The organism is Enterobacter sp. 342 (assembly GCF_036663495.1).
Classification (GTDB): Bacteria; Pseudomonadota; Gammaproteobacteria; order Enterobacterales; family Enterobacteriaceae; genus Enterobacter.
Genome location: NZ_JAWUEI010000020.1, coordinates 1 through 92,426, shown reverse-complemented (window position 1 = coordinate 92,426; position 92,426 = coordinate 1). Strand labels below are relative to the sequence as shown.

Sequence of the window (92,426 nt, the reverse complement as noted above, 5' to 3'; positions counted from 1 at the left end):
TCGGTGGAGCTGCATGACAAAGTCATCGGGCATTATCTGAACATAAAACACTATCAATAAGTTGGAGTCATTACCGACTTTGCGATTGATAAAATCAACGGCGGCGATGATTTATCCTGCCTGTTGCTGATTGGATAAACACCCTGAGTGTGAGAGGCTCACGGAGTGAGCCTCTTTTTCCTTACACGTTAACTGCGCTAATCAACCGCGTTTTCATCGTTTGATACGCGGTAGCCGCAAAGTCCTCAGCCCAGCGCTGATCTTCAATGGCTTCCAGTTGTACCGCACAATATTTCGTCTCCGGCGTTTTGGAGATGGGATCGAGGTTATCCTGCGTCAGTTCGTTACAGGCACCAATCCACCACTGATAGGTCATATAGACCGCCCCGGCGTTGATACGCTCGCTAATGTTGGCGCGGGTAATCACTTTACCACGACGCGAACGCACCCAGACCAGTTGCCCGTCTGTAATGCCAAGTTTAGCTGCATCGGCAGGGTTCATTTGCACCCGGCCTGGCTCGTCGGCCAGGCTTTGCAGCGCGGCGCAGTTCCCGGTCATGGAGCGGCAGGAGTAGTGTCCCACCTCGCGTACCGTACAGAGCACCAGCGGGAAATCCGCATCCGGGGTTTCCGCAGGCGCGCGCCACTGTGCGGCAAAGAGCTGCCCCTTACCGCCTGGGGTGTCGAACTGATTGTCTTTGTACAGATACGGCGTTCCCGGATGATCCAGCGTCGGGCACGGCCACTGCACATGGCCCATCTCGCCCATTTTTTCGTATGTCACGCCAAAGAAGAGAGGACACAACTCACGCATCTCGTCCCAGATCTGCTGGTTAGATTCGTAATGCATCGGGTAGCCCATTTCGCTTGCGAGCAGGCTGATGATCTCCCAGTCGCGCTTCACGTTACCGCTGGCCTCGATGGCTTTGCCAAAACGCTGGAACCCCCGGTCGGCACAGGTAAAGACTCCGCCGTGCTCGCCCCAGGAGGTGGCGGGCAGAAGAACATCCGCCACTTCCGCTGTTTTGGTCATAAAGATGTCCTGCACCACTACAAAGTCGAGGGCCTCAAAACCGCTGCGAACCAGGCCAAGATCGGCCTCGGTCTGAAGCGGATCTTCTCCCATGATGTAATAGGCTTTGACCTTACCTTCCAGTGCAAGGTGTGGCACTTCAGTTATGCGTGTTCCGACACGATCGTCCATTTTATTGACGTCGATCCCCCACGCATCAGCGAACTTCTGCCTGATTGCCGGGTCCGTGACGTCCTGGTAACCCGGGAACATATTGGGCAGAACCCCCATATCGCAGGCACCCTGTACGTTGTTTTGCCCGCGTACGGGGCCAACGCCAACGGCAGGTCGTCCAAGGTTGCCGGTCAGCAGTGCCAGGCTGGAAAGACCTTTGACCACATCGACTGCCTGACCAAACTGCGTCACACCCATACCCCACATCACGGTGGCTGAAGGTGCCGCCGCAAAAGTACGCATCGCCTGGCGAACATCGCGGGCGGGAATGCCGGTGAGATGTTCGACATTCTCTGGCGCATAGTCTTTTACCGTCTGACGATAGGCCTCAAGCCCTTCTGTAAAACGCGCAACGTAGTTTTTGTCGTAGAGTTCCTCTTCCAGCAGCACATAACCAAAGGCGTTAACCAGCGCCATATTACTGCCGTTTTTCAGTTGCAGATGCTGGTCGGCAATGCGCGCGGTTTCAATGCGACGTGGATCGCAGACGATGATTTTCGCGCCGTTTTCCCTGGCCTTCAGCACACGTCTGGCGACGATAGGGTGAGAGTCTGCGCAGTTATAGCCAAAAACCAGCAGGCATTTTGAATTTTCGATGTCGTTGATGGAATTACTCATCGCACCATTGCCCAACGTTTCCTGTAAGCCAGCAACGGAAGGGCCGTGACAGACGCGTGCGCAGCAGTCGACGTTGTTGGTGTTCAGCACCGCACGGGCAAATTTCTGCATCACATAGTTGGTTTCATTCCCGGTACCACGGGAGGAGCCGGTGGTCATGATCGACCGGGGGCCGTACTGTTCTTTAATGCTACTGAGTTTGTGGGCTGTATAGCGGATTGCCTCTTCCCAGGTGACGGGAGTAAATGCCTCTCCTTTGTGGTAACGGATCATCGGTTGGGTCAGGCGTGGGGTGAGGAGACGGGTGTCGTTGAGGAAATCCCAGCCGTAAAATCCTTTCAGACACAGGGTGCCCTGGTTAGTGACGCCCTCTGCCGCTTCGGCACGGATGATACGGTTATTTTCAACGACAAGGTTTAATTTACAGCCTGCACCGCAGTAGGGGCAGACGCTGGCGATCTTTTTCATCAATAACAGACCTGTTAAGAAATGAAGCAAAGTTGACTGGGAAACCCAGCCCCGTAAACGGTGATTAGCAGGAACTATGCCAGGTTTACTTTGCTTGTTTTACAGGGAGTTATTCATAGAAGGAACGTGTCATCGTCAGACCTGTCGTCAGTTTTGACGATGACACGTTAGTCGTCGTTGAGGGGAGAGTGATTAAAGATCGTCCATCGTGTAACCCACTACGATCTCCAGAGTCTTACGTATGACATCTGCCTGAACGACGTCGCTGGTCGCTTCCAGCGTCTGAATAAGCCAGAGAATGATCGCTTTATTGGACAGATGCCCTTCGGAGGCCAGAACACAGCGTACTGCAGTAGAAAAAACAGCGGACTCTTCAGCAAAACGATCGCCTGCGTGACGGAAATATTCCGACAGCGCACTTTCCAGAAAAGCAGAATGGTATTCGGGTTGAAGCTGAATATTTTGTCTCATTTGTTCTCACCGTAGCTGTTGAATGACAGTCAATGTATTTTTTGGGGATCGGATGGTTTTCCATTTCCAAATAACTGCACAACATTGTTTCTGTTCTCGTTGAGAGATCCCTCTCTGTTCGTTCGTCCTTGCGCGGTTCTGCGACGTATAAAGGCGTTGCTGTTTGAGCTGATCTCAGCAATAAGCACCGCGAGTGTCTCCCGCCGCCAGGGATCCTGTTCATGCACTTCCATCACTCGCAGACGCTGTAGCAAACCTTCGGTCGTCACTGGCCCTCGCTCTTTCAGAAGAGAAAGAACGGCTTCACCGATAAGCTGGTCTATCAGACGATCTGCGTCACTGCTGTTCATGGCATTACCGCTCGAAGAGCAGACCAAGCAGCATGTGATAATGTTGTTCCTCTTCCGGGCCATCGGCCCTTTCGAGGCGGCTTAACAGTTTGGTACAGAGCGATTTACGATTGAGGTTTCGCCCGTCGCTAAGAATTTCAACCACGACCTGGCCCAATGTCTCCTGCTGAGTAGGAAGTGCGGCCTTTTCGAAGTACTGTGCAATCGCTGCTGCCGAATCTGCGACATAACCGTTCTGTTGCATGTTTCACTCCTGTAAAAATTCGTAATCAGTAACGTTACATTTAAGGTATACATAATTTATAAATCTGTACATTAAAAATGTACAGATTTATAAATTATTTGTGATGTTATTTATTAAATTATTTAGATTCAGTATGTTATGAGTGTATTGTGAAACGGTATCTTTACAGGATATATTGTACAAATCAGAGCGGCACGGTTAAGTTGTACAGGGCAGAAAATGGAGTCATTAGATGGCGTAAATGATTGAGATGTAAATTATTTGTCAGGCAATTAATGTGCTATAACAGATCCTTATCCACATGTTTTTGTGGTCAGAACCCTAACCCCCCCAGGAATAGCATGCTTACAACCATCATTTACCGCAGTCATATCTGCGAGGACGTTCCAGTGAAAGCGCTGGAAAAAATGGTCGCTGCTGCAAATAGTAAAAATCGGCAATCCAATGTCACGGGGATCTTGCTGTTTAACGGCACACATTTTTTTCAATTGCTCGAAGGGCCAGTGGAACACGTTTCGTCAATCTATGAGCAGATCTGTAAGGACGCTCGCCACCATAACGTGGTGGAGTTGATGCGTGATCACGGACCGACCCGACGTTTTGGTAACGTGGGCATGGAGCTGTTTGATTTGCGCCAGTTCGACAGGGAAGAGGTACTTCAGCAGGTGCTCAACAAAGGCACTACACGTTATCAGTTGACATACAATGACCGTCCCCTGCAATTTTTCCGCACCTTTGTCGAGGCCACGGAGAAAGCCAACTATTTTGAATTGCCTCCTGCGGATTCATGGGATTTTATCCCCGAAGAAACACCGTTATCCGCACAACCTGAGGTGGTGGCAAAAGGGGCGGACTGCAGCTTTGCATTTCAACCCATCGTGGATCCGTTCACGCAGCAGGTCGTCTCCTGGGAGGCGCTTCTCCGCACGCCTTCCGGGGATTCACCGGGTGTGTACTTCGCCAATCGCCCACGTGATGACGTGTACGCATCTGATTTGCACAGCAAGCAAGTTGCGCTCTCAATGGCCAGTGCGCTGGGGCTACAGGATCAGACATTATCCCTCAACCTGCTACCTATGACGTTGGTTAATGTTCCGAATGCCGTGGACTTCCTGCTCACCACGATTGATGCAAATGGCTTTGTGCCCGAGCAAATTGTGGTGGAGTTTACGGAGAGCGAAGCCATCTCCCGTTTCGAGGAATTTACCCATTCGGTCAGACAGTTAAAAAGTGCGGGTATCAGTGTAACAATCGATCACTTTGGTGCCGGTTTTGCAGGGTTACAGTTACTGGCACAGTTCCAGCCGGACAGAATTAAGATTAATCGCGATCTGGTCGCGAACGTTCACAAAAGCGGTCCCCGACAGGCCATTATTCAGGCGATTATCAAGTGCTGTACCTCCCTTGAAATTCAGTTCTGCGCGGTCGGCGTGGAGAAGGCGGAAGAGTGGATGTGGCTGGAATCTGCGGGAATTTCTCAGTTTCAGGGACACCTTTTTGCCAGCCCCCGGCATGGCGGAATTCCGGCTATTGCGTGGCCAGAGAAAAAGTCCGAGTTCTGAAAAAGTTGTACACAGTTCCACTGACGTGACTGTACGAACGATAAAATTTATACAACAATGTATTAACAGGTAAATGGCTTGTAACGCAATCACCTGCTTAAAACGAGGTCTTAGTTATACAAATGGTTTGTACAATCTGATAAGGTTGGTGTAGTTGGGTATGGAAGTACTGTGCGTGAGGGAGTTAATGGCCTATTACAGTATCGGCGAAGTGGCCGAACGATGCGGTATCAACCCCGTTACGCTGCGTGCCTGGCAGCGCCGTTATGGATTGTTGAAGCCGCAGCGCAGCGAAGGGGGTCATCGTCAGTTTGACGATGAAGATATCCTGCGTATTGAAGAGATCAAGCGCCTGATGAAAAGCGGCGTCTCGGTCGGAAAAGTAAAAGCCTTACTGGAAAATAAGGACGTGTTGACTCCGGGTAACTGGGTTTCATTCCAGGAAGAGATGATGACCGTTTTGCGTTACGCCAGTCCGGCAAAACTGCGTGCCAAAATAGGTGAATTCCGCCGCGATCACGCGCTGGATGCGCTCATTGATAATATTATCTCTCCCGTCCGCCAGCGGATGAATCAGGACCAGAATACCGTGCGTCATATGGCGAGCCTGCTTGACGGTGTTCTGATTGAATTCGCGATTGCAAGCCTGACAGAGTCGCGTAAGAAAGCGGGCAAAGACGCGTTGCTTATTGGTTGGGAATGCGACGACCGTACCCATCTGTGGCTTGAGGCCGCACGCTTAACGCAGAAAGGCTGGCATATTGATGTGCTGGCGGAACCTATTGACTCACCGCGTCCGGAGCTTTTCCCGGGGCAAAAAATCTTCGTCTGGACGGGGAAATCGCCAACACCTCGTCAGCAGGAACAACTCGATCACTGGCGGGAACAGGGTTTCTCTGTCACATTTCATCACGGATAATCAGAGGCCCTGAAGGCCTTTTTTTATCGGTGTCGCTTTCCGGGCATCGTCTATCTTAAAAATAGGCATTTCCGATGCATATTTTACATTTCCTCTCTGCCCCGTTTTTCTGCACGAATAATCCATTATTTATCAAAGCATTGAACAATTAAATCCATCCCCCACGCATCCCCTGACAGGGTCTATGCTTAATAAAAGTAGCCAAAAAGGGCGGTTTAGCCGAATGCCCCTGCTGTCAGAGGGTTGAAGTGATAATCGTTATCACTAACATGGTGTTATGCCCTGATGGCTAATCAGATGAGGTGGACCTATGGAACTGCATTCAGAAACCTTCAATCCTGCCGATTTTACCTGGCGCGGTTTAACGCTCACGCCAGCGGCGGCGGCACATATTCACGAGCTGGTCGCGAAAAAACCTGAGATCCTCGGTGTGCGTTTGGGTGTCAAACAGACTGGCTGCGCGGGCTTCGGATACGTGCTCGACACTGTCACAGAACCCGAGAAAGATGATCTGGTCTTCGAAACCGACGGCGCAAAACTGTACGTTGCCCTGCAAGCTATGCCGTTTATCGACGGCACAGAAGTGGACTACGTACGGGAAGGTTTAAATCAGTTATTCAAATTTCACAACCCGAAAGCCCAGAACGAATGCGGCTGCGGCGAAAGCTTTGGGGTATAGGCGGAACTATGTCTCGTAATACTGAAGCAACGAGTGAAGTAAATACCTGGAGCGGGGGACACCTCAACTATAAAGAGGGGTTCTTTACCCAGTTGCAGACCGATGAACTGGCGAAAGGCATCAACGAAGATGTCGTTCGGGCGATTTCGGCCAAACGTAATGAACCCGAGTGGATGCTGGAGTTTCGCCTGAGCGCATACCGCGCGTGGCTGGAGATGGAAGAGCCGCACTGGCTGAAAGCGCATTATGACAAGCTGAATTATCAGGACTACAGCTACTACTCCGCACCCTCCTGCGGCAGTTGCGATGATACCTGTGCCTCCCAGCCAGGTGCCGTACAGCAGACTGGCGCTGAAAACAGTTTCCTCAGCAAAGAGGTGGAAGAAGCCTTCAACCAACTGGGCGTGCCCGTACGTGAGGGCAAAGAGGTGGCGGTGGACGCCATTTTTGACTCCGTCTCAGTGGCAACCACTTACCGTGAAAAGCTGGCAGAGCAGGGGATCATTTTCTGCTCCTTCGGTGAAGCCATTCACGAGCACCCGGATCTGGTGAAAAAGTACATTGGGACTGTGGTGCCCTCTAACGACAACTTCTTTGCGGCACTCAACGCGGCGGTCGCCTCTGATGGCACCTTTATCTATGTGCCGAAAGGTGTGCGCTGTCCGATGGAGCTCTCGACCTATTTCCGCATCAACGCCGAAAAAACTGGCCAGTTTGAGCGGACCATTCTGGTGGCCGATGAGGGCAGCTACGTCAGCTACATTGAAGGGTGTTCCGCCCCGGTGCGAGACAGCTACCAGCTACACGCGGCGGTAGTCGAGGTCATCATCCATAAAGATGCCGAGGTGAAATACTCGACGGTGCAAAACTGGTTCCCGGGCGACGGCAATACCGGTGGCATCCTGAACTTCGTGACCAAGCGTGCGCTATGCGAAGGTGAAAACAGCAAGATGTCGTGGACCCAGTCAGAAACGGGCTCGGCTATCACCTGGAAATACCCGAGTTGCATTTTGCGTGGGGATAACTCCATCGGTGAGTTTTACTCGGTGGCGCTGACCAGTGGCCATCAGCAGGCCGATACCGGCACCAAGATGATCCACATCGGGAAAAATACCCGGTCGACCATCATCTCGAAAGGCATCTCCGCCGGACACAGCCAGAACAGCTATCGTGGCCTGGTGAAAATCATGCCGACGGCCACCAATGCGCGCAACTTTACCCAGTGTGACTCGATGTTGATTGGCGCGGACTGCGGTGCGCATACCTTCCCGTACGTTGAGTGCCGTAACAATACCGCCCAGCTTGAGCACGAGGCGACGACGTCGCGTATTGGGGAAGATCAGCTCTTCTACTGCCTGCAACGCGGGATCAGCGAAGAGGATGCTATTTCGATGATTGTGAACGGCTTCTGTAAGGACGTGTTCTCTGAACTGCCTCTGGAATTTGCCGTTGAAGCTCAGAAACTCCTCGCCATTAGTCTTGAACACAGCGTCGGTTAAGGAAAGCACATGTTACGTATTAAAGATTTACAGGTTAGCGTGGAAGATAAAGCGATCCTGCGTGGCCTCAATTTTGACGTCAAACCGGGTGAAGTTCACGCCATCATGGGGCCAAATGGTTCCGGGAAAAGTACGCTTTCAGCGACGCTGGCCGGACGCGAAGATTACGAGGTGACCAATGGATCGGTCGAATTTAACGGCAAAGATCTGCTGGAAATGTCCCCGGAAGATCGTGCGGGAGAGGGCATCTTTATGGCCTTCCAGTACCCGGTAGAAATCCCTGGCGTCAGTAATCAGTTCTTCCTGCAGACGGCGCTGAATGCGGTGCGCAAGTATCGCGGTCTGGAGGCGCTGGATCGCTTTGATTTCCAGGACCTGATGGAAGAGAAGATCAAGCTGCTGAAAATGCCGGAAGATCTGCTCACCCGCTCGGTTAACGTTGGTTTCTCTGGGGGGGAGAAAAAGCGCAATGACATCCTGCAGATGGCGGTTCTGGAGCCTGAGCTGTGCATTCTGGATGAGACTGACTCCGGTCTGGATATTGACGCCCTGAAGATTGTCGCTGATGGCGTTAACTCCCTGCGCGATGGTAAGCGTTCGTTCATTATCGTCACCCACTATCAGCGTATTCTCGACTACATCAAGCCGGACTACGTCCACGTGCTTTACCAGGGGCGCATTGTGAAATCGGGTGATTTTACGCTGGTTAAACAACTGGAGGAGCAGGGTTATGGCTGGCTTACCGAACAGCAGTAATGCACTCCAGCAGTGGCACAGACTGTTTGAAGCCCAGGGAGAGAGACGCTCTGAGCAGGCACAGCAGCATTTACAGCAGATGCTGCGTCTCGGCCTGCCTTCGCGAAAGCATGAGAACTGGAAATACACCCCGCTTGATGGCCTGATGAACGGTGAGTTTGTCACACGTCTGGCGGATATCAATCCGGTGCAGCGCGATGCGCTGGCACTAAGCGTGGATGCCGTGCGTCTGGTGTTTGTCGATGGTCAGTTCCGTCCGGAACTGAGTGATGACACGCAGGAGAGCGGGTTCTGCATCGAGATTAACGACGATCGCCAGAGCCTGGCGACAGCAGTTCAGCCGGAAGTGTTTCTGCATCTCACCGAAAGTCTGGCGCAGTCTGTAACGCATATTCATGTGAAGCGTAACCAGCGTCCGACCAAACCGCTGTTGCTGATGCATATCACCCAGGGGCTGGACGGTGATGAGATCAACACGGCTCACTACCGCCATCATCTTGAACTGGCTGAGGGGGCGGAAGCTACGGTGATTGAGCACTACGTCAGCCTCAACGATACCCGACACTTTACCGGATCACGTCTGACGATGAACGTTGCCGCCAATGCCCAGCTTCACCATATCAAGCTGGCGTTTGAGAATGCGCAGAGTCACCACTTCGCCCATAACGATATTTTACTCGGTCAGGATGCCGCAGCCTACAGCCACAGTTTTCTGCTCGGGGGCGCCGTGCTGCGCCATAACACCAGCACACAGCTTAACGGTGAAAACACCACGCTGCGCATCAACAGCCTGGCGATGCCGGTCAAATCGGAAGTGTGCGACACGCGCACCTGGCTTGAACACAACAAAGGCTACTGCAACAGTCGCCAGTTGCACAAAACCATTGTCAGCGACAAAGGGCGTGCGGTGTTTAATGGCCTGATTAATGTGGCACAACACGCGATTAAAACTGACGGGCAGATGACTAACAACAATCTGCTGCTGGGACGACTGGCGGAAGTGGATACCAAGCCGCAACTGGAGATCTATGCCGACGATGTGAAATGCAGCCATGGTGCGACAGTCGGGCGGATTGATGATGAGCAGATGTTCTACCTGCGTTCCCGCGGCATCGACCGGCAGGCGGCGCAGAAAATGATTATCTATGCGTTTGCCGCCGAACTGACGGAAGCGTTGCACGATGGCCTGTTAAAACAGCAGGTGCTGGCTCGTATTGGTCAGCGTCTGCCTGGAGGCGAAGTATGAGTTTTCCCGTAGAGAAAGTGCGGGCAGATTTTCCGGTTCTGACCCGTGAAGTGAACGGTCTTCCTCTGGCCTACCTGGACAGTGCGGCCAGTGCGCAGAAGCCGAATCAGGTGGTGGATGCGGAAGCCGAGTTCTACCGTCACGGCTACGCCGCTGTGCATCGGGGGATCCATACGCTGAGTGCGGAAGCGACTCAACGCATGGAGAATGTGCGTACGCAAATTGCCGCCTTTCTCAATGCACGGTCACCGGAAGAGCTTGTGTTTGTGCGGGGTACCACGGAGGGGATCAACCTTGTCGCCAACAGCTGGGGCAACGCGCAGGTCCACGCAGGTGACAACATCATCATCACCCAGATGGAGCATCACGCTAATATTGTACCGTGGCAGATGCTCTGTGAGCGTGTGGGTGCGCAATTGCGGGTCATTCCGTTGAATGAAGACGGGACGCTGCAGCTTGAGCAGTTTGACGCACTGCTCGACGATAAAACCCGGCTGGTGGCGGTAACTCAGGTCTCCAACGTGCTGGGTACGGAAAACCCGGTCGCAGAGATTGTCGAGAAAGCCCATCAGGCCGGCGCGAAGGTGCTGATTGACGGTGCTCAGGCGGTAATGCACCACGCGGTTGATGTTCAGGCGCTGGACTGTGATTTCTACGTCTTCTCCGGGCATAAGCTGTACGGCCCGACGGGGATTGGCGTGTTGTATGTGAAAGAGGACATCCTGCAGGCGATGCCGCCGTGGGAAGGGGGCGGGTCGATGATCGCCACCGTCAGTCTGTCGGAAGGGACTACTTACGCCCGCGCGCCGTGGCGTTTTGAGGCGGGGACACCTAACACTGGCGGGATTATCGGGCTGGGGGCAGCGGTTTCTTATGTCTCGGCGATGGGTCTTGATGCCATTCAGGAGTATGAGCAGTTGCTGATGCATTACGCGCTTGCGGAACTTGCCAGCGTGCCAGGTCTGACCCTGTACGGCCCTGCTGACCGGCAAGGGGTGATCGCGTTTAATCTCGGGAAACACCACGCCTATGATGTGGGCAGTTTCCTTGATAATTACGGCGTGGCGGTCCGTACAGGACACCACTGCGCCATGCCGCTGATGGCGTTTTACCAGGTGCCGGCAATGTGTCGCGCTTCGCTGGTGATGTACAACACAATGGAAGAGGTCGACAGACTGGTGGCAGGGTTAAAACGTATTCACCAGTTGCTGGGCTAACGGAGAGGCGAAATATGGCTGAGTTGCCGGACAAAGATAAATTGCTGCGTAACTTCGGGCGTTGCGCGAACTGGGAAGAAAAGTATCTCTATATTATTGAGCTGGGACAGCGTTTACCCCCGCTCAGTGAAGAGGCGCATAACCCGGAGAATACTATTCAGGGCTGCCAGAGCCAGGTATGGATTGTGATGGAGCAATCTCGCGACGGTACAATCCAGTTGCACGGCGACAGTGATGCGGCAATTGTGAAAGGGCTTATCGCCGTGGTGTTTATTCTTTATCACCAGATGTCGGCGCAGGACATTGTTGCGTTTGATGTCCGCCCGTGGTTTGAAAAAATGGCCCTGACTCAACACCTCACCCCCTCCCGTTCCCAGGGACTCGAAGCGATGATTCGCGCCATTCGCGCTAAAGCTGCAATCCTTAGCTAGACTTACAAAACAGCATTCATTCTGTTTCGCGAGGTGGTTCCCGCCTCGCTGGTTTTTCAGCTTTCTGGCGTTCTGTCAGTGAATAAGGAATCTCAGCATGAAGCGCGCGTCTCTAATAACTCTATTACTCCTTGGTTCGCTCGGTGCTCTTCATTCGGCTCGTGCGATGGATTACCCGTTGCCGCCCGCAGGCAGTCGTCTGATTGGGCAAAATCAAACTTACACGATACAGGAAGGGGATAATAAACTGCAGACCATTGCCCGCCGGTTTAACACTGCAGCCCAGGTCATCCTTGAAGCAAATAATACCATTGCGCCGGTGAACCCTGCTCCGGGAACTGTTATTACCATTCCGTCGCAAATGCTGTTGCCGGATACGCCCCGCGAGGGGATTGTGGTGAATCTCGCCGAGCTTCGTCTCTACTACTTCCCGCCGGGAGAAAACATTGTTCAGGTCTTTCCGCTCGGCATCGGGCAGCTGGGGCTGGAAACACCGGTCACGACTACGCGGGTGAGCCAGAAAATCCCTAATCCCACCTGGACACCAACACCGGGCATCAGAGCACGCTCTCTGGAGCAGGGCATTAAATTGCCTCCGGTTGTACCCGCCGGGCCAAATAACCCGCTAGGACGCTTCGCACTGCGTTTAGGCGTGGGTAATGGGGAATACTTGATCCACGGCACCAGCGCGCCGGACAGCGTCGGCCTGCGGGTCAGCTCTGGTTGTATGCGGATGAATGCCCCGGACATTAAAGCTCTGTTCGAACAGGTGCGGGTTGGCACGCGGGTACAGATTATCAATGAGCCCGTGAAGTTTTCCGTCGAGCCCGATGGTAAACGCTATATTGAAGTCCACCGTCCGCTGGCGCAGGTTGAGGGCGAAAATCCGCAGGTTTCGCCAATCACGCATTCCGCAGACTTTGCGACGTTTGTTTCTCAGGCGGGAAGTGATAAAGCGCTTATCAATAAGGCGCTGTCACGCCGTGCCGGGATCCCGGTTGTTGTATCGTCGGGTAGCGCGCCATCAGCCAGTAATAACGTGTTGTCGGTGCAGAACAGTCAGGCGTCTGCTGTAGTAGCGGAAGATGAAGGGGAGAAGGTGACGCAGTAGCTGTTTGATGCAGGCAAAAAAAATGGCGCACAATGTGCGCCATTTTATTAACAGGTACTATTACTTACGGTATTTAGTAGCCTGGTTGTCCAGACGCTGGTTAGCGCGAGCTGCGTCGTCTTTAGCAGCCTGAACGTCGGAACGCATTGCGTTCACGTCGTTGCTCAGCTGGTCAACTTTAGCGTTCAGAGTCTGAACGTCAGAAGACAGCTGATCGATTTTAGCGTTGCTGGAGCAACCAGCCAGCAGAGTAGAACCCAGGATTACCGCGCCCAGTACCAGTTTAGTACGATTCATTATTAATACCCTCTAGATTGAGTTAATCTCCATGTAGCGTTACAAGTATTACACAAAGTTTTTTGGGTTGAGAATATTTTTTTGATGGGAATACCCCTATTTTTGATCGTTCGCTCAAAGAAGCATCGAATCAGCCCTTTTCGGGCAAAAATCTATGTAAAAAAAGGCATTTATCATCGGATTCATCTTAGATAATTCGCAATTAAATAGAAAAACCCGATTTGCATTTTGAATGACTTTGGCTAATGCCAGGAATAAAAAAAGCGCCCGGCGGGCGCTTTTTATCAAAATTAATTCGTTCGGGAATTATTACAGTACGTGAACAGATGCTGTATTGGTGGTTCCGCTTGGTACCAGTGCACCAGAAACCATGACCACAACGTCACCTTTCTGCGCCAGACCACGATCAACCAGTTCCAGAGCCACTTCTTTACCCAGACGATAGAAATCATCGGTAGAGGCAATTTCTTTCACCAGGTGAGGCACAACACCTTTGCTCAGTACCAACTGACGAGCAGTGGTTTCGTTGGTGGTCAGTGCCAGGATGGTCGCATCCGGGAAATATTTACGCACAGCGCGAGCAGATTTACCGCCCTGGGTAGCAACCACGATCAGTGGGGCTTCCAGTTTCTCTGCAGTTTCAACTGCACCACGGCACACCGCTTCAGTGATGCGCAGTTTACGGCTGTCGTTGTTGTAATCCAGACGGCTTTTCATCACACGGTCGGTACGTTCGCAGATGGTGGCCATGATGGACACTGCTTCCAGCGGATATTTACCTTTCGCGGATTCGCCAGACAGCATAACTGCATCAGTACCGTCAAGGATGGCGTTTGCCACGTCGCCTGCTTCTGCGCGGGTAGGGCGTGGGTTTTTGATCATGGAGTCCAGCATCTGCGTTGCAGTGATAACCACTTTACGCGCGCGAACACATTTCTCGATCATCATCTTCTGCGCGAAGATCACTTCTTCAACCGGGATTTCAACGCCCAGGTCGCCACGTGCAACCATGATGCCGTCAGAGGCTTCGAGGATTTCGTCGAAGTTGTTCAGGCCTTCCTGGTTTTCAATTTTGGAGATGATCTGGATCTTCTCGCCGCCGTGCGCTTTCAGGTGCTCACGGATTTCAACCACGTCGGAACGTTTGCGGATGAAAGAGGCAGCAACGAAGTCAACGCCTTGTTCGCAACCGAAGATCAGGTCTTGTTTGTCTTTTTCAGCCAGTGCTGGCAGCGCGATGGAAACACCTGGCAGGTTAACGCCTTTGTTTTCACCCAGGTCGCCGTTGTTCAGCACTTTACAGATAACTTTGTTACCTTCGATAGCAGTGACTTCCATACCGATCAGACCATCGTCTACCAGTACGGTGTTACCGACGGACAGGTCGCTGGTGAAGCCTTCGTAGGTCACAGCAACGATTTCGCTGTTGCCGACAACGGATTTATCAGTAGTGAAGGTGAAAGTCTGGCCCGCTTTCAGAGAGACGTCGTTACCGCCTTCCAGTTTGATGGTGCGGATTTCAGGACCTTTGGTATCCAGCAGGATCGCGGCTTTTTTACCGGTCTTGCTCATCACGTTGCGCAAGTTCTGGATACGCTGTCCGTGTTCTGCGTAGTCACCATGGGAGAAGTTCAGACGCATCACGTTCATGCCGGCATCCAGCATTTTGCTCAGCATCTCTTCAGATTCGGTTTTCGGGCCGATAGTACAAACAATTTTCGTCTTTTTCATGACAGTCTTAGTCTTTAAGTTGGGAAGGATATGGAAATCTCGCTCCGGGGGCGCACCGCCGCGGAGTCAAACCTGTGTTGCAAAAGAGTATATGACACGCACTAAGGATAGGAGACATCAAATGAGCGTGCAGAAGAAAGTGTGCCTGAGTGACAGCCCAACGAAGGAGAGGAGAAGTTGTACGTTGTTTTTTGTATTCCAAGCGCTGAAACCATTCACCAGGGATTAGGCGCGCATTATACGCTGATTTTTAGCTAAAAGGAAAATGGAAACGGTGTTTCAGAAATAATCTGTGCAGTTTCACATAATATTGTTATCAAGGCGTTAAGCCATAATGACAACTTATGGCGGCAGGGGATTAACCTGCCGCATTTTGCTTATTTTTTCAGCGCCTGACTGAGGTCAGCAATCAGGTCTTTTGGATCTTCAATTCCCACTGACAGACGGATCAACTGCGGCACAATGCCATTTGCCAGGCGTTGCTCCAGCGGAATAGAGGCGTGCGTCATGCTGTAAGGTTGGCTCACAAGGCTCTCAACGCCGCCAAGGCTTTCCGCAAGGGTGAATAACTTCAGGTTGCGAATTACTTCTGCTGCACGTTGCGCATTGCCTTTTACCACGACAGAAATCATTCCGCCGGGCAGCGCCATCTGCGTGCGGGCAAGCGAATATTGTGGGTGCGATTCCAGACCAGGATAGAACACTTTTTCAACCTGCGGATGTTGCTCCAGCCATTGCGCAATCGCCAGCGCGTTGGTGCTGTGCTTTTCTACCCTCAAAGCAAGCGTGCGAATACCGCGCAGCGTCAGGAAACTGCTGAACGGATCCAGTACGCCACCGACCGCGTTTTGCAGGTAGCCAAGTTTGTCCGCCAGCGCCTGGTTATCTCCTACCACCGCCAGTCCGGCGACGACATCAGAGTGGCCGTTAAGGTATTTGGTGGCGGAGTGCACCACAATATCGAAACCCGATTCCAGCGGACGGTGGATCACCGGCGACGCGAAGGTGTTATCCGCCACGCTGATGACGTTATGACGACGGGCGATAGCTGCAATGGCCGCCAGGTCTGCCAGCTTAAGCAGTGGGTTGGTTGGCGTTTCGACCCAGATCATACGTGTATCCGGGCGAATGGCGGCATCAAGCCCGGCTAAGTCATCAGGTTTAACCCAACTGACCTGCAACCCGGTACTGCGTTTGCGCACGTTCTCGATCAGGCGATACGTTCCGCCATACACGTCATCAATAGCGACGATATGGCTGTCCTTATCCAGCAGTTCGAGCACGGTAGAGATAGCGGCGAGACCGGAGGCGAAGGCGTAGCCGTGCGTGCCACCTTCCAGCTCGGCGATGGCGGTTTCCAGCGCATGGCGGGTTGGGTTACCGCTCCGGGAATATTCATAGCCGGTATGTTCCCCGGGAGACGGTTGCGCAAACGTCGATGTGGCGTAAATCGGTGGCATAACTGCGCCATGTTGATCGTTAAACTCGCCGCTGTGTACGCTCAGGGTTGCCAGGTTTTTCATCTTTTATTCCTTTATTGCTGAAGGCGGTTGCGCCAGGCGGTCAGAACGTCGCTGCGCGTAATCAGACCGAGAAAACGGTCGTTATCATTGATCACAGCCACCAGGCCGCGGTCGAAAATGGCATTCAGGTCGCTCTCTGGAGCGTGTTTATCGAGGAACTCCACCTGACGGGTCATGGCTTCAGTTACGGGAAGCGCGAAGCGATCGCCATCGCCGCCGATATTCCGCAGGAGATCCCATTCGTCGATAATGCCGACGACCTTGCCGTTCTCCAGTACCGGCAACTGGGAGATGTCATACAGACGCATGCGTGCCAGTACGGTGGCAAGCGTGTCGTCCGGGGCGGCGGTGACGGTAGCACCTTCATCGTGACGCAGGGCGATGTAGTCGGAGAGATCGCCGGCCTGCGGGCGCGTGATCAGGCCTTGCTGACGCATCCAGTCATCGTTGAACATCTTCGAGAGATATTTATTGCCGCTGTCGCAGGCGAAGGTCACCACGCGTTTTGGCGTGGTCTGCGCCTGGCAATATTTCAGCGCCGCCGCCAGCAGTGTGCCGCTGGAGGAGCCCGCCAGAATGCCTTCCGTTTTTAGCAGTTCGCGCGCGGTTGTGAAGGCTTCCCGGTCGGTGATGCGCCAGGCGCGATTCACGCCTTCAATGTGGGCCAGTGGCGGAATAAAGTCTTCGCCAATCCCCTCAACCAGCCAGGAGCCGGCATCGTGATACTTCCCGGTTTCTACCTGGTCTGCCAGAACGGATCCTGCCGGGTCTGCCAGCACAAACTCCGTCTGCGGAGAGTGCTCAGCGAACCAGGCCTGCAGACCGCCCAGCGTCCCGCCTGAACCCACGCCCACGACGATAGCGTCGATCTTGCCGTCCAACTGCTCATACAGTTCCGGTGCCGTGGTGGTGCGGTGCGCCAGCGGGTTGGCGTCGTTATTGAACTGGTCGATGTAAAACGCGCCGGGGATCTCGTTAGCCAGACGCAGGGCGTAATCCTGGTAGTAGGCGGGATGGCCCTTATTAACGTCGGAGCGAGTCAGTACTACCTGGGCACCCAGCGCGCGCAGGTGGAAAATCTTCTCGCGGCTCATTTTGTCCGGTACCACCAGGATCAGCGAGTAGCCTTTCTGGGCGGCAATCAGGGCCAGGCCGAGACCGGTATTCCCTGCTGTCGCCTCAATAATCGTGCCGCCCGGCTGCAGCTGGCCGGTACGCTCCGCTTCGTTAATCATCGACAGCGCCACGCGATCCTTAATAGAACCGCCCGGATTCTGGTTTTCCAGCTTAAGGAACAGCGAGCAGGGACCAGTATCAAGCTTATGCAGCTGGATCAGCGGGGTACGACCAATCAGTTCGGTAACGGAGTGATAAATCGTCATGATGTTTTCCTTTCTGGATGTCATGACGGGATGATAGGACGGTGAAATTTTCTCAATAAAGAACCATTCACTGCTCTTTAGAACAGAAAAGAATATAAATGCCATTTTTGGAAGTCAGGACAGCAAGACGTAAAGTGCTCTGGATGTGAGGATGGCTATATCAGTGAAAGATGCTGCAAAAATGACCGATTTTTAAGGGGGACTGCCAGCAGATATGCATCTGGCAGATAATCATTGCTGAAATTGGTCTAAATGCTTCCCGCCCGGCAAACTCGCTGTTTATTCCCCTAAGTTATAACACATGCCTTTTTGTTCATTTAAAAGCTGATAACGCCTGTTTACACTCATTTGGACATCCATACTTCTAAACTGCCATGCGCGGAACGGATAACGAATAAGAATGATTGTACTGAGTAATATTTCGAAGGTTTTTGACAACGGAAAGGTGGCACTGACTGCCGTTGATGATGTCAATTTGACGGTAGAGCAGGGACAGATTTACGGAATTATTGGTTACAGTGGAGCCGGGAAAAGCACGCTGATACGTCTGCTGAACGGTCTGGAAAAACCCAGCACCGGAAGTGTCACCATCAATGGGCAGAACATTTCTGCCGCCAGTGGTGAAGCACTGCGCCAGGCACGCCTGAAAATCAGTATGGTGTTCCAGCATTTCAACCTGCTGTGGTCGCGCACGGTTTCAGAAAACATCGCGTTTTCAATGCAAATTGCTGGCGTGCCAAAAGCGAAAATCAAAGCCCGCGTGGCCGAGCTTGTCGAACTCGTTGGGCTGAAAGGGCGTGAGAATGCCTACCCGTCACAGTTAAGCGGCGGGCAGAAACAACGTGTTGGCATTGCGCGTGCGCTGGCTAACAGCCCTGACGTGCTGCTCTGTGATGAAGCCACGTCAGCGCTCGACCCGCAGACTACCGATCAGATCCTCGATTTGCTGTTAGATATCAACCGTCGTTTCAAACTGACCATCGTGTTGATCACCCACGAGATGCATGTAGTGCGCAAAATCTGCGACCGTGTGGCGGTGATGGAGAACGGTAAAGTGGTGGAAGAAGGAGATGTGCTGAGCGTCTTTACCCATCCGCAACAGCCCATTACGCAGCAGTTTGTCCGTCAGGTGAGTCAGTACGCGGAGGAGGAAACCTTTAATAGCGAGCTGGCCAATGAACTTGAAGGCACGGTCATCAAACTGACGTTTACCGGCCATAGCACGCATAAGCCGATCGTAGGCGAACTGACTCTGCGCTACGGCCTGCCGTTTAACATTCTGCACGGGAAAATGACACAAACCGCCCACGGCGTGTTTGGCCAGCTCTGGGTGCACGTGGTGGCATCTGACGAACAACTGAACAACATCCTCGCCGACCTGCAGCACAGCGATATTGAAGGTGAGGTGATTAAACATGGCTGAGAATCTCTTTCCGCATCTCAAATGGGATCAGCTCTGGGCGGCGACGCTGGAGACGCTGTACATGACGGCGCTTTCAGGCGTGGCGACGTTTGTGCTGGGCATCGTGCTGGGTCTGGCGCTGTTTTTAACCGCACGCGGTGGGTTGTTCCACAATCGCACGGTGTATAGCGTCATTTCGATTGTGGTGAACGTGTTCCGTTCTATTCCGTTCATCATTTTGATTGTGCTGCTGATCCCGTTCACCAAGACCATTGTTGGCACCATTCTCGGCGCTAACGCGGCATTGCCGGCGTTGATCGTGGGTGCCGCACCTTTCTACGCGCGCCTGGTGGAGATCGCCCTGCGTGAAGTGGACAAAGGCGTCATCGAAGCAACCCGCTCGATGGGCGCACGACTGAGCACGTTAGTGTTTCGGGTTTTACTGCCGGAATCATCACCTGCACTGGTATCAGGTATTACGGTGACGCTGATTGCACTGGTGAGTTACAGCGCGATGGCGGGGGTGATTGGCGCCGGTGGGTTGGGAAATCTGGCTTATCTGGAAGGATTCCAGCGCAACCATGGTGACGTCACGCTGGTGGCAACGGTGACCATTTTAATCATCGTTTTCATCATCCAGTTTTGCGGCGACATCATTACTTCACTGTTAGATAAACGCTAATAAATACACACAGGAACCACATCATGAAAAAGACACTGACACTGATCGCCGCAGCAACCCTGAGTGCCCTGAGCTTTGCCTCGTGGGCAGATACCCTGACCGTGGGCGCATCCAACACGCCACACGCTGAAATTCTGGAGCAGGCAAAACCGATTCTGGCTAAGCAGGGGATCGATCTGGAGATTAAACCGTTCCAGGACTACATTCTGCCCAACACCGCGCTGGCGGGTCATGATATCGACGCGAACTATTTCCAGCACATCCCTTATCTGAACAGCGTGCTCAAAGATCACGCGGGCGATAAGGATTATGATTTTGTCAGTGCAGGCGCAATCCACATTGAGCCTATTGGTATCTACTCAAAGAAATACAAATCGCTGAAAGACCTGCCAGAAGGTGGCAAGATCATCATGCGTGATGCTGTTTCTGAAGAGGGCCGAATTCTTTCCATCTTCGAGAAAGAGGGTGTGATCAAGCTGAAACCGGGCATCGACAAAGTGACCGCGCGCATCAGCGACATCGTGGAAAACCCGAAAAAGCTGCAGTTCACCCCTAACGTTGAAGCCTCTCTGCTGCCGCAGATGTACAACAACGATGAAGGTGCCGCGGTGGTGATCAACGCCAACTACGCGATTGATGCCGGTCTGGATCCGGTTCACGACCCGATTGCGGTTGAGAGCGGCGAAAACAACCCGTACGCCAACATCATTACCGTCCATCGTGGTGACGAGAAGAAGAAAGATATCGTCGCGCTGGTAAACGTGCTGCACTCGAAAGAGATTCAGGACTGGATCCGTACTAAGTACAAAGGCGCAGTCATTCCAGTAAATAACTAATTTACTGATTTTACAGATGAAGCCCGACGAGTTCCTCGCCGGGCTTCTTTTTTGTATCCGGCAGGAGAATCATTTAAGCTCAACGTTTAAAAGGCAATGGAGTGATGACGATGGGTAACGTGACTAAAGATGAAGCGCTGTATCAGGAGATGTGCCGGGTGGTCGGGAAGGTGGTACTTGAGATGCGCGATTTAGGGCAGGAGCCAAAGCATATTGTCATTGCCGGAGTACTGCGTACCGCGCTGGCGAACCAGCGCGTTAAACGCAGTGAATTGACAACTGAAGCGATGGAAACAGTGGTTAAAGCGCTGGCTGGGTAATACGCCAGCGTTTCGCAAGCTGCTCCAGCGAGCAGCAGAGCAGGTAATAAACCACACCCGTGAAGATAAAAATGGCCGCCGGGTAGATTTGCACCCGGTTGTTGACCTGTCCCGCCACCGTGGTCAGTTCCGGTACGTTCACGATAAACGCCAGCGACGTATCCTTCAGCAGACTGATAAAAATTCCCACCAGTGACGGCAGAATATTCCTCAGTGCCTGCGGCAGCAGCACACGCAACAACGTTTGCTGCGTGCTGAATCCCTGAGACAGTGCGGCCTCATATTGCCCGGAGGGTAGCGCATTAAGCCCGGCCAATACTGAGTGCATCACGGTTGCCGCCGTAAACCAGGCCAGCGCCAGCGTGACGGTAAGTGCCCCCGGCAGATCGCCCCCGGTAATGAGCGGCAGCAGATACCACATCCAGAAAATCACAAAGATGAGTGGGATACCGCGGATCAATTCTGCCCACAAAAAAAGCAGTTTGCGTACGAGCCCGGTAAAGCGCCAGGCAAGACACGCGAGAGCAACCCCGCCGGGCAGAGCGATGGCTGCGGCTCCAGCCGCCATCATTAACGAGAGCAATACGCCACCCGGTTCACCGCTTGCCGCGCGTCCCCACAGCAGATAATCGACGTTATCGGCGATGACATTAAATCCGGCAATCATGTTTTTCACTCCCTGAGGTGGCGACGTTTGGGCGTTTACGTTTTGCTTCAGGTCCGATGCGAACCAGCACCATTCCCATCACCAGACCAGTCAGCAGATACAGTGCGGTTCCGAGGGTAAAGGCTTCCAGCGCATGCGCGTTGTAGCTTTCAATCTGCCTGACCTGATAGGTGAGTTCGGCAAAGCCAATCCCGCTGGCGAGCGAGGAGAGCTTCATCAAATTAAGGTACTGCCCCACAACGGGTTGCCAGGCGTTGGCCAGTCCCTGCGGAAGAAGGATGTGACGAAACAAACGCCATGAAGAGAACCCCTGTGCCAGCGCGGCCTCCCGCTGTCCGGCAGGGACAGAACGTAACCCCGATTCCACCTCTTCGATTAAAAACGCCGAAGTAAAGACGCCCAATCCCCAGGCCGAACATAAAAACTCGGGGGTAAACCACCAGACGTCGCCGGGCAGAATAGACCAGCTGTGATCCGCATTCACCGCGTCGCGAAATACCTGAGGTAGCCCGTTCCAGGCGGCAAAATACCAGAACAGCAGTTGCACCAGCAGCGGTGTATTGCGAAACAGCGACACCCAGCTACTGACGACCACGTTTCCGAGGCGTCCGCCGGAAAGGCGCAGGAGCATTAAAAACAACGCCAGCAGGCTGGCCAGCATCACCCCGGCAAGCGTGACCCACAGGGTGGTGAGGGATCCGGAGAGTATCCACTGCAGAGGCTGTCCGGTCAGTACCCCCTGCCAGTCGAGCGCGGGCATTACAGATGCTCCTGATGCAGTGGGTTGAGCACCTTTTGCAGGAACCGCCGGGCGCGCGGATGCGAGGGTTGACTGAAAAACTGCGTCGGCGGCGCGATCTCGAGAATTTGTCCGCCGTCGATAAAGACAATCCGGTCGGCAATTTCCCGGGCAAACTGCATCTCGTGGGTCACGACAATCATGGTGATCCCACTGTGGGCGAGGGTTTTCATCACAAACAGCACTTCGCCAATCATTTCAGGATCGAGTGCCGACGTCGGTTCGTCGAAGAGAATAATTTGCGGCGAAGAGGCCAGAGCGCGCGCGATCGCCACGCGCTGCTGTTGACCACCGGAAAGCTCTGCCGGGAAATGGTGAGCTTTTTCCAGCATCCCGACTTTCTCCAGCAGGGACAGCGCGCGCTCCTGGGCTGGCTGCGGCTTCCAGCCGTGAACCTGCTCCAGCGCCAGAGTGATATTCTGGCTGGCGGTGAGATGAGCGTAAAGATTGAATTGCTGGAACACAAACCCCACGCGGCTTCGCAACTGCCGCAGCCCGGTACCAGAAAGTCTACCGGTCGGCTTGTTGTCGACCAGGATCTCTCCGCCGCTCAGGGTTTCAAGCTGGTTGATGAGACGAATCAGGGTGGATTTACCGGAACCCGAAGGCCCGAGGATGGCAACCACTTCACCGGGGGGGATGGTGAGGTTAATGTCGTTTAACACCTGATGGTCACCGTAACGTTTGTCTACATGACGAAACTCGACGCTGGCCTGTTCCAGATGTGAAAAATCCGCGGCACTGGCCGCGGAGTGTGAGAATAAACCTGAGAGCATATTACTGGGCTTCTATTTTAAAGGCACGAGGCTGTGGAGCAGGCGTATTTGGGCCAAACCAGACATCATATATTTTTGCTGCCTGACCGTTCTTCTCAAGATTAAGCAGCTCGTCGTTGACGGCTTTCAGCAGCGCTGTTTCACCTTTCTTCACCCCAACGCCAATCTCTTCTTTGCTCAGCAGATCGGGCAGGATTTTGAAGTTGGCTTTATCCGGCGCCTGCGCCAGCAGACCGGCCAGAATGGTGCTGTCCTGGGTGATTGCCTGCACGTTGCCATTGCGCAGTGCCGTCAACGCCAGTGGAATATCGTCATAAGAGAGCACGCGGGACTGCGGGAATCGCTGGTGCAGCGCCTGTTCGCCCGTGGTTCCTTTGACCGCGCCAATGCGCGCCCGGCTATAGTCATCCAGCTTATCGGCGGACTTTGCCGGTACCAGGAACTGCTGCCCGGTCACGAAATAGGGGAGGGAGAAATCAACAACCTGCGCGCGCTCTGGCGTGATGGTGATATCCGCCACAATCAGATCCGCCTTACCAGACTGAAGCAGCGGAATACGGTTGGCCGGGTTGGTGGCGACCAGCTCCAGCTTCACGCCAAGTGCTTTTGCCAGCGCTTTGGCGAAGTCCACGTCGTATCCCACAATCTCATGTGTCTTTGCATCAATAGAGCCAAACGGTGGGTTGGCATCAAATGTGGCCACTTTCACTACACCTGCGGCTTTAATATCCGCCAGCTGATCGGCCTGTGCCTGCGCTGAGAGCAGACTTCCAGCCGCCAGTAATCCCAGTGCCAGTGTCCGTTTTGTAAATCCGTTCATGTTTGCTGCCATAGTAATAAATCATCCCGTTGTTTTTGTTTTACCCCGTTACGCTCCCACAAGTGAAAGCTATTGCCAAAGAAGAAATCGTGCTTTGCTTTTAGCAAAAAAGCATTAGTGAACAGAGTGTTACTGGCAGGTAAAAATACAGGGTGCTATTTGCAAATCCTGCACATCGACAGCTGATATTGGTATTTCACCTGCGTGGACTTTGGGTGTTTAACTTAAGGAAAATACGGTGAGAGAGGGGCAGACGATGAAAAAATGGATCAGCACGTTACGGCGGTTTTTTGCGACCCGACCAGTGAATGCGGAGAACAGCGCGCAACGTGTTCTTGAGTCAATACTGCCTGTCGCCAGCCTGTATGGCGTAGACGTTGCCAACATCGACCCGGAGTGGTTCCATGATAAAACGTCACGCTGAACTGCGCCGCACGCGCGAAATATACTGGAATGAGCTGTGCTGGATTTTGTTCTGACGCCGGATAGCTGTTAATGTCGACAGATGGTTGAGTCAGCTCAGTTAACGGAATGAAGAACCCCTTTATCAAGCGCGGCATTATTATCTGGACGATAGTCTGCCTTATCAGCGGCGTGTTGCTCTATGCCGAACAAATCCGCCGTCAGTTCTGGGAGCGCGATCGTGAGTTCGCGGCGCTCTTCTCTGAATTAAGCGCGGTACTGACGCAAAATGAATCCGTACTGCCGCTTTTGAATGGCGATGAAGATATCGTCACTCTTCGTAAAAAATTCCCCCAGCTTCTTGCCCTGGAAAAAACGACGGGACGAGCGCTTGATGCCCCCCGGGTTGAGCCTGCCAATGAAGTCCAGTACTGGCTGTACAATCCCTGGCGCCAAATCCGCGTACTGGTAGACCTTGGTCCAATCCTGACTGCACATCATCCCTTTACCCATCTCGGGATCCGTTTTATGCCAAACGGGGACCAGCAAATATCTGGTGCCTTCTGGCACTGGCAACGCACCTTCCCGCAGCATACTCAACCCTTTACGCTGGAGGCCGATTCACAGCCAGACTGGTTCGGCGTCAATGGGCTTATTTACCCCTTACTCTTTATTGGATGGGGGATCGTGATTGCGCTGGCGAGCGTGGTGCTCTGGCAGCGTAAAGCGCGTAAAGATGCCGAGCAAAGAGCGCTCTATTATCAACACGCCAGGCTCAATACCCTGGGGGAAATCACTGCTGGGATTGTGCACGAGATCAACCAGCCGCTCACCGCCGCGCAGACGTGGATCCAGGGCGCGCAGCGCCAGCTACAACAGGATAACGGGCAGGCGGTGTCGCAGGCGCTGGCGGCTGCACTGACACAAATTCAGCGTATTAGCGCCTTGCTGACCCGTTTTCGTGAACATGTTGTACAGGAGAAGGTGATCCTGCGTGAAACCGATCTTGTACACTGCTGGCAGCAAGTGGTGAACCTGCTTGAGCACGAGCGCAAGGCCGAACATATTACGGTCAGCCATGCGTTTGCCCCTGGCGCAACAACGGTACTGGCAGATCGTCTCTGGCTGGAGCAGGTGCTGCATAATGTGCTCAGCAATGCGATTCAGGCCCAACAGTTGGCTGCTGCCGGTTGGGTAAAAATTGAGAGTCAAAAAACCGAGAGTGGCGTCCAGATCACCATCACAGACGGTGGCCCTGGCTTTAGCCAGGAGGCGTTACAGCATGCCTTTATGCCGTTTTACAGCGGCAGAGAAGTGGGTATCGGTCTGGGGATGACCTTAACGGAGTCATTAATGACGCGTATGAATGGATCGATTACGCTGGGTAATGCGCCGCAGGGTGGGGCGCAGATCAGATTACAACTGGCGCACGGAAAGGAGGCGACGAATGGATAAGACAATCTGGCTGATTGATGATGATGAATCCATCAGAGAGTCAATGGCTTTTCTGCTTTCAGGTATGGGGTGGCCGGTAAAGACGTTTGACAGTGTCGATGCCTTTATCGCAGCCCATGCACGGGGTACGGCGCTGGTGGGCTGTATGTTGCTGGATATGCGGATGCCCGGCAAGGGCGGGCTCACCTGGCTTGAGGAAGGCGAATGGCCCTGGCCCCTGCTGCCGGTGATTATCATGACCGGACACGGTACCGTTGATGCCTGCCGTCGGGCTTTTCGAAACGGTGTGTTTGAGTTTTTCACCAAGCCGCTGGATGCCGATAAGCTTATAGAGACGGTGGGGTTAGCCTTCGAGGAAAGCCAGCGTCGTTATTCCGGCTGGCAGGAAACCTCCCGGATCGCGGCGCGTTTCGCGCAGTTGACTGCACGTGAGCATGAGGTTCTGGGTGAGTTGATGAAAGGGCTCAGCAACAAAGAGGTGGCTGCACGGCTGAACCTCTCGCCGCGTACGGTAGAAGCGCACCGCGCATCGGCGTTTACCAGGCTTGGCGTCAGCAGCCTTGTCCAGGCAATCCGGGAATACGACAAATTGCAATCCGTAAAACTACCAGGTTGAGTGCGTATTCAACCGAATTATGTTTCATCGCGCGTCGGGGTAATCTCTGCAACGTCCCCTAACACTCGAGGAAGTGCGATGAAAAAAGTAATGATGGTTGCGGCACTGGCCGCGGGTAGTCTGAGTCTGGCGGCGCAGGCCGATACATTGAATCAAAAAAATCTCTCACTGGCGCAGGCGAATGCGCTGGCGACGTCCGCCATTCAGGCGTGTACGGCAAAAAATTACCAGGTGACGGTCACCGTTGTTGACCGCGCGGGCGTGGTAAAAGCGGTGCAGCGCACGGACAATGCCGGTCCACACACGGTTAAAGCCAGTGAAATGAAAGCCTATACGGCGCTTAGCGCAAAGAATGCGTCAGGCAAAGTGATGGAAGCGGCGCAGAGCAATGCGGGCGCGCAGAACATGAGAGATATCCCGGGGTTCCTGCTGCTGGCGGGGGGCTTGCCGGTGAAAGAGGGCGATGAGGTTATTGGGGCGATTGGTATCGGTGGCGCACCGGGTGGTCATCTTGATGAAGCCTGCGCTCAGGCTGCCATTGACGGGCTCAAAAAGTAATACAAAAAAGCACCGGGAAACCGGTGCTTTTTTATCAGATCTTGCAGGCATCGCCGCAGTCGTCATCGGCGACAATCGCCTGCGCTTTTTTGTCTGCATCGTCCAGACGTTCCGCATTACGCTCTTCGGCTTCATCCAGCCCGTTAAAGACTAAGTTATCGAGATCAATTTCCATGTGGCACCTGCTCTGTTCAGTTTTTTGATACTGGCACAGTATAGGGCAAAAAAAGCCAGCAATGTACCTCGCAGCACATAAGGATAATCCCTGCCATACTCAGTGCTTTATCGCTGAGGAGAGCACATGATTACACTCTGTAAAACCTGCGGAACTGCCTATGATGCACAGCCGGACAGATGCCCGATTTGCGAGGATGAACGCCAGTACGTGCCCGTCACGGGCCAGGTATGGACAGATTTCGACACCGTAACCGCCACGCACAGCAACAAATGGCAGCAACTGGAGCCGCAATTGTTCAGTATCAAGACGGTGCCCGCATTTGCTATCAACCAGCGGGCCCTGCTCCTGCGTACCCCGCATGGCAATATTCTCTGGGACTGTATCGCTAATCTCGACCCGGCAACTAAAACACTCATCACTGCACTCGGCGGCATCAGCGCTATTGCGATTTCACACCCGCACTATTACACCACGATGCAGGAATGGGCGGCGGCGTTTGATGCACCGCTGTATCTGCACGCCAGCGACAGTGAATGGGTCATGCGCGACAGCCCGGCAATTCGCTTCTGGCACGGTGATGCGCTGGAGATTTTCCCGTCGGTCACATTGCTGCGCCTTGGCGGCCATTTTGCAGGCGGGACAGTGCTGCACTGGCAGGAAGGTGAAGGAGTATTACTGGTGGGCGATATTCTGCAGGTCACGCCGGGTAAAGACGCTGTCTCGTTTATGTGGAGTTACCCGAATTATCTTCCGCTGCCAGCCCGGACCGTAGCGTCGGTCGTGAGTCATCTGGAAGGCAGAACGTTTGCACGTCTGTATGGCGCGTTCGAAGGGCAGAACATCCAGGCCTTCGCGGACGAGATTGTGCAGCGGTCGGGCCAGAAATATATTGCTTGTCTGAAGTAAACCACGATGGGTAAACTTTACGAGTGTGATCTCGATCATACCTAAACTAAAACAGATAAAAGAGAAATTGCTATGCAACATATCATTGAAGGTTTTCTCAGCTTTCAAAAAGAGATTTTCCCGCAACGTAAAGAACTCTTTCGCAGTTTAGCGTCCAGCCAGAATCCCAAAGCGCTGTTCATCTCCTGCTCCGACAGCCGCCTGGTCCCGGAACTGGTTACCCAGCAAGAGCCGGGACAACTCTTTGTCATTCGTAATGCTGGCAACATTGTGCCGCCATTCGGGCCAGAGCCTGGCGGTGTTTCCGCGACCATCGAATACGCTGTTGTGGCGTTGGGTGTGACAGATATCGTGATCTGCGGTCACTCCAACTGTGGGGCGATGAAGGCGATTGCTGATAACGCGAACCTGGAGCCGATGCCTGCTGTTTCTCACTGGTTGCGTTATTCCGATGCGGCAAAAGCGGTGGTTGAGAAGAAAACCTGGGATAAGCCGATCGATAAAGTCAACGCGATGGTGCAGGAAAACGTATTTGCGCAGCTGAGCAATATTAAGACCCATCCGTCCGTGGCAGTGGGCCTGCGTAACAACTCTATCCGACTGCACGGCTGGGTGTATGACATTGAAAGTGGCGAAATTCGTGCGCTGGATAAAGCGACGAAAACGTTCGTGTCGCTGTCTGAAAACCCGGAAGTGTATTTCGAGTAATCTATTACAGCAGGGCATGGACGCCCTGTCAGTCCTCACTATACGGTAATTTCCGCCGTAACCCCGACGCGGGTTTTTCTGCCGCTTTCGCCATCGCCTCTGCAATCTCTGCACACTCCGCCAGCCCCTGAACGAAGGGATGATCATGCATCAGCCACGGTATCGCGCCGAAGGCGATGCGTCCGCGAACGGTTTCAGGTGCTTTTAAGGTGTAATCCTCGTTAATCTCGGGGATCTCTTCGCCTGTTGCCTCCAGCTGTTTGCGCAGCGTCGGGAAGGGCAGATCTTTCGTTTTGAGCGGCTTTTGTCCACGTGCATCAATAAAAACGTCAAAACGGTGAACGGTCTCTTTTGTGGTGATCATTGTCTGATCGCTGCCAACATCAAGCGTGTAATCGTCACCGAGAGCTGCCACGCTGATAACGCCAGCTTCGCGAAGTGCGAGTAGCCTGCGGATCGACTGTGGAGGGATGGCCGCATAGTTGTCAATAAAGACCCGAGCCAGACCTTGTCTGAAGCGTTTACTGTCACGTTCGTCGAGATGTGGCACGATCGCCTGAACCACTTCATGCAGCCGGAGCACGGTGTAGCGCCAGGCCACGGTGCGCCTGTCGCGTTTGTTGCGTTCAACCTCATCGAGATTTTCTTCCGCCCAGGTGAATGGATCGTGCCGTTTACGATCTTCAAACCAGGCATCACGCATGCTGTCTGCCGTCTGCTTATGCAGAGCAACTTTCTCACACCACGCCGGGTCAGCAAGTTCAAGTTCTTTCACCATCAGGGTAAAAATGCGATCAAGCAGGGCATCCGGGCCTTTGGCAATTTCGCGCTCAACCGCGGGCTCAGTCAAAACTGACAATGGTTCGTATGGGATAGGGCAGTAAAAATCGGCTTCCGGCAGAATGCCTGTTCGGGACATCAGGACAATCTTTAACGCGTCGCTGCCTGTATCCAGGATGAATTTGTCGTCGCGAAACGTGCCGTGCTGCATTACCACCGCCATGGCCGCGTCCAGACCGCTTAATGATGTTCCCATGATACCGACGCGGCAGGGCGGAATTTTGGCGCCTATCAAACCGGACCACGGGCTTGGGAAGTACGTGCGAGAGGCTTCGTCGTCCTCTGGCCAGACGTGACCGGTGGCGATAACCACAAGGTCGAAGCGTTCAGAGAAAGTGTTGTCGTTGACTGAAAGTGTGACACCGTCATTCGTGGGTACAATATCGGTGACCTGGGCGGATTCATGGATATCAACCTGAAATCCGCGATCTTTAGCCTCTTTTACGATTGAAAGAAAGCTGTCACGGAGATACTCGCCCAGCAGGATCCGGGGCAGGAATTGCCGGTCATGTAAACGGGATTTATCCACCTTAAAGCGTGCCAGATAGGCTTCGCTCTGGCCCTTAAGCCAGTCGTGATAGGTCATAAATAGCGGAGGAATTTCAATGCTTGCGATGTTCGCCAGCATCAGACGAGTGTTATCGTCGTCGTTGTAGGGCATCCCAACACCCGCTTCATCAGCTTGTTCAAAGACCGAAACTGAAAGCGGGTGAGGGTTTTTAAGAAGCGCGTAAAAGGTATAAATCCCTGTTGGGCCGGAACCGATAATGGCGATTTTCTTCATCGACGGTTTTCCTCTTTTTTTCCATGAGAAAAGCGTAGCAGGAGAACAGTGATGAAAATGCGGAATTAGGAAAGTTCAGGAAAGCAGAAGAGGATTTGCACCATTTCAGGACTGAAATGGTGCGTCCGAGTGGACTCGAACCACCGACCCCCACCATGTCAAGGTGGTGCTCTAACCAACTGAGCTACGGACGCAGAATGGTGCGTTCAATTGGACTCGAACCAACGACCCCCACCATGTCAAGGTGGTGCTCTAACCAACTGAGCTATGAACGCAACGTGTTGTCGGTGACAACGGGGACGAATATTAGCGGCACAGCACCAATGAGGCAAGAGGGAAAATGCATTTTTCTCTCTGATTTCACGCGATTGCTGTATTACCGCGCAAAGTGAAGAGAAAGTAGCCGCCAGCTGGCGGCTACTGCGTATTTAACGTGCAGCGCGTTGCAAAATGACCGTTGATGGCTGACGTTGCAGGAAGCGCATGCGCATCATCATCATAATTGCCGCAGAGGTCAGACCGATGATAAAGCCCATCCAGAATCCGGCCGGCCCCATGCGGTCAACCACCAGATCGGTCAGGGCCAGAATGTAACCACACGGCAGACCCAACACCCAGTAGGCGATGAAGGTGATAAAGAAGATGGAACGCGTGTCTTTATATCCACGCAACACACCGCTGCCAATGACCTGAATGGAATCAGATATCTGGTATACCGCAGCCAGCAGCATCAGATGCGACGCCAGGGCCACGACTTCGGGGTTGTCATTGTAGAGCAGGGCAATTTGCTCGCGTAGCGTGATGGTAAAGAGCGCTGTACAGACGGCCATGCAGACACCGACACCCAGCCCGGTTCGCGCGGCTGTTTTTGCATCTAGCGTCGAACCTTGCCCCAGACGGAAGCCGACACGGATAGTCACTGACGCCGCCAGCGACAAAGGCAGGACGAACATTAGCGAGCTAAAGTTCAGCGCAATCTGGTGCCCGGCCACGTTCACAATGCCCAGCGGGGAGACCAGCAGGGCGACCACGGCGAAAAGCGTCACCTCAAAGAACAGCGCGAGGGCAATCGGCAAACCTAGCTGTACCAGACGCGTCATAATGCTCCAGTCTGGTGTACTAAATCTGTTCTCGTTTCGAATATCGCGCATGGAACGGGCGCGTTTTACAAAGGCGATCATTGAGAAGAACATCACCCAGTAAACGGCTGCCGTCGCGACACCACAGCCGACACCACCCAGTTCTGGCATTCCGAAATGACCGTAAATAAAGACATAGTTAACCGGAATATTGACCAGCAAACCAATAAAGCCCATCACCATCCCGGGCTTGGTTTTCGCCAGACCTTCACACTGGTTACGCGCCACCTGGAAAAAGAGGTAGCCTGGGGTGCCCCAGAGCAGGGCGCGCAGATAACCCACGGCCTTGTCAGCCAGTGCCGGGTCAATGTTATGCATGGCGCGAATGATATGACCCGCGTTCCAGAGCACCAGCATGATCAGCACAGAGACAAACCCAGCCAGCCAGAAACCCTGGCGGACCTGGTGGGCAATGCGATCACGTCGCCCGGAACCATTGAGTTGAGCGATAACAGGCGTGAGCGCGAGCAGCAGACCGTGGCCGAACAGGATAGCCGGTAGCCAGATTGACGTGCCGATAGCAACAGCCGCCATATCGGTGGCGCTGTAGCCGCCCGCCATTACCGTATCCACAAATCCCATTGCGGTCTGGGCCACTTGCGCGATGATCACTGGTATAGCCAGTGCCAATAACTGGCGCGCTTCATTCATGTACTTCTGCACGTGAACACCTTTATTTTGTTGTTATTTGAGAGACTAAAAAAGCCGCCGTAACTGGCAGCAAGAAGAAAATGCAGGGGGGTGCCAGCTATTGTAGCGGGCTTTAGCTATTTATCTAGTGAAAAAATCGCCAGAAAATGCGCTCCGCTGGCAACCTGTTTTTCCAACTGTTATTGTGATGGGATTAAACGGTGTCACCACCGTCCGGAAAAAACAGGAGTTGTAAGCATGTTTACTGGTATTGTGCAGGGTACCGCCAAAGTGGTGTCCATTGATGAAAAACCTAATTTCCGAACTCATGTTGTTGAGCTGCCGGAATATATGCTTGATGGCATCGAAACCGGCGCCTCGATTGCCCACAACGGCTGCTGCCTGACAGTTACCGAAATTAACGGCAACCAGATCAGCTTTGATTTAATGAAAGAGACGCTGCGTATCACCAATCTGGGTGAGCTGGCGGTTGGGGATACCGTCAACGTAGAACGGGCGGCGAAGTTCAGCGATGAGATTGGCGGGCATCTGATGTCGGGGCACATCATGACCACTGCCGAAGTGGCGAAAATTGTGACCTCGGAAAATAACCGTCAAATCTGGTTTAAAATGCAGGATCCTTCATTAATGAAATACATCCTGTACAAAGGGTTTATTGGTATTGATGGGATTAGTCTGACTGTCGGGGAAGTGACACCTACGCGTTTTTGTGTGCATTTAATTCCTGAAACGCTGCAGCGCACCACGCTGGGGGCGAAAAAACTGGGGCATCGCGTAAATATCGAAATCGATCCGCAAACTCAGGCGGTGGTGGATACCGTTGAGCGTGTGCTGGCGGCAAAAGAAGCCGCAATAATTAAAACAGCAGAAGAAGAATAAAAAATAACCCCGGGTAACCGGGGTTATTTTTTTAGCGGGCGACACGCAAACCGTGTTCAATGCCCCGGCTGAATACCACCTGCCAGAGCTGAATATCCCGCGCGCGAAACGCACCCGCGCAGGCATTCAGATAATAGCTAAACATCCGCTTGAATCGTTCAGAATAGTTGTCCGCAATCTCAGGCCAGGCTTCCTGAAAACGAGCATGCCATGCCATCAAGGTGGTGTCGTAATCCGCACCGAAGTTATGCCAGTCTTCCATCACGAAATGGGGTTCACTGGCGTTGGCAATCTGGCGAACGGACGGTAAACAGCCATTCGGAAAGATGTATTTGTTGATCCACGGGTCAACGTTGTTATCGGTTCGCTTAGAGCCGATGGTGTGCAGCAGGAAGATGCCGTCTGGTTTCAAATTACGATCCACCACCTCAAAATAGGTGTCGTAGTTTTTCGGCCCCACGTGCTCGAACATGCCCACGGAAACGATACGGTCAAACTGTTCGTTAAGATCGCGGTAATCCTGTAGCCGGATATCCACATCAAGATCCTGGCAGCGTTCCCGCGCCATCTTTTGCTGCTCAGCGGAAATAGTGACACCCACCACGCTGACGCCGTAGTGCTTCGCCATAAACCAGGCCAGCCCACCCCAGCCGCAGCCGATATCCAGCACGCGCATTCCGGGTTCTAACTTCAGTTTCTCGCTAATCAGATGCAGCTTAGCCTGTTGAGCCTCTTCAAGTGTCGAAGCCTCTTTCCAGTAAGCGCAGGAATATTGCATGAAGGGGTCAAGCATACGGTTGAACAGGTCGTTGCCGAGATCGTAATGCTCTTTGCCGACGATCCATGCGCGTTTTTTACTTTGCAGATTAAACAGCCGGGCTGAGGCGACGCGCAGTGTGTCTTTCAGATTGCGGGGGAGTTGATTTTCCAGACCGGCGCGCAACACGCTGGTAAAGAAGATATCCAGCCGTTCGCACTCCCACCAGCCATCCATATAGCTTTCTCCCAGACCTAACGATCCCTCCCGCAACACGCGTTTAAAAAAGTCGGGATGTTTAACCTGGGGATCCGCTGGTGACGATCCATTGATAGTGATGCCTGCTCGACCCAACAGTTCACTGACGATCCGGGACCAGTTATCGTCCGGAACGCTGACTTCTTCTATACACGATGAACTCATAGCTTCTCCATCACCCTGATGTGATCAGAACCTTCAAACAGCGTAGACGCTTTTTTTGGTTTGTGAGAAATCTCACGGTAAATACCGCGAGGCTAATATCCGACGTAGAACAGAGGAAGGGAGATAACCCTTGCCGAAATGCCTTCCATGGTAAAACGGGAGCACTCCGGCTCCCGTTAACACTTAATATTTATCGTATTTAATCGAACCAAATTTAGTATAGGCCTCAAAATTTGGTGATTCAATAAAAAATTCTTAGCAACCTAATCACTGGAAGTTAACATAATTTCCGGCGCGATTACGCGTGCGACGTTTCAACCGGGGGGCTGTCACTCAGCTCACGCTGTGCGGCAGCCTGCATACGGTAGCCCACAAAGGCCAGCACAACAGTCACCAGCATCACGGTGGTGGTGGTCAGGAGCGGCGTGGCAATCAGCGCAGAGACCACCAGACTTGCCAGGAAGCACAGACCCAACTGCAGGGTGTTCTGCAGCGCAGCCGCGCGACCCGTCGCCTGTGGGAACGGACGTAATGCTTGCGCCACAACGATAGGGTAGATTGCCCCGTTAGCGACGGCCATCACGCAGAATGGCATTAAAATTTCTACCAGACCGGTGCCCGGGATAAAACCAACAGCCCATGTCCCGATAACGCTCAATGCATACAGCACCAGCAGCCACGGCAGCATCTGCTGACCTTCCCATTTCTGCAGAGCCGCACGACAGCCGTACCCGCCCACCAGGAATGCGATGGTTTGCGGAACGTAGCTCAGGCCAATCGCCGCCGGGCTGTACCCCATATCATGCAGAATAAATGGCGAACCGGTCAGCCATGCGAAGAAACTCGCCGAGCAGGCGGCATAAATCAGGACATTACCGCGATATGCTTTGGCACTCAGCAAAGAGGTAAAGGTAATGGGCTTTGCATCCGCATGCGCCTCTTTTTTATGCGCAGGTTTGAGCGCGAATGCCGGCAGCATGAGTACCAGTGTGATGGCAAACAACGTGGCAAAGATAGCCTGCCACTCGAAATGCACCAGGATCCAACTGCCCAGGAGCGGGGCGAGGGCAGGTGAAAGCCCTACCAGCGGCATAATGGTGGCGAAAATCCGGTTGGTGCGGTTGGCTGGGTAGTAGTCGGTAACGAGGGCCTGCCAGGTCACCGCTGCTGCGCAGACGCCGACGGCCTGCACAAAGCGCAGCACCAGCAACCAGGTCGCATCGCGTACCCATAACATACCCAGACAGCTGGCGGCAAAAATGCCCAGGCCCAGCAACAGGACCGGTTTACGGCCAAAACGATCTGATAGCGGCCCCCAAAGTAGCTGCGCGAAGGCGAAACCGGCGAGGAACAAACTCAGGCTGGCGCTGATGGCCGCGGCTGGGGTTTGCAAATCTTCCTGCATAGCGGCGAAAGCCGGCAGGTACATATCAGTGGCCAAAAAGCCCAGCACGCTTAAGCCGCCGAGCCAGACTAAAAAACCATTCCTGGGTTGCATTGTTTTATTCTCCTGAGGAGGCAGGTATACATTGGCGCTGAGTGTAGGGAGTGCAAAGCGGCTTGTGAAACGCTAATATTTGGTGGTTGCATTCAAATTTTTTGCAGGCAGAAAATGTGGTCAGATTATTCTCTTGAAGTAGTCGATGCTGTCGCGCGTAACGGCAGCTTCAGTGGAGCGGCGCAGGAGTTACACCGCGTCCCTTCAGCTATCAGCTACACGGTGCGTCAACTGGAGGAGTGGCTGGCGGTTCCGCTGTTTGAACGGCGACATAGGGATGTGGAATTAACGCCCGCCGGTGCGTGGTTTTTGAAAGAAGGGCGTTCTGTTATCAAAAAAATGCAGATCACCCGCGAACAGTGCCAACAGATCGCTAACGGCTGGCGGGGGCATCTTTCCATCGCGGTGGATAATATTGTCAAACCCGAGCGTACCCGGCAAATGATTGTCGATTTCTATCGTCATTTTTCTGACGTCGAATTGCGGGTGTCACAGGAGGTGTTCAACGGTGTCTGGGATGCACTGGCGGACGGAAGGGCGGAGATGGCCATTGGCGCCACGCAGGCGATCCCTGTCGGGGGTCGGTACGCTTTTCGTGATATGGGAATGCTGAGCTGGAAATGCGTGGTGGCAAGTGATCATCCGCTGGCGGCTCTGGAAGGACCATTGAGCGACGATACGCTACGCAACTGGCCGTCGCTGGTACTTGAGGATACGTCCCGTTCATTACCCAAGCGTATCACCTGGCTTCTGGACAACCAGCGGCGGGTGGTTGCACCCGACTGGGAATCATCAGCGACGTGTCTCAGTGCTGGTTTGTGTGTCGCGATGGTACCCGTTCATTTTGCGCGGCCGCGAATTGATGCCGGAGAGTGGGTTGAACTGACACTGGAGAATCCATTCCCGGATGCGGCCTGCTGCCTCACCTGGCAGCAAAATGATGTCTCACCTGCGATGGCCTGGTTACTGGATTATCTGGGAGACAGCGAAACGCTAAACCGGGAGTGGTTACGGGAGCCAGGTTAACTGGCCCCGTTAAGAGATTACCGGCGATAGTCGCGGAACGGACCATCGGCAACAGAGCGGCGTTCAATAAGACGCGGGTGAACTTCAATGGACTGCGACTCTTCGCGTTTGTTGACGATCCTGTCCATCAGCATATTGAAGGCGGTTTCACCCAGTGAATCTTTCGGCTGGTGGATGGTCGTTAATGCCGGCGTAAAGAAGCGCGCATTACGCACGTTGTCATACCCGATCACAGAAATATCCTGCGGTACACGCAGACCCAGCTCATCGGCCGCACAAAGGGCACCCATTGCCATGATGTCGCCCCCGCAGAAAACGGCGGTCGGACGGTGCTGCTGGGAGACGATCTGCTGCATAGCGCGGTAGCCCGACTCCGGTTCAAAGTCGCCCTGCACGATCCAGTTTTCCGGCACGGTGATCAGCGCTTCTTCCATCGCTTTCATAAACCCAGCCAGACGACCTGCACCGGTGTTGCGCTCCAGTGGACCCGGGATCACGCCGATCTCGCGGTGACCGCGTTCAATCAGGTAACGACCCGCCATATAACCGCCTTCAAAGGCGTTATCGATCACGGAATCGGTGAAGTCCGCGCGGGCTTCACCCCAGTCCATCACCACCATTGGGATATGGCGATACTCTTCCAGCATCGACAGCACAGATTCCGGATACTCGGAACACATCACCAGCAGACCATCAACACGCTTTTGAGCCATCATCGACAGGTAAGCTCGCTGTTTTTCAATGCTGTTCCACGCGTTGCCCAGAATCAGGGTATAGCCTTTCTGGAAGCAGTTTTTTTCTACTGCCTCAATAATCTCGGCAAAATAGGCCGCTTCACTGCTGGTCGCCAGCAAACCAATAGACTTGGTGTGATTAACCTTGAGGCTTCGCGCAACCGCACTTGGCGAATAGTGCAGCTCTTTGATGGCTGCCCAGACGGCATTGCGCGTCTCTTCCGCCACAAAACGGGTCTTGTTAATTACATGTGATACGGTTGTAGTGGAAACGTTTGCGCGTTTTGCTACATCTTTAATTGTTGCCATTAAATGTCACTCCAGACCATATCCTAAACTCCTGAAAAACTTGAAGGTAAACGTTTGCCTTCTCTCACCCTTATCACGCAATTTTGAATTGCGACACGCCGGGAAAACGACACAGGACGTCAGGAGGGGGTCAATGGCCGGTACGCTAATAAATTTAGCGTGGAATTTTGTCCTATCTTGATGAAAAGGGGAAGAGGTAAAGTGGTTATCCGTTTAAATCCAGGAAGATTTTTGACGTAAATTGTGCAAAAATGAGCAAGCTCACTTTTCGTGGGGGGATTAAAAGGAGAAAAATTGATGAGTTCCGATCTGAAGTTTTCGCTGTTCACCACCGTTATTGTGCTGGCTTTGATTGTCGCAGCGGGTCTGACGGCCGCACTGCACTGATTTACGCGGAGGGAGAGTCTTCTCCCTCCCGATTCCCCGGATTGTTACTTCTCTGGCAAAAATCTTTTGCTATTTTGTTAACTTCTCATTTTTTGTGATTGATGTCATGCTTTCCGCTTCTTTGTTCTGTGTCACCACATGACACGGCATCCGGAGTTGACGTATGAAAATCAATTTTCCCCTGCTGGCCCTGGCGATTGGCGCTTTTGGGATTGGCACCACTGAATTCTCCCCGATGGGTTTACTGCCAGTTATTGCCAGAGGCGTGGATGTCTCGATCCCTGCCGCAGGGATGTTAATCAGCGCCTACGCTATCGGCGTGATGGTTGGGGCACCGCTGATGACGCTTCTGCTTTCGCACCGCGCGCGCCGCAATGCGCTGATTTTCCTGATGGCGATTTTCACCCTGGGCAACGTGCTTTCCGCCATTTCGCCGGACTACACCACCCTGATGTTGTCACGCATTCTGACCAGCCTTAACCACGGCGCGTTCTTTGGATTGGGGTCGGTTGTTGCAGCAGGCGTGGTGCCAAAACACAAGCAGGCGAGTGCCGTGGCCACCATGTTTATGGGGCTAACCATTGCCAACATTGGCGGCGTACCTGCCGCGACGTGGCTGGGGGAAGTGATTGGCTGGCGTATGTCCTTCCTGGCGACTGCCGGGCTGGGTGTGATCGCGATGGTGGCACTGTTCTTCTCCCTGCCGAAAGGCAGTGCGGGGGAACGTCCTGACGTGCGTAAAGAGTTGTCTGTGTTGGTACGCCCGCAGGTGCTCTCGGCGCTGCTGACTACCGTGTTGGGGGCAGGGGCGATGTTTACCCTCTATACCTACATTTCTCCCGTGCTTCACGACATCACTCACGCAACACCGATCTTTATCACTGCGATGCTGGTGCTGATTGGTGTGGGCTTCTCGATTGGTAACTATCTGGGTGGGAAATTTGCCGACCGTTCCGTAAGCGGGACGTTGAAGGGCTTCTTAACCCTGCTGATTGTCATCATGATTGCTATTCCGTGGCTGGCACGTAATGAGTTCGGAGCAGCCATTGCGATGGTCGTCTGGGGAGCAGCCACCTTTGCTGTGGTTCCACCGCTACAGATGCGCGTGATGCGTGTCGCCCATGAGGCACCGGGTCTTTCGTCTTCAGTGAATATTGGCGCGTTCAATCTCGGTAATGCGCTCGGTGCAGCCGCCGGTGGCGCGGTTATTTCTGGAGGGCTGGGATACAGTTTTGTACCGGTGATGGGGGCGATTATTGCCGCGCTCGGTCTGCTGTTAGTGATGATGTCCGGTCGTAAGCAGCCGGAAACGGCCTGCGCTGCTGAATAAGCAAAAAACGCAGAAGGGCGAACCCTTCTGCGTGTCTCTTATGCGGCGAAGTTCTTCGCCACAAACTCCCAGTTAACCAGTGCCCAGAAGTGCTCCAGGTAGTTCGGACGCGCGTTACGGTAATCAATGTAGTAAGCGTGTTCCCAAACGTCCACGGTCATCAGCGGCTTAGCGCTGGTGGTCAGTGGGGTACCCGCGTTAGAGGTGGAAACGATAGCCAGTTTGCCATCGGCTTCTTTTACCAGCCACGTCCAGCCAGAACCGAAGTTCTTGATAGCTGCATCGGTAAATTTCGCTTTGAAATCAGCGAAACTGCCAAATGCTGCGTTAATCGCGGTAGCCAGTTCACCGGTCGGTTCGCCGCCAGCATTCGGTGCCAGACAGTGCCAGTAGAAAGTGTGGTTCCACACCTGAGCAGCGTTGTTAAATACACCCCCCTCTGAACTGCGGACGATCTCTTCCAGTGTTTTGCCTTCAAAATCGGTGCCTTTGATCAGATTATTCAGGTTGGTGACGTAGGTCTGATGATGTTTGCCGTAATGATATTCCAGGGTTTCCGCAGAAATATGCGGTGCCAGGGCGTCTTTTGCATACGGTAGTGCAGGTAATTCGAACGACATTGCTTCTCTCCTTATTGTATTTTGTGTTGCCAATAACCACACAGACAACGAGGAGAGAATAGCAAATTGAAAGGGTATGCAAAAGAGGAACTTACCCTGCCGCGATGCGGCAGGGCAGGGATTAGCGAATGGTTTTAGGTGTCATGACGCGACGCGCGCCGACATAGTGACGAACCCAGTAGTCTTCACTCAGCGAGGTGATCTGAATATCCTGGCCGCTGCGTGGTGACTGAATGAATTTCCCGTTACCGACATAGACACCGACGTGGTCAGCCGTGCCGCGACCCTGTGTGCGGAAGAAAACCAGATCGCCGTTTTCCAGCTCGCCACGGTCAACCGGAGAAGCATCGCGCAGGTGGTACATTTCATTGGCGGTGCGTGGAATGCGGAACTTCACCAGATCTTTATACGCGTAATAGACGAGGCCGCTGCAGTCAAAACCGGTACGCGGGGAGCTTCCACCCCAGTGATAAGGTTTACCAATCTGCCCCATCAATTTGTTCATCGCCGTCTTTTGCGCTTTCTGGACGCGAACTTTATGCACTTCTGCGAGTTTGGTGACCTTCGTACATTTCGCCTTATGTCCTTTACGAGTGATGCATTTTTCAGTCACGAGGTTGGCGGCGGTCTGCGAGGCTTTACTTTTGGATGTGTGAGCAGTGCGGGAAGATTTTGTTTTGGTCTTGCTGGAAGTGGTTTGTTTAGTCTGAGCAGTTGTTTTTTTCTTGTCGTTCTTACTGGTGGTTTTTTTCTTACGTTCTGTGGCTTTCACCAGATGGTTCTTTTGCACAGCAGAATGCCGCGCCTGCTGAGAGGCGTTTGCCACTGGCGTGAAAGTGAGTGATGTAAACAGTAAAGCACAGAGCGTGATCGAGATTTTATTTATCCGCGCCACTGGGCAGTCCCCTGATAAATGCAGGTCATCTATAGCACCTGCGTATGATTTACAAAGCCCGTCGATTCTAATCCATAAAAACCCGAGAAGTTAATAGCATTTTTCAATCTACAATCGTGTTTCGTTAGCAAGTGCAAAAAAATTCATCGTTCTGTCGCATATTTGTTCATTCCCTAAGCAAAACCCTGACCGCAGCAGGGTTAAACACCATTTGCAATGCAACTTTTCATGACTCGCGGTAAAATAAATAAACGTGACAAAAATGTTATTTTCCGATGCCAGTCTGAACCGCTACAATGTCAGACTAATGCCGTAACAGAAGTTAAAGGAAGCAAGACATGAGCACCACTATTGAAAAAATCCAGCGCCAGATCGCTGAAAACCCGATTCTGCTGTATATGAAAGGTTCTCCGAAGCTGCCAAGCTGCGGCTTCTCCGCGCAAGCAGTTCAGGCACTGTCTGCCTGTGGTGAGCGTTTTGCTTACGTTGATATCCTGCAAAACCCGGACATCCGCGCTGAGCTGCCTAAGTACGCTAACTGGCCGACTTTCCCACAGCTGTGGGTAGACGGCGAACTGATTGGCGGTTGCGATATCCTGATTGAGATGTATCAGCGCGGTGAATTGCAGCAGCTGATCAAAGAGACGGCGGCTAAGTACAAAACTGAAGAGCCGGACGCAGAGTAACATTCTGCAGAAATAAAAAAGCGACCTCTTCAGGTCGCTTTTTTTTACTCTTCGCTGTCACCCATCGGCAGCGGCCAGCCGCCCAGACGTTTCCAGCGGTTAACAATCTCACAGAACAGTTCTGCGGTGCGCTCCGTGTCATACAGGGCAGAGTGTGCCTGCGTACCGTCAAACTCAATACCTGCCGTGATACAGGCCTTTGATAACACTGTTTGTCCCAGCGCCAGGCCACTCAGGGCTGCGGTATCGAAGGTGACAAAAGGATGGAAAGGATTTCGTTTGAGCGAGGCACGCTCTGCGGCGGCCATGGTAAAGCTGTGATCGAACGTGGCGTTATGGGCCACCATGATCGCGCGGCTGCAGTTGCTCTCTTTCATGCCTTTACGCACCATCTTAAAAATGGCGTGCAGCGCATCATATTCACTGACTGCACCACGTAGCGGGTTATGCGGGTCGATACCGTTAAACGCCAGTGCTTCCGGCTGTAAGTTTGCCCCTTCAAAAGGATCAACGTGGAAATGCAGCGTAGTGTCCGGTGTAAGCCAGCCCTGTTCATCCATCTTCAGCGTAATGGCGGCGATTTCAAGCAGCGCATCGGTTTTAGCGTTAAATCCGGCTGTTTCTACATCAATGACAACGGGATAAAAACCACGAAAACGGTCGCACAGACCGCTAAATTGAGCGTTATCGGACATCAGGGTCTCTTACATGGGGAAAAAGCAGAGCGCATTATGGCAAATTTTGGAAGGGTATGCAGTAAAACTACGGGCGCATATTGCGCCCTGAGGGATCAGTTACCCAGACCGCGACCGGCATCTTTGGCTTCAATCAGCTCGATTTTATAGCCGTCAGGATCTTCAACAAACGCAATCACGGTTGTGCCACCTTTGACCGGGCCCGCTTCACGCGTCACGTTACCACCGTTGCGGCGAATGCGTTCACATGCTTCGGCAGCGTTATCTACTTCCAGCGCGATATGGCCGTATGCTGTACCCAGCTCATAGCTGTCTACGCCCCAGTTGTAAGTCAGCTCAATGACCGCTTCATCCGTTTCCAGGCCATAACCCACAAATGCCAGTGAGTATTTATATTCCGGGTTTTCACTGGTGCGCAGCAGTTTCATACCCAGTACGTTAGTGTAGAAATCAATAGAACGTTGCAGATCGCCAACGCGCAGCATGGTGTGAAGTAGGCGCATAATTTCCTCATTAACCTATGGAATAGAATATGTTTTTGAACAGAAACGATGTTTTAGTATAGCGGCGAATTGTCGCCGCTATCAATGCTCAATGGAGGGATTACAGAGAAGGGTAGTCGGTGTAGCCTTCTGCGCCGCCGCCGTAGAAGCTTTCCGGACGCTGCGGGTTCAGCGCTGCTTTCTGCTGCAGACGGGCAACCAGATCCGGGTTGGCGATGTAGTCGCGGCCAAACGCGACGGCGTCGATCAGACCCTTATTGATCAGGTCTTCGGCTTTCTCAGGCGTATAGGCTCCCGCACCGATGATCACGCCGTGGAAACGCTCGCGCACTTTCTGACGGAAAGTGTCGGTGTAAGGTTGACCACCGGCCCAGTCTGGCTCGGACATGTGCAGATAAGCAATACCACGTTTCGCCAGCTCTTCAATCAGATAGAGCGCGTCCGCTTCTTCGTTCGGGCCGTTGTCGACGTTCTGGAAAGAGCCAATCGGAGAGACGCGGATGCCGATACGCTCCGGGCTCCACTCCTGGCATACCGCGTCAACCACTTCCAGTACCAGACGGGCACGGTTTTCGACGCTGCCGCCATACTGGTCAGTACGATGGTTAGATGACGGTGACAGGAACTGGTGCAGCAGGTAGCCATGAGCGGAGTGCAGCTCAATCAGATCAAACCCGGCTTCGCGCGCATTGGCTACGGCCTGGCGGAAGTCGTTAACAATACCCGGGATCTCGTCCAGCTCAAGCGCGCGTGGCATTGAGGTATCAACGCGGATTGCGTGACCATTTTCATCGCGCAGTGAAGTACGGGTATTCGCGCTCAGGGCGGAAGCGGAAACCGGTGCCTGACCGCCAGGCTGAATGCTGTTGTGAGAGATACGACCGGTGTGCCAAAGCTGGACCGCAATACGACCCTCTTCAGCGTGAACACCTGCGGTAATTTTCTGCCATGCGGCGATCTGCTCCGGGCTGTGCAGACCTGGTGCACCTGCGTAACCCTTAGCCTGTGCAGAAATCTGCGTGGCTTCAGTGATGATCAGGCCAGAGCTGGCGCGCTGACGATAATATTCACCCATCAGTGGGGTTGGGATATCACCTGGCTCAATGCTACGCAGACGAGTCAGCGGAGCCATGAATACACGATTTGGGGCAGTGACAGCACCCACTTTCAATGGGGTAAATAATTTTTCAGCTGACATAAAGACTCCTGAGTAGACCAGTCGACTAGTAATAAAGTAAATAAAAACGCCTGTTAAACGCCAGGCGTAGTAATGCTGTTTTTCACATGTGCCAGCGCGCTTTCCAGCGGCACGGCACTGCGTGAAATCTTGGCCTGCAGATTAGCGCCCAACCAGAGGGCGTATAAAACCTGCGCCTGAGTTAAAGGCTCACCGGGAAAGACCAGCGTTTTTTCATCGCGGCCTTTCTCCAGTGCCTGAGCCAGCAGGGCGATAACACCGCTGGCACCTTTATCCATTGCCGTGCGCATGTCTTCGGAGAGATCGCACACTTCAGCAGAAAGTTTTACCGTCAGACATCCGCTGATAATGCCCTGCTGGCAGAACTGGTTCAGCGTTTCCTGATAGTAGTTCAAAACACGATCGCGATAGTTACCTTTACCCGATGCAAAGTGAGACGCCAGACGCTGGTGATAACCAGCATAATGACGCTCCAGCATTGCGACGCCAAATGCCTCTTTGGACCGGAAGTAGTGGTAAAACGACCCTTTCGGTACCTCAGCGGTTTTTAATAGCTCGCTCAGACCCATACCAGTGAACCCGCGATGCATGCAAAGTTGCTCGCCGGTCGCCAGTAAATGTTCGCGGGTATCGTGTTCAGTATTTCTGCTCATGGCCGCACTCTAATAGACCGTTCGGTCTAATGCAAGCGAGTTTATTGACGACACGTGTTCAGAATATCCAGTTGCTGCTGATAAACCTTTGATTTCACATCCATCATACCCAGTACAGTCGAGAACAAATTGTCCTGAGAAACCGCATTTTTTGCAGCATGGTCCCGTAAACACTGTTCGTTGATGCCAAAGTTTTTCGCATAGTCCGGAGATAACCAGAACATAAACGGAATGTGCGTTTGCTGTTCCGGTGCCAGCATGTACGGTGTACCGTGCAGATAGATACCGCTTTCACCCAGCGACTCACCGTGATCTGAGAGGTAAATCAGCGCAGTGTTCATGCTTGCCTGTCGCGCCTTCAATGTATCAATTGTTTTGCTGACTACGCTGTCGGTATACAGGATGGTGTTGTCATAGGTGTTTATCAGCGCCTGATGGTCGCAATCCTGGATTTCGTTGGTGTCGCAGGTTGGGGTGAATTTACGGAAATTATCCGGATATCGGCGATAGTACGCGGGCCCGTGGCTGCCCATCAGGTGGATAACCAGAACAGTATCTTGCTTCAGGCCATCCAGCACGTTGTCCAGACCATAGAAATTCACGTCGTCGATACAGGATTTGTCTTTGCAGAACTGATCCAGTTTCCATTGCGTCATGTCAGTATGCGGAATGCGATCGCAGGCGCCTTTACAGCCGCCATCGTTGTCGCGCCAAAGAAGATTGACACCCGCATGGTTGAGCACGTCAAGCAGTCCTTCCTGGTGGTGAGCCAGGTCAGCATCGTATTTGCTGCGTGTCATGCCGGAGAACATGCAGGGGACGGAAACGGCAGTTTCGGTACCACATGAAGAGGCTTGCGGGAAGTTAATCACATCCTGCTTTTTCAGTTCCGGGTTCGTTTCACGCGTGTAACCATTCAGGGAGTAGTTCGCCGCGCGGGACGCTTCGCCGACAACAAGCACCAGAACGGTTTTCTTGTGCTGGCCTGAAATCAATGGACCCTTGTGTGCATCTTCGCCAATCCGCACCAGCGTTTGATCGCCTTCAAACCAGCGCATTTTGCTGTACTTCACCACGGCACTGACATAGTTCGCCGGAGTGACCATTTTGACAATGCTTTTGTTATTGCGAAACAGCGACGCGTAATCTTTATAAAATACGGCGGCGATGAGGATAATCACCATCAGGGCACCGAGCATCGCGGCAACACGCATCAACAGGGCATACCACCATTTCCCGGTACGAATGCGGGTCAGCGCCAGCACTACGGATGGAATGAGACCGGCAACCACAAGCCACAGAATCATCTGCGGTGTTACCAGGGCGGTGGCTTCCTGGGAGTTCGTTTCGAACACGTTCACGATCATGTTCTGATCGATAACCGCGCCGTAGGTATACATAAAATAGGTTGCTGCGGCGCAGCCGAGAGTCAGCACAATCAGCAGCGGCTTGCGAATAAAGGGAATATTGAGCAGGCTAAACACAATCACCCAACCGCAAAAAAGCACCAGCGGTACGGTTGCGGCAAAGAGGATGTCGTGAAGATGGACTGGGGCGATAATTGCCCAACTGCGCTGTATAAATAGCCCGTTCACCAGAGTAAAGAAGAGTGCACAGCCCAGAGTAAATTTAATATCGTTACACTGTAACTTTTTAATTAACCACATTGAGTGTAAAACCTGTCATTTTAATGATGGGGCGAGTATAGAGAGGGAAGATTAGTGAAACCTTAATGCCACAAATCTGTGGTAAAGCCCTTGCACGCGGGATGTTTAACGTCTTCACTGTAAGTGATAGCGGTAATGTGGAGGTGAGTGTGGCAGAGCAACTGGAGTTTTTCCCCATCCAGAGCCCGTGCCGGGGTATTTGTCAGGTAGATGAACGCGGATATTGCCGCGGGTGCATGCGTACCCGTGATGAACGTTTCAACTGGCAAACCTTTAGCGACACGCAAAAACAGGAGGTGCTTCGACTTTGCCGACAGCGACTTTTGCGCAAAATACGCGCAAACAAAGCGGGTGAGGCAGAAGAACCCCAGCAACCTTCACTGTTTTAAACGGGTAATTGCGTATACTCATGACATTACATCCTTGAGGAAAATGTTATGGTTCAGCGAATTACCCTTTCCCCCCAGGGGCCAGAATTCTCCCGTTTTGTAATGGGCTACTGGCGTCTGATGGACTGGAATATGTCCCCCCTCCAGCTGGCAAGCTTTATTGAAGAGCATCTCGATTTAGGGATCACCACGGTCGATCATGCCGATATTTATGGTGGCTACCAGTGTGAAGCCGCATTCGGCGAGGCGCTCAAGCTGGTTCCGGCACTGCGCGATCGCATGGAGATCGTCACGAAATGTGGTATTGCCACCACCGCAAAACCTGAGCACGCTCTCGGTCATTACATCACCGACAGTGCGCATATCATCAAAAGTGCTGAGCAGTCACTGGTCAATCTGGCGACGGATCATATCGACCTGCTGTTAATCCACCGTCCCGATCCGCTCATGGATGCCGATGAAGTAGCTGAAGCGTTCCTGAATCTGCATCAGAGCGGGAAAGTCCGTCATTTTGGCGTCTCAAACTTTACCCCGGCACAGTTTGCGCTGCTTCAGTCGCGCCTGCCATTTACCCTGGCCACTAACCAGGTTGAGATCTCCCCGGTTCATCAGCCGCTGCTGCTGGATGGGACGCTTGATCAGCTACAACAGCTGCGTATTCGCCCGATGGCGTGGTCGTGCCTGGGAGGAGGACGTTTGTTTAACGACGATGAATTCCAGCCGCTGCGCACTGAACTGGAAACCATCGCCCGCGAGCTCAATGCTGAGAGCATCGAACAAGTGGTGTACGCGTGGATCCTGCGCCTGCCGTCAAAACCACTGCCAATTATTGGTTCCGGTAAAATTGAACGCGTACGCTCTGCGATTGCGGCAGAAGAGCTGCAGATGACTCGTCAGCAGTGGTTCCGCATCCGTAAAGCCGCACTCGGCTACGACGTACCGTAAACCAGCAAAAAGTGACTTTCCGGTGAAATCTTTGCCCCTGGTATAAACTTAAGGGGCAAAAAATAACCCGTGGAGGTCTTATGAAGCGTTTTGTTCTGGCTCTCGTCACGCTGGTTGTCTGCGCAGGCGCGCAGGCGGCCAGTGATGAAGTGGAAATGAATCTTGTCACCTCTCAGGGGGTGGGGCAGTCCATCGGAACGGTGAAAATAACCGAGACCGACAAGGGACTGGAGTTCGCACCTAACCTTAAAGCACTCCCACCTGGTGAACATGGTTTCCATGTTCATGCCAACGGTAGCTGTCAGCCTGCGCTGAAAGAGGGGAAAGCCTCGGCGGCGGAATCAGCGGGCGGCCACTTTGATCCCCAACACTCCGGTAAACATGAAGGTCCGAACGGGATGGGGCATCTCGGCGATCTCCCTGTGCTGGTGGTGAATAACGACGGTAAAGCCACGGATCCCGTCGTTGCCCCGCGGCTGAAAAAGCTGGCTGAGATTAAGGGCAAAGCACTGATGATCCATGTTGGCGGTGACAATATGTCCGATCAGCCTAAACCACTTGGTGGTGGCGGGGTGCGTTATGCCTGCGGTGTAATTTGATCCCCAATGGTTCCCGGAGGAGGTGCTTGCTCCAGCTGTGACAGCGAGCAGTGCAGGCGCCAGATGATTGAGGCCAAATCACGGGCTGCAGGCAAATGGTGCCGCGCGAGGGTATCGCAGATCCGCTGCAGCTCAGTCAGTGTGGCTTCCAGGGGGCGCTGCTGAACACCGCGTTCACTCATGACATCGCGTAGCAGGGAGATGCAAACATCCCGAACCTGTGAGAGTGGATCAGAGCGTGTTTCCCACACGCGAAGTTGCCAGACGACATGCGAACAGTTCAACAGCACTACGCCCCAGCGCAATAACCAGCGGCGGGAAAGTGCGTCCTGGCTGTTATTTAACTGGCTGACATGGTGATAAACCAGCGATTCATACTCATTTTCACTTAAATGCGGTTTACGACTGAGTTGGTCGACAAACCCCCGGCGTAACTCCCGGATGTGGCGACGGCTCTTGCGTGCATCTGAACCGGGGCGTAACACCGCGAAGGCCAGCCAGGCCAGCCCGACACCGAGGATCTTCGCCAGGTTGTCATTGAGAAAACTGGCGTAATCGTAAACCGGCGGATTTGTCACGGAAATAAACGACCCCATAAAGACAATCAACTGTCCCCATAACCCCGCCAGTTTGGGCATTTGCAGCTTCAGAAGCTGCATGGTGGTTAACAACGGAAACAGAAACAGCAGGAACTGCCACAGGTCACTTACCTGCACCATCAGGCCAAACTTCACCACAAAACTGAACAGCGACAGCAACACGAGGGTGCGCATCAGCAGCGTAAGAGAGTTAAATGGTGAGGCTGCAACGGAATAAAGCACACAGCTGATGGCTGCGAGCGTCAGGGCTGCCGTACCGGAGTCCCACTGTGTGGCGATGCTCCATGCCCCCACCAGCATCAGTGCGCAGAAGGTGCGAAAACCGCTCCACAGTGCTTCGAGATAATCTGTATGGCGTGCGAGCGCTGGACTACCCGGGACGTTAAATTCAGTCACCGGGGTGGCATTCTCGACGGCGTTAATCCAGCGGCTGCTGCGCAGATACAGCCGGCAGAAATAATTAAGACGCTGCCAGAAGGCACGATGACGATAATCGTACTCATCGACCGGTGCGAGCGGAGCGATGATCTTCGCGACGGTGTAGATATCCGCATCCGGGCGTGCAAGGGTTGCGAGCAACGCGTCAATCACCGCGCGGGTGTTTTCAGGTGGCGTCGGCCAGTTGAGTAGCATCCGGCGCAGGCTGGAGATAGCACTGGTCATGCGCAGCTGCTGGTGTAGCAGATAGTTAAGCAGGGTATTCTGACGGCGAAAGCGGTAATGACTCCAGAAGGCCTGAATGCGTAACAGATTCATGGTCAGGATCTGACCGATAACCTTTTCATGGGCGAGACGGATCTCATCGTTGGTATCGGGTTGCCACAGCAGGCTTGCGTGCTCCAGCAATCGGGCATGCATGGTTTTCAGCGCGGTGATGAGCGCGGTGCCGTCGGACGTACTGGGCAGGATCATCATCATGAACCCGCCGCTGAGAATACCGACAATCACTTCACAGACGCGCGCCTGCGCGATATCCCACAGTTCGGTGGTATCGAGTACGTTAACCACCGGAAAGGCAATGATGGCAGCGGTATAGCCCGCCAGCTGGAAAGCATAGGCGACGTTATTGGTAAAATGGGCGCAGGCCCAGGTACAGCATCCCAGCCATGCCGCCATGCTCAGCAAGAAGAGCCATGGATCATTCAGCGTATGACCCGCGATAATTAACGCTGCAGTGGCACCCAGCAGGCTGCCTGCAATACGACCAAGGCTTTTACTGATAACGCCTCCGACCGTGGGGAAACTCACCACCGCCGCAGAGGTCATCGCCCAGTAGGGTTCATCGAGATCCAGATAATAGGCGATGGTCAGCGCAAGACACATCGCGATGCCATTACGCAGCGCGTAGCGCCACTGGGGACGCGTCGCTTTCATCCACGGCGTGTTACGCCAGGAGAGCACCTGCAGTTTCATTAACGGGTTCCGATGGAGACGGTACAGGTCGTGCCGGATACCAGGGTGATGTCCTGCGGTAAACGGTCAAACTCTACGCGAACCGGAACGCGTTGAGCCAGACGCACCCAGGGAACGTTCGGCTTAATATCCGGTACCAGGCCGGAATCCGTTTCAACGCTTTGATCGTATATCGCCCGACCAATACTGGATACGTGACCCTGTAACTTTCGAGAGCCACTGTAAAGGGTTATGGCTGCCGGCGAACCCTCGCGGATATGGCGAAGTTTGGTCTCTTCAAAATAGCCCACGACATAGAAGGAGTGGCTGTCGACCAGCGCAAACACCGGCTGTCCGGTAGTGGCATAGTTACCGACACGGGCTGAAAGGTTGGTCACCCAACCATCGACAGGCGACGTAATAACGGTTTGGGTCAGCTCCCACTGGGCTTGTTTCAGCGTAGCCTCAGCCACGTTGACGCTTGCCTGCATGGCCTTAACGTTGATATTCGCGGTATCTAGATCTTCCGCAGAGATGTAGTTTTGCGATAAGTGTCGGCGGCGGTTTGCCTCATTGTTGGCTTTTGCTAAGTCAGACTGCGCTTTCGCCAGTTGAGCCTGGGCATTCAGAATCGCAATGTGATACGGGGTATCGTCGATTCGGAATAAAACGTCTCCCTTTTTAACGTACTGGTTATCTTTAACGAGAAGCGCCGTAATACTCCCTGAAACCTGGGGAGTAATGCTGACCTGTTCAGCGCGAATTTTGCCATCACGCGTCCAGGGGGATTGCATATAAAAATTCCACAGCCACCAGCCTGCAACCAGCGCGAGAGCAAGAACAAACAACGTGGAAAAGTACTTCAATGTTTTCAGAGGCATATTCACCACACCACCAGGACAGCAAGGCCCAGACACACGGAGAGGGCAAACAGGGAGAGATCCATCAACATGGGATGCCAGATTTCGCCGGAATACATCCAGTCGCGAAGCAGACGATGTGCGATGAGCCAGAGAATAAAACCTACCAGTACGGCTTTAAACAGAGGCGGAAAGTAGACTGATGCACCGAAGATCAAGTCCTGAAGGGGCAACCCCTCTGAGTGATGAAAAAACGTCACAGGTAGAAATCCTTTGCAGTGAACAGAATGTCACAATGGCTTGTCTTAGTATGATGAGGCATCACAATTCAGTGTAAGTCATACTTTTAAGTTCCATGAATGCAGTATTGCATTTGTTTTGGCAATATAAATGCTGCACACTATTCTAAAATCAGTATAATAACTTAGCAAGCTAATTATAAGGAGATGAAATTGGAATCGCCATTAGGTTCTGATCTGGCAAGGTTGGTACGCGTCTGGCGTGCTCTGATTGACCATCGCCTGAAACCTCTGGAATTGACACAGACACATTGGGTTACGCTGCATAACATTCATCAGCTACCGCCTGAACAGTCGCAAATTCAACTGGCAAAAGCGATAGGTATTGAGCAGCCGTCACTGGTGCGTACGCTTGACCAACTGGAAGAGAAGGGACTTATCTCCAGACAAACCTGCGCCAGCGATCGTCGCGCAAAGCGGATTAAACTCACAGAGAAAGCGACTCCCATCATCACTGAAATGGAAGCCGTGATTACCAAAACGCGGGGTGAAATCCTCTCAGGTGTTTCTCCGGCGGAGCTTGAAATGCTCATCAGTCTTATTGGACGCCTGGAACAAAACATCCATGAGTTGCAGGCACGCGACTGACACTACACAGGGCCTTGCGACAGCAAGGCCTTTTTCATTTAAAGATAACTACGCGGTTACGGCCGGTCTCTTTTGCTTCGTACATTGCCTTATCGGCACTTTCCACGCACTCTTCTGCGGTAATCCCTGATGAGGTTGCCGTAAATACTCCCATGCTGATAGTGATCGGTTCCGGTAACTGCCCCTCGCTGCTGGCCTTATCAAAGCCGCTCAGATTGAGTCGTATGCGTTCAGCCACCTTGTAAGCCTCCTCTGAAGAGGTGTTAGCCAGCATCAGAACAAACTCTTCGCCACCGATACGGGCCGCAATATCTTGTGGGCGCACGGAATCCATCAGCAGATGAGCGACGAACTGCAACACTTTGTCTCCCTGGAGATGCCCATAGTTGTCGTTGATGCGCTTAAAGCGGTCGAGGTCGCTGACGATAACAGAAACAGGTCGACTGGCTTTGGCGATACTCAGGGCCTGATTTAATGATTCATAGAAATAACTACGGTTATAAAGGCGAGTGAGTGGATCGCGGATCGAGTTCTGATAGGACTGCTGATATTTTAAGTGTGAGTCGCGATACAACCTGAAAACATCATAGAGCAGAACAAAAATAATAAGTAGCGTAGCAACCGTCTCAAATAAACGGGCACGATACCAGGCGATATCTTCGGCGTGTCCGCCAGCCAGAAGCATTGTCAGCGTCACAATATAACAGACGCATAAAAAATTACCGCCAACCCAGAAAAGATTTCGTACGCGGGTAATAAACATTAGTGTTGCTAACGTCACTATCCAAAGAACAATGAGAAGAATATTAATGGCCTGGCTCCAGAGAACCATAAATTGCCGGGTTTCATTATCGACAAGATCCAGTAATAACAGTGATGAATGGCTGGAACAGGACCAGGCCAGGGCCACCATAGTGACAGTAAAGATAAACGCACTGGTAACGATGGAAATATGTACTGCACGTGAAAGGGGGTAGTCCCTGATGGTATAAAGTAGGGCTGAAAGGATTATCAGAACCGCCATTAAAAGATGACGGAACATAAAGAAGATCATGGCATCATTATAATTAACGGCGTTGAACTGATAGAGATCTAACCATGCAGGGAAGCTGGATAGCGTACCGACCATCAGCATAGCCGAGCCAGCGAAGGCTAAGGCAATCGCAACCAGATACAACCTTTTTCGGTCACACCAGTATTTCATTGTCATAAAACAGGCAATAAAAAGATGGAAAACCAGTAAAAATATGGTGAGTGTAGGGAATAAGAGAGGTGAAAACGTGGGAACCCGTTCGACAAGCTCTAAAAATAAGCCCTGTAATAGCGCAATGACGACCACGCAGCCGACACAGAACAAGAAATAACGATTCTTCACATAATGATTCATCACAAGCATATAAGTTTTTAACAAATTTATAATAAGCAACCAAAAGATAATTGTGATGAGTTTAACTAATGAGTGTGATAAATACTTTGCGCAGGAACAATATCAAGACTCATTAATAATAAGTTAAGTGAATATTTGTGTGAAAGTATTTATTAAATCTATGTTTTTGTAAATGGATGTGGTCGGATGACCACATCCAAAAAAGAATTAACGAGGAGACACGGTAACCTGGCTTCCGTTGCTCGCCAGAACAACGCGCTGGCCTGCTGAGAAATGGGTGCTACCTTGTTTCTGAACAACCATAATGGTGCTGCCATCATCTTTACGAATTTCCAGTTCTACGCCCTGGCTTTTGTTCATCGCACCCTGAACGCCCTGGCCTGCTACACCACCAGCAACGGCTCCTGCTGCGGTCGCCAGTGAACGGCCTGTACCACCGCCGACGGTATTACCCAGGAAACCACCCAGCACGGCACCGCCGATTGCGCCCATCACGTTGTTTTCATCACCACCCTGAATTTGTACAGGACGGGCATTAACAACAGTACCGTAAGTCACATTCTGAACCTGTTTCGCTTCAGAAGCGCTGTAAACGTCGCCAGAAAGTGAACTGTCATTCACACAGCCAGCCAGGGTTAAACCAATCAGCGAAACGCCCAGTACACGTAAAATCATTTGAATCTCCTGTTCACCAAAAACGCCCAATTGAGGGCATCCGTTATGGCTAAATTATATGGCATAAGGGGCCATAGTTCATATCTTTGCACTAACAATAGGAAAATTGTACTTGAATTTGACTTAACGAGACATAAACAGTCTTCGCACGTGTTACCCGTCTGACATTGTTAAAAAATATTATCGCCGGATAGCAAAGCAGCGCTGTTTATGGTTGAGTGGATACTCTTAGCCCACGCAACGTAAGGAAAGCGCATGAAATCGGGTCGCTACATTGGTGTGATGTCAGGCACCAGTCTGGATGGGGTAGATGTCGTTCTGGCCGCTATTGACGAAAACATGGTGGCGCAGCAGGCGAGCCTGACCTGGCCAATCCCCATTTCGCTGAAAGAGGATATTCTGAGTATCTGTCAGGGGCAGCAACTCACCCTTTCCCAGCTAGGGCAGCTCGATGTACGTCTGGGATCGCTGTTTGCTGATGCGGTACAGGCGTTAATGCACAAAGAACATCTTCGTCCGCAGGATGTGGTTGCCATCGGGTGTCACGGACAAACTGTCTGGCATGAGCCAGGTGGCCAAGCACCGCATACCTTGCAAATTGGTGATAACAACCAGATTGTGGCAAAGACCGGTGTAACGGTGGTGGGCGATTTTCGTCGTCGCGATATTGCGCTTGGAGGACAGGGCGCACCGCTGGTGCCCGCTTTCCATCAGGCTTTACTGGCGCACCCTTCTGAACGCCGTATGGTGCTCAATATTGGTGGTATTGCCAATCTGTCGATGCTCATCCCGGGACAGCCCGTACGTGGCTACGATACCGGCCCGGGCAATATGTTAATGGATGCCTGGATCTGGCGTCAGTGCGGTCAGCCGTATGATAAAAACGCGGAGTGGGCGAGTGCGGGTAAAGTGATTATTCCGCTGTTGCAGTCCATGTTAAGCGACCCTTATTTTGCCCTTCCGGCACCTAAAAGCACGGGACGCGAGTATTTCAACTATGGCTGGCTTGAGCGTCAGCTGGCGCAATTCCCGGCACTCGCACCGCAGGATGTCCAGGCAACACTTGCCGAATTAACGGCCGTGTCGATATCTGAACAGGTGCTTCTCAGTGGCGGATGCGAACGTCTGCTGGTGTGTGGGGGGGGAAGCCGAAATCCGCTGGTGATGGCGCGTCTTGCCGGGCTACTGCCGGGGACAGAAGTCACGACAACAGATGAGGCTGGCATCAGTGGGGATGATATGGAAGCGCTGGCCTTTGCCTGGCTTGCCTGGCGCACGATTGCCGGGCTGCCTGGGAATTTACCGTCGGTAACCGGTGCGCGCGAGGCGAGCGTCCTTGGTGCCATTTTCCCGGCCAACCCTCGTCATAATCAGAGTTAACTGAAATTCAGCGTCGCGTATTGCCGTTAGAATGGAATAAAAACAGGAGGGCAGTCATGCCCTCCAGGACCAGGAAAGTCGTCGGAATACGCCCATGAAAAAACTACTTCTTATTGTAGCGCCTTTGTTGCTGTCAGGATGCAGCGTCTATAACCAGCTCGTTGAGCGTATGCAGACCGATACGCTGGAGTATCGTTGCGATGAAAAGCCGCTGACCGTTAAGCTGAATAACCCGCGCCAGGAAGCCAGTTTTGTGTACGACAATAAATTGCTGACCCTGAAGCAAGGCATCTCGGCCTCCGGTGCACGTTATACCGATGGTATCTATGTCTTCTGGTCGAAAGGGGACAGCGCCACAGTCTACAAACGTGACCGTATCGTGCTGAACAATTGTCAGCTCGAAAATCCGAAGCGTTGAGATTTTTACAGGGGCGGCGCACAATAGCGCCACCCAATCTCAATGTCAGCTAACGCCATGTCAGATAACGACGAACTGCAGCAAATCGCGCATCTGCGCCGTGAATACACCAAAGGTGGCCTGCGTCGCCAGGACCTTCCCGCTGAACCCCTCGAGCTTTTTGAACGCTGGCTGAAACAGGCTTGCGAAGCGAAACTTGCCGATCCAACGGCGATGGTTGTCGCGACGGTCGATGAAAGCGGTCAGCCGTATCAGCGTATCGTATTACTCAAGCATTATGACGAGAAAGGTTTAGTGTTCTACACCAACCTGGGCAGTCGCAAAGCACACCATCTGGAAAACAATCCGCGTATCAGCCTGTTGTTCCCGTGGCATATGCTGGAGCGTCAGGTCATGGTGACAGGCAAAGCGGAACGACTCTCGACGCTGGAAGTGGTGAAGTATTTCCACAGTCGCCCGCGCGACAGCCAGATTGGCGCCTGGGTCTCAAAACAGTCGAGCCGAATTTCCGCTCGCGGTGTGCTGGAAAGTAAATTCCTGGAGCTGAAACAGAAGTTCCAGCAGGGGGAAATCCCCCTGCCAAGTTTCTGGGGTGGTTTCCGTATTCCGATTGAGCAGATGGAGTTCTGGCAGGGGGGCGAACATCGCCTGCACGATCGCTTTTTATACCAGCGCGACAATGGCGGCTGGAAAATCGACAGACTGGCACCGTAATCCCCGAAATTTGTTGATTTAAGCGCTAGCGCACACCGCGCTTGCGCTTTATTCTATGGTCCTTTCGCATCAGGCGAAAAGTCGTGTACCGGCAAAGGTGCAGTCGTTTATACATGGAGAATTTGATGGCAAGCAGTAACTTGATTAAACAATTGCAAGAGCGGGGCCTTGTGGCCCAGGTGACGGACGAGGAAGCGTTAGCAGAGCGACTGGCGCAAGGCCCGATCGCGCTCTATTGCGGCTTCGATCCCACCGCTGACAGCTTGCATTTGGGGCATCTTGTTCCATTGTTATGCCTGAAACGCTTCCAGATGGCGGGCCATAAACCTGTAGCCCTGGTTGGCGGTGCGACAGGTCTGATTGGTGACCCAAGCTTTAAAGCCGCTGAGCGTAAACTGAATACCGAAGATACCGTGCAGGAGTGGGTGGATAAGATCCGCAAACAGGTTGCGCCGTTCCTTGACTTCAACTGTGGTGATAACTCCGCCATTGCCGCGAACAACTATGACTGGTTTGGTAGCATGAACGTGCTGACCTTCTTGCGTGACATCGGCAAGCACTTCTCTGTTAACCAGATGATTAACAAAGAAGCCGTGAAGCAGCGTCTGAACCGTGACGATCAGGGTATCTCCTTTACCGAGTTCTCTTACAACCTGCTGCAGGGGTATGACTTTGCCTGCCTGAACAAACTGCACGGCGTTTCCCTGCAGATTGGCGGTTCTGACCAGTGGGGTAACATCACCTCCGGTATTGACCTGACCCGTCGTCTGCACCAGAACCAGGTCTTTGGTCTGACTGTTCCGTTGATCACTAAAGCCGACGGGACCAAATTCGGTAAAACCGAAGGTGGCGCGGTATGGCTTGATCCGAAGAAAACCAGCCCGTACAAATTCTACCAGTTCTGGATCAACACGGCGGATGCCGATGTTTACCGCTTCCTGAAGTTCTTCACCTTTATGGACATTGAAGAAATCAATGCGCTGGAAGAAGAGGACAAAAACAGCGGTAAGGCACCACGTGCGCAGTACGTGCTGGCTGACGAAGTGACCAAACTGGTTCACGGTGAAGAAGGTCTGGCCGCGGCAAAACGTATTACGGCAAGCCTGTTCAACGGTACCCTGAGCGATCTGAGCGAAGCGGACTTCGAACAGCTGGCGCAGGACGGCGTGCCAATGGTTGAGATGGAAAAAGGGGCTGACCTGATGCAGGCGCTGGTGGACTCTGAGCTGCAGCCTTCCCGTGGTCAGGCGCGTAAAACTATCGCGTCCAACGCTATCACCATCAATGGCGAGAAGCAGTCCGACCCGGAATACACCTTCACTGACAGTGATCGTCTGTATGGTCGCTACACGCTGCTGCGTCGCGGCAAGAAAAATTACTGTCTGGTCTGCTGGAAATAATTAAAAGTAGCCAGGGGGCGTGGGAAACCACGCCCCTTTTGTTTTTACAGGGTTTGGTAAGAAAAAATGAAGAACATCCTCGCCATTCAGTCCCACGTTGTTTTCGGACATGCTGGCAATAGCGCCGCGGAATTTCCAATGCGCCGCCTCGGTGCCAACGTCTGGCCCCTCAACACCGTACAGTTCTCCAACCACACGCAATACGGCCAATGGACCGGCTGCGTAATGCCGCCTTCACACCTCACGGAAGTTGTGCAAGGTATTGCCGATATCGGTCAGCTCAAACGTTGTGACGCCGTACTGAGCGGTTATCTCGGCTCAGCGGAGCAGGGGGAGCATATCCTCGGCATCGTACGTCAGGTGAAAGCATCAAATCCGTCGGCAAAATTCTTCTGTGACCCTGTTATGGGACATCCGGAGAAAGGCTGCATCGTGGCACCAGGTGTCGCAGAGTTTCATGTCCGCCATGCACTGCCCGCCAGCGATATCATTGCGCCAAATCTGGTCGAACTGGAGATCCTTTGTGAGCATCCCGTTAACAGCGTAGAAGAGGCGGTAAGCGCGTCTCGCGAGCTGATAGCCCAGGGGCCAGAAATTGTGCTGGTGAAACATCTCGCGCGCGCAGGGCTTAGCAAGGACCGTTTTGAGATGCTGCTGGTGACGAAAGATGATGCCTGGCATATCAGCCGTCCGCTGGTGGATTTTGGCCCGCGTCAGCCGGTAGGGGTTGGGGATGTGACCAGCGGTCTGCTGTTGGTGAAATTGCTGCAGGGTGCAACGTTGCGAGATGCCCTGGAGCATGTCACGGCGGCGGTGTACGAAATCATGATTGCGACGAAAGAAATGCAGGAGTATGAATTACAGGTGGTTGCGGCACAGGATCGTATCGCGAAACCGGAGCACTATTTTAGCGCCACTCAGCTTTAAACACCGCCTGGCGGCGCTGACGCTTGCACGGGCCTGCGGAATTTGTAGGCCGGGTAAGCGTCAGCGCCACCCGGCAACACAGGCCGCTCGGTTAGTTCAACCCTTCCGCTTTCAGCGCTGCAGCTACCGCAGGACGTTCTGCCATGCGTGTCATATACGATGCGATATGGTCTAACCCTTCCAGGTTCAGTTTAACCGCGCGCGCCCAGCGCAGTACGGTAAACAGGTACGCATCGGCAATGGTGAAACGCGAACCACAAATCCACTGTTCGTCTTTCAGCGATTCGTTAACGTATTGCAGCTTTTTCTCAAGAAGAGCACGCAGGGTGGGTTTGTACTCTTCTGGTGTATCGGGACGGAACAGCGGCGTAAAGCCTTTGTGCAGCTCGGTCGCAATATAGTTCAACCATTCCAGTGTTTTGTAGCGAGAAACCGTGCTTACCGGTGCCAGTAACTGGCGATCGGGCACACTGTCTGCCAGGAACTGCATAATCGCCACGCCCTCGGTCAGCAGAGTACCGTCATCCAGCAGCAGTGCCGGAACTTGTCCCTTCGGGTTAATGGCAAAAAAGTCATCGCCATTTTCCAGGCGCTTTTTCATCAGGTCAACGCCATCCAGCGTGAAATCTTTGCCGCTCTCGCGCAGGGTGATATGGGAAGCAAGAGAGCACGCACCCGGTTTGTAGAACAGTTTCATCGGTAACTCCTTTTTGCTGAGGTTTCAGCTATGTTAGTGCGCGAACGGGTAAAAAAAAAGCCGCTAATGCATTAGCGGCTTCTGTTATGTCGTTTCTCAATGATATTACGCGGTAGCGGTTTTAGTCGCTTTAGCGGTCTTGTCGTCGTCCTGAGTCATACGATTCAGTTTCGGTGCCGTCAGCAGCATCAGAGCAGCGATGACTGCTGTAGCAACACCAATCTGCATGAATACAGTACCGTAGACGTTCAGAGAGACCAGTGGGTCAGTGACGTTATCCGGAACGGCCATCAGGTTTGCAATCTTACCTGCAATGATTGCTGCGCCGGCAGTGGTCAGGAACCAGCTACCCATAATGAAGCCCATCAGACGCTGTGGTACCAGCTGTGCAACCATCGCCAGACCCAGACCGGAGATCATCAGTTCACCGATAGACTGCAGAGCATAGCTCAGGATCAGCCAGTTAACGGAAACGATACCTGCATCAGTCGCGAATTTAGTACCCAGTGGCAGCACCAGGAAAGCGCCAGAACACAGCACCATGCCGATAGCAAACTTGTGCGGCATTGGCAGACGGTCACCCATCTTGTTATAGATTGCGGCCAGAATTGGGCTACCAATCATAATCCAGAATGGGTTCAGGGCCTGATACTGCTCCGGTTCGAATGCGATACCCAGAATGGAGTGCTCAACGTTACGAATAGCGAAGAAGTTCAGAGAGGTTGGCATCTGACTGTACAGTACGAAGAAGATAATCGCTTCCAGCATCAGAATGAACGCCACAATCATCTTACGACGCGCAGCACCCTGCATGGCGAAGGCTTCTTTCGCGAAGATAATCACGATACCCAGTGCAACCACACCCAGAACAGCACGCGCGATACCCTGGTTGTGCAACAGCCAGGTAGCGATTCCTGCGAGGATCACAACACCTACAATGGTCGCCAGCAGCTTGCCCACATGTACGGGTTCGAAGTCAGGTTTTGAACCGTAGTTTTTAACCCAGCGTTTGCAGAAGGCAAAGTTGACAACGGTGATCAGCATACCGACCACAGACAGGGAGAACGCCACGCTCCAGCCGAATTTAGCGGCCAGCCACGGTGTTGCCAGCATGGAGAAGAAGGAACCGATGTTCACGGACATGTAGTACATGGTGAATGCACCGTCCAGACGCGGGTCATCTTTGCTGTAACAGGTAGAGAGCAGGGAAGACGGGTTGGCTTTGAACAGCCCGTTACCAACGGCGATGGTCGCCATGCCCATATACACGACAGCAGCATCATGACCTGACCATGCAACCAGCGCATAACCGATTGCCAGCACAATGGCGCCCAGCATGATGACGCGTTTAGTACCGAGAACTTTATCACCCAGCCAGCCGCCGATTGCGACCAGACCGTACACCAGAGCACTGAAGGAGGAGAACAGCGTGATGGAATCGGCTTCGGACATACCCAGCTGTTTTACCAGGTAAACCGCCATGATCCCTTGCAGGCCGTAATAACCAAAACGCTCCCATAACTCGATAGAGAATATGAGATAGAACGCTTTTGGTTGTTTAAAAGCGTTAAGACTTACGCTTTCATCTGTTGGTTTATTGTTTGCAGTAGACACATATACCTCTTTTTTTACATCCCATATTAACGGGGGTGTTCATAGCGTGATGGCCGTAGTCCATACGCCTTATAGTTATTTTGGGAGGAGAAACGGCGGGTAATGTTCACTATCCTGCTCCATCTGGCAATACGTTTGTAATAATCTGTTACATATATCTTGAGTGGTATAATCATCGGTTTATATAAATGTTATTCAGAGTTAAATTTCATACGATGAGTAAAGGTAGTTTTTTCGACTGGCAATGACCCGCCGTGATGGACTTTTGGCGATATATTCTGCTATCTACCGCTTGTTGCAGTGATATAGCCCATATTCTGAAAAATAGCTGGTCTTATCTACGGCGGAGGGAGGAGTGTGTCTTGTCAGATAAAGGGTTTAGGCTGATTTTGACAACAAAAAATCAACATGAAGTTATCAGGGTGATCGCGATCACAGATGTATAGAAATTTTTGACTATAAAAAAAGTATTAACCTGTTTGAGCGTTAAACAGCCGAACAAGTGACAAGGCAGGGTAAGTAAAAGGCGGACAAATAACGGCCAAAAGAAGGGCACTTAGGAGCCCTTCTTTTAGTAAGGGGATTAGCTGATCAGGGATACACTTTTTCTTTGTATTCGCAGAGATCTTCAATAATGCAGGAGCCGCAGCGAGGCTTACGGGCAATGCAGGTATAACGCCCGTGCAGAATCAGCCAGTGGTGGCAATCAACCTTAAATTCGGCAGGAACCACCTTGAGCAGTTTCTCTTCAACCTGCTCGACATTTTTGCCGGGTGCGAAATTGGTGCGGTTAGATACGCGGAAAATATGCGTGTCGACAGCGATAGTCGGCCAGCCAAATGCCGTATTTAGCACAACGTTCGCGGTTTTTCGGCCTACACCGGGTAACGCCTCGAGCGCCGCGCGATCTTCCGGCACTTCGCCACCGTGCTGTTCCAGTAGGATCCGGCAGGTCTTAATCACGTTCTCAGCTTTGCTGTTAAACAGGCCGATGGTTTTGATATAAGACTTCACGCCTTCCACGCCCAGTTCCAGCATGGCCTTCGGCGTATTGGCAACAGGATAGAGCAGGGCGGTGGCTTTATTGACGCTTACATCGGTAGCTTGTGCAGAGAGCAGCACGGCGATCAGCAGCTCAAACGGGGAGTTAAAGTTCAACTCTGTCGTCGGGTGTGGGTTCTCGTCCCGCAGACGAGTCAGGATCGCAATGCGCTTTTCTTTATTCATGAGGCCTTCTCGGGTATCCCTTCCTGGACGCTGCGCTCTGCCGCGCGGCGCTTACGTTTCTCATCAATCAGGTATTTTATCGCCAGCATCATGCCGAGGCCAATGAATGCGCCTGGCGGTAGCATGGCCAGCAGAAACGGCGTATCGGTGTGGAAGACTTCAATACGCAGCACTTTAGCCCAACCACCCAGCAGCGCGTCTGCACCGTCAAACAGCGTACCGTTGCCGAGGATCTCACGCATTGAGCCCAATACAAACATGGCTCCCGTGGCACCCATACCAATCGAAAAACCATCCAGCGCCGACATGGCCGGACTGTTTTTCACCGCGAAGGCTTCCGCGCGTCCAACCACGATACAGTTGGTGACGATAAGCGGAATAAAGATGCCCAGCGACTGATACAGACCGAATGCGTAAGCGTTAATCAGCATCTGGACGATACTCACGACCGAGGCAATGATCATGACGTAAATCGGAATACGGATTTCCGACGGTGTCCAGCGGCGCAGGGCTGAGATGGAGAGGTTGGTCAGGGTCAGTACCAGTGTGGTCGCCAGACCCAGACCAAGCGCGTTGGTGGCGGTGGAGGTGACCGCCAGCAATGGACACATTCCCAGAAGCTGTACCAACGCGGAGTTGTTCTTCCACAACCCCTGGACAATAACCTCTTTAACCTGGCTCATGATTACTCCTCACAGGCCGGAAGATTGTTGATTTGCGCGGGCAGCGTTTCAGCATACAGCCCGGCTCGTTTTACGGCGTTCACCACGGCGCGTGGGGTGATGGTCGCCCCAGTGAACTGGTCGAACTCGCCGCCATCTTTCTTCACCGCAAAGGCAGTATCTCCTTCGCCATGAATTACTTTACCGGCAAAATGCAAAATCCAGTCGCTCAGACGGGTTTCAATTTTATCGCCAAGACCCGGCGTTTCATGATGCTGCGTCACGCGGGTGCCCAGTATCGTACCGGAGAAATCGCTGCCAACGAGCAGTTGAATGGCGCCGGAATAGCCATCGGGCGCTGTCGCTTCCATCACCGCGCCCACCGGTTTATCCCCTTTACGGGCGATAAAGACGCGATGTGCGCCTTTGCCTAACTGCGGTGCCTGGACGATGACACAGCTTTGCTGCAGGTCATTATCGTAGAAATCAGACGGGATCACCTGATCGAACAGCGCTTTTTGCTGCTTCGAAGCCTGTTCTTCGATGGTCGTCTTGGTCAATGAATTCACCAGTGCCGTCAGACCAGTCAGGATCGCGGCGAAGACAGCCAGCGTAACACCGTGTTTTTGCATAGTTTTTAACATGGCGAAACCCTTAACGATGCCCGTACACGCGCGGACGCGTGTAATAGTCGATGAGCGGAACTGTGATGTTGGCGAGCAAGACGGCAAATGCCACACCATCCGGGTAGCCACCAAAGCTGCGGATCAACCATACCAGCAACCCAGCCAGCGCACCGAAGATCAGGCGGCCACGGTTGGTCGTTGACGCAGTAACCGGATCCGTCAGGATAAAGAATGCACCTAACATGGTCGCGCCGGAGAGCAAATGCAACTGCGGGCTGGCCATTGACTCAGGGGAGAATGCCCAGCCAAGCGTGGCACAAACCGCCAACGTCACGAGGAAGCTCACCGGGATATGCCAGCGAATGGCTTTTTGTTGCAGCAGGAACAGACCGCCCAGCAGATACGCCTGGTTAACCCACTGCCAGCCTGCGCCTGCCAGTACGCCACTGTAAATAGCTGATTTCATAATCTGCTCAACGCTATGACCAGCGTGCAGGGATGTTTTAAACGTATCGAGAGGCGTCGCCTGGCTGATACCATCCACGCCCATACGCAGTGAGTTCATATCAGCGCCGAGTGCGGTATGGCCGGTAAAGATCACGTGCAAGGCATCCATAAAGCCCGGAACCGTTGCTGCAATGTCATGCGGTGGCAACCAGCTTGTCATCTGAACCGGGAAGGAGATCAGCAGCACCACGTAGCCGATCATTGCCGGGTTAAACGGGTTATGACCGAGCCCACCATACAGTTGTTTGGCAATTATCACTGCGAAGACAGTACCGAGTACCACCATCCACCATGGGGCAAACGGTGGAATACTGATGGCCAGCAGCAGGCCGGTCAGTAGCGCGGAGTTGTCGGCAAGAATGCGGGAAACTGCCATCTTGCGCAGTTTAAGTACCAGGGCTTCAGCGGCTAAGGCGCTGGCACAACCCAGGACTATCTGGAACAGGGTTCCCCAGCCGAAAAACCAGCACTGAACGGCTATGCCTGGCAGCGCGGCCAGGCAGACCAGCATCATAATGCGCGATGTCTGGCGCTGGTTGTGGGTGTAAGGGGAACTTGCGATTCTGAAAACCATTTAATCCTCGTTAACTGCTTGCTGTGCGGCTTTCTTCGCCTGGACGCGCGCGATGGCAGCGGCGACGGCAGCTTTACGCGGGTCGTCATTTGCGGCCTGCGGTTGTTCTTCCTGCTGCGCCGCTTTACGGGCTTTTGCGCGGGCTATTGCTGCTTCAACGGCGGCTTTGCGCGGGTCGACCGGCGTTTCGGGTTCGGTAGTTTGCGTCTGTTGTGCTGTCTTACGGGCTTTGGCACGGGCTATTGCCGCTTCGACGGCAGCTTTGCGTGGATCCACAGCCTCTTTCTCGACCACCACGTTTTGCTCTCCGGCTTTACGGGCCTTGGCACGGGCAATTGCTGCTTCAACGGCGGCTTTACGTGGATCAACCTCGACATCCGCCTGAGCTGTTTGCGCTTTTTCCGCCTGACGGGCGCGAGCCGCTGTTTTACGAGCTTCGCGGGCGGCAATTGCTTCGCTATTATCCGGTTTCTCACCCGCCGGGATCACCACGGTTTGGGCTGCCGTCGCTTTTTTCTCGCGAACTCGCGCCAGTGCAGCGTTAATAGCATCCTGATCTTTCTCGCCTGGCTGAACAGCAGCCTGCTTATGGCGCTCCTGACGAGCCGCTTTTTCGCGCTCCAGTCGAGCCTGGCGCGCTTCAAAGCGGGCTTTCGCTTCGGCTGCACGTTTTTCTTCCATTGAGATGGCATAAATTTCAGCCTTCTCCTGGCGGAAATACTGCACCAGTGGAATGTTACTTGGGCAAACCCAGGCACAGGCTCCGCATTCAATACAGTCAGCCAGATTATGGGCTTGTGCTTTGTCGTGCAGTTGGCCTTTGCTGTACCAGTACAACTGCTGCGGAAGCAGGTCCGCCGGGCAAGCGTCGGCACAGGCACTGCAACGGATACAACCTTTCTCCTCCTGCTCTTCGCCCATTTCGGTTGGGGAAGGCGCAAGCAGGCAGTTAGTGATTTTGACCACCGGGACATCCAGCCACGGCAGGGTAAAGCCCATCAGTGGGCCGCCCATGATCACCATCTGGTCGCTGCCAGGGCAAAATTCAGCCTGTTCCAGCAGGTGACGAACCGGTGTCCCCAGTCGCGCCCAGACGTTCCCCGGTCGCGAGACAGACTCTCCGGTCAGCGTAACCACGCGCTCGGTCAACGGCTCGCCGTCAATCACTGCGCGCTTCACTGCGTACGCGGTCCCGACGTTTTGCATCAGCACACCGATATCTGAGGAGCGTCCACCATGCGGCACTTGTTTACCGGTAAGGATCTGTGTCAGCTGTTTTGCGCCACCAGAAGGGTACTTGGTCGGAATGACGCGCAGGGCGATATCATGGCTACCGGCCAGCACGGCGCGCAGCATTGAAATGGCCTGTGGTTTATTGTCTTCAATACCAATCAGTACTTCTTTCGGCTGCAGAATGTGCGCGAGGATGCGAATACCTTCCACCACCTGGGCGGCGCAATCCTGCATCAGACGATCGTCTGCGGTGATATAAGGCTCGCATTCAGCAGCGTTGATAATCAGCGTCTGAATTTTATCGCCACCGCCACGCAGTTTGACACCGGTAGGGAAGCCTGCGCCGCCCAGTCCGGCAACACCGAACTGATGAATACGCTCGATGAGCTCATCGCGACTCCGGTTGCGGTAGTCGCTCCAGCCGTCACGCTCGATCCAGCGATCTTCACCGTCGGCTTCAATAATGACGCTCAGTTCTGAAAGTGCTGACGGGTGAGCCACTGTATGTGGAGCGATTGCCATCACTTTGCCGGACGTTGGCGCGTGTACAGGCAGCATTCGTCCCCGGCCAAAAGTCAGCGGCTGACCGCGAAGAACCGTATCACCTTCTTTCACACACAGCTCGCCCTCCGCGCCAATATGCTGCTTGAGAGGCATGATGTAACGCGTCGCCAGCGGAATTTGACGCAGTGGGGTGCCGTTGGACTGGGTTTTCATCTCCGGCGGATGAATACCGCCGTCAAAGTCCCAAATCTTCTCTTTTCTGAAAGCAGAAAATAACTTAAGCATGTTGTTCCACAGGAATGTTGCGAACCGGAATGGTTTGAAGATCCCACTTCCAGCTTTCGGTAGTCGTTTCAACCGGGCGCAGTTCAATACATTGCGTCGGGCAGGGCGCCACGCAGAGGTTGCAGCCAGTGCACAGATCCGCGACGACGGTGTGCATGGCGCGAGTCGCGCCAACGATGGCATCTACAGGGCAGGCCTGAATACATTTGGTGCAGCCAATGCAGTTCGCTTCGTCGATCACAGCAAGGGCGCGCACTGGCTCCTGGACGTCTGCATCGCCATCAATGGGCTGCGGGTCAACGTTCAGTAGAGCCGCAATTTTCAGCATTACCGCTTCACCACCCGGCGCACAGCGGTTAATTTTTTCACCCTGAATCCCTACAGCTTCGGCATAGGGGCGGCAACCGGGATAGCCACACTGTCCACACTGGCTTTGTGGAAGAAGCTCATCAATTTTTTCAACAACAGGATCGTCCTCTACCGCGAAACGGCGGGAGGCGTAACCCAGGATAAGGCCAAACACCAGTCCCAGGACGCTGATAGAGGCGATGGCAATCCAGATAGCATTCATTACAACTTCACCAGACCACTAAAGCCCATAAAGGCCAGAGACATTAAACCTGCGGTCACCAGCGCAATCGCATTACCGCGAAACGGCGCAGGGATGTCCGCTGCGGCGAGGCGCTCACGAATAGAGGCGAACAGCACCATCACCAGAGAGAAACCGACGGCCGCAGAAAAACCATACAGTGCCGATTGCATAAAGTTATGGCCAAGGTTGATGTTCAGCAGCGCTACGCCGAGCACGGCGCAGTTGGTGGTGATCAACGGCAGGAAAATACCCAGCAGACGATAAAGAGCCGGGCTGGTTTTGCGCACCACCATTTCGGTAAATTGCACAACCACGGCAATAACCAGAATAAAGGCCAGCGTACGGAGATAGGTTAACCCCAACGGGATAAGGATCCAGGTATCAATCAACCACGCGCAAATAGACGCCAGCGTCATGACAAAGGTGGTCGCCAGCCCCATGCCCATCGCAGTTTCCAGTTTTTTGGAAACGCCCATAAACGGACACAGACCAAGGAACTTCACCAGGACGAAGTTGTTAACCAGCACTGTGCCGACAAAGAGCAGTAAGTAATCGGTCATTATTTAGCCTGAAATAAAAAAGCCGCCTATTATCGGATAAACCAACGCAGGCGACAACAGGTTATCTGTAAGGTTATTACGGGTTCACGAAGGTGTTTTTCACCCGCGTCGAACGCTTGAAATAGGGCACCAGCAGCGCAGCGGCCAGTAAAGGGAAAAGTAACTGGCGGACGGCCAGTGCGTCAGAAACCGGCGAAAAAGCAAAAGCTTTTACCGCCAGCAGAACCGAAATCAGCAGCCAGATAATGTAATGCTTAGGCACACTTTTACGGCGCTTAAAGAAAGCGATGGTCAGCCACAGCGTGTAGTACCACATCCCTATCGCGAAAACGAACGATACAAACCACATCGCAATATTAAGCACACTTTGCGACATCAGCGTCTGGATGGCATGCGGAGTAATCAGTGCGGTGGTATAAAGCAGCAGCGCGAGTGATGCGCTTAATAAGGCAACCAGCAGCCATGCCAGTGGGGCGATTAACCAGCCTCCAATGCGGTCTCCAGGCGTTGCGGTCATAAACTCTCCCATAATCTGCGCGAAATGTTGTACAGCCAGTTTGCAGGGCGGAGAGTATATAACATTTCGCGCTGATGGCTACTTTCTTATAAAACGTAACGCCAGACAGACTTAGGCACTTCACCCACGTTGAACAAACGGCCACCGGATACCAGTTCCGCACGGCGATGGTCAGCGGCACGATACATGTTGATGATTTCCTGATTATCCGACAGTGTGTAGTTCAGATGGTCAAACAGTTTTTCCAGGCTCTCAAGCGAATTGATCTTGCGAAATTTTAATAAATAGTCCTGAACTGTCATATTAATAAGTTTCCATATAAAAGTGAGTAATACCAGTTAAGGTAATTCGTTCGAATAATAAACGGATTAATAAAGACGTAAACAGCCCACTCAGGTAACGCGACGAAATTAGGAGTTTTCTTTTCTGAAAGTTTCAGGCATCAGATGATGCCTGGAAGAGAAGGTTAACCGTGTTCACCAGGGCTGGCAATACGTAACTGACATATTATGTCACTCTTTATTGCAGTAACCGGTTACTTAGGTTGGGCGACTGTGACAGGCTCCGGCGGCTGGTAGTTATCGATATGGCTGGCAACACCCAGCAAAATGACCGAAACCCCAAGGACAATCCATCCCGCTAATTCAATGATTCGATTAATAATTGACGTCATGATTCGTAGTTGTAATTTATCCATAAATACAGGGAGCAGATGTTACAGCGGCGTTTCCCCGGCGGCAAGTGCTTTGGGAACGGTTCCCTTAAGCAAAATCAGGTGGTTAATACTATGTAACAAAAACAACCCGTACAACCTGCTATTTTAAGTCATATGGCACATTATTAATCTGTGGTAATGCCAGGCTAGCCAGTGTGAAATAAGAACGCCATAAAAGAGGATGACACTATGAGTGATAATATCCGCGTCGGGCTTATTGGTTATGGATATGCGGGAAAAACGTTTCATGCGCCTCTGATCGCCGGGACGCCCGGAATGGCGCTGGCTGCCGTATCCAGTAGTGATGCAACTAAAGTCCATGCCGACTGGCCTTCCGTGCCGGTTGTCTCTGAACCTAAACATCTTTTCAACGATCCGAATATTGATTTAATTATTATCCCCACGCCAAACGACACGCACTTTCCGCTGGCAAAGGCGGCGCTGGAAGCGGGTAAGCATGTGGTTGTTGATAAACCCTTTACCGTGACGTTGTCACAAGCGCGCGAGCTGGAGGCGCTGGCAAAGAGCCTGGGCAGGCTACTTTCGGTGTTCCATAACCGCCGATGGGACAGCGATTTTCTGACTGTAAAAAGACTTCTCAGCGAAGGTACGTTAGGGGAGATCCTCTTTTTTGAATCGCATTTTGACCGTTTTCGCCCGCAGGTCCGAAACCGCTGGCGCGAGCAAGCCGGTCCGGGTAGCGGCATCTGGTACGATCTGGCCCCGCATCTTCTGGATCAGGCCGTGAATCTGTTTGGCCTGCCGGTGAGTATGACGGTCGATCTGGCGCAACTCAGACCCGGAGCGCAGACAACGGATTATTTCCACGCGGTTTTGAGTTACCCACAGCGTCGAATTGTGCTGCACGGGACGATGGTGGCGGCTGCAGAATCCGCGCGTTATATCATTCACGGTACACGCGGGAGTTATGTGAAGTTCGGTCTCGACCCGCAGGAAGATCGCTTAAAAAACGGGGAGCGTTTGCCACAGGAAGACTGGGGCTATGATATGCGAGACGGTGTCGTGACGCGGGTTGAAGGTGAGGAGCTGGTGGAGGAAACCTTGCTGACTATTCCGGGTAACTACCCGGCTTATTATGCGGCTATCCGCGATGCGCTGAACGGAACGGGGGAAAATCCGGTTCCGGCAAGCCAGGCCATTCAGATTATGGAGCTGATTGAGCTGGGCATCGAATCAGCCAAACATCGCGCTACGCTCTGTCTGGCATAAGGTACATATTTTATAGGCCGGGTAAGGCGTAGCCGCTACCCGGCAAAAAGGCTAAGGCTTACGCGGTTGCCACCTTATCCCGCAGGGCCTGCTTCTCTTCAGGCGTCAGGAAAGCGATCTCCAGCCCGTTGATCTGCGCCTGACGGATCTGCTCGCGGCTCAGACCCGCCTGAGGTGCGGCAATATTATATTCGTGAATAATATCCACTCCCTGAACCGCCGGATCGTCAGTGTTCAGTGAAGCCAGCACACCGTGCTCAAGGAACGTTTTCAGCGGGTGCTTTGCCAGCGTTGCTACGGTGCTGGTCTGAATATTAGACGTCAGGCAAGACTCAATCCCGATGCGCTGTTCCGCCAGGAAATCCATCAGAGCGCGATCTTCTACCGCTTTTACGCCGTGGCCGATACGCTCGGCGCCCAGCTCACGGATGGCCTGCCAGATGCTTTCCGGGCCTGCCGCTTCACCTGCATGAACAGTAATATGCCAGCCGGCGTCACGTGCGCGGTTGAAATGGGACAGGAACAGACTACCCGGGAAGCCCAGTTCATCACCGGCGAGGTCGACCGCAGTGATGGCATCGCGATGCGCCAGCAGCGCTTCCAGTTCCTGCAGGCAGGCGGCCTCACCGAACGTACGGCTCATGATGCCAATCAGACGGGCCTGGACATCAAACGTTTTACAGCCTTCGCGGACGCCTTCAATGACGGCTTCTACTACGCCTGCAACGGGCAGGTTGTGGGTCATCGCCATATAACCTGGTGAGAAACGCAGTTCGACATAATGCAGACCGTTACGGGCGGCATCTTCAATGTTCTCAAATGCCACGCGGCGGCAGGCATCCAGCGAGGCCAGCATCTTCACACCCCAGTCGAGTTTGCTGAGGAAGCTGACCAGATCCGGTTCATTAGAGGTGACCTGAACATGAGGAATCAAAGACTCAAGTGTCTGAGCAGGAAGCGTTAAATTGAACTGGCGGCCAAGATCGAGAATGGTTTGGGCACGAATGTTACCGTCAAGGTGACGATGAATATCAGTTAATGGCAGGCGTGTATCAATCATGGTCGCACTCTTTTCTGGTTAAAGTGCGCCATATTATAAAAACAAAACGAGGTAAAAAGCTATTTGCGCAATGGAATATTCCGTTGCGCAAACTGATCACAGCAGCGTGTTAATCCCGGCGATGAGGCGTTGAACCCCTTGTTCCAGCTTGCTGCGCGGGCAGCCGGCATTCAGGCGCACGAAACCATTTCCCTCTTTGCCGTAAGTATATCCCGGCATGATGGCAACTTTTTGCTGCTCGATCAGCACTTTTTGCAGCGCCCGATCGTCAATATTCAGTGGGCGCAGATCGAGCCAGGCCAGATAGGTCGCTTCAGGAGGCTGCCAGTTCAGTTTCGGAAAAGCACTGTTTATTTCCTGCGCAATATACGACAAGTTTTCTTCCAGATAACGTCGCAAGGCATCCAGCCACGGTGCTCCCTGCTGATAGGCGGCGATATGCGCCGTCAGTGCCAGCACGGAAGGGGAAGAGAGTCCGTCCCGGCCTTTCAACGCGTTAAGATAACCGTTACGGCTTTCTTCATCACCAATCAGACCGTAAGCGCCGGTCAGTGCCGGAATATTGAAACTTTTCGAACCGGAGGTGAGAAGCGCCCATTTGCCGCGCGCCACCGCGTTCCATGGTGTGTGATGATGTTTTCCCCACACCATGTCCATATGAATTTCATCGCTGATCACCGCTACGTCATAACGTGCGCACAGTTCAGCCATGTGATTCAGCTCTTCACGCGTCCAGACCTTACCTGTCGGGTTTTGCGGGCTGCACAGCAGCAAGATTGTATTTTCTGGTTTCGCCAGCGCCGTCTCCAGCGCAGCCATGTTTCCCTGCCAGCCTTCAGCATGCTTTTCCATCTCAACGGCCGCAATGTGACGCGCATTGCCTTCAATGGCTTTATAAAACGCGTCGTATGCCGGGGTATGCACTACCACACCGTCACCAGGTTTCGACCAGAGGCGTATCAGCTCAGAAACCATGTAGATGACGGAAGGGCCATACACGACGGTCTCAGTATCTATTCGGCTGTTAAAGCGTTGCTGGAACCAGTGAGCAATGGCGGCGAGAAACTCTTCGTTTTTCCAGCGGCTGTAGCCCAACACGCCGTGGTTAATACGTTGATGCAGTGCGTCGGTAATGCAGGGGGCGGTGGCGAAATCCATATCCGAGATAGTGAAAGGCAGCAAATCGGCCGCACCAAAACGGTCGGCGACGTAATCCCACTGCGTGCACCAGGTGCCGTGTCGATCCACGACGGTAGAGAAATCAAACATGACGTGCGTCCTTAAAGTAAAACCCCCTCATGGTGAGGGGGTTGAGGCATCAGGCTTCGACAGTTCGCATCAGGGTTGCCAGCTCATCTTTCACTGACTGTACCTGTGGGCCGATAACCACCTGCAAATTGTGCTGATTGAGTTGTACCACGCCGATGGCCCGGTTGGCTTTCAGGGCGTTGGTGTCTACTTTCGACATATCCGCCACCGACAGACGCAGACGGGTAATACAGTTATCCAGAGAGGTAATGTTATCCGCACCGCCCAGCGCCGCCAGAATAGCGGGGGTGTTATAGCCGGATTTACCCACTGTCCCTGCAACAGCTTGCTCAACGCTGGTGGCCGTATCGGTATCGCGACCTGGCGTTTTCAGGTTAAAGCGGGTGATGGCGAAGCGGAAGATACCGTAATACACCGCGAACCAGATAGCCGCCACAACCGGCACCAGATACCACTTGGTGGACAGGCCGTGCAGGATCCCGAACACCACGAAGTCGATCACGTTGCCGTCGGTATTCCCGATGGTAACACCCAGCACCGCCATCACGGTAAAGCCCAGACCGGTCAGCACAGCGTGGATGAGGTACAGCACTGGTGCAACAAACAGGAACAGGAATTCGATTGGCTCAGTAGTACCGCCTACCACGCAGGCAATCACACCAGAAATCAGCAGTCCTTTAATTTTATGGCGATTTTCCGGGCGTGCACAGTGGTACATCGCCAGCGCGGCACCAGGAAGACCGCCGAGGAAGGCAGGCATTTTCCCCTGAGACAGGAAGCGGGTTGCGCTTTCGGAGAAACCGTGGGTAGTTGGACAACTCAGCTGTGCCTGGAAGATAGTCAGCGCACCACTCACATCGTGGCCGCACACCTCCATGGTACCACCCGCTTCGGTGAAGCGAATCAGAGCCACCAGAATATGCTGCAGACCAAACGGCAGCAGCAGGCGTTCACCGGTACCGAAGATCATCGGTCCAAAATCGCCCGCGCCGTTAATGACGCGCCCAATACCGTTGATGCCCATCGCAAAGACTGGCCAGATCAGCGGAATGATCAAACCAAACAGACCCATTACCACCAGGGTAACGATCGGTACAAAGCGGGTACCACCGAAGAACGCCAGCGCATCCGGCAGACGGATATTGTGGAAACGTTCGTGCAACATCCAGATGATCACCCCGGCGATCACCGCACCGAGGATCCCGGTATCAATTGACTGGATACCAATAACGCTCTGAATGTTGTTGGCTTTCAGCACCGCAGCGTCGGTGGTAGGCAGAATGCCTTTCGCGGTCAGCCAGAAGTTAACGGCCAGGTTCATCACCGCGTAACCCACAAAACCGGCAAACGCGGCCACGCCTTTATTCTCGCGTGCCAGACCCAGCGGGATAGCAATACAGAACATCACGGGCAGGAAACTGAAGGCAAAGGAGCCGACTTTACTCATCCAGATAAAGATCGCCTGCAGCACTGGCGCGCCGAGGAATGGGATCAACGTGATGACGTCTTTACTGCTGAGTGAACTGCCGATCCCGAGCATGATGCCGCAGAAAGAGAGGAGTGCCACGGGCAGCATAAAGGTTTTACCCAGTTGCTGGAAAAACTCCCACAGCGATATTTTTTGTGCTGCTTTCGCCGTCATAAAACGACTCCTTTATTGTTAAAATCAGTTTGCCTGCTTCAATGCTGCGAGAAGATAAAACGTTTTATCAAAGTTTAGTGCGCGCTAAATCACATTCTCTGGCTTTGACTGGTAGTATAAAGATAACAGTTTGATAAAACGTTTTACCGATCTCATTTCAGGGAGTCACGCCGACACATGGCTGTAGCGAAAAAAATCACCATCAACGATGTTGCGCTGGCGGCGGGTGTTTCCGTCAGTACCGTTTCTCTGGTGCTGAGCGGGAAAGGGCGGATCTCTCCTGCGACCGGCCAGCGGGTGAACGAGGCGGTTGAGCAACTGGGCTTTGTACGTAATCGCCAGGCATCGGCGCTGCGCGGTGGGCAAAGCGGGGTTATCGGTTTGATTGTCCGCGACCTGACGTCTCCCTTCTATGCAGAACTGACCGCAGGGTTAACGGAGGCGCTTGAAGCGCAAGGACGGATGGTCTTCCTGCTGCACGGTGGCCGTGAAGCCGATCAGCTGCTTTCCCGCCTGGATATGTTGCTTAACCAGGGTGTCGACGGGGTGATCGTCGCCGGGGCGTCAGGCGTAGGCAGTGAGCTGTGTGAACGAGCCGCTGAAAAAGGTGTGCCTTTGGTCTTTGCCTCGCGCGCCAGCTACCTGGATGAGGCTGACACGCTGCGCCCGGACAACATGCAGGCCGCACAAATGCTGACTGAGTATCTTATTCGTCGCGGTCATCAGCGCATTGCCTGGCTCGGTGGTAGAAGTTCGTCTCTGACCCGTGCCGAGCGGGTCGGCGGCTACTGCGCGACGCTGATTAAATTCGGTCTGCCGTTCCACAGTGAATGGGTCGTTGAGTGTGAATCCAGCCAGAAGAAGGCGGCGGAAGCGATAAGCGCGTTGTTGCGTAGCAACCCGACAATAAGCGCCGTCATTTGCTATAACGACGTGATCGCGATGGGGGCCTGGTTTGGGCTGATCCGCGCCGGGCGTCAGAGCGGTGAGGGTGGGGTTGAAACGTTCTTTGGTCATCAGGTGGCGTTAGGGGCATTTGCCGACGTCGGCGAAAATGCGCTGGACGATCTTCCGATCGTCTGGGCTACGACGCCTGCGCGAGAAATGGGCTACACGCTGGCAGACAGGATCATGCAGCGCATCGAAAATACGGATGTCCAGGCCGGGCATCAGATTGTGGCGGCAAGGTTAGTGACGGTGAAATAGACGCCTCTGCGCCACCTGGCAATAAAAAACCCCTCATTCGAGGGGTTTTGTCGTTTACTGCTGAGGTGCTGCCGGTTCGGCTGGCGCTGCAGGTTCAGCCGGTTCCGGCACCCCCAGAGCAGGCATACCAAACATGCCGACAAAATCCTCCAGTGGCATCTTGTCACCGTTAAGCGTTACCTGGCCGTTGGTGTACTGCAGGCTGGTGGAAATCGTGTTGTTTTCCACTTTGGTGATGCGGAACATCTGGCCCATCGCCGCCAGGCCTTTCACCTGCTGGTTCGCCAGCTTGCCGGCGTCTTCGTCGCCGTAGCCTTCAAGCTTCGCAATCTGTGTCATAAACTCAGTTGCCATCTCCATAGGGATGGTCAGTTTGCTGTCGAGAGACTTCACGCTGCGATCGACTTCCTGCGCCAGCGTTTGCGGTTCACCCGTGGCGGTTGCCGGATCTTTCAGGAACAGAGACAGGTTGAAGTTGGTTTCACCTTTGCTGTTTTTCCAGCTCAGCGGTGCAACGGTTATCACCGGCTCGCCTTTCAGCAGGATCGGCAGGTTATTGAACAGCACCGCTATCGCCTGCTGCTGATACTCTTCCGGGTTTTGCTGCAGCGCGGTATCGGTCAGCAGCGCCTGGCTCTCTTTGCTGTATTTCTGGCTAAACTCATGCCACGCTTGACCGTCGATATTGCCGATCTTCAGTGAGAGTTTGCCGGTTCCCAGATCCTGATTCTGCACTTTCAGGCTCTTCAGCGTGTAATCCAGTTGAGTATTGATACTCTTACCGTCTTTGGAGACGTCAGATTTACCATCGACATCCATACCTTCCAGTACGGCCATCTCCTTGCCTTCAACCGCAATTGCAATCTTAGCAATTGAGAGTTTTTGATCGCCGATACGCTCTTTAAAATCAGTCATTCGGCTATTGCCGTCGGCTTTCAGATTGTTGAAGGTGAGCTGAACTTTTTGGTTGTATTCGTTTACGGCATTGACCAGCCCACTTTCCGCTTCACCCGTCAGGGAGAACACGTTTCCGTCGCGGTCAGCATCCAGCTTGAAGTTACCGCCGCTAAAGGCAACTTTCTCATTCTCTTTCTCGTAGTTCAGCGCTTTCAGGGCAATATCAGAACTCGTGTCACCGGCATAGCTGATGCGGGTGTTAATCTCGAAAGGTGATTCATTCTTTGCCAGGTCAAACAGCGGTTTGGTCAGGTCGTTGTTCACCAGTACGGTGTGAACGGATGCCATTGACGGGATCAGGTTAAAGGACTTCAACTGCGCCAGAGGCAACGGACCGTGGCTCACCACCTCATCCAGCACCACACTCTGGCCCGGTTTCAGCCAGCCGTTTTCAGAACCGGTAACCGGCTTCACCACAACCTGCATATGGCTGGTGAATACACCGCGCTGATAATTCTGGTAGCTCAGCTCAAGACCGGCTTCCGGCGCGTTGCGTTTAAGCTCGCTGTTAGCCTGTGCCACCATCTCAGCCAGACGGCCTTCCAGCTGTTTCCCGGTAAACCAGGAGGCACCTGTCCAGACCACGCCTAACGCTACAATCACTCCAACCGCTACGACCGATTTTTTCATTGCGACTATCCCTAAAATGAAACCAGGCGGTAGACACCGCCCGGAGATATAAAACCAGCAACTAGCTTAGCAAGAGTTGTTAAAAAATTCAGTAAGTCCCTATAGCTTATTAAAAACGCGCGCCAGGCGGCCTTTACCGCTAATGCTAACCGGAGATTCATTGGCCGCAACGAAAGCCGATTCGCCCGGCTTGAGCACCAGACGCTGTTCTCCCTTATGCAGCACCGCTTCGCCCTCTACGCAGAACAGGATCGCCGCGCTCTCCTGCGAGATGGTCGTTTCTGTCTGGCTCAGGTCGTGTAGTGAGAAAGCAAAATCCTCAACCGGGATAGGGAAGTCAAGCTCTGCGCCGTTTTTCACCGGCTGAGTCAGCAGCTCTCCGGCAGGTTTCGCCACGAACTTCACATTGGCAACCAGCTCAGGAATATCGATGTATTTCGGCGTCAGACCCGCGCGCAGCACGTTGTCGGAGTTGGCCATTACCTCCAGAGCGACACCCTGCAGATAGGCGTGAGGCGTTTCGGCAAACAGGAACATCGCTTCGCCCGGGTTCAGCTTCACCACGTTCAGCAGCAGCGGAGAGAACAGACCGCTGTCGTCCGGGTAGAATTCGGAAATCAGGCGGATGGTCTCCCACGGCTCACCTTGCTGCGTGTTCAGTGCCGCTTTCAGCACCGCCAGCGCGTGTGATTTCTCTTCACCCTGCATGTTAAGCAGGCTGGCAAACAGCTGGCTCAGTGCGTCTGCGTTCGGGTTATTGAGGAAGTGGGCGATAGCCTTGTTGGCACCTGCGACAGGTTGCAGCAGGGAAATGATCTCTGAAAACTCGCGGAACGCATTCATCGCCAGGAACGGGGTCAGCGCAAAGACCAGCTCCGGTTTATGGTTAGGATCTTTGTAGTTACGCTCGGCAGCATCTAACGGAATGCCTGCTGCGTTCTCTTTGGCGAAACCAATCTCAGAGGCTTTCTTGTTAGGGTGAACCTGGATGGAGAGCGGCTGGTCGGCACACAGTACTTTAAACAGGAACGGCAACTCACCAAAACGGCTGGCAACCTTGTCGCCCAACAGCGCGCCTTTATCGGCATCAATGACGTCGCGCAGAGAGCGAACCTGGCCGCTGGCATCTTCAATTTTTGAGCTGCTCTTCGGGTGCGCCCCCATCCACAGTTCTGCCATCGGCAGGTTGTTCGGGTTCGCGATACCGTAGAGATCCGTTAACGCAGTTTTACTTCCCCAGGCGTAGTTTTGCACTGAGTTAATGAGTTTTTGCATTATCAAGCCCTGATTCAAATGTGGAATTAACTCCGGGTATTAAAGCAATAAACCACGTGGAAGTAACCTGCGGATGTAAAAAGTCGTACTAGTCTCAGTTTTTGTTAAAAAATTGTGTAGGATAAGCTGACTCGCTTTTAAGCGGGCAGCGGAACATCTGCCCAAATAATCAGACTGAAGCAGTAAGTGAGAGAACAATGTCGAATAAACCCTTTCATTATCAGGATCCTTTCCCGCTGAGTAAGGATCAGACCGAGTATTACCTGTTAACCCGCGATCACGTCTCCGTATCAGAGTTTGAAGGCCAGGAGATCCTCAAGGTGGACCCGCAGGCGCTGACGTTGCTGGCGCAGCATGCGTTCCATGACGCCTCGTTTATGCTCCGCCCTGCGCATCAGCAGCAGGTTGCCGATATCCTGAGCGACCCGCAGGCCAGCGAGAACGATAAATACGTTGCCCTTCAATTCCTGCGTAACTCCGATATCGCAGCCAAAGGCGTTCTGCCGACCTGCCAGGATACTGGCACGGCGATCATTGTCGGTAAAAAAGGCCAGCGCGTCTGGACCGGCGGCGGTGATGAAGCTGCCCTGGCGCACGGCGTCTACAACACCTACACCGAAGACAACCTGCGTTATTCGCAAAACGCGGCGCTGGACATGTACAAAGAGGTTAACACCGGCACCAACCTGCCTGCGCAGATTGACCTCTATAGCGTGGACGGTGACGAGTACAAATTCCTCTGCATCGCCAAAGGCGGCGGTTCAGCCAACAAAACCTATCTCTACCAGGAAACCAAAGCGCTGCTCACCCCGGGCAAGCTGAAAAACTACCTGGTCGAGAAAATGCGTACGCTCGGCACCGCGGCGTGCCCGCCGTACCACATCGCGTTTGTGATTGGCGGTACGTCGGCTGAAAGCACGCTGAAAACCGTGAAGCTGGCCTCAACCAAATACTACGATGGCCTGCCAACGGAAGGGAACGAGCACGGCCAGGCGTTCCGCGACGTGCAGCTTGAGCAGGAATTGCTGGAAGAAGCACGTAATCTGGGCCTGGGAGCGCAGTTTGGCGGTAAATATTTTGCTCACGACGTGCGCGTGATCCGTCTGCCGCGTCACGGCGCATCTTGTCCGGTCGGGATGGGCGTGTCCTGCTCTGCGGATCGCAACATCAAGGCCAAGATCAACCGTGAAGGTGTGTGGATCGAAAAACTGGAAAACAACCCAGGTAAGTATATTCCGGAAGAACTGCGTAAAGCAGGTGAGGGTGAAGCGGTTCGCGTTGACCTGAACCGTCCGATGAAAGAGATCCTGGCGCAGCTTTCGCAGTATCCGGTGTCGACGCGTCTCTCCCTTAACGGCACGATTATCGTCGGACGCGACATCGCGCACGCGAAGCTGAAAGAGCGTCTGGACAACGGCGAAGGGTTGCCGCAGTACATTAAAGATCACCCAATCTATTACGCAGGCCCGGCGAAAACGCCAGAAGGTTATGCTTCCGGCTCGTTAGGCCCAACCACGGCAGGCCGTATGGACTCGTACGTTGACCAGCTGCAGGCCAACGGCGGCAGCATGATCATGCTGGCGAAAGGCAACCGTAGCCAGCAGGTGACGGATGCCTGCCACAAGCATGGCGGTTTCTATCTGGGCAGTATCGGCGGCCCGGCTGCCGTGCTGGCGCAGGGCAGCATCAAGAGCCTGGAGTGCGTGGAATACCCGGAACTGGGTATGGAAGCGATCTGGAAAATTGAAGTGGAAGATTTCCCGGCGTTCATCCTTGTGGATGACAAAGGTAACGACTTCTTCAAACAGATCCAGTCTTCCCAGTGTTCGGCGTGTGTGAAGTAAGATAAAAAGCCGGGTGGCGTCAACACCACCCGACACTAAAAAAGAGCGCACAAAGCGCCATATCGTTTCTCAGAAGTCATCAATACTTATCTCTTAAGCATGTGAGCAATCCCATCTTTGTAATCAAGGAGTAAGTAATGACAACGGTACGCCATGAGAAAGACTCGATGGGCGCCATCGCCGTCCCGGCTGACAAGCTATGGGGCGCGCAAACCCAGCGTTCACTTGAACATTTCCGCATTTCGACCGAGAAAATGCCCGTCTCGCTGATTCAGGCGCTGGCGCTCACCAAACGCGCAGCCGCTAAAGTCAACCAGGATTTAGGCCTGCTGACGGCAGACAAGGCCACCGCCATCATGAATGCCGCCGACGAAGTGCTGGCGGGCAAGCATCCCGACGAATTTCCTCTCGCCATCTGGCAGACCGGTTCCGGCACCCAAAGCAACATGAACATGAACGAAGTGCTGGCAAACCGCGCAAGTGAGCTGCTGGGCGGCGTGCGTGGCATGGAGCGTAAGGTTCACCCGAATGATGACGTGAACAAGAGCCAAAGCTCTAACGACGTGTTCCCGACGGCAATGCACGTGGCGGCGGTCATCGCTCTTCACGAGCAGCTTATCCCGCAGCTGAATGTGCTGAAAAAGACCCTCGACGAAAAAGCACAGGCTTTCCGCGATATCGTCAAAATTGGTCGCACCCACCTGCAGGACGCCACGCCGCTGACCCTCGGCCAGGAGATTTCCGGCTGGGTGGCGATGCTGGAGCATAACCTGAAGCACATTGAATACAGCCTGCCACATCTGGCGGAGCTGGCGCTCGGTGGTACGGCAGTGGGGACCGGGTTAAATACTCACCCTGAATACGCAGTGCGCGTGGCTGAGGAGCTTGCCACCACGACCGGGCAACCGTTTGTGACGGCACCTAATAAGTTCGAAGCACTGGCGACCTGCGATGCGCTGGTCCATACACATGGCGCGCTGAAAGGGCTGGCGGCCTCGCTGATGAAAATGGCCAACGACGTACGCTGGCTGGCCTCGGGTCCGCGCTGCGGGATTGGTGAAATCAGCATTCCGGAAAACGAGCCGGGCAGCTCTATCATGCCGGGTAAAGTGAACCCGACCCAGTGTGAAGCCATGACTATGCTTTGCTGTCAGGTGATGGGCAACGACGTGGCCGTTAACATGGGAGGCGCATCCGGCAACTTCGAGCTGAACGTCTATCGCCCAATGGTGATCCACAACGTTCTGCAATCCATTCGCCTGCTGGCGGACGGGATGGAGAGCTTTAACGAGCATTGTGCGGTAGGGATTGAGCCAAATCGCGAGCGTATCAGCCAGCTGCTCAATGAATCCCTGATGCTGGTGACGGCGCTAAATACCCATATTGGCTACGACAAAGCCGCCGAGATCGCTAAGAAAGCGCATAAAGAGGGGCTGACGCTGAAAGCCTCCGCCCTGGCGCTGGGCTATCTGACGGAGGCGGAGTTTGACGCCTGGGTTCGCCCGGAGGCGATGGTCGGCAGTCTGAAATAATCATCCCGCCACATACAGGTGCAGCCGTGGAATAATCAGCTGTAGCGGCTGCGCCTGAGGTCGGTAACGGTGCTGGATATTTTCAGCATCATAATTCAGGAGTTCACCGATATCCGGCACGATAGCACCCTGATCGGCATCGTAAAGCGCAATCAGCGGTGTCGGACAGGCATACTGCACCTGTTTTTGCTGACCGGAATACCAGACGCGGGCGATAGGCTGCACCTTCACCGGACGCTTAATTTTGAGGCGCGTGTCTGCCGGTAGCGAGGCGATGCTGTGGTACTCCTGTTCGAGGCGTTCAATCCACTGTTCCCGCGACCACGGTGCCACGGTGCGCGGCGCCTTCAGGCTTTTTTCCAGCTGCGCCAGAATCTCATCCCGGGTGAAGTTTTTAATGATGTGCTTGTTGGCCCAACCGAAGCGCAGCGTGGCGGGATGGCGCAGCACCGTCAGCGTGCGGTAGGCATTCAGGGTAATCAACCCGGGAAGCTGACGATGCACCCACTCGAACCGGGCTGCAGGGGCCAGGCCTGACTCTTCTGTGATGATCTTTTCAAATGCCGCTTTCAGGTCGTTGATATACGCCATCTGACTTTCCAGCGCCTCACGCGTTGTCGCATCGGTTTGCAGGCAGATCACGCCAGGCAGGCGGACGGCCGCCTTACTGCTGCGTTGTTCTGACTGCTGCTGAATAAATAGGTGACGATAATGTTTTAGTGCCAGTTCAAATGCGGCTTTGCCGATGTGCTGTTTCACGTCGATGGTATCCAGCGGATCATGTTCTGCCCCTTTGGCCACATCCGGTAGGGTAAAGACGCGCGCGGCCAGCAGGCGGCAGGTCTGCAAGCGTTCTGTCAGCGTGAGTAACTCATGTTCTATTTCGCGAAAGGTGCTGTTGAGCCTTTCGATGAGATCGTAAGTCGCCATAAATACACTCATTAGTTACAACATACTTATCATATAGCACAGCACGCCGGGTCAGGCCAGCGTGCGGTTTAGGTCAGGCAGGAACGGGAAGGGTGATGTTATGGTAAACCGGCCAGCTAAAGCAGAAGCGCGCACCACCGAGTTCGCTCTCCTCGCAATGCACAGTTCCGCCCATCGCCTGTGCGATAGAGTAGACAATCGCCAGCCCCAGACCACATCCCCCGGTAGCGCGGTCGCGGCTGGGATCCAGGCGCACAAATGGTTCAAACACGGTTTCTCGTGCTTCCGGGGCAATTCCCGGCCCGTCGTCTTCTACCGTCAGGCTGGCCTGATTGCCCTGCAAATCCAGGCTAATCTGCAATGTGCTTTCGCTGTAACGCATGGCGTTGTTGAGCAGGTTGTCCAGCACGCGCTCCATCAGGCGCATATCGAGCGCGCCATAATCACCTGGGGTGACGCGGGTCAACAGCGTGCGCTGCGGGTTCACGCTCTGCACATCATCAATGTGAGTTTGCAGCCAGTCAGGCAGATCCGGCGTGCTGAGGTTCAGTTCGTTCTGCGGGCGGTCGAGGCGCGCGTAGGTCAGCAGTTCTTCAATCAGCGCTTCAAGCTGGCCAATATCGCGATTCAGAGCCTGAGATTCCGCTTCCGTCAGATTCTCGCTCATCTCCAGACGATAGCGCAGGCGAACCAGCGGCGTCCGTAGCTCGTGTGCTATCCCGTCAATCAACTGCTTCTTACTGGCGATAAGGGCATTGATGTTATCGGCCATCTGGTTAAAGGCCACACCCAGACGTTCAAAGCTGGAACCGCTGTCGAAGTGAATACGTTCGGTAAAATGTCCCTCGCCAAAACGCTGTGCTGCGGATTCCAGTTTCAGCATGTCCTGCCAGTGTGGTCGCATCCAGATAAAAACCGGAAACGCGAGTGAAATGGCAATGAAGGCCATCAGCGCCATATCCAGCAGACGCATCTGGTGGAGATAATAGAGGTAGGGCACCGGCCCGACAGCCAACACGTAATGGCTGCGCGGAATGCGCTGGATAAAGGTATATTTCTCATCCAGCGCAACAATGTCCCCGTCGCGCAGACGTTGCATGGTGGGCGCGTCCAGATCGAAATCTTTCAACGGCTCGATGCGTAAATCAAACGACAGGTTCAGATCCAGCTCTTTCAGAGTTTTCGCCCAGTCGTGCGGTGGGATCTCTCTCAGCTCGCTGCGCATCAGATACAGCGAGCTTTTCATCAGGTCATCCAGCGACTGCCTGCCTGCACGTTCGGCGGTGAATTTATAGACCAGCCCGACCAGCATGGTCATCACCAGGAAGCAGACAAACAGCAGAAGATAAAACTGCACAAACAGCTTTTTCATTAACGATTCCGGATGATGAAATAATCAGGTTTCCCAGGCGTGCGGAGCAAACAGATAGCCCTTGTTACGCACGGTTTTAATGCGGTACGGCTCGGTGGCGTTATCCTGCAACTTTTTGCGCAGACGCGATATCGCAACATCAACGCTGCGATCCATGCCGTCATAACTCACTCCGCGCAGGTTTTTCAGCAGCGCATCGCGATCCATGATTTGCCCGGCATGGGTTGCCAGCTCCCAAAGCAGGTCAAAATCTGCGGTCGAGAGCGCAATAAGCTCGTCGGAAAGCAGTACCTGACGATTAATCGGATCAATGGAAAGCGTACCAAAACGCATCGCTTTGTGAGGTGTCAGTGACGGAGCTGGCGCTTCGCGTTCGATGCTGGCGTGCTGGCGTAAATGAAGACGCAGGCGCGCGAGCAGAACGGCAGGGGGGGTAGTTTTCAGAATGTAGTCATTGGCACCCATCTCCAGCGACAGAATATGGTTCATATCGCTGTCCAGTGAAGTGAGCAGGACGATTGGCCCCTCCCAGCGGGCGCGAAGGTCACGACAGAGCGTCATGCCGTCTTTTCCTGGCAACATGATATCCAGGAGGACAAGGTCCGGGTTTTCACGCACGACAACCTCTTCGGCGCGATCGCCACGAGGCTCAACAATGACGTCCATATCATGTTTACCCAGATAGGCGGCAATCAATTGCCCGACTTCGGGTTCGTCTTCAACATAAACAATCTTATTCATACAACGTCTGTTATCGTGAAAAATGCCAACATACACCGCAGAACCTTAACCTTCCATTAATCTTTCAAAATTAGCGTCAGTTCCGTTATTCTGACTCATATTGTTACTTGATTGTTATAGGGAAAAGTATGGGGCTGGTGATTAAGGCCGCACTTGGTGCGCTGGTGGTGTTATTGATTGGCATCCTGGCTAAAACCAAAAATTATTATATTGCCGGGCTGATCCCACTCTTCCCGACTTTTGCGCTCATTGCACACTATATTGTGGCCTCTGAACGGGGCACAGAAGCATTGCGAACGACCATCGTGTTTGGCATGTGGTCTATTATCCCGTATTTCCTCTACCTGTTATCGCTCTGGTATTTCACCGGTTTTCTGCGACTTCCCCTGGCGCTGAGCGGGGCAGTGGTCTGCTGGGGGCTCAGCGCCTGGGTGTTAATCTTCTTCTGGAGCCGCTTTCACTAGCGCAGTGGCCGGCCTCCGTCTACGGCAAAGGTTCTGCCGGTAACGTAGCAACTGGTGAGCAGGTAATCCACAAGGTCAATCACCTCTTTTTCGCCAGGGGCAATTTTCATCAGCGACTTGTTCAGCGCCTGCTGGCGATACTCCGCATCGTCGGTTTCATTAAATAAAATCATTGCCGGGGCGATGGCATTTACCTTCACTTCGGGCGCGAGTTTGCGGGCAAACGAGCGCGTCATGTTATCCAGCGCGGCTTTACTGGCTGCATAGGCAATGTGCTTGTCGCTGCCTCGCTCCACCACATAATCGGTGAAATGGATAATGTCGCCCGCAGCATGTCCGTGGCCGCGCAGCAGATCCTGCAGCGCGTGATTAAGCAAATAGGGCGTATTAACGTGGATCTGTAACATGGCTGAGAGCGTTTCGCTGAGCGATGTGCCGGGCTTTTCGGCTCGCCATGCACTGGCGTTATGGATAATGGCACGCAGCCCCGTCGTGGTGGACTTCACTTTATCCGCAAAGGCCAGAATGCCTTCATCGGTCGAAAAATCCGCCTGAATGCAAACAGCCCCTGCTTTTCGTAATCCTTCGATAGAGGGATATTCAGTACGATAACTGACGATGACCGGATGGCGAAGGTTGAGAAAATGATGGGCAAGGGCGAGGCCGATACGACGGCCTCCACCGGTAATCAGTATTGGGCGAAGCTGTGCATTTCCCATCGTATTCTCCTTTACAGTTCAACAATGGGAAAGGCGATGCTATCCCATTAACATCCAGGTTGCCGGTAAAGCTGCAACCAGTAACAGTCCGATTAAGGCCATCTCGCGGCGTTTAAGTGCGTTTTCGAGCTGATGCGTGCGGCGTGCATAGATAAACACCAGCAAACCCGGTGCATATAACACTACAGACAGCAGCAAATGCATAGGCCCGGAAGCATACAACAACCACAGACCGTAAATACAGGCTCCGACACCCACAACATAGTGCGCCGGGCGTGTGGCAATTTTTAACAAATACGCGCCCACTAAGAAATAGGGTACCAGAATCATCTCTGAGGCGATGGTCAGCAGAGTGTTATAGTCAGAACCTGTGAGCCAGATCAGCACCAGACAGACCTGCACGCTGATGTTAGTCAGCCAGAGTGATGCGGACGGCGCACTGTTTTTGTTCTGACGGGCAAACAGGCGTGGAAACGCTTTGTGCGTGGAGGCCAGGAACGGGACTTCAGCGGCCATAATGGTCCAGCTCAGGTAAGCGCCACAGACGGAGATGATCAGCCCCGCAGCAATCACCACATCACCCCAGGGACCGAGCATTTTTACCATCAGCCCTGCCATTGATGGGTTACGCATCCCGGCCAGCTCAGGACGTGCTACCACGCCCAGCGACAGCAGCGTGACCAGCAGATAGACCCCCAGCGCGGCCATTACGGCCAGCAGAGTTGCACGGCCCACATCGCGTTTATTACGTGCCCGGGCGGAAACCACGACCGCGCCTTCAACACCGATAAACACCCACAGGGTAATGAGCATCGTGTTTTTCACCTGCTCCCAGACAGGTACGCCCAACGCAACGCCGGTGAAATCGAGCTTAAATACGTCCATACGGAACGCAATAAAGGCCAGCACGATAAACAGACCTAGCGGGACCAGCTTCGCGAGGGTAGCCACGAGGTTAATACTGGCTGCTGTTTGTACGCCACGTAAAACCAGCCAGTGAACGAACCACAGCAGTACCGAGGCACCCACAATAGACTGCCAGGTGTTACCATCGCCAAAGAGACGCAGCTCAGGCGTGTCGGTAAAGAAACTCAGCGCCGAGAAGACGATCACCAGATAGGAGACGTTGGCGATAACCGCGCATAACCAGTATCCCCATGCGGAGCAGAAGCCAATCAGCTCACCAAAACCTTCACGTGCATAGGTGAAAATCCCACCGTCCAGATCCGGTCGGATGCGGGTCAGCAGCAACATTGCGAACGCCAGCAGCAATATCCCAACACCGGTGATACCCCAGCCAATAAGGAGTGCGGCTGGGCTTGCCACCGCCGCCATGTTCTGCGGTAAACTGAATACGCCCGCACCCAGCATTGAGCTTAAAACGAGTGCAGTCAGAGCACTCAGGCCAAGTTTCTTTTCCATTGGCTTCCTGTTATGAAAAGTCCAAATCCAGAATAATTATTTCGCACAGGCGCATAAAAATGGTGGATCACACTAAGGCGCGGGATTTTACGGAGTGTAACGAAAGCATGCAATGACGTGTGGCAGAAATTCAAAAAAAGTAACAAAAAAAGGCGGCATTGCGCCGCCTTTGATCAATGATTTTGTTACTTGTAGAGATCGGCGCTGATCGTCACGTTGTTGCCACGTTCCTGCCACTGGCGGGTGATGTGGTAGTATTTCGCCCCTTTCTTCGCAGCACGCTTCGCGACCTGATAAGAGACTTCCGTCATGTTGCCGTAGTTGCCGGTGAACTTGATGCTGTCGAACGGCACCATCTGCGCAGCAGTGGCGTTGTTCAGCTCTTCAATTTTGGTACCGTCTGGCAGCGTCACGGAATAACGGCCACCTTTCGTGGACTGCGTTTCGAAGAAACGGCCCACTTCAGCGCTTGGTGCAGCAGAGGTTGCTACGCCAGGGATTTCAACTTTCTTCGCTTCCTCACCGCCTTTCGCTATTGCCGCGCGGCCTGCTTCGGAATCAGCCGGGATAACATCCGGGCTTTGCAGAACACGTTTTTTCGCATCTTCTTTATAGATGAACGCGGTGATGCGCTGGTTGCCGCCCTGGTTAGCATCCACCTGACGCACGATATAGAAAGAGTACGCACCTTTCTCTTTCGCCGCTTTGGTGATGGCATCGTTTACTTCAGGCTGGCTGCGATAGAAGCCCTGAACGGTGACGGTGTCATAAGGTTCCAATGCGATCGCTTGATCTTTTGGTAGTTCAACGATGCCATTAATCACGCGGTTTTTCGGTGCATCAGCTTTCGGTGCATTGTCTTTGAACAGCGCAATGGTTACGCGCTGATTACCGCTGTTGCCATAATCAGACTGGTCAATGACGTAAAACGAGGCCGCACCATTTTTATCGGCGGCTTTTGACGCGGCGGCAACGGCATCGCCAATGGAATTGTAGCGACCCACAATGACCGTATGGTCAAAAGGTTTTAACGCTGCCGCTTGCTCTGGCGTTAACTCTGTTGCGGCATTTGCAGACAGGGTGGTCGCACAGAGAAGTGCGGACGCCAGGAGTGTGTTCTTAAGCTTCATAAAAATAATCCTTCGCCTTGCGCAAACCATGTACTGGTATTGTTGTTAATTTGAGACGGTCCCGATTATGGCATTTAAAACCTGTCGCTGTCTGCGGCATTTTTCACTGCCAGTGCTTACTGAATCACCGAATTCGATAACATTTAGTGATATGTTGAAAAAACAGGCGTTTGACAAGTAAAACTGATAAAGCTTATGACTTTTACAAGTTAATTTAATGTTAATAACTTGTTCTCTTATGGCGCTATATCATGTTTTTACCGCTTCGCTTGCGCGATTTATCGGCTTCGAGGATGAATTTAAGGTAAATATCACTGTCAGTGACGCCGATCGCTTATTTTTCACAGATAAAGTAAGAAATAGTGTTTTCTGGCGGTAGATCACGGGCGCTATTTTCAGTAGGTTATAGACAGTTTGTTACTGTTTTATTTTCCGGGGTTAATCATATCTCGTCGCTATCGTGATGGCGAAAATTGATACAAACCGCGGGCATTTATCGACAAACCATCATCAAAAACCGATGGAAGGGAAAACTATGCGTATTGGGGTACCAAAAGAACGGTTAGCCAATGAAACCCGCGTAGCGGCAACACCGAAAACGGTGGAGCAACTGCTTAAACTGGGTTTTACCGTCGCGGTTGAAAGCGGCGCAGGCAAACTGGCAAGTTTCGATGACGAAGCCTTTATCCAGGCTGGCGCGGAAGTGGTGGATAGTGCTGAAGTCTGGCAGTCACCTGTGATTCTGAAGGTGAACGCACCGGAAGAGAGTGAGATTTCGCTGCTCAATCCAGGTACGACGCTGGTGAGTTTTATCTGGCCTGCGCAAAATCCTGAGCTGATGGAGAAGCTGGCGGCACGTGGCGTGACCGTAATGGCCATGGATTCTGTACCACGAATTTCGCGTGCGCAGTCGCTGGACGCGTTAAGCTCTATGGCAAACATCGCGGGCTATCGCGCCATTGTGGAAGCGGCCCACGAATTTGGTCGTTTCTTTACCGGTCAAATCACTGCGGCAGGTAAAGTCCCTCCGGCGAAAGTGATGGTGATTGGCGCAGGCGTTGCGGGTCTTGCTGCAATCGGTGCTGCAAATAGCCTCGGGGCTATCGTGCGCGCGTTTGATACCCGTCCTGAGGTTAAGGAACAGGTACAAAGCATGGGTGCCGAATTCCTTGAACTGGACTTCAAGGAAGAAGCGGGCAGCGGTGATGGCTACGCCAAGGTCATGTCTGAAGCCTTTATCAAAGCGGAAATGGAACTCTTCGCCGCACAGGCGAAAGATGTCGATATTATTGTGACCACCGCTCTGATCCCGGGCAAACCAGCGCCGAAGCTGATCACCCGTGAAATGGTGGATTCCATGAAGTCGGGAAGCGTGATTGTCGACCTGGCGGCGCAAAACGGCGGTAACTGTGAATATACCGTCCCGAATCAGGTGACAACGACCGCGAACGGCGTGAAGGTGATCGGTTATACCGATCTGCCAGGCCGTCTGCCAACGCAGTCTTCGCAGTTGTACGGCACTAACCTCGTTAACCTGCTGAAACTGCTCTGCAAAGAGAAAGATGGCAACGTCACCGTTGATTTCGACGATGTGGTCGTCCGTGGCGTTACCGTGGTTCGTGAAGGTGAAATCACCTGGCCTGCGCCACCTATTCAGGTTTCTGCTCAGCCTCAGGCTGCACCGAAAGCGGCGCCAGAACCAAAAGAACCTGCCAAACCTGCTTCTCCGTGGCGCAAATACGCGATCATGGCGCTGGCTATTATTCTGTTCGGCTGGCTGGCTAACGTTGCGCCGAAAGAGTTCCTTGGCCACTTTACCGTCTTCGCGCTCTCCTGCGTGGTGGGTTACTACGTGGTGTGGAACGTTTCCCATGCCTTGCACACACCACTGATGTCGGTCACCAACGCCATCTCGGGGATTATCGTGGTTGGGGCGTTACTGCAGATTGGTCACGGCGGCTGGATCAGCTTCCTGAGTTTTGTTGCGGTGTTGATCGCCAGTATCAATATTTTCGGTGGTTTCACCGTGACTCAGCGCATGCTGAAAATGTTTCGTAAAGGCTAAGGGGTAGCATATGTCTGGAGGATTAGTGACAGCCGCATACATTGTTGCTGCAATCCTGTTTATTTTCAGTCTGGCGGGACTTTCCAAACACGAAACGTCTCAGCAGGGTAATAACTTTGGTATCGCCGGGATGGCGATTGCACTGATTGCCACTATCTTCGGGCCGGACACCGGCAACGTTGCGTGGATTCTGGTGGCGATGATCATCGGTGGTGCGATTGGTATTCGCCTGGCGAAACGCGTTGAAATGACCGAGATGCCGGAGCTGGTTGCGATTCTGCACAGTTTTGTCGGTCTGGCGGCGGTGCTGGTGGGCTTCAACAGCTACTTGTACCACACCCCGGGTCTGGAACCGATTCTGGTGAATATCCACCTGACGGAAGTATTCCTCGGTATCTTCATCGGTGCGGTCACCTTCACCGGTTCCATTGTTGCGTTCGGTAAACTGCGCGGGAAGATCTCTTCTAAACCGCTGATGCTGCCAAACCGTCATAAGCTGAACCTGGCGGCGCTGGTGGTGTCGTTTGTGCTGCTGGTGGTCTTCGTGCGTACCGAAAGCGTGGGCTTGCAGGTACTGGCGTTGCTGGTGATGACCGTTATTGCACTGGCATTCGGCTGGCATCTGGTGGCCTCCATCGGTGGTGCGGATATGCCAGTGGTCGTCTCCATGCTGAACTCCTACTCCGGTTGGGCAGCAGCGGCGGCAGGTTTTATGCTGAGCAACGACCTGCTGATCGTCACCGGTGCGCTGGTGGGTTCTTCCGGTGCGATCCTGTCTTACATCATGTGTAAAGCGATGAACCGTTCGTTCATCAGCGTTATCGCCGGTGGTTTTGGTTCTGATGGTTCCTCGACGGGTTCTGACGAAGAAGTGGGCGAGCACCGCGAGATTAGCGCGGAAGATACTGCTGATATGCTGAAAAACTCGCATTCAGTCATTATCACCCCAGGCTATGGCATGGCGGTAGCACAGGCTCAGTATCCGGTCGCGGAGATCACTGAGAAGCTGCGTGCGCGGGGGATCAAGGTTCGCTTTGGTATTCACCCGGTGGCAGGACGTCTGCCTGGTCACATGAACGTACTGCTGGCGGAAGCGAAAGTGCCTTACGACATCGTGCTGGAAATGGACGAGATCAACGATGATTTCGCCGAGACCGACACCGTGCTGGTCATCGGTGCCAACGACACCGTTAACCCGGCGGCACAGGATGATCCGCGTAGCCCAATCGCCGGTATGCCGGTTCTGGAAGTGTGGAAGGCGCAGAACGTCATTGTCTTCAAACGCTCCATGAACACTGGCTATGCCGGGGTTCAGAACCCGCTGTTCTTCAAAGAGAACACCCATATGCTGTTTGGCGATGCCAAAGCCAGCGTGGATGCGATTCTGAAAGCGCTGTAAGTTGTACTAAATGAAAAAGCCGCCAACTTGAAGTGAACCCCATATATTGGACACTTTCTTAACTGGCGGCTGACATGGCCTGAGTTCGGTATTGTACCGGACTCA

Annotated in this window: 95 protein-coding genes and 2 tRNA genes; 41 read left to right on the top strand and 56 right to left on the bottom strand. The window is 53.3% G+C overall.

Annotated features, from left to right (window positions below; all coding sequences use genetic code 11):
- Nucleotides 1–60, top strand: a 60-nt coding sequence (locus V6E55_RS25875) for an IS1 family transposase (protein ID WP_071528444.1), incomplete at its 5' end; no start/stop codon positions are given.
- A 121-nt stretch (nt 61–181) separates the two neighbouring features.
- Here V6E55_RS25875 and fdhF read toward each other — a convergent pair.
- From fdhF to ycgZ, 4 genes are all read right to left on the bottom strand, one after another.
- A complete protein-coding gene (gene fdhF / locus V6E55_RS16535; protein ID WP_129996023.1) occupies nt 182–2,332 on the bottom strand; it encodes a formate dehydrogenase subunit alpha in 2,151 nt (716 codons plus the stop codon).
- 192 nt (nt 2,333–2,524) lie between these two features.
- The gene (locus V6E55_RS16530; RefSeq protein WP_114979420.1) at nt 2,525–2,803 is read right to left on the bottom strand and encodes a biofilm/acid-resistance regulator YmgB/AriR; all 279 of its coding nucleotides are present in this window, start codon (nt 2,801–2,803) and stop codon (nt 2,525–2,527) included.
- Between the two features lie 29 nt (nt 2,804–2,832).
- Entirely contained in the window at nt 2,833–3,153 is a 321-nt protein-coding gene (locus tag V6E55_RS16525) for a hypothetical protein (RefSeq protein ID WP_316943395.1), read from the bottom strand.
- Nucleotides 3,154–3,157: 4 nt separating this feature from the next.
- Nucleotides 3,158–3,397 (bottom strand): regulatory protein YcgZ, encoded by a 240-nt coding sequence (ycgZ, locus tag V6E55_RS16520; RefSeq protein WP_028017257.1) that lies wholly within the window; start codon nt 3,395–3,397, stop codon nt 3,158–3,160.
- 341 nt (nt 3,398–3,738) lie between these two features.
- On the opposite strand from ycgZ, the gene V6E55_RS16515 reads away from it, so the two are divergent.
- The 9 genes from V6E55_RS16515 to ldtE all read left to right on the top strand — a co-directional run bounded on the left by V6E55_RS16515 (nt 3,739) and on the right by ldtE (nt 12,817).
- A complete protein-coding gene (locus V6E55_RS16515) occupies nt 3,739–4,959 on the top strand; it encodes a diguanylate phosphodiesterase (protein ID WP_316943394.1) in 1,221 nt (406 codons plus the stop codon).
- 187 nt (nt 4,960–5,146) lie between these two features.
- Entirely contained in the window at nt 5,147–5,878 is a 732-nt protein-coding gene (locus V6E55_RS16510; protein ID WP_129996020.1) for a MerR family transcriptional regulator, read from the top strand.
- Between the two features lie 310 nt (nt 5,879–6,188).
- Nucleotides 6,189–6,557, top strand: a complete 369-nt coding sequence (sufA, locus tag V6E55_RS16505) for a Fe-S cluster assembly scaffold SufA (protein ID WP_028017260.1) — start codon at nt 6,189–6,191, stop codon at nt 6,555–6,557.
- Between the two features lie 8 nt (nt 6,558–6,565).
- Nucleotides 6,566–8,056: a Fe-S cluster assembly protein SufB gene (gene sufB / locus V6E55_RS16500; RefSeq protein WP_114979423.1), complete on the top strand. Its 1,491-nt coding sequence runs from the start codon at nt 6,566–6,568 to the stop codon at nt 8,054–8,056.
- Nucleotides 8,057–8,065: 9 nt separating this feature from the next.
- Nucleotides 8,066–8,812, top strand: a complete 747-nt coding sequence (sufC, locus tag V6E55_RS16495; protein WP_063142936.1) for a Fe-S cluster assembly ATPase SufC — start codon at nt 8,066–8,068, stop codon at nt 8,810–8,812.
- The gene (sufD, locus tag V6E55_RS16490; RefSeq protein ID WP_316943392.1) at nt 8,787–10,058 is read left to right on the top strand and encodes a Fe-S cluster assembly protein SufD; all 1,272 of its coding nucleotides are present in this window, start codon (nt 8,787–8,789) and stop codon (nt 10,056–10,058) included. The genes sufC and sufD overlap by 26 nt, the downstream gene beginning before the upstream one ends.
- Nucleotides 10,055–11,275 (top strand): cysteine desulfurase SufS, encoded by a 1,221-nt coding sequence (gene sufS, locus V6E55_RS16485; protein ID WP_114979425.1) that lies wholly within the window; start codon nt 10,055–10,057, stop codon nt 11,273–11,275. Before sufD ends, sufS begins: the two co-directional genes overlap by 4 nt.
- A 14-nt stretch (nt 11,276–11,289) precedes the next feature.
- Nucleotides 11,290–11,706, top strand: a complete 417-nt coding sequence (gene sufE, locus V6E55_RS16480; RefSeq protein ID WP_114979426.1) for a cysteine desulfuration protein SufE — start codon at nt 11,290–11,292, stop codon at nt 11,704–11,706.
- A 97-nt stretch (nt 11,707–11,803) separates the two neighbouring features.
- A complete protein-coding gene (ldtE, locus tag V6E55_RS16475; RefSeq protein WP_316943391.1) occupies nt 11,804–12,817 on the top strand; it encodes a L,D-transpeptidase LdtE in 1,014 nt (337 codons plus the stop codon).
- A gap of 60 nt (nt 12,818–12,877) precedes the next feature.
- Here the strand turns inward: ldtE and lpp are convergent, their stop codons facing one another.
- The 5 genes from lpp to V6E55_RS16455 all read right to left on the bottom strand — a co-directional run bounded on the left by lpp (nt 12,878) and on the right by V6E55_RS16455 (nt 17,750).
- Nucleotides 12,878–13,114 (bottom strand): murein lipoprotein Lpp, encoded by a 237-nt coding sequence (gene lpp / locus V6E55_RS16470; protein WP_001082307.1) that lies wholly within the window; start codon nt 13,112–13,114, stop codon nt 12,878–12,880.
- Between the two features lie 309 nt (nt 13,115–13,423).
- Nucleotides 13,424–14,845: a pyruvate kinase PykF gene (pykF, locus tag V6E55_RS16465; protein WP_114979428.1), complete on the bottom strand. Its 1,422-nt coding sequence runs from the start codon at nt 14,843–14,845 to the stop codon at nt 13,424–13,426.
- 7 nt (nt 14,846–14,852) lie between these two features.
- Complete coding sequence (ynhH, locus tag V6E55_RS25870) at nt 14,853–15,047, bottom strand: protein YnhH (protein WP_418721936.1); 195 nt, start codon at nt 15,045–15,047, stop codon at nt 14,853–14,855.
- Nucleotides 15,048–15,222: 175 nt separating this feature from the next.
- The gene (locus V6E55_RS16460) at nt 15,223–16,368 is read right to left on the bottom strand and encodes a trans-sulfuration enzyme family protein (RefSeq protein ID WP_129996014.1); all 1,146 of its coding nucleotides are present in this window, start codon (nt 16,366–16,368) and stop codon (nt 15,223–15,225) included.
- Between the two features lie 11 nt (nt 16,369–16,379).
- Entirely contained in the window at nt 16,380–17,750 is a 1,371-nt protein-coding gene (locus V6E55_RS16455) for a pyridoxal-phosphate dependent enzyme (RefSeq protein WP_316943389.1), read from the bottom strand.
- Between the two features lie 400 nt (nt 17,751–18,150).
- Between V6E55_RS16455 and V6E55_RS16450 the strand changes: the two genes are divergently transcribed.
- From V6E55_RS16450 to fumD, 4 genes are all read left to right on the top strand, one after another.
- On the top strand, nt 18,151–19,173 hold the full coding sequence (locus V6E55_RS16450) for a methionine ABC transporter ATP-binding protein (RefSeq protein ID WP_316943388.1): 1,023 nt from the start codon (nt 18,151–18,153) through the stop codon (nt 19,171–19,173).
- Nucleotides 19,166–19,834 (top strand): methionine ABC transporter permease, encoded by a 669-nt coding sequence (locus tag V6E55_RS16445; RefSeq protein WP_049006353.1) that lies wholly within the window; start codon nt 19,166–19,168, stop codon nt 19,832–19,834. Before V6E55_RS16450 ends, V6E55_RS16445 begins: the two co-directional genes overlap by 8 nt.
- A 23-nt stretch (nt 19,835–19,857) precedes the next feature.
- Nucleotides 19,858–20,670, top strand: a complete 813-nt coding sequence (locus V6E55_RS16440; RefSeq protein WP_003857677.1) for a MetQ/NlpA family ABC transporter substrate-binding protein — start codon at nt 19,858–19,860, stop codon at nt 20,668–20,670.
- A 110-nt stretch (nt 20,671–20,780) separates the two neighbouring features.
- Nucleotides 20,781–20,990, top strand: coding sequence for a fumarate hydratase FumD (gene fumD / locus V6E55_RS16435; RefSeq protein ID WP_008500615.1), 210 nt, complete (start codon nt 20,781–20,783; stop codon nt 20,988–20,990).
- Here the strand turns inward: fumD and V6E55_RS16430 are convergent.
- From V6E55_RS16430 to V6E55_RS16415, 4 genes are read right to left on the bottom strand one after another with little or no spacing between them, the layout of a single operon-like run.
- The gene (locus tag V6E55_RS16430) at nt 20,971–21,657 is read right to left on the bottom strand and encodes an amino acid ABC transporter permease (RefSeq protein ID WP_316943385.1); all 687 of its coding nucleotides are present in this window, start codon (nt 21,655–21,657) and stop codon (nt 20,971–20,973) included. The genes fumD and V6E55_RS16430 overlap by 20 nt on opposite strands.
- A complete protein-coding gene (locus V6E55_RS16425) occupies nt 21,641–22,417 on the bottom strand; it encodes an amino acid ABC transporter permease (RefSeq protein WP_316943384.1) in 777 nt (258 codons plus the stop codon). Before V6E55_RS16425 ends, V6E55_RS16430 begins: the two co-directional genes overlap by 17 nt.
- Entirely contained in the window at nt 22,417–23,232 is an 816-nt protein-coding gene (locus V6E55_RS16420) for an amino acid ABC transporter ATP-binding protein (RefSeq protein ID WP_316943383.1), read from the bottom strand. Before V6E55_RS16420 ends, V6E55_RS16425 begins: the two co-directional genes overlap by 1 nt.
- A gap of 1 nt (nt 23,233) precedes the next feature.
- A complete protein-coding gene (locus V6E55_RS16415) occupies nt 23,234–24,064 on the bottom strand; it encodes an ABC transporter substrate-binding protein (RefSeq protein WP_316943382.1) in 831 nt (276 codons plus the stop codon).
- Between the two features lie 244 nt (nt 24,065–24,308).
- Between V6E55_RS16415 and V6E55_RS16410 the strand changes: the two genes are divergently transcribed.
- The 4 genes from V6E55_RS16410 (at nt 24,309) to V6E55_RS16395 (ending at nt 27,083) form a co-directional block, all read left to right on the top strand.
- The gene (locus V6E55_RS16410) at nt 24,309–24,476 is read left to right on the top strand and encodes a hypothetical protein (RefSeq protein WP_014831607.1); all 168 of its coding nucleotides are present in this window, start codon (nt 24,309–24,311) and stop codon (nt 24,474–24,476) included.
- Nucleotides 24,477–24,583: 107 nt separating this feature from the next.
- Nucleotides 24,584–25,909 (top strand): sensor histidine kinase, encoded by a 1,326-nt coding sequence (locus V6E55_RS16405; RefSeq protein WP_316943381.1) that lies wholly within the window; start codon nt 24,584–24,586, stop codon nt 25,907–25,909.
- Nucleotides 25,902–26,525 carry a response regulator transcription factor gene (locus V6E55_RS16400; RefSeq protein WP_114979437.1) on the top strand — a complete coding sequence of 208 codons (624 nt, stop codon included), beginning with the start codon at nt 25,902–25,904 and terminating at the stop codon, nt 26,523–26,525. The genes V6E55_RS16405 and V6E55_RS16400 overlap by 8 nt, the downstream gene beginning before the upstream one ends.
- A gap of 78 nt (nt 26,526–26,603) precedes the next feature.
- Nucleotides 26,604–27,083, top strand: coding sequence for a GlcG/HbpS family heme-binding protein (locus V6E55_RS16395; protein WP_114979438.1), 480 nt, complete (start codon nt 26,604–26,606; stop codon nt 27,081–27,083).
- A 34-nt stretch (nt 27,084–27,117) separates the two neighbouring features.
- Here V6E55_RS16395 and V6E55_RS16390 read toward each other — a convergent pair whose 3' ends face one another.
- A complete protein-coding gene (locus V6E55_RS16390; RefSeq protein WP_003857665.1) occupies nt 27,118–27,258 on the bottom strand; it encodes a hypothetical protein in 141 nt (46 codons plus the stop codon).
- Between the two features lie 126 nt (nt 27,259–27,384).
- On the opposite strand from V6E55_RS16390, the gene V6E55_RS16385 reads away from it, so the two are divergent.
- Both V6E55_RS16385 and V6E55_RS16380 read left to right on the top strand, forming a co-directional pair.
- The gene (locus V6E55_RS16385; protein WP_114979439.1) at nt 27,385–28,167 is read left to right on the top strand and encodes an MBL fold metallo-hydrolase; all 783 of its coding nucleotides are present in this window, start codon (nt 27,385–27,387) and stop codon (nt 28,165–28,167) included.
- A gap of 72 nt (nt 28,168–28,239) precedes the next feature.
- A complete protein-coding gene (locus tag V6E55_RS16380) occupies nt 28,240–28,875 on the top strand; it encodes a carbonic anhydrase (protein ID WP_028017278.1) in 636 nt (211 codons plus the stop codon).
- A 28-nt stretch (nt 28,876–28,903) separates the two neighbouring features.
- On the opposite strand, the gene V6E55_RS16375 is transcribed toward V6E55_RS16380, so the two are convergent.
- From V6E55_RS16375 to mdtK, 4 genes are all read right to left on the bottom strand, one after another.
- Nucleotides 28,904–30,499 (bottom strand): FAD-NAD(P)-binding protein, encoded by a 1,596-nt coding sequence (locus V6E55_RS16375; RefSeq protein WP_316943380.1) that lies wholly within the window; start codon nt 30,497–30,499, stop codon nt 28,904–28,906.
- 117 nt (nt 30,500–30,616) lie between these two features.
- Nucleotides 30,617–30,693 (bottom strand) — tRNA-Val (locus V6E55_RS16370).
- Nucleotides 30,694–30,697: 4 nt separating this feature from the next.
- A tRNA-Val gene (locus V6E55_RS16365) sits at nt 30,698–30,774 on the bottom strand.
- Nucleotides 30,775–30,927: 153 nt separating this feature from the next.
- Complete coding sequence (gene mdtK / locus V6E55_RS16360; protein ID WP_316943379.1) at nt 30,928–32,301, bottom strand: MdtK family multidrug efflux MATE transporter; 1,374 nt, start codon at nt 32,299–32,301, stop codon at nt 30,928–30,930.
- A 225-nt stretch (nt 32,302–32,526) separates the two neighbouring features.
- Between mdtK and V6E55_RS16355 the strand changes: the two genes are divergently transcribed.
- Nucleotides 32,527–33,168, top strand: coding sequence for a riboflavin synthase subunit alpha (locus tag V6E55_RS16355; protein WP_114979442.1), 642 nt, complete (start codon nt 32,527–32,529; stop codon nt 33,166–33,168).
- A 31-nt stretch (nt 33,169–33,199) separates the two neighbouring features.
- On the opposite strand, the gene cfa is transcribed toward V6E55_RS16355, so the two are convergent.
- The gene (gene cfa / locus V6E55_RS16350) at nt 33,200–34,348 is read right to left on the bottom strand and encodes a cyclopropane fatty acyl phospholipid synthase (protein WP_316943377.1); all 1,149 of its coding nucleotides are present in this window, start codon (nt 34,346–34,348) and stop codon (nt 33,200–33,202) included.
- 298 nt (nt 34,349–34,646) lie between these two features.
- Entirely contained in the window at nt 34,647–35,846 is a 1,200-nt protein-coding gene (gene punC, locus V6E55_RS16345) for a purine nucleoside transporter PunC (protein WP_316943376.1), read from the bottom strand.
- Nucleotides 35,847–35,960: 114 nt separating this feature from the next.
- Between punC and punR the strand changes: the two genes are divergently transcribed.
- Entirely contained in the window at nt 35,961–36,872 is a 912-nt protein-coding gene (punR, locus tag V6E55_RS16340) for a DNA-binding transcriptional activator PunR (RefSeq protein ID WP_129996000.1), read from the top strand.
- 17 nt (nt 36,873–36,889) lie between these two features.
- Here the strand turns inward: punR and purR are convergent, their stop codons facing one another.
- A complete protein-coding gene (gene purR / locus V6E55_RS16335; protein ID WP_114979446.1) occupies nt 36,890–37,915 on the bottom strand; it encodes an HTH-type transcriptional repressor PurR in 1,026 nt (341 codons plus the stop codon).
- Nucleotides 37,916–38,212: 297 nt separating this feature from the next.
- On the opposite strand from purR, the gene cydH reads away from it, so the two are divergent.
- Both cydH and V6E55_RS16325 read left to right on the top strand, forming a co-directional pair.
- Complete coding sequence (cydH, locus tag V6E55_RS16330; protein WP_020688313.1) at nt 38,213–38,302, top strand: cytochrome bd-I oxidase subunit CydH; 90 nt, start codon at nt 38,213–38,215, stop codon at nt 38,300–38,302.
- 163 nt (nt 38,303–38,465) lie between these two features.
- The gene (locus V6E55_RS16325) at nt 38,466–39,632 is read left to right on the top strand and encodes an MFS transporter (RefSeq protein ID WP_129995999.1); all 1,167 of its coding nucleotides are present in this window, start codon (nt 38,466–38,468) and stop codon (nt 39,630–39,632) included.
- Between the two features lie 38 nt (nt 39,633–39,670).
- Here the strand turns inward: V6E55_RS16325 and sodB are convergent, their stop codons facing one another.
- A complete protein-coding gene (sodB, locus tag V6E55_RS16320) occupies nt 39,671–40,252 on the bottom strand; it encodes a superoxide dismutase [Fe] (RefSeq protein ID WP_114979448.1) in 582 nt (193 codons plus the stop codon).
- 121 nt (nt 40,253–40,373) lie between these two features.
- On the bottom strand, nt 40,374–41,147 hold the full coding sequence (locus V6E55_RS16315) for a C40 family peptidase (RefSeq protein WP_114979449.1): 774 nt from the start codon (nt 41,145–41,147) through the stop codon (nt 40,374–40,376).
- Nucleotides 41,148–41,485: 338 nt separating this feature from the next.
- Here V6E55_RS16315 and grxD point away from each other — a divergent pair, with 338 nt between their 5' ends.
- Nucleotides 41,486–41,833, top strand: coding sequence for a monothiol glutaredoxin 4 (gene grxD / locus V6E55_RS16310; protein ID WP_003029202.1), 348 nt, complete (start codon nt 41,486–41,488; stop codon nt 41,831–41,833).
- Between the two features lie 44 nt (nt 41,834–41,877).
- Here the strand turns inward: grxD and rnt are convergent, their stop codons facing one another.
- From rnt to eptA, 5 genes are all read right to left on the bottom strand, one after another.
- Complete coding sequence (gene rnt / locus V6E55_RS16305; protein ID WP_049006331.1) at nt 41,878–42,528, bottom strand: ribonuclease T; 651 nt, start codon at nt 42,526–42,528, stop codon at nt 41,878–41,880.
- 95 nt (nt 42,529–42,623) lie between these two features.
- Nucleotides 42,624–43,031, bottom strand: a complete 408-nt coding sequence (gene gloA / locus V6E55_RS16300; RefSeq protein ID WP_316943375.1) for a lactoylglutathione lyase — start codon at nt 43,029–43,031, stop codon at nt 42,624–42,626.
- 100 nt (nt 43,032–43,131) lie between these two features.
- Nucleotides 43,132–44,229, bottom strand: a complete 1,098-nt coding sequence (locus tag V6E55_RS16295; protein ID WP_114979451.1) for an alkene reductase — start codon at nt 44,227–44,229, stop codon at nt 43,132–43,134.
- Between the two features lie 53 nt (nt 44,230–44,282).
- The gene (locus tag V6E55_RS16290) at nt 44,283–44,882 is read right to left on the bottom strand and encodes a TetR/AcrR family transcriptional regulator (protein WP_236921591.1); all 600 of its coding nucleotides are present in this window, start codon (nt 44,880–44,882) and stop codon (nt 44,283–44,285) included.
- A 41-nt stretch (nt 44,883–44,923) separates the two neighbouring features.
- On the bottom strand, nt 44,924–46,549 hold the full coding sequence (gene eptA, locus V6E55_RS16285) for a phosphoethanolamine transferase EptA (RefSeq protein ID WP_236921592.1): 1,626 nt from the start codon (nt 46,547–46,549) through the stop codon (nt 44,924–44,926).
- Between the two features lie 101 nt (nt 46,550–46,650).
- Here eptA and V6E55_RS16280 point away from each other — a divergent pair, with 101 nt between their 5' ends.
- The 3 genes from V6E55_RS16280 to sodC all read left to right on the top strand — a co-directional run bounded on the left by V6E55_RS16280 (nt 46,651) and on the right by sodC (nt 48,482).
- The gene (locus V6E55_RS16280; protein WP_236921594.1) at nt 46,651–46,938 is read left to right on the top strand and encodes a DUF1289 domain-containing protein; all 288 of its coding nucleotides are present in this window, start codon (nt 46,651–46,653) and stop codon (nt 46,936–46,938) included.
- A gap of 48 nt (nt 46,939–46,986) precedes the next feature.
- Nucleotides 46,987–47,883, top strand: coding sequence for an aldo/keto reductase (locus V6E55_RS16275; protein ID WP_236921593.1), 897 nt, complete (start codon nt 46,987–46,989; stop codon nt 47,881–47,883).
- 80 nt (nt 47,884–47,963) lie between these two features.
- Entirely contained in the window at nt 47,964–48,482 is a 519-nt protein-coding gene (gene sodC / locus V6E55_RS16270) for a superoxide dismutase [Cu-Zn] SodC (RefSeq protein WP_129995994.1), read from the top strand.
- On the opposite strand, the gene V6E55_RS16265 is transcribed toward sodC, so the two are convergent.
- The 3 genes from V6E55_RS16265 to V6E55_RS16255 are packed head-to-tail and all read right to left on the bottom strand — an operon-like array spanning nt 48,461 to nt 51,593.
- Nucleotides 48,461–50,494 (bottom strand): FUSC family protein, encoded by a 2,034-nt coding sequence (locus V6E55_RS16265; protein WP_129995993.1) that lies wholly within the window; start codon nt 50,492–50,494, stop codon nt 48,461–48,463. The genes sodC and V6E55_RS16265 overlap by 22 nt on opposite strands.
- Nucleotides 50,494–51,354: an efflux RND transporter periplasmic adaptor subunit gene (locus tag V6E55_RS16260; protein WP_114979457.1), complete on the bottom strand. Its 861-nt coding sequence runs from the start codon at nt 51,352–51,354 to the stop codon at nt 50,494–50,496. Before V6E55_RS16260 ends, V6E55_RS16265 begins: the two co-directional genes overlap by 1 nt.
- 2 nt (nt 51,355–51,356) lie before the next feature.
- Nucleotides 51,357–51,593, bottom strand: coding sequence for a DUF1656 domain-containing protein (locus V6E55_RS16255; RefSeq protein WP_114979458.1), 237 nt, complete (start codon nt 51,591–51,593; stop codon nt 51,357–51,359).
- 186 nt (nt 51,594–51,779) lie between these two features.
- On the opposite strand from V6E55_RS16255, the gene slyA reads away from it, so the two are divergent.
- The gene (gene slyA / locus V6E55_RS16250; RefSeq protein WP_114979459.1) at nt 51,780–52,220 is read left to right on the top strand and encodes a transcriptional regulator SlyA; all 441 of its coding nucleotides are present in this window, start codon (nt 51,780–51,782) and stop codon (nt 52,218–52,220) included.
- Nucleotides 52,221–52,254: 34 nt separating this feature from the next.
- Here the strand turns inward: slyA and V6E55_RS16245 are convergent, their stop codons facing one another.
- Together V6E55_RS16245 and slyB are read right to left on the bottom strand one after the other, a co-directional pair.
- Entirely contained in the window at nt 52,255–53,616 is a 1,362-nt protein-coding gene (locus V6E55_RS16245) for a GGDEF domain-containing protein (RefSeq protein ID WP_316943373.1), read from the bottom strand.
- 198 nt (nt 53,617–53,814) lie between these two features.
- Nucleotides 53,815–54,282, bottom strand: coding sequence for an outer membrane lipoprotein SlyB (gene slyB, locus V6E55_RS16240; RefSeq protein ID WP_114979461.1), 468 nt, complete (start codon nt 54,280–54,282; stop codon nt 53,815–53,817).
- A gap of 255 nt (nt 54,283–54,537) precedes the next feature.
- On the opposite strand from slyB, the gene anmK reads away from it, so the two are divergent.
- From anmK to pdxY, 5 genes are all read left to right on the top strand, one after another.
- Nucleotides 54,538–55,662: an anhydro-N-acetylmuramic acid kinase gene (anmK, locus tag V6E55_RS16235; RefSeq protein ID WP_316943372.1), complete on the top strand. Its 1,125-nt coding sequence runs from the start codon at nt 54,538–54,540 to the stop codon at nt 55,660–55,662.
- A 94-nt stretch (nt 55,663–55,756) separates the two neighbouring features.
- On the top strand, nt 55,757–56,080 hold the full coding sequence (gene mliC / locus V6E55_RS16230) for a C-type lysozyme inhibitor (RefSeq protein ID WP_028017302.1): 324 nt from the start codon (nt 55,757–55,759) through the stop codon (nt 56,078–56,080).
- Nucleotides 56,081–56,137: 57 nt separating this feature from the next.
- Nucleotides 56,138–56,794: a pyridoxamine 5'-phosphate oxidase gene (gene pdxH, locus V6E55_RS16225; protein ID WP_114979496.1), complete on the top strand. Its 657-nt coding sequence runs from the start codon at nt 56,138–56,140 to the stop codon at nt 56,792–56,794.
- 125 nt (nt 56,795–56,919) lie between these two features.
- Nucleotides 56,920–58,194 (top strand): tyrosine--tRNA ligase, encoded by a 1,275-nt coding sequence (gene tyrS / locus V6E55_RS16220; protein ID WP_114979463.1) that lies wholly within the window; start codon nt 56,920–56,922, stop codon nt 58,192–58,194.
- A 66-nt stretch (nt 58,195–58,260) separates the two neighbouring features.
- Nucleotides 58,261–59,121 carry a pyridoxal kinase PdxY gene (gene pdxY, locus V6E55_RS16215; RefSeq protein WP_316943370.1) on the top strand — a complete coding sequence of 287 codons (861 nt, stop codon included), beginning with the start codon at nt 58,261–58,263 and terminating at the stop codon, nt 59,119–59,121.
- Nucleotides 59,122–59,212: 91 nt separating this feature from the next.
- Here the strand turns inward: pdxY and gstA are convergent, their stop codons facing one another.
- From gstA to blr, 12 genes are all read right to left on the bottom strand, one after another.
- A complete protein-coding gene (gene gstA / locus V6E55_RS16210) occupies nt 59,213–59,818 on the bottom strand; it encodes a glutathione transferase GstA (protein WP_236920943.1) in 606 nt (201 codons plus the stop codon).
- A 105-nt stretch (nt 59,819–59,923) separates the two neighbouring features.
- Nucleotides 59,924–61,432: a dipeptide/tripeptide permease DtpA gene (gene dtpA, locus V6E55_RS16205; protein WP_114979465.1), complete on the bottom strand. Its 1,509-nt coding sequence runs from the start codon at nt 61,430–61,432 to the stop codon at nt 59,924–59,926.
- Nucleotides 61,433–62,023: 591 nt separating this feature from the next.
- Entirely contained in the window at nt 62,024–62,659 is a 636-nt protein-coding gene (nth, locus tag V6E55_RS16200) for an endonuclease III (RefSeq protein WP_049006313.1), read from the bottom strand.
- Nucleotides 62,656–63,342 carry an electron transport complex subunit E gene (locus V6E55_RS16195; protein WP_114979467.1) on the bottom strand — a complete coding sequence of 229 codons (687 nt, stop codon included), beginning with the start codon at nt 63,340–63,342 and terminating at the stop codon, nt 62,656–62,658. Before V6E55_RS16195 ends, nth begins: the two co-directional genes overlap by 4 nt.
- Before the next feature lie 2 nt (nt 63,343–63,344).
- Entirely contained in the window at nt 63,345–63,965 is a 621-nt protein-coding gene (gene rsxG, locus V6E55_RS16190) for an electron transport complex subunit RsxG (RefSeq protein WP_129995987.1), read from the bottom strand.
- A 10-nt stretch (nt 63,966–63,975) separates the two neighbouring features.
- Complete coding sequence (rsxD, locus tag V6E55_RS16185; RefSeq protein WP_316943369.1) at nt 63,976–65,028, bottom strand: electron transport complex subunit RsxD; 1,053 nt, start codon at nt 65,026–65,028, stop codon at nt 63,976–63,978.
- On the bottom strand, nt 65,029–67,050 hold the full coding sequence (rsxC, locus tag V6E55_RS16180) for an electron transport complex subunit RsxC (protein WP_316943368.1): 2,022 nt from the start codon (nt 67,048–67,050) through the stop codon (nt 65,029–65,031).
- Nucleotides 67,043–67,621: an electron transport complex subunit RsxB gene (gene rsxB, locus V6E55_RS16175; protein WP_028017313.1), complete on the bottom strand. Its 579-nt coding sequence runs from the start codon at nt 67,619–67,621 to the stop codon at nt 67,043–67,045. Before rsxB ends, rsxC begins: the two co-directional genes overlap by 8 nt.
- The gene (gene rsxA / locus V6E55_RS16170) at nt 67,621–68,202 is read right to left on the bottom strand and encodes an electron transport complex subunit RsxA (RefSeq protein ID WP_114979472.1); all 582 of its coding nucleotides are present in this window, start codon (nt 68,200–68,202) and stop codon (nt 67,621–67,623) included. The genes rsxB and rsxA overlap by 1 nt, the downstream gene beginning before the upstream one ends.
- 76 nt (nt 68,203–68,278) lie before the next feature.
- On the bottom strand, nt 68,279–68,719 hold the full coding sequence (locus tag V6E55_RS16165) for a DUF2569 domain-containing protein (protein ID WP_029740310.1): 441 nt from the start codon (nt 68,717–68,719) through the stop codon (nt 68,279–68,281).
- A gap of 86 nt (nt 68,720–68,805) precedes the next feature.
- Entirely contained in the window at nt 68,806–69,021 is a 216-nt protein-coding gene (gene ydgT, locus V6E55_RS16160) for a transcription modulator YdgT (protein ID WP_006174966.1), read from the bottom strand.
- A gap of 233 nt (nt 69,022–69,254) precedes the next feature.
- Entirely contained in the window at nt 69,255–69,380 is a 126-nt protein-coding gene (blr, locus tag V6E55_RS16155; protein WP_168112406.1) for a division septum protein Blr, read from the bottom strand.
- A gap of 243 nt (nt 69,381–69,623) precedes the next feature.
- Between blr and V6E55_RS16150 the strand changes: the two genes are divergently transcribed.
- Nucleotides 69,624–70,664 carry an oxidoreductase gene (locus V6E55_RS16150; protein WP_114979473.1) on the top strand — a complete coding sequence of 347 codons (1,041 nt, stop codon included), beginning with the start codon at nt 69,624–69,626 and terminating at the stop codon, nt 70,662–70,664.
- Nucleotides 70,665–70,722: 58 nt separating this feature from the next.
- On the opposite strand, the gene add is transcribed toward V6E55_RS16150, so the two are convergent.
- From add to malX, 3 genes are all read right to left on the bottom strand, one after another.
- Nucleotides 70,723–71,724: an adenosine deaminase gene (gene add / locus V6E55_RS16145; protein WP_316943366.1), complete on the bottom strand. Its 1,002-nt coding sequence runs from the start codon at nt 71,722–71,724 to the stop codon at nt 70,723–70,725.
- A 96-nt stretch (nt 71,725–71,820) separates the two neighbouring features.
- Nucleotides 71,821–72,993 (bottom strand): MalY/PatB family protein, encoded by a 1,173-nt coding sequence (locus tag V6E55_RS16140; RefSeq protein ID WP_316943364.1) that lies wholly within the window; start codon nt 72,991–72,993, stop codon nt 71,821–71,823.
- A 49-nt stretch (nt 72,994–73,042) separates the two neighbouring features.
- Nucleotides 73,043–74,635 (bottom strand): maltose/glucose-specific PTS transporter subunit IIBC, encoded by a 1,593-nt coding sequence (malX, locus tag V6E55_RS16135; protein ID WP_316943363.1) that lies wholly within the window; start codon nt 74,633–74,635, stop codon nt 73,043–73,045.
- Nucleotides 74,636–74,812: 177 nt separating this feature from the next.
- Here malX and V6E55_RS16130 point away from each other — a divergent pair, with 177 nt between their 5' ends.
- Nucleotides 74,813–75,841, top strand: a complete 1,029-nt coding sequence (locus tag V6E55_RS16130; protein WP_316943362.1) for a Mal regulon transcriptional regulator MalI — start codon at nt 74,813–74,815, stop codon at nt 75,839–75,841.
- A 54-nt stretch (nt 75,842–75,895) separates the two neighbouring features.
- Here V6E55_RS16130 and V6E55_RS16125 read toward each other — a convergent pair whose 3' ends face one another.
- Nucleotides 75,896–77,428, bottom strand: a complete 1,533-nt coding sequence (locus tag V6E55_RS16125; RefSeq protein ID WP_316943360.1) for a YdgA family protein — start codon at nt 77,426–77,428, stop codon at nt 75,896–75,898.
- 99 nt (nt 77,429–77,527) lie between these two features.
- Nucleotides 77,528–78,703, bottom strand: a complete 1,176-nt coding sequence (gene manA / locus V6E55_RS16120) for a mannose-6-phosphate isomerase (RefSeq protein WP_316943359.1) — start codon at nt 78,701–78,703, stop codon at nt 77,528–77,530.
- A gap of 197 nt (nt 78,704–78,900) precedes the next feature.
- On the opposite strand from manA, the gene fumA reads away from it, so the two are divergent.
- A complete protein-coding gene (fumA, locus tag V6E55_RS16115; RefSeq protein ID WP_114979485.1) occupies nt 78,901–80,547 on the top strand; it encodes a class I fumarate hydratase FumA in 1,647 nt (548 codons plus the stop codon).
- Between the two features lie 137 nt (nt 80,548–80,684).
- Entirely contained in the window at nt 80,685–82,079 is a 1,395-nt protein-coding gene (fumC, locus tag V6E55_RS16110) for a class II fumarate hydratase (RefSeq protein WP_129995980.1), read from the top strand.
- On the opposite strand, the gene tus is transcribed toward fumC, so the two are convergent.
- From tus to rstA, 3 genes are all read right to left on the bottom strand, one after another.
- Nucleotides 82,080–83,009, bottom strand: coding sequence for a DNA replication terminus site-binding protein (gene tus, locus V6E55_RS16105; RefSeq protein ID WP_316943357.1), 930 nt, complete (start codon nt 83,007–83,009; stop codon nt 82,080–82,082). It abuts the gene before it with no gap.
- 73 nt (nt 83,010–83,082) lie between these two features.
- Complete coding sequence (gene rstB / locus V6E55_RS16100; protein WP_316943356.1) at nt 83,083–84,381, bottom strand: two-component system sensor histidine kinase RstB; 1,299 nt, start codon at nt 84,379–84,381, stop codon at nt 83,083–83,085.
- 24 nt (nt 84,382–84,405) lie between these two features.
- Nucleotides 84,406–85,122, bottom strand: coding sequence for a two-component system response regulator RstA (rstA, locus tag V6E55_RS16095; protein ID WP_114979489.1), 717 nt, complete (start codon nt 85,120–85,122; stop codon nt 84,406–84,408).
- Between the two features lie 128 nt (nt 85,123–85,250).
- On the opposite strand from rstA, the gene V6E55_RS16090 reads away from it, so the two are divergent.
- Nucleotides 85,251–85,586 carry a GlpM family protein gene (locus tag V6E55_RS16090; protein ID WP_028017326.1) on the top strand — a complete coding sequence of 112 codons (336 nt, stop codon included), beginning with the start codon at nt 85,251–85,253 and terminating at the stop codon, nt 85,584–85,586.
- Here the strand turns inward: V6E55_RS16090 and folM are convergent.
- From folM to ydgH, 3 genes are all read right to left on the bottom strand, one after another.
- Nucleotides 85,583–86,305: a dihydromonapterin reductase gene (gene folM / locus V6E55_RS16085; RefSeq protein ID WP_114979490.1), complete on the bottom strand. Its 723-nt coding sequence runs from the start codon at nt 86,303–86,305 to the stop codon at nt 85,583–85,585. The genes V6E55_RS16090 and folM overlap by 4 nt on opposite strands.
- Before the next feature lie 39 nt (nt 86,306–86,344).
- The gene (locus V6E55_RS16080) at nt 86,345–87,727 is read right to left on the bottom strand and encodes an amino acid permease (RefSeq protein ID WP_114979491.1); all 1,383 of its coding nucleotides are present in this window, start codon (nt 87,725–87,727) and stop codon (nt 86,345–86,347) included.
- Between the two features lie 185 nt (nt 87,728–87,912).
- Nucleotides 87,913–88,857 carry a DUF1471 family protein YdgH gene (ydgH, locus tag V6E55_RS16075; protein WP_114979492.1) on the bottom strand — a complete coding sequence of 315 codons (945 nt, stop codon included), beginning with the start codon at nt 88,855–88,857 and terminating at the stop codon, nt 87,913–87,915.
- 535 nt (nt 88,858–89,392) lie between these two features.
- Between ydgH and pntA the strand changes: the two genes are divergently transcribed.
- Together pntA and pntB are read left to right on the top strand one after the other, a co-directional pair.
- Complete coding sequence (pntA, locus tag V6E55_RS16070; protein ID WP_129995977.1) at nt 89,393–90,922, top strand: Re/Si-specific NAD(P)(+) transhydrogenase subunit alpha; 1,530 nt, start codon at nt 89,393–89,395, stop codon at nt 90,920–90,922.
- A gap of 10 nt (nt 90,923–90,932) precedes the next feature.
- Entirely contained in the window at nt 90,933–92,321 is a 1,389-nt protein-coding gene (gene pntB / locus V6E55_RS16065; protein WP_129995976.1) for a Re/Si-specific NAD(P)(+) transhydrogenase subunit beta, read from the top strand.
- Nucleotides 92,322–92,426: the final 105 nt, after the last annotated feature.

Coding starts and splice junctions, on each gene's coding strand:
- nth (WP_049006313.1), bottom strand. CDS start 62,659: ATGAATAAAGAAAAGCGCATTGCGATCCTGACTCGTCTGCGGGACGAG.
- eptA (WP_236921592.1), bottom strand. CDS start 46,549: ATGTGGTTAATTAAAAAGTTACAGTGTAACGATATTAAATTTACTCTG.
- gstA (WP_236920943.1), bottom strand. CDS start 59,818: ATGAAACTGTTCTACAAACCGGGTGCGTGCTCTCTTGCTTCCCATATC.
- fumA (WP_114979485.1), top strand. CDS start 78,901: ATGTCGAATAAACCCTTTCATTATCAGGATCCTTTCCCGCTGAGTAAG.
- slyB (WP_114979461.1), bottom strand. CDS start 54,282: ATGATTTTACGTGTACTGGGCGTTTCGCTGATTGGTTTAACCCTGGCT.
- V6E55_RS16515 (WP_316943394.1), top strand. CDS start 3,739: ATGCTTACAACCATCATTTACCGCAGTCATATCTGCGAGGACGTTCCA.
- sodC (WP_129995994.1), top strand. CDS start 47,964: ATGAAGCGTTTTGTTCTGGCTCTCGTCACGCTGGTTGTCTGCGCAGGC.
- V6E55_RS16260 (WP_114979457.1), bottom strand. CDS start 51,354: ATGCCTCTGAAAACATTGAAGTACTTTTCCACGTTGTTTGTTCTTGCT.
- sufD (WP_316943392.1), top strand. CDS start 8,787: ATGGCTGGCTTACCGAACAGCAGTAATGCACTCCAGCAGTGGCACAGA.
- tyrS (WP_114979463.1), top strand. CDS start 56,920: ATGGCAAGCAGTAACTTGATTAAACAATTGCAAGAGCGGGGCCTTGTG.
- fdhF (WP_129996023.1), bottom strand. CDS start 2,332: ATGAAAAAGATCGCCAGCGTCTGCCCCTACTGCGGTGCAGGCTGTAAA.
- ycgZ (WP_028017257.1), bottom strand. CDS start 3,397: ATGCAACAGAACGGTTATGTCGCAGATTCGGCAGCAGCGATTGCACAG.
- rstB (WP_316943356.1), bottom strand. CDS start 84,381: ATGAAAAAGCTGTTTGTGCAGTTTTATCTTCTGCTGTTTGTCTGCTTC.
- punR (WP_129996000.1), top strand. CDS start 35,961: ATGTGGTCAGATTATTCTCTTGAAGTAGTCGATGCTGTCGCGCGTAAC.
- V6E55_RS16415 (WP_316943382.1), bottom strand. CDS start 24,064: ATGGCAGCAAACATGAACGGATTTACAAAACGGACACTGGCACTGGGA.
- V6E55_RS16280 (WP_236921594.1), top strand. CDS start 46,651: ATGTTTAACGTCTTCACTGTAAGTGATAGCGGTAATGTGGAGGTGAGT.
- gloA (WP_316943375.1), bottom strand. CDS start 43,031: ATGCGCCTACTTCACACCATGCTGCGCGTTGGCGATCTGCAACGTTCT.
- rsxD (WP_316943369.1), bottom strand. CDS start 65,028: ATGGTTTTCAGAATCGCAAGTTCCCCTTACACCCACAACCAGCGCCAG.
- V6E55_RS16080 (WP_114979491.1), bottom strand. CDS start 87,727: ATGGAAAAGAAACTTGGCCTGAGTGCTCTGACTGCACTCGTTTTAAGC.
- ydgT (WP_006174966.1), bottom strand. CDS start 69,021: ATGACAGTTCAGGACTATTTATTAAAATTTCGCAAGATCAATTCGCTT.
- V6E55_RS16275 (WP_236921593.1), top strand. CDS start 46,987: ATGGTTCAGCGAATTACCCTTTCCCCCCAGGGGCCAGAATTCTCCCGT.
- pntB (WP_129995976.1), top strand. CDS start 90,933: ATGTCTGGAGGATTAGTGACAGCCGCATACATTGTTGCTGCAATCCTG.
- cfa (WP_316943377.1), bottom strand. CDS start 34,348: ATGAGTTCATCGTGTATAGAAGAAGTCAGCGTTCCGGACGATAACTGG.
- cydH (WP_020688313.1), top strand. CDS start 38,213: ATGAGTTCCGATCTGAAGTTTTCGCTGTTCACCACCGTTATTGTGCTG.
- fumD (WP_008500615.1), top strand. CDS start 20,781: ATGGGTAACGTGACTAAAGATGAAGCGCTGTATCAGGAGATGTGCCGG.
- V6E55_RS16510 (WP_129996020.1), top strand. CDS start 5,147: ATGGCCTATTACAGTATCGGCGAAGTGGCCGAACGATGCGGTATCAAC.
- V6E55_RS16295 (WP_114979451.1), bottom strand. CDS start 44,229: ATGTCAGCTGAAAAATTATTTACCCCATTGAAAGTGGGTGCTGTCACT.
- sufA (WP_028017260.1), top strand. CDS start 6,189: ATGGAACTGCATTCAGAAACCTTCAATCCTGCCGATTTTACCTGGCGC.
- V6E55_RS16125 (WP_316943360.1), bottom strand. CDS start 77,428: ATGAAAAAATCGGTCGTAGCGGTTGGAGTGATTGTAGCGTTAGGCGTG.
- purR (WP_114979446.1), bottom strand. CDS start 37,915: ATGGCAACAATTAAAGATGTAGCAAAACGCGCAAACGTTTCCACTACA.
- V6E55_RS16165 (WP_029740310.1), bottom strand. CDS start 68,719: ATGACCGCAACGCCTGGAGACCGCATTGGAGGCTGGTTAATCGCCCCA.
- V6E55_RS16430 (WP_316943385.1), bottom strand. CDS start 21,657: ATGATTGCCGGATTTAATGTCATCGCCGATAACGTCGATTATCTGCTG.
- V6E55_RS16445 (WP_049006353.1), top strand. CDS start 19,166: ATGGCTGAGAATCTCTTTCCGCATCTCAAATGGGATCAGCTCTGGGCG.
- manA (WP_316943359.1), bottom strand. CDS start 78,703: ATGCAAAAACTCATTAACTCAGTGCAAAACTACGCCTGGGGAAGTAAA.
- lpp (WP_001082307.1), bottom strand. CDS start 13,114: ATGAATCGTACTAAACTGGTACTGGGCGCGGTAATCCTGGGTTCTACT.
- V6E55_RS16405 (WP_316943381.1), top strand. CDS start 24,584: ATGAAGAACCCCTTTATCAAGCGCGGCATTATTATCTGGACGATAGTC.
- pdxH (WP_114979496.1), top strand. CDS start 56,138: ATGTCAGATAACGACGAACTGCAGCAAATCGCGCATCTGCGCCGTGAA.
- V6E55_RS16090 (WP_028017326.1), top strand. CDS start 85,251: ATGGGGCTGGTGATTAAGGCCGCACTTGGTGCGCTGGTGGTGTTATTG.
- V6E55_RS16425 (WP_316943384.1), bottom strand. CDS start 22,417: ATGCCCGCGCTCGACTGGCAGGGGGTACTGACCGGACAGCCTCTGCAG.
- punC (WP_316943376.1), bottom strand. CDS start 35,846: ATGCAACCCAGGAATGGTTTTTTAGTCTGGCTCGGCGGCTTAAGCGTG.
- V6E55_RS16440 (WP_003857677.1), top strand. CDS start 19,858: ATGAAAAAGACACTGACACTGATCGCCGCAGCAACCCTGAGTGCCCTG.
- V6E55_RS16385 (WP_114979439.1), top strand. CDS start 27,385: ATGATTACACTCTGTAAAACCTGCGGAACTGCCTATGATGCACAGCCG.
- V6E55_RS16130 (WP_316943362.1), top strand. CDS start 74,813: ATGGCTGTAGCGAAAAAAATCACCATCAACGATGTTGCGCTGGCGGCG.
- sufE (WP_114979426.1), top strand. CDS start 11,290: ATGGCTGAGTTGCCGGACAAAGATAAATTGCTGCGTAACTTCGGGCGT.
- sufC (WP_063142936.1), top strand. CDS start 8,066: ATGTTACGTATTAAAGATTTACAGGTTAGCGTGGAAGATAAAGCGATC.
- sodB (WP_114979448.1), bottom strand. CDS start 40,252: ATGTCGTTCGAATTACCTGCACTACCGTATGCAAAAGACGCCCTGGCA.
- fumC (WP_129995980.1), top strand. CDS start 80,685: ATGACAACGGTACGCCATGAGAAAGACTCGATGGGCGCCATCGCCGTC.
- rstA (WP_114979489.1), bottom strand. CDS start 85,122: ATGAATAAGATTGTTTATGTTGAAGACGAACCCGAAGTCGGGCAATTG.
- V6E55_RS16375 (WP_316943380.1), bottom strand. CDS start 30,499: ATGAAGAAAATCGCCATTATCGGTTCCGGCCCAACAGGGATTTATACC.
- V6E55_RS16390 (WP_003857665.1), bottom strand. CDS start 27,258: ATGGAAATTGATCTCGATAACTTAGTCTTTAACGGGCTGGATGAAGCC.
- malX (WP_316943363.1), bottom strand. CDS start 74,635: ATGACGGCGAAAGCAGCACAAAAAATATCGCTGTGGGAGTTTTTCCAG.
- rsxB (WP_028017313.1), bottom strand. CDS start 67,621: ATGAATGCTATCTGGATTGCCATCGCCTCTATCAGCGTCCTGGGACTG.
- ydgH (WP_114979492.1), bottom strand. CDS start 88,857: ATGAAGCTTAAGAACACACTCCTGGCGTCCGCACTTCTCTGTGCGACC.
- V6E55_RS16355 (WP_114979442.1), top strand. CDS start 32,527: ATGTTTACTGGTATTGTGCAGGGTACCGCCAAAGTGGTGTCCATTGAT.
- mliC (WP_028017302.1), top strand. CDS start 55,757: ATGAAAAAACTACTTCTTATTGTAGCGCCTTTGTTGCTGTCAGGATGC.
- folM (WP_114979490.1), bottom strand. CDS start 86,305: ATGGGAAATGCACAGCTTCGCCCAATACTGATTACCGGTGGAGGCCGT.
- add (WP_316943366.1), bottom strand. CDS start 71,724: ATGATTGATACACGCCTGCCATTAACTGATATTCATCGTCACCTTGAC.
- V6E55_RS16395 (WP_114979438.1), top strand. CDS start 26,604: ATGAAAAAAGTAATGATGGTTGCGGCACTGGCCGCGGGTAGTCTGAGT.
- V6E55_RS16140 (WP_316943364.1), bottom strand. CDS start 72,993: ATGTTTGATTTCTCTACCGTCGTGGATCGACACGGCACCTGGTGCACG.
- V6E55_RS16530 (WP_114979420.1), bottom strand. CDS start 2,803: ATGAGACAAAATATTCAGCTTCAACCCGAATACCATTCTGCTTTTCTG.
- V6E55_RS16290 (WP_236921591.1), bottom strand. CDS start 44,882: ATGAGCAGAAATACTGAACACGATACCCGCGAACATTTACTGGCGACC.
- rsxA (WP_114979472.1), bottom strand. CDS start 68,202: ATGACCGATTACTTACTGCTCTTTGTCGGCACAGTGCTGGTTAACAAC.
- pdxY (WP_316943370.1), top strand. CDS start 58,261: ATGAAGAACATCCTCGCCATTCAGTCCCACGTTGTTTTCGGACATGCT.
- V6E55_RS16245 (WP_316943373.1), bottom strand. CDS start 53,616: ATGCTTGTGATGAATCATTATGTGAAGAATCGTTATTTCTTGTTCTGT.
- V6E55_RS16420 (WP_316943383.1), bottom strand. CDS start 23,232: ATGCTCTCAGGTTTATTCTCACACTCCGCGGCCAGTGCCGCGGATTTT.
- tus (WP_316943357.1), bottom strand. CDS start 83,009: ATGGCGACTTACGATCTCATCGAAAGGCTCAACAGCACCTTTCGCGAA.
- V6E55_RS16195 (WP_114979467.1), bottom strand. CDS start 63,342: ATGAGCCAGGTTAAAGAGGTTATTGTCCAGGGGTTGTGGAAGAACAAC.
- V6E55_RS16380 (WP_028017278.1), top strand. CDS start 28,240: ATGCAACATATCATTGAAGGTTTTCTCAGCTTTCAAAAAGAGATTTTC.
- pykF (WP_114979428.1), bottom strand. CDS start 14,845: ATGAAAAAGACGAAAATTGTTTGTACTATCGGCCCGAAAACCGAATCT.
- V6E55_RS16450 (WP_316943388.1), top strand. CDS start 18,151: ATGATTGTACTGAGTAATATTTCGAAGGTTTTTGACAACGGAAAGGTG.
- V6E55_RS16325 (WP_129995999.1), top strand. CDS start 38,466: ATGAAAATCAATTTTCCCCTGCTGGCCCTGGCGATTGGCGCTTTTGGG.
- rnt (WP_049006331.1), bottom strand. CDS start 42,528: ATGTCCGATAACGCTCAATTTAGCGGTCTGTGCGACCGTTTTCGTGGT.
- slyA (WP_114979459.1), top strand. CDS start 51,780: ATGAAATTGGAATCGCCATTAGGTTCTGATCTGGCAAGGTTGGTACGC.
- V6E55_RS16525 (WP_316943395.1), bottom strand. CDS start 3,153: ATGAACAGCAGTGACGCAGATCGTCTGATAGACCAGCTTATCGGTGAA.
- V6E55_RS16410 (WP_014831607.1), top strand. CDS start 24,309: ATGAAAAAATGGATCAGCACGTTACGGCGGTTTTTTGCGACCCGACCA.
- grxD (WP_003029202.1), top strand. CDS start 41,486: ATGAGCACCACTATTGAAAAAATCCAGCGCCAGATCGCTGAAAACCCG.
- V6E55_RS16265 (WP_129995993.1), bottom strand. CDS start 50,494: ATGAAACTGCAGGTGCTCTCCTGGCGTAACACGCCGTGGATGAAAGCG.
- rsxC (WP_316943368.1), bottom strand. CDS start 67,050: ATGCTTAAGTTATTTTCTGCTTTCAGAAAAGAGAAGATTTGGGACTTT.
- sufS (WP_114979425.1), top strand. CDS start 10,055: ATGAGTTTTCCCGTAGAGAAAGTGCGGGCAGATTTTCCGGTTCTGACC.
- ldtE (WP_316943391.1), top strand. CDS start 11,804: ATGAAGCGCGCGTCTCTAATAACTCTATTACTCCTTGGTTCGCTCGGT.
- V6E55_RS16455 (WP_316943389.1), bottom strand. CDS start 17,750: ATGACGATTTATCACTCCGTTACCGAACTGATTGGTCGTACCCCGCTG.
- anmK (WP_316943372.1), top strand. CDS start 54,538: ATGAAATCGGGTCGCTACATTGGTGTGATGTCAGGCACCAGTCTGGAT.
- V6E55_RS16460 (WP_129996014.1), bottom strand. CDS start 16,368: ATGAAAAACCTGGCAACCCTGAGCGTACACAGCGGCGAGTTTAACGAT.
- V6E55_RS16400 (WP_114979437.1), top strand. CDS start 25,902: ATGGATAAGACAATCTGGCTGATTGATGATGATGAATCCATCAGAGAG.
- sufB (WP_114979423.1), top strand. CDS start 6,566: ATGTCTCGTAATACTGAAGCAACGAGTGAAGTAAATACCTGGAGCGGG.
- V6E55_RS16150 (WP_114979473.1), top strand. CDS start 69,624: ATGAGTGATAATATCCGCGTCGGGCTTATTGGTTATGGATATGCGGGA.
- pntA (WP_129995977.1), top strand. CDS start 89,393: ATGCGTATTGGGGTACCAAAAGAACGGTTAGCCAATGAAACCCGCGTA.
- rsxG (WP_129995987.1), bottom strand. CDS start 63,965: ATGTTAAAAACTATGCAAAAACACGGTGTTACGCTGGCTGTCTTCGCC.